Here is an 82983-nt window from a genome sequence, read left to right on the forward strand (position 1 = left end):
TAAAATCATCCACCTCATCAATCACTAAATCAGCCGACATCAGGCGCAAAGTAGGCAAAATATGCTTACCCCCTGCCAGACTTTCCGTTGCAGGCATTAAATGATCAATCGTGCAAACTACCACAGGTGCATACAGCAGTTGCTTAGCTTTTTTAGCTTTGCTGCCCTGAAATAAAGTACTGAAATGCTCCTCTACTGTATCGGCAAGGGTAATATCAATATCAAAACTATCATCCAACTCTTGAGCCGAAGCAGAACCGTTAGACTCCTCTAAATCTGCACCCAATATGTGATCAAGCTCTTGTGTAAGGGTTTTATTTTGGTTGTTTTGATCATGTAGAAAGCGCACCGCAGATGAACCTACCAATACCGCCATTTGCGTATTATCTAAATTTAATTTAGCGCGGTACTCATCGCCTGTTTGTAAGGTCAAAGTACGCAAACCTAGTGCAAGGTTATAACGCAAGTGTTGTTTTGCGGTTAGTGCTCCCATGACCTTGGTATTAGCAAAGGTTTTACCGTATCCGGTACTTGCCATATTTATAGCAAAGAACCCTTGCACCTCTGACTTATGCTTTTGACGCCAATCACTAAGCGTTTCAACAGCTTTATTTTGCCAAGCAAATTTGCCTTTTGCGGGTTTGCGTAAAGCCTTTAACTGCTCGATGGTGGGTAAATCTTTTTCAAACTTAGGTAGTAAATGAACAGCCTTCAAAGCAGCCGCATTGACTCCGACTAGGTGTTCATCCAGCTTTTGCTTGCCGGTTCCGTCTGCTTTAGTGTTTGCGATTAGACTTAAAGAGGTTTGCCATTGAGCATCCGCTGGTTGCGAGGAGTAATGATGATCACCCACCATGAGGCTTAAACGGGCTAGCGTTAAAATTAAACGTTCTGCTTTTTCAGCTTCTGCCATGTTTTCAAGAAGTACTTTAGCCTTTCGCGCCCAACGTGCGACCTCATTACACCAACTGTCAGAGAGTAAAGGTAGTCCCTCACTAAATGTCCAATCTTTAGGTTTAGTGAGTTCTCGCTGCTCCTTGATATAGCCATGGGAGCGGTGAATGGCTGATAATACGGCTTGCCGCGCTAGAGGTTTTTTTGCGCCCTCAAGACTAGACTCACTACGCTCTAGGGGCAATTTATGATGAGTTACTATCAACCAACCGATCCACGAGGCTAAGGTTGAAAATCCTGCCTCAAATGGATAATCCTCACTCTGTTTACAAGGTTTAGCTTTATTTCTTAATTGCTTATCGAATGTTTGGCGCTTTTTAGGGGTAGCTTCTTTTAATTGCTCCAACTCCCCCAACCATTGCTCATCAGTCTTACCCTGCACTAATGCTTTGAATAACAGCAACGAAATCCACTCATGTCGAATCGGGTCTTTTTTCTTAACATCCGTAAGCATGGTTTGAAAGTGATCCCATGACTTACCAAAATCATGAAATAGCGCGGCTAATGCCACTAAGACCTTAATGAGTTGTAAATACTGCCAATCATTCTCCCAATCCTCCCTTATAATGTCGCGTTGGGTGCGATTAACTGGCACATTACCCTGTGCATCAAATTCGCCTTTATTGCCAACCACCCACACCAACTCAGTGCGCTTAGTACCATGAATACGATGACAGGCTACGGCAGTAGTCTTACGTGCGGTTTTAGCTAAACGACTTTTCACCGCCTTTAAGCCCTCTTGGGTAATCATGGTTTGCCAAGTACGCTCACCAATACGATTCGCGTAGGCATCCAAAATTTGACGAGTGATCTTGAGCGAGTTCTTTTGACACTGCGAAATAAAAGTCACCATCATAAATTTGCCCCCTTCAGTGCCGCGTCTTTCACCACATCAAACATAAAATCTAAGGCTTCATGTTGCGTGAAAGCCTGTAAACAGCGCTGGCGAAACTCCTGCTCAGTGTCGCCCTCCTGTGCGGCAATAAACGCATTGGGTAATACAATCGCATCTTTAATCAAATCCGCCACATCAAACACCAAAGCACCACGCCGTGTTTTGCCATGCATCACGGCAAAGCCATGCGGAATCCCTAATACCCACAAACAGGTAGCCGCTAAACCATAGGCGAGATAATTACCATGATTGAGGAATTGATTAGCTATATCGGTTTCTTTGGGGTCATGGTCACGAGTGAAATCATCGTGCTGAGTACGCTGAGCTGCAAAGGCATACAAAGCAGTCGTTAAACGTGCTTCTAGCAATAACAACTGGGTCACATTCGGAGTTTGTGCCAATTCACGCTGATACGTTTTCAATGCCTTATCCAAACTCACCTCATCAAGCGCAAAATCATAGTTTTTTAAATCCTGATCTTTGCCCCAAATCTTGCGCAGATAAGCTAGACGTTGCTCTTGAAAGTACTTGGCGATGGTCAAACGCTTGGACTCCTCAAACCAAAATTGCATCCAATGTTGTAAATACTCAGTCGGTCGATACTCACTTTGCGGCATGAGCCATTCAATATCCGTAGGTTTTTTAGTCTCAGTACCTGCTAATAAAGGCGTGCCTCCACCACCTGAAAAACCAAACATCACCCCAGCAGCACACAATAGCCGTACTGCCCCTTGGGTGATTGAAGTACCATTACCTAATAAAATCACAGTGGTATTGGCTATAGGAATATTCCAATAATAGTTTTCCTCTTTAGCAGGCTTTAAAAAAACGACGCGCCCATCCTTTGCCATCACACGGCAATGTTCCAGATAAAATAAATTGGCACGTTTGGAATGCAATATGGCTTTTAAGTCATCAGTCGGCTGGGGCTTCACGATCAATCCTTATGTTTAGGTCACAAAGTACTTTTATTAGCAGTGAAATACGTTATTCTGGTCAAGTGCTAATAATCGAAAGCTCACACTGATATGATTGAAGTAAAAGCGGTATCCAAACATTTTGGGGGCTTGACTGCGGTCAATAATGCGTCCCTCACCATTGAACGTGGCTCAATTACCGGACTGATAGGCCCTAATGGGGCAGGTAAGTCCACTTTATTTAACCTCATTGCTGGACTATTCCCTCCTAGCTCCGGTCAAATTTTTCTTAATGGCGAAGATGTGACGGGTCTCAAAGCCCATCAGCTCTTTCATAAAGGTTTATTACGCACCTTTCAAATCGCGCACGAATTTTCCACCATGACTGTGCTGGAAAACCTCATGATGGTTCCTGCGGGACAATTAGGGGAAAACATTTGGAAGGCGTGGTTTCAGCGCGGCAAAATCCGTGCTCAAGAAGAGGAAGTACGCGCTAAAGCCGAAGAAGTGATTCAGTTTTTAAAAATCTCCCACGTTAAAAACGAAAAGGCAGGCAACCTTTCCGGTGGGCAGAAAAAGCTGATTGAACTAGGTCGCACTATGATGGTGGATGCCAAAGTCGTGTTACTGGATGAAGTCGGTGCAGGTGTCAATCGTACTCTTTTGGGTGAAATAGGCGATGCTATCGTGCGTCTCAATCAAGAGCGGGGTTATACCTTTTGCATGATCGAGCACGACATGGATTTTATTTCCAAACTGTGTAATCCGGTGGTGGTACTCGCTGAAGGCTCGGTACTCACGCAAGGAACCGCCGAAGAAGTCAAAAACAATGAAAAAGTCATTGAGGCTTATCTCGGTCGTGGTCTGAAAAATAAAAACCTAGTCAATCAAGGAGCCGCCGCATGACCTACTTAATGGGCGAAGGCATGATGGGTGGCTATGGCAGCGGCCCGAATATTTTAAATGGTTGTACGATTGGCGTAGATAAGGGTGAAATTGCGGTCATCGTAGGCCCTAATGGGGCAGGCAAATCGACTGCGATGAAAGCCATGCTCGGTATGCTGAATCTGCGCGGTGGTTCGGTTAAATTAAATGGCAAAGATATTACCCAGCTCACTCCTCAAGCGCGTATTTCTGAAGGAATTGCTTTCGTACCCCAAACCGAAAACGTATTCACCAGCATGACGGTAGAAGAAAATCTGGAAATGGGTGCATTTTTACGCACCGATGATTTCCGCGACACTATTGATCAAATTTACCAGCTATTCCCCATTCTCAAAGAAAAACGCTACCAATATGCAGGCGAACTCTCCGGTGGTCAGCGCCAACAAGTAGCGGTCGGTCGTGCCATGATGACCAAGCCTACTGTACTGATGCTGGATGAGCCAACTGCTGGAGTATCCCCCATTGTGATGGATGAGTTGTTTGATCGCATTTTAGAGGTCAAAGCGACGGGAATGGCGGTACTCATGGTCGAGCAAAATGCACGACAAGCCTTAGAAATTGCAGATCGAGGCTATGTACTCGTTATGGGTGAAAATCGCCATACCGATACTGGACAAGCGCTATTGGCCGATCCCGAAGTGCGCAAATCATTTTTAGGAGGTTAAACATGACCGATGTTTTGAATGCACTGGTACTGTTTGCCAACTTTATTTTTGTACCAGCCCTTACTTATGGCTCCCAACTCGCCCTTGGTGCATTGGGTGTGACCATGATTTATAGCGTACTGCGCTTTTCTAATTTTGCCCAAGGCGAAACGATGGCGTTTGGTACGGTAATTACCATCTTAGGGACTTGGGGCCTACAAGCTTTAGGGATTAATTTAGGTAGTTTACCCACTGCACTTTTAGCTTTGCCTTTAGGTATTGTCGTCACGGCGGCGGTGCTGCTATTCACCGACAAATATATCTATAAATACTACCGTGCTAAACGTAGCGCCTCGATTACCTTTGTTATGGCATCGCTGGGTGTGATGTTCATTATGAATGGCTTGGTGCGTTTAATCTTAGGCCCGGGTGATCAGAATTTTACGGATGGTGAGCGCTTTTTCTTAAGTGCTGCGGCTTTTAGAGAATGGTCGGGCTTAGATGAAGTACTGGTGATTCGTACCACCCAAGCTATCACTATTATTATGGCGGTGATTTTAGTAGGGCTACTGTTTTGGTTTTTACAAAAAACTAAAACCGGTAAAGCGATGCGAGCCTATGCCGATAATGAAAATCTAGCGCTCTTATCCGGCATTAATCCCGACCGTATTGTGATGATTACGTGGATTATTACCGCCGCCTTTGCTACTACGGCGGGGGTACTTTATGGCTTAGATAAAGGCTATAAACCACTGGCTTATTTCAATCTACTCCTACCTATTTTCGCAGCGGTGATAGTAGGTGGCATTGGGCGTCCAATTGGTGCGATTGCAGGCGGCTTTATTATTGCGTTTTCTGAAGTGATCGTGACCTACGCTTATAAAAAGCTGCTGACCTATTTACTACCTGCCGACCTAGCACCTGATAGTTTGGTACAACTACTTTCCACAGAATACAAATTTGCGGTGTCCTTTGTGATTTTGGTTATTGTACTGCTGATTAAACCTACGGGCTTATTTAAGGGGAAAGTGATATGAGCCAACGTCCACCGGTTATTTCTCAAGGCAATTATCGTTTACGAGTACTCGTAGTATTTGCTCTGATGTTAGGTTTACTCGCTATAGTAGGCTTTGCACAATCGTGGTCTTTAGCCCTGACTATTTTGAATCTGTGTATTATTTCTGCGGTGATGGCATTAGGGGTGAATATTCAGTGGGGCTATGCGGGCTTATTTAATGTCGGGATTATGGGCTTTGCGGCTTTAGGCGGTTTAGCGGTCTTATTGATTGCTATGCCCCCTGTGAAAGACGCTTGGGCAGCGGGTGGCATTCGAGTTATTTTTGCGCTGATTGCCTTTGCTATTACTATAGCCCTAGCACTCAATGTCCATAAGCACCTCAAAGGTAAGCGTTTTCAGCGCCTCAGTTTAGCTGCGGTATTGATTATCGGGATTGTCATTAGCCGTTTTATTTTAGATCCCGGGGTGAGTGCCATTGAAGCGGTCAATCCCGCTAGTACCGGTTATTTAGGTGGTTTAGGGCTACCTGTAGTCTTAGCTTGGTTAGTCGGTGGGGCATTCGCAGCAGGTGTGGCATGGCTGATTGGTAAGGTTGCTTTAGGCTTACGTGCTGATTATCTCGCTATTGCGACCTTGGGTATTTCAGAAATTATTGTGGCATTCCTACGCAATGAGGACTGGCTCACGCGTGGGGTTAAAAATGTGACGGGTTTACCCCGCCCTGTTCCCTATGAATTAGAATTACAACAAACACCTTGGTTTATTGAGTTAGTAGAAAAGTGGAACGCAAGTACTTTAACCTTATTGGGTGAAGCAGAACGCGTAGCCGCTTTAAAAGCCTTGTTGATTGAAGGCTCTAGTATCTTTGTTAAATTGAGTTATGCCTGCTTATTTTTAGTGGTGTTACTCATTATTTATCAATTAGCCGAACTCGCTCTGAACTCACCTTGGGGACGTATGGTTCGAGCGATTCGTGATAATGAAGTAGCTGCTGATGCGATGGGTAAAGATGTCACTGGACGCCATTTACAAATTTTCATTTTAGGTTCGGCAGTGGTGGGCATTGCAGGGGCTATGTTGGTAACCCTTGATGGTCAATTTACGCCGGGGTCGTATAACCCCTTACGCTATACCTTTTTAATTTGGGTGATGGTGATAGTAGGCGGCTCTGGTAATAATCTAGGCGCTATTATCGGCGGCTTTTTAGTATGGTTTATTTGGGTCGAGGCTGAACCCATCGGTTTTTGGCTAATCAATAGCTTAACCTCAGGGATGGGAGAGGATAGTGGACTACGCAAGCACCTATTGGATAGTGCGCAATATATGCGGGTCATTATTATGGGCAGTGTATTATTACTGGTAATGCGTTTTAGCCCATGGGGCATTTTGCCTGAGCAAACGAAACAATTTAAATGAGACGAGGAGAACATTGCATGAAAAAACTGTTGTTAACGAGCGTTATTCTAGCCGGCTTATCCAGCGCAGTAGGGGCAGCGGACGAGGTAAAGGTAGGGGTACTGATGGGGTTTACTGGTCCCATTGAATCCTTAACCCCTATGATGGCTGGTTCTGCTGAGCTTGCTTTTAAAGAAGTGTCTGATTCAGGCGCGTTCTTAGAGGGTAAAAAAATTGCTACTGTTCGCGCCGATTCCTCCTGTGTGGATGCTGCTGCTGCCACTGCCGCTGCTGAGCGTTTAGCTTCGGCTGAGAAAGTCGTAGCGATTGTAGGGGCTAGCTGCTCTGGTGAAACGACGGCGGTAGTCAATAATGTGAGCGCACCTAATGGTATTGCTACTATCTCTCCCTCTGCGACCTCCCCTGCTTTAACTACTATTGAAGACAAAGGTTTCTTCTTCCGCACTGCCCCCTCTGATGCACGTCAAGGCGAAGTACTCGCTCAAATCGTGAAAGATCGTGGCATTGACGAGGTAGCTATTACCTATACCAATAATGACTATGGTAAAGGGCTAAGCGAATCGTTCTCTAAAGCCTATGAAAAATTAGGTGGCAAAATCACCATCAATAGTGCTCACGAAGACGGCAAAGCGGATTACTCAGCCGAAGTTGCTGCATTAGCCGCTTCTGGTGCTAAGGAATTAGTGGTATTTGGTTATCTCGACCAAGGCGGTAAAGGTATCGTACAAAACGCTTTAGATACCGGAGCTTACAAGCGCTTTATCCTAGCCGATGGTATGGTAGGCGAGAAATTTGCCGCTGATATGGGCAAAAATATTGAAGGTTCTTTCGGCACTATGGCTGGTGGCGAGTATGAGGGTAGCGAAGCATGGAACAAAATAGCAGCTACTGCCAGCATCGATCCTCAAGGTGGTCCTTATCGCGCTGAATCTTATGATGCGGCAGCTATTTTAGCGCTCGCTATGCAAGCCGCTAAATCCACAGATCGTGCTGCGATTCAAACTAAGATTAAAGACGTGGCTAATGCACCCGGTGAGAAGATTCTGCCCGGCGAATTAGCGAAAGGTTTAAAAATCTTAGCTGAGGGTGGCGATGTGGATTATGTAGGCGCTACTAATGTTGAGTTTGATGATGCGGGTGATGTTCCCGGCTCTTACCGCGAAATGGAAATCAAAGGCGGTAAATTTGAATCGGTAAAGATTCACTAATCTTACCTCAAGTAAAAGAGCGATAATCTCGCTCTTTTACGAATAGCCTATTTTTTTAGCATACCTTTATTAATATATCTTGGCTTCTGTGAGGGATTGCTCTTTACCCTCTTCTTTCTCACTAGCTTTAGCCACTAATTGTTTGAGCTGTTGCTCAACTTCCTTCACCTGTGGAATACGCGTTAGAATAATCTTTTTAGTTTTCATTTTACTGAGTACTTCCTCCGGTCTGAGGTTAACGATTAAATGACCTGAACCGTCTGTGCGTTCTTCCCTGTATATTTCACTAGCTTGGAGTTCGACGAAATAGTAGCTACGAATCGTATTAGCCCGCCAACTAGGTTCAATCAGAATTAAACGCTTATTAGTTAAGGCATACACCGTTTTACGCAGTTTTAGATAGACTCTCAGCGGACTGCTTAACATGGCTAAGCCTATTAAAATAAACGGCACACCAAACAAAGGAAATAAATTAAACAATCCTACCTCATCCGCTTCTGATACCCCCAGATACGCCATACCTACCCAAAATACAGCAAAAGCAGTCCAAGGAATACCAAACAAAAAGCTTCCTAAACTCTCACTTGTGATAAAACTAGGTCTAGGTTGGTCACTCCATTGAATACGTTCTCCTCGTTCTAGTTCACGTTTAATCAGGTCTTGCAAATGAGCAGCTATGGATGAGTTGACCATCGTTTAGTCCTTATAGTTATTGGTTAGACTGAGCATACTTAAATTTTTACCCTAGTACGACTATGAGATTGTGCTAGCCCTGCTCATTTTACTTCCTACAGTATATAAAAGGTACTAAATAAGTTTTTAATCGATATTAAAAATATACTAATTCAATATAGTTTCAGTGTCTGAAAATAAGATTTCAGTAGTATCTTGAAAACAACAAACAACAAACAACAAACAACAAACAACAAACAACAAACAACAAACAACAAACAACAAACAACAAACAACAAACAAACACGACCCAATCAGCGTTAAAAGTGTAGAACTTTCCGCTGAGCTTGCTGTTGTTTGTCTTGTTTGTCTTGTTTATCTTGTTTAGAGGCTTGTAAGGTACTGTTTTTTAAAATGAATTTTTCATTAAAGTGTAGAACTTTCCGCGTAAAGTGTAGAACTTTCCGCTAAAGGTGTAGAACTTTCCGCGTAAAGTGTAGAACTTTCCGCAAAAAAGCAGCATTAAAGTGTAGAACTTTCCGCGTCGCTCAATTAGCAGGGTTTTAGGGCATAAAAGTGTAGCTTCTTTCGCATGAAAAATGAGCAATTAGCTTAGGATAGCCTCAAAAGGTGTAGAACTTTCCGCATAACGCTTGTGCTGCCAAAAAATGTATCGAACCCTGCTCTTCTCTCAAAAGTGTAGATTTTTCCGCAAGCGATATAGATTAAGTTAGGAGGTATGGTTATCCCTAAAAGTGTAGAACTTTCCGCAATACAAAAAGCTATAAGTTGGATATGGGATTAATAAAAAAGTGTAGAACTTTCCGCATTGTGAGTATTTAAGTTTTTTAGGTTGGTTTTTGGGAGCATTTGTGAAATGATCTAGCCTTTGAGTGTAGTATTCATTAATTAACTACACTATCTCAAGTATTAACTCAGCTTTTAATAGTTAGGATCAGTATGAATCAGCTTAAAAATAAAGGTAATTTAGTCAGTTATTCCAATAACTTAGCTGAAGCACGCTACTCGCTCCTTCCTATTGAGCAAAAGCTGATTTTTGCCATGATTTCACTCATTTCTCCTGATGATGAGGAGTTTAAGACTTACAAAATCGATGTACGTCAATTGGCTGACTATATGGCGATTGATCGCAAAAGTGCTTTGCGTGAGTTGGATAAAGCGACTGATCGTTTGATGGCGCGGGTGTTACGTATCCCCATTGATGATGGCAAGCGCTTATTGAAGCTGCATTGGGTATCGCATTGTACTTTGGGTGACAAGGTGGTGGAGTTTTCCTTTCATGAAAAACTCAAACCCTATTTGCTGCGCCTTAAAGGGCATTTTGCTAGTTTCAAATATCAGATCATTGTGAGTTTTCGCGGGAGTTATACTATTCGCATTTATCACTTGCTCAAGACTTGGGAGTACAAGGGTTTTTGTGAGTATGCCTTGAGTGAGTTTCGGGAAATTCTCGATATTGATGCAGAAAAATATCCCGAATTCAAAGAGTTTAATCGCAATGTGCTAGCCCCTGCTAAACGTGAATTTGAAAAGCAGGATAAAGCTACAGGCTTGTATCTGTCGGATATTAGCTTCGATTTACAAACTATTCGTACCGGACGCAGTATTACTCACCTACGCTTCATAATTAAAAAACAAGCTTATCAAGAAGCGTTTAGCTTATTGCCACAGTCCGATCCCAATGAAGTGGAGGTTTTAGCAGCGGTTACTGAGGTCGAATCACCTGCACTAGCTGCTTTGCGCTTACATGGTATTAGCGACGAACTGGCGGAGAGCTTTATTGCTGAGCAAGGTGACGAGGCCGTGTTGCGCTGTGTGAATTTGTTTGAGGAGCAGGTATTGGCTGGCAAAGTAAAAGCTCAAGGGGCGGGCTTGCTGCTTACTTTACTCAAAAGTGGTGCAGGCTTTAAAACGCCTTTTGAACTGCAATTAGAACAAAAAAAGCACACCCAAGAGCAACAAAAGCAGCGCCAGCAACAAGCACTCGATCAAGCTGAAAAGCTAGCCAAGCGTAAAGCGCAGTGGGATAAAGATTATAGGGCTAAGGTTAAGCAGGAAATCATTGCTCAACTCAGTACCGAGCAGCAAGCCGAGTTATTGGCAAGTATTAAACGTGACAACCCCATTGTGGCGAGCTTTATTGAGGATTTAAATAGCCATTATTGCAGTGCTAGCCTTTTAGCACTAGCGCCTCATTTCGAGGCTGGACGTGCTGCTTATTTTGCCGAAAGAATGCAAGCAGAAGGTTTCATTGAGCTTGAAACTGCCTCTGAACCTTTAGTGTTATCTTGATAAAGTGTAGAACTTTCCGCAGCTTGTACAGGATAGGTCTGAGCCTTGCCATTCAACCTTGTAGCTGTATTAAGCTAAAACCCTCTAAAATTCATTTAAAGCGATTTTTATGCTGAACCCTAGCTTACCCATTACCCCACCGCGTTGCGCTTGGTTAAACCTCAATAAAAGCGATTATGTGCAATATCATGATGAGGAGTGGGGCGTTCCCTCTTTTGACGAGCATTATTTGTTTGAATGTTTATGTCTAGAAGCCAGCCAAGCAGGTTTGAGTTGGTACACCGTATTGGTGAAGCGTGAGGCTTATCGACAAGCTTTTGATGGCTTTGATCCCGCCAAAGTTGCGCTTTATGATGTGGCTAAGATTGATGAGCTAATGGCTAATCAGGGCTTAATCCGTCATCGCGGTAAATTTGAGGCATTGATTAATAACGCTAAGCATTTTTTAGCTATCCAGACGGAGTGCGGCAGTTTTGCGCAATACCTTTGGGCATTGGTGGGAGGTAAACCGCAGCAGCGTGAGATTCGCTCGCCTGCTGATTATCGTGCGACTAGCCCAGAGTCCGATGCTTTAGCTAAAGATTTAAAGCGCCGTGGTTTTAAGTTTTTAGGCTCGACGACCTGCTACGCCTATATGCAAGCGGTGGGGTTGGTGAATGATCATCAGTGGGATTGTCATTGTCGTGAGCGAGTCAAGGCATTAGGCGAAAAGGTGTAGAACTTTCCGCATAGCAACTATTAAAACAGTACTTTAACGGTAAATATCAAGTACTGTAGGAGTATTGTTTAAATGGTTTTTCAGTTAGATGTACAGCGTTATCAATTGGAGTATGTAGCTCAGACTGAGGGACAATTTCCGCACTATGCGGGGTCGATGTGGCGCGGTGCATGGGGACATGCCTTAAAGCGCACGGTATGTATTACACGTTTACCACAATGTGAGCATTGCTTGCTGCGGGGGCAATGCGTTTATAGCCAACTCTTTGAAACACCCGCAGGGCGTGAACCTTTGCTAGGTAAGATTAATCATGCTCCGCACCCTTATAGTATTCATCCCTTAGCGACTTCAGGTGCTTCATTTAGTCAGGGTGCATTACTGACTATCGGATTGACCTTAATCGGGCACGCTCATCAACAACTTTCCTATTTGCTCTATGCCTTTGAACAATTGGGTCGGCACGGTTTGGGTAAGGCACAGGCTCGCTTACAGCTTCACGCGGTCTATCAAGAATCAGCTTTAGGTGAACAAGATTGGCAGTTAATCTATCAACCTGATATGTCACTTAAGGCTTTACCACCTAGTGAGCTGTTAATTCCTAGCGCACCTAGTAGGGTGCAACTCACTTGGCTCACGCCCTATCGTGCGCAGTATCAAGAGCGTTTGTTAAAGCCAGCCCATTTTACCCCTGATGTTTTGGTTATGGGTTTAGTACGGCGTATCTCATTATTGGCCGCTTATTGGGGGCAAGCGTGGTCTGGAATGGATGAGCTAATACCTGCGCTACAGCAAGCCGCTAGTACCCTAAGGCTGGAGCAAAGCACATTGTATTGGCAAGCGTGGTCGCGTTTTTCTAATCGTCAGCAGCGCTTAGTGCAGATGGATGGCATGATGGGAAGTGTGGTGCTCTCAGGCGAGGGCTTAACGACGGTTTGGCCTTGGTTATGGTTTGGGCAGTGGGTGCAGGTGGGTAAGGGTACGGTGATGGGATTGGGAGCTTATCGGTTAGAGGCGGTGTGAGTACACAATGGTTTTAGTGACAATGTGTATGTGCCGTGGTCGGTACGGATTCATCTCTTAAACGTTTGGGGCGGGTGCATCGTTTGTTAAAAAAGCAGGCAGTGCCGTTGCAGTATTCGGTGTTTTTGGTGGAGTTGAATGCACGGGGACGTGAGCGCTTGATTAAGCGTTTGGCGGCTTTGATTCACGCTAAGCAGGATGATGTGCGTATTTATCCTTTGCCGAGTGAGCCGCAGTGGTGTGGGTTGGGGCGGGCGTTGTGGGATGAGGGGGTGATGCTGGAAGGGTTGCGTTTGCCGCCACTGCTGCGGTATCGGGCGGATGAGGAGTAATAATATGGCGATGAATGGTGGATTAATGAAGGATAGAGGTTTATACTCTGAGGCGTTTAAGTTCTTTAACAATCTGGTTTTTGGGTTTTGCTTAAGATTTTACCACCCTAGCTTTTTTGGAGGTAAAATTTCCGCTAAGGGTCTTTGCAAGTCATTGACTCTAAAGCCTCTCCAGACACGAAGGGTTTAAACGATTGCCCTGTTTAAAAGGGATTAAGACCGTATTCGGGATTTCCCAAATTACCGTAGCGCTCGTTTAAACGATTGCCCTGTTTAAAAGGGATTAAGACAGGGTAAACCAGCAGGCATGGTTATCTCATGATGGTTTAAACGATTGCCCTGTTTAAAAGGGATTAAGACTTCCTTCACTTCCTAAATTTAAATTTCCTCCTATGTTTAAACGATTGCCCTGTTTAAAAGGGATTAAGACGGCGTACAGTTTCAGATAATTCGGAACTAATCATTGTTTAAACGATTGCCCTGTTTAAAAGGGATTAAGACTGAGTTTTTTCGTACACAGTTTTCAGCCGTGCATTGTTTAAACGATTGCCCTGTTTAAAAGGGATTAAGACGGGATAATTCTGATGGGAAATAGTCCGGTAGGCGTTTAAACGATTGCCCTGTTTAAAAGGGATTAAGACGCTACATATTGGAGGCAAGCAAGCCTTGTTAGGTTTAAACGATTGCCCTGTTTAAAAGGGATTAAGACCACTAAGAAGGCTAAGATTTCCTTTTTTAAGTCGGTTTAAACGATTGCCCTGTTTAAAAGGGATTAAGACAATTAACAATTTGCATGTTACTCGCAGACGGCATGTTTAAACGATTGCCCTGTTTAAAAGGGATTAAGACATAGAGATAGCTAGGTGTGCACACTTCGACAACGTTTAAACGATTGCCCTGTTTAAAAGGGATTAAGACCCAGCCATTCGGCTTTTTCGCATGAATCGATAACGTTTAAACGATTGCCCTGTTTAAAAGGGATTAAGACCCCATGATTTGCCGGATATTGCAGAAAACCCTGTGTTTAAACGATTGCCCTGTTTAAAAGGGATTAAGACGGTGGCTTATTACCACCATCAAGTATTCTGAAAACGTTTAAACGATTGCCCTGTTTAAAAGGGATTAAGACAATTTATTCCGGATTGCTTCGTAGTCCTTGTCGGTTTAAACGATTGCCCTGTTTAAAAGGGATTAAGACACTTCAGTTTCCTCAGCACTGGCAATATCAGTCGTTTAAACGATTGCCCTGTTTAAAAGGGATTAAGACAGTGAGAGGGGATACGTCTTGATACATCATTTAGGTTTAAACGATTGCCCTGTTTAAAAGGGATTAAGACCAGGGCTGGCGTTTAGACCTTCACTAGGAAGTCTAAGTTTAAACGATTGCCCTGTTTAAAAGGGATTAAGACCCCGCCTTGCTCAGGGCTGGCGTTTAGACCTTCGGTTTAAACGATTGCCCTGTTTAAAAGGGATTAAGATGTAGGGGCAAAATATTTTTTGCCCTCTACTAAGTGCAGAAACGTGCATAGCTACTGTTTTTTTCATACTTTGATTACCGAAACCCTCTATGCCCTAGCCTGCCAACAGCCCAAACCTTGGATACCTACTGAAATCCACATCATCACCACCACCAAAGGCGCTAACATCATCAACACCCAACTCAGCGCCCCCCATCACCGGCTCGCCCAACTCTGCCACGACTACCAACTTCCAGCCCTAAGCCTAAAACCCGAACACCTCCACCTGATTAGCACCCCACACGGCAAAGCCCTTGACGATATTCGTAGCAGCCACGATAACGCATGTGCGGCCGACTGCATCATGCACTGTGTGCGCGAATTAACAGCAGATGCCAATAGCAGTTTGCATGTGTCTCTATCGGGTGGGCGGCGCACTATGACCTATTACATGGGCTATGCGCTGTCACTATTTGGTCGCCCGCAAGATCGCTTGACCCATGTACTGGTGGATGATGACTACATGTGGCAAGAGCAGTTTTATTACCCACCCCCACATATCCAAATACTCACTAAAGCCGACGGTTCGCAGGTGGATGCGGCTACCATTGAAGTCACGTTGGCGGATATACCATTTTTACGCCTACGTGAAGAGTTACCGCTGGAAGCCTTGCATAGCCAAAAAAGCTTTACCGAGATTATTAAAGCCACCCAAGTACGCTTTGACCCGCCCAAGGTTGAGTTCCATAGACGCCGCGCTCAAGTTCGATGTAGTGGCGTACTCATCGAATTTACCCCTATACAGGCTACTTTTTATATTTGGATGTTATTACGCCGTCTCCATCAGCAAGCGCCTATTCATTGGTCTAGTGACGAAACCCCTGATCTGGCTACGCAATTTCTTCAGTGCTATGAGCGTTTATTTGAGCGGAATAGTCACTATGAAGTGGTGGCTAAAGGCTTAAGTGAGGGCTTTAGCAAAAGCTGGTTTGAGGAACGCAAATCGACTACGAATAAAGCCTTGATTACCGCATTAGGTAAAACCAAAGCACAACCCTATCTCATTCATGCTCAAGGCAAACGCCCCAAAACCTGTTTTGGCATTACCCTAGCACCTGAGGCTATTGAGGAAATATAACAATAGAATACTGAAAAAGTACTCTAAAAGTATTGCAAAAACACTATAAAGATACTCTTTGGATACATATCGCTATACTCAGGGTTGGTGTTTTTTTAATTTCAACAAGCTTGTCGCTACTTGCTTATTATTTAGTATCAGGAATAATGCGGTATAACCTAAACCTCATCTCAACAAAGGGCATTGTTGATGCAAGAATTATCCTACACCGTGTCATTCACGACACCCGCTTTCCTTAGTAATGCGGAACAACAAGCGCAATGGCGCACACCACCGTTTAAGGCACTGCTCCGCCAGTGGTGGCGGGTTGCTTATGCAGCAGACAAACAATTTCAGGTCAATATCGCTGAAATGCGCAGAGAGGAGGGTAGCCTGTTTGGACAAGCCCACGAAGGAGATAACCGCAAGAGTTTGGTGCGTATCAGGCTGAATCACTGGGAAAAAGGTTCTTTAAACTCAATTCCCAGTTCGGGTACAGTTTTCCATGAGGAAGTTGGCAAGGGTGGCGGCATGAACATCCAAACCAATGTTTACCTTGGCTATGGCCCGATTAATGCGAACAAAAACGCAATCGAACCAGAAAAGCAAACTGCTGATCTCTGGCTGGGTTTTCCCGATGCCCACACTAAAAAGATCGCACAAGCAATTCAACTGATAGCGTGGTTTGGAACATTGGGGTCACGTTCACGTAATGGTTGGGGTTCTTTGAACGTATCTCCCCAAGATGGAATACTCACTTTTAAAACATTAAGTTCGCTTAGTCTTCAGGGCTTAGTTCGCCCACTGCATGAGTGTCTGCAACTGGATTGGCCTCATGCGATTGGCTCAGATAGTAAAGGTATTCTTGTTTGGAAAACGACACCGCAAACTTCATGGCGTGATGCAATGCGCGAACTGGCTCGTGTGAAAATTGCCTTTCGTACTGCACCTTATTTCAAATTTCCTCAAGCCAAGCCTGATGGCAATTTTCACCCTCGGCACTTGCTTGCTTATCCTGTTACCCGCCATGATTTCATTGAATGGAAAAAGAAAAATGGTAGGTTGGGCAATCATATTCGATTCAAAGTAGTGAAAGAAGGAAATAAATATCACGGACTAATCGTTCACCTTCCTTGTCGCTTGCCCGAAGAGCTAGCCCAATCTTTGCGCCCTAGACCGCAAGAATTAAACATTTGGCAGGAAGTACACAAGGTGCTGGACGATAAAAACAAAACCAACCTAACCCGCCTGCAATAAGGAATAACACCATGAGCAATAACAACCTCTGGAAAACCAAGCTGGCGGCATGGCTGCACGATCCGGCTGAAAAGGCGCTGATCCTGTTACGCGATAAAACCGGCCATGAGTGGGGAACGGTCAAACGCCTGCGTGATGAGCTGGGCATTGATTACGGCGATATACTGGAACAGGCAGATTGGTACGCCTCTGCTGCTGACCGCCCGCAATTTCCGACTGAAGGCAAAAGGTATGCGGCTTGGACACAAGTGGATTTTGCCGACAAGCCAGTGCTGAAACATCCGCTGACAGGTAAAGCGTTTGACCTTGGTAAATTGGACAACCTTCACCCCGAACACTTGAAAAAAGTCAGTGAAGACCACTTCCGTTCGTTGATCATTAACGGTGAAGACGGCACGCCCGACTGGCAGAAGACGCTGCTGAATTACTGGCGTTTTGGCCCTGAATCCCCTGCACCAGACTTAAATCACCTTTGGCAAAATCTGCCTGCCGACACCCGTATCCCCGATCATTCCATCTGGGCGCATCTGGACATTGTGTCCGCTTTTGCCGGGGCAATGACTGCGGGCAAAGACGGTACACCCGCCTTGCTGTCAGTCAGTTTCGGTCCGGTACAAGGCTTTATTGCTGAAGCGCGTAGCACCTCTGACCTATGGGCAGGTTCGCATTTGCTGGCGCGGATTGCTTGGGAAGGCATGAAAGTGGTGTGTGAACAATTCGGGCCAGATGCTGTGCTGTTCCCCAATCTGCGCGGTGTGCCGCTGGTGGATGTTTGGTTGCGGGATCAACTCAAGACCGATGAAAAAGCTAAACAACGCTTTGATCAGCTTGAATGTTTCCAACAAAAAACAGATACCAATCCACTCTTCGCCGCAGCATTGCCTAACCGCTTTGTTGCGCTTGTTCCCGCCGATCAAGCCAAGAATATTGCCGAAAAGATTGAGCGCAATGTCCGTTTGTTTGTGCAGGAACTGGGGGATACAAGCCTAAGACGTATCCTGAAAACCATTGGCGTTGATGAAGCCGACGACTCCCTGTATTGCTTTGAGCAAATCAAGCAGCAACTAGCAGGCTTCCCCGAAGTCTACTGGGCGGCTGTGCCGTGGTCATTGGCAACCAAAGACAAACAGGCAGATACGACTCAACTACAACCTATCCTCAGCAATTTCTATCCTGAAGGTGACGAAGTTGGATTTCTGGGTGGTAAGGCTTGGCAAGTGCTGCAAAAAGGTATTGAGCTGGATGGCGCGAAATTCTATACCCCCAATCCGGGTGTACTGTACCCCGCTCTGTATGAGTTGCTTGACCGCGTAGCGGCAGCTTCCAAATCAGCCCGCCCGTTCGCCCAACTCAAGCAGAAGGGATTCCGCTCCAGCATGAACGGGGAACGCGAATGGCTAACCCTAGATAAGTCACAGCTAGACCTACCATCAGGGCAACGGAAAGATACCCTTTGGACACGCCTTGCCGATAAAAAGCCTAGTTGGGCGAAAAAAGGTGAACATCTGGATGCACTAAACACCATCAAACGCTTGTGGCCTACCTTGTTCCGGGATGAAATCAGCGCAATCGTTGGTAACGATGTGCAACGTTATGTGGTTTCCACCCATACGCTGGCTTTGGCGGTAACACTCGATAAGTTGGCAGAAAATATCAGTAACGAACCTGAAACACTGCAAAAGCTGGCTGAACTTAGCCGTAAGGAAGATTTGCTCAAGCAAGAAACAGTGGCGCTGCCGCTCGCATTAAACCGCAAAGTAAGGGTAAATGGTAATTTTGAAGCGATTGCCAAACGCCTACCCGCAGCAATGGATGCAGATGAGGATGGAAGGCTTGCAGGTAAGCTGAAAAACATCTTGGGTACTGCTCCCGAAACCTATTACGGCATGATCCTGCTGGATGGCGACAAAATGGGGGCATGGGTATCAGGGGATGAAGCAACACAAATTGCCTATCAGGATTGCTGGCATCCCAATATTCTCAATAGCGATGCTTTCAAGAAGCTGATTGATAAAAATACGAGCCTGAAAAACTACTTGCAGGAAAAGCGTCAGACCTCCCCCGCACGTCACCGCGCCATTTCTGAAGCCTTGAACCAGTTTTCCATCAAAGTGGCGCGGTTCGTGGTGGAAGATTGCTTCAAGGGCAAGCTGATTTATTCGGGTGGTGATGACGTGCTGGCCTTCGTTTGCGTGGATGATTTGCTGCCTGCGATGACGATGCTGCGTTATCTGTATTCCGGTAAACCTGTGCCCGAATGGGTTGCTAACAGGCTGGACGCCAAGACACGCAAGCGTGTCGATAGCAAAAATGGTTATCTGCTGTTGGATGGCAAACTGCTGATGACAATGGGCGAAAAAGCCGAAGCCTCTTGCGGTGCAGTGGTTGCCCACCACCAAGCACCGCTTGGCTATGTTTTGCGCCAGTTACGCGCTGCCGAATCCAAAGCCAAGAATGCAGGCGGGCGTAATGCTTTTTCCCTACACGTATTCAAACGCGCAGGCGGTGAAATCAGTGTGACCGACAAATGGGAACACATAGACTCTAATGGCAATAATATTGATCCAACTGGCAAAAATGCCCCCGAACTACTCGCCAAACTCATGGCAATGCTGGCTAGTGAAAAAGTTTCCCGCCGTGCAGCTTACCACTCCCTAACATGGCTAAAGCAACTACCACCACGGCCAGATAGTGAAATGCTGAGAACCAATTTGGCTTACCAGTTTGGACGGCAAGGCGGCGAGCCTAATCTGGCACTTGAACTGGCTGCTTATTTTGCAACACATCATCAGGACAAACCCGCTGAGGCATTGGAAAACATGCTGCTGGTGGCTGAATTTCTTGCCCGTGAAACGCGCCATGAAAAATTGAAAGGAGACGTAACGCTATGAGCACGACTTATCGTTTTGTCAATGCGGTGGACACGATTTCCATTCGTGGCAACAAATTGTTTGGCGATGCGGGTTCACACGGTGAAAGCAACTTTCCGCCCAAACCATCGGTGTTATCCGGTGCATTCCGTTCGGTGCTGTGGGTCAACAATGGCGGTGATGCAAATGCTATCCAGCAAAGCCCTTTCAGTATCACGGGTGTATTTCCAGCACGTCAGGATAAACACGGCAAGGTTGAGCTGTTTTTGCCCTTACCCGCTGATTTGTTGGTAACGGATAAGGATAAAAGCAAAGGTGAAGGTAAGGTTGTCCGCAAGCTGAAGCCACAGAAGCTGGATAGTGCAATCCAGCACAGCCAAGTTTCACAATTGCCGATGATGCCTATTTTGCGCCAAGGCAAACCCGCCAAGCCGGAAAACGGTTGGTTATTGAACCAATCTGGCATAGCTGCTTATTTGGGCGGTGAAACGCTGACTGAAACGCACATTACCAAACAGGCCGAATTGTGGGGCAAGGAATTCCGTATTGGTATCGGTTTGAACTGTGATTCCCGAACGGCTGACGAGGGCAAACTGTTTACGGTTGAACATACTGTTCCGCAACAACCAGAGAATAAGGGCATTACAGCGGGGTTAGTGGTTGGCATTGCCAATGGCGATGACTTGCCGGAATCCGGTTTCATCCGTTTGGGTGGTGATGGTCGTGCCGCCGAATTTTCCCTAACAGATGCGCCAGCCATTAACGCTATCCCCAAATCTGCCACTTTCAAACTGGTGTTACTGACCCCCGGTTTGTTTGCCAATGGCTGGCTACCCGACGGTATCGAAGAGGAAAACGGCGCATATTGGCTCAAGCTGGATGGTTTCAAAGCCCGTCTTGCCTGTGCTGCGGTTTCTCGTGCAGAAGTGGTGTCCGGCTGGGATTTGGTGAAATGGTTTCCCAAAGATGCTGAACGTACCGCACCGGCTGGCAGTGTCTATTGGTTTGACCAAGCCACGGGCGACTTCGCGGCACTCGACAAGCTGGTGACACAAGGCTTATGGGCTAAAACACCAGATAATCCACTGAACTCACGTCAAGCAGAGGGCTATAACCGCGTTCTGTTAGCTGCTTGGTAAACATCGAAAGGAATAGAATCATGTTTGAACAATCCCGTTTACTGTTTTTGTACGCTGTCACGCCTGTCCATATGGGGGCTGGGCAAGCCATTGGCGTAATCGACAACCCGATTCAGCGTGAGCGCCACACCAATCACCCGAATATGGCAGGTTCTGGTTTAAAAGGTGCAATCCGTCATCACCTGAACCGTCACGATGGTTGGAAAAATGGCATGTTAAACCGCTTGTTTGGCCCGGCAGAAAATCCTGATTTTGCAGGGGCAATCAGCTTCGGCGATGCACAACTGGTAGCTTTTCCGGTGCGTAGCCTCAAGCAAGCCTTTGTGTATGCCGTTTCCCCGGTGACATTGGCGCGGCTAAAACGCTTGGCAAATCTGGCAGGGGTAAAAGCTGATTGGGAAATCCCACCCGCTGGTTCAGACCAATGCTGTATCACCGACAACCGTGTGCTGAGCAACAGCAAACTGGTGCTAGAAGCCTTTGAATATGCTGCTGAAGAATCGACGGTCTTGAAAACCGTTGCCGCATGGCTGGCGGATAATGCCTTACCTCAAGATGCCGCCCACCAATATTTCCGCGACAAAATCAAAACCGATCTGGTGCTGTTGCCGGATGATGCGTTCAGCCATTTTGTCGAAAATGCGACCGTGGTTGAGCCGCATGTGCGTATCAATGATGAGAGTGGTACAGCAGATGATGGCGGCTTGTTTTACACCGAAAACCTGCCACCGGAAAGCCTGTTGATTGCCCCCGTGTTTGCATCTATCGAGCGTTATGCGAAAGATAAAAAACCTGAAGCACACATGGATGCTGGGCAGGTGATGGGCAAACTTGCCGATTCACTGGGCGATAAACTGGTGCAGGTTGGTGGTGATGCGACCACTGGGCGCGGTCAGGTTGTATTGCACTTTGCAGGGGAGAAGTAAACGATGGCAACTTTAGACCAACAACGAGCAACCTTTGCATGGGCTGCAATCAGTGAAGTTAAGCCCAATCTAGTCAAAAAAGAATACACCAATCTGGCTAAAGCGATACCCACCATGATGATGAGTAATGGGTTGATGCAAACACTTGCTTTTTTGCAAGCCAAAAATGAAGAGCAACACCAGAAATTGTTAGCTCATATATTGAATTGGCTGGATATTCGCTTTTCGATGGGTGGGCTATCATTTGAAAAGGCAATAAATGCTTTACATTATTCTGATTCAGCAACTTATATGCAGTTAACAAACGAAACGATGGCGCTGCTACGCTGGATTCGCCAATTTGCTGATGCTCGCAAGGCAATGGGGTAATTTATGGGGAAAGTAAGTTTTGAAATTCCACGCTTAACCGTTCCCGATTACATTGCTGAACGAGAACAGCAAATTGAAAGGGAAACAGCACCGGGACATAAATTCTCGATTTACTTCAAAGCCTCAACGATTACAGGAGAGGTAGATGATGGTAATGACAATAGACAAAAAAATCGCCTAAAAGAATTGGCTGATAAAGATGACTTAGCTGCTCTTGAGCGAGAAGGTATACAAAGAAGAAATGACTGGGACAAGTTGAGTTCTGGCAAAAGCAAAGCTCTTGGTCAAACATTGAAAGTGCCTCTGGTCTCGATTGAGCAAATCACAGCATTACGCCAACGCCAACAGGCTTTGGTTTCCCTTGCCGCCGTCGATACGAAATTGTCACTTGAAGCCGAAGCCACTTCATCATTGGCAACCGGCATGGGCATGGAGCATCCGCTGGAGAATGGTTTTGCTTTCTTGAACCCTTACGGATTGCCATATCTACCCGGTAGTAGCATCAAAGGCGTGTTGCGCCGTGCAGCAGAAGAACTGGCTTTTGATGAAAATAGTCAATTCGATATACTTGATGTTTGGTTTTTATTTGGGTTTGAAGGTGCAGCCGGTAGTTGGTGGTCTTTAACCGGCAAAGAGAAACAGGCTCTCAGTGATGAGCAAAAGCAGCGACGGGCAGAGTCAAAACAACAGTTTGATGCTCATTTACTGGCTTTGGTAAACAAACCTAAATTGGTCAGTTTTATTAAGAAAGTAGTACCCGAAGGTAAGGAGCAGAATGACTTTGTAGCAGCCCCCCAGAGTTTTCTGCAAAAACTGGATGGGATTAGACAAAAATTATCTTTAGGTGGCGCATTGACATTCTGGGATGCCATTCCCGAATTGGCAGGCAATACGATGGGGATGGATGTGATGACCCCACATTACGGGGATTACTATCAAGGCAACGGCACACCCCACGATGCTGGCAGCCCCAACCCGATTGTGTTTATGGTCATTCCAGCCAAGTCCAAATTTACCTTTCACGTAACAGCGGATACGTACCGCTTGAAAGAGGTGCAGAACTGGCAGGCATTGATGCAAACAGCCTTTGAGCACGCTTTCAAATGGCTTGGCTTTGGTGCGAAAACAGCGGTAGGTTATGGAGCGATGCGGGATATTAATAAATCCGCCAACTCTCAGGCTAAAACACAGCAAGCCGCGATTATTGCCGAATCCGAACCCGAAATCTGGGCGGGTGCAAAAATCAAATTCAACCGCGCTAATGGCACGTTGACTGTTGAGAAAAGCGGCAAAACCGCTAATGCACTCAAGCCAAAAGGCGAAGAACTGCTGAATACGCTTGCCCCTGCTATCAAACAAAAAGTGATGAGCAATCAGTTTGTGAAAGTGAATGCGTATGTGCAAGATAAAGAACTGGTAAAAATTGAGATTCAAGGATAAACGCATGCGCCTAATCACCTTCCTCGGCACGGGCAACTACGCTGAAACCCGTTACGCTTTCAACGGGCAGGAATGCCAAACCCGTTACGTTGCCGCCGCGTTGGCAACCTTTCTGCAAGCCGATGAGATCACCGTGCTGGCAACGGAACAAGCGTATGCTTCACACGCGCAGGGCTTAACCGAAGAATTGGAGCACTTGCAACTGCCGCACCCGACCATTCGCCGTATTCCATCCGGCGGCAACACCGAAGAGTTGTGGCAACAATTCTCGATCATTAGCGAGGCGGTGACAGCGGGGAACGTGGCGCATGTCAGTTTCGACATTACCCACGGTTTTCGCGCTCAACCGTTTTTTGCCGCTGCCGTTATCAACTACCTACGCTCGACGCTCGATACTGTGCCTGCGATGCAAGCCTTTTACGGGGAGTGGCGCAAGGATGAAGCCACCTCACCGATTTGGGACATCAGCACCTTCATTGGGCTGCTCAACTGGTCAAGCAGCCTGCAAAGTTTCATGAAAACTGGGCATGGCGCAGGTTTGGCAACGCTGGCAAAACAGGAAAATGCGACCATCCAAAAGGCAGGGCAAGGCAAACGCCCGACAACGCTGGCGAGTTTGGCAGATTCCATCCGTGCCTTTTCGGACAATATTTCCACCGTGCGTGTGCCGCAAATCATCACCAGCAAAGAACGTGGTAGTGCCAGCGATGTACTCGCCAAAATTGAGCAAAGCAAAACCGAAGTACAGACCCATTTCAGACCATTGTTTCCGGTGCTGGAACAGTTGCAAGCTAAGCTAAGAAAAATTCCAGCCGACACCTTGTTTAGCCCAGAGGGGCATCGGGCAATGTTAGAGCTGGCTAAATTATATGTCAGCTACGAGCGCTTCCCGGAAGCCGCGATTGTATTGCGCGAGGGCTGGGTTTCGTTGTATGCAGCCAAGGACAGAAGCTTAGAAGAGTTGCTAAGCAAACCAGAGCGGACTGCAACTGAAATCCGTTGGCAAGAGGCTGAAAATGAAAAGAAGAATCCCAACGGACGCGCTGATCTATTAGGCAATGTCCGAAACGACATCCAACACGGTGGCTTCCGCACTGCCCCAACCCCTGCTAAAGCCTTGATAGACCATTTAGAAAAGTTACTGAGCGCGTTTGCAGCCAAATTAGGCGTTGACCATCAGGAAAACAGTTATCCCGCCTATTCTGAGAAAACTGATGAGAATGTAAGTCCTCAACAGGCTAGCCTGCCAGCGGGTTATTTGGCCGCCTTGATGATCGGCGAGAAAGTAGCACAGGGATTTCAGGTGGTTATTGAGGAAATTAACAATCAGGGCGGTCAAGGGCATGTACTGCATCAACGGACTGAAGGGCGCAAGTTTATTATTGGAACCAATGATAAAAACCTGATTATGGCTGTGCATTCTCACTTGGCAGTGAGAAAAGCATTTTAGCTCGCTAGTTTAAATATCCGTTTGCAACCGCGCCGTTTCCTGCAAGTGCTAGTAGGCCCGCGCCAAGTTTGTGGATTGAACAGCAATGACGGGTGGTGCGGCTGTTGGCTCAGCAACAATCTACCCTATTAGTCTTGGATGAAGTGCAAAAGGGACAGGCGGTGTGCCGCTAGAGGTGTTTTTGACCACACCGGTGGCTGGATGGTTTTAGCTTACCGAAAGCTAAACGCTTTATATGAGTTTTATTATAAAAAGGGGCTGTTATGACCACTTATTTTATTTCGCGTCATCCGGGGGCTGTTGATTGGGCCGAGTCAGAGGGTTTTCATGTTGATGAGCGTTTGGCGCATTTTGATGTGAATATTGTCCAACTCGGCGACCGTATTTTGGGCACGTTACCCATTAATTTGGTGGCGGAGGTCAACGCCCGTGGTGGCACGTATTATCATTTAACGTTGGAATTACCTGCTGATGCTCGTGGTAAGGAATTATCAGCCGAGGATATGCGCACCTATGGAGCGCGACTAGAAGGCTACTCCGCCCAAAAACTTTAAGGCATAACTATGAATATCCATATTTGTTTGGTCTCTGATCAACTTTTAGCAAATTATATCCCTGTCTTAATGGCAAAGCCCGACCAAGTACATTTGGTTAGCTCCATATACGTAACTAAAAAGGGTCTAACAGACCGTTTTGAAAGGTTGCTGAGGCAGCAGGGTTTTGTAGTGGTTCGCCATGAAGCAATGCCAGATGCGACGATAGCCGCTATTCGTGATTATGCTAACGCCTTATGGCATACCATTAACGAGAAACTTCCGAATGCCCAAATTACGCTGAATATCACGGGTGGAAATAAGTTGATGGTGTTAGGTATGTCGGAGGTGTTTAATGGTGCTGTAGAAAAAGTGATTTATACCGATACCTTACATCACTGTATTGAAAACCTGCATGATCAATCCAAAGAATCCCTGCTTTCAGTACTGGACATTAAGCAATATTTACAAGCATATGGCATTAAATATCTTAGTGCCGAGTCCGATAAGACTGATTGGCTTGAAAAAGTATTAGCACGTAAAACCATCACCAAATATCTTGCTGAACAATCGCCTGTGTTAGATTCATTTATTGGTATACTCAACTATTTAGCTCAACAAGCTTTAGCCAAGGATAAACACGATCTGATGTTATCACAGCCCTTGCAGTGTCTTGATAGAACTCCGAACAAATTATGGCGCGAAGCTTTGCTGAAACTGCAAAATGCTAGTTTATTGCTCTGGGATGGTGATAAAGAAATTACTTTTCTTGATATGGAGCGTACTCGCTACTTAGGAGGCATTTGGCTAGAAGAGTATGTCTATTTTATAGCGCGTGATGCTGCACCGGAGCATGTTGCCGGTGGGGTGAAAATCAACTGGGATACTAGTCGCCAATCGACTAATGAACTAGACGTGATTTTAGTTCATCGCAATCGGATGTTAGTTATTGAGTGTAAAACTTTGAAGTTCGGTAATAATGAGCAAAAAGAGAGCGATATGGTTTATAAAATAAGTGACTTGGGTGATGAGTTAAGAGGTTTATTCGGCAAAACATGGCTAGTTAGTGCTAGAGAACCTAATGACGTGATAAAAGAGCGAGCCAAAAGTAGATCACTAGAGATTATTGCAGCGGGCGACTTGAGAAATCTGCGCCAGAAGGTTTTGCAATGGATGCAGGCTAACTAACAAGCTTGTTATTGCCGCTTTTTCCTCCCGTTTGCGGCATGATTTTGGGTTAAGTTACCAAAAGAGTGCAAGTTGATGCTGCTTAGGTTTATTCAAGAGGTGTTAGATCCTATTGGTATTGTGATCGGTTTGGTGTTGGCGATTCCGGTCTTTTCTACTTGGTATCAGGTGGTGTGGGGGGAGCGCCGTCGGTATCGTCATTATTTGCAAGCGATTCGTAATGCTCCGGGTCAGCGTCCAGCGATTTTAATTGTGGATTTATTGCCCGGTCGCAATATTCGGGCGGCGGTGGAGAATTATTGTCAGCAACAGGAGGGTTTACGGGGTATTCCGCGTGAACGGATTTTTTGTGTACAGCAAGATGGTTTAGGTCTGGAGGCTGTTGATCATTTTAGGGGGGTGATACGGGGGCATGTGGGGGAGCTTTATGCTCAAGGGGTGGATCGTATTCATTATTTTCATGCAGGACCTAGTATGGCGGCGGCGATGGTGGGGGCGGAGTTGGGGAATGGGTGTGCGGTGTGGTTGTATCATTTTGAGGGGGGTGGTTATCAGGCGTTGGGGTTGTTGAGGTTGTCGCCAACTTTGTATCGGTAGGAGTGGGTTAAGTGGTGATGAATGGTGGATTAATAGGGTATAGACGGGTATACTATGAGGCGTTTAAGTTCTTTAACAATCTGGTTTTTGGGTTTTGCTTAAAATTTTACCACCCTAGCTTTTTTGGAGGTAAAATTTCCGCTAAGGGTCTTTGCAAGTCATTGATTCTAAAGCCTCTCCAGACACGAAGGGTTTAAACGATTGCCCTGTTTAAAAGGGATTAAGACTTAGTCACCTCAAGACTCAAGCCGCGCTGTTGCGTTTAAACGATTGCCCTGTTTAAAAGGGATTAAGACGATTTGAATACCGTGCCGTTGTTTTTGTTACTGTGTTTAAACGATTGCCCTGTTTAAAAGGGATTAAGACCGTGCGTCGCTACCCATGCCTCGAAAGATTCGGTTTAAACGATTGCCCTGTTTAAAAGGGATTAAGACATTCCTGCATCTATCGCCTTTTGGCGACGGACTGCGTTTAAACGATTGCCCTGTTTAAAAGGGATTAAGACCCTTCTTTTTTTGCCGCGGCGAAGGCTTTTGCTGCGTTTAAACGATTGCCCTGTTTAAAAGGGATTAAGACCTTGACTATTGAATTGAATTACATTTCCTGTTGAGTTTAAACGATTGCCCTGTTTAAAAGGGATTAAGACAGATCCACTTTTATCATATTTTCAACCAGCACAGTTTAAACGATTGCCCTGTTTAAAAGGGATTAAGACGCGTATTGTTCTGCCATTGCTTCGGTGCGGGGTGTTTAAACGATTGCCCTGTTTAAAAGGGATTAAGACGTAACGATGGTGTAACAGCTCCATTGATTTTCTGTTTAAACGATTGCCCTGTTTAAAAGGGATTAAGACTAATTTAAGTGGGTAATACTGGAATCGAACCGTTTAAACGATTGCCCTGTTTAAAAGGGATTAAGACTTATCAGGAACTATTTCTTTTTTTAATTTTTCTGTTTAAACGACTGCCCTGTTTAAAAGGGATTAAGACAGCGGGTTAAATGCAGGCAGTGTCTATTCTCAAGTTTAAACGACTGTCCTGTTTAAAAGGGATTAAGACAAATCAATCCCTCTGAGTCCTTGTGATCAAGTTGTTTAAACGACTGCCCTGTTTAAAAGGGATTAAGACCTACCGCATCTACCCACAAGTGACGGTCTATAGCTGAGATGCTGAGGGAGCGTGGGAGGTGAGGTTATATGACCAATGGGAAGATACTATTACTGTACCCTGCATAGCAGCGGTGTTGACCCTTGCAGAGATTTATGAAGGGATTGAGGGCATAACCCATCCAAAACAAAAAGTTTAATCAATCACTGAATGAAGCTGCCAATACTAGCAGCTACTCCTGAAAAAATACTTTGACAGTACTAATTTAATACTAAAATTATAGTTTGATAGTACTCATAAACTACCGAATCAACACTCATCATTAGCCTGAACCATAGCTTCTTGCAGCCACGCTTTAACCCTCGCTCGATCTGGCAAAGCCTCCATCACAAAATCGGTCAAACGCTCCAAATCCTGCTCAGAAATAATAGTCGGATCGGACTGTAGGCTACGCTTAGGATCAGTAAAACGCTGCTGTGCCTCCGGTAATTCCATCCAATGCCCTAATAATTCTTCTAATAAATCCGCCCGACTCGGCGCTCTAAAACCCACCGAATAGGTCATACACTCACCCAAGGCTACCCCATAATGCGGCACATTCGGCGGTAAATAGAGCAAATCTCCCGCTTCCACTACCCACTCTTGTTCAGGGACAAATTCACGCATAATGCGCAGATCGAGATTCGGAATAAAATTCTCCTCACTCACCGCTTGCGTACTAATCTGCCAGCGCCTTTGCCCCAAACCCTGCAATAAAAACACATCATAGGCATCAATATGCGGCCCCACCGATCCGCCCTCTACTGCATAACTGATCATCAAATCATCAATACGCCAATCAGGAATAAAGCGGAAGGGGTCAATAATGTCTTGCAAGTCTGGCTCAATTTCATTCATATCATTGACCAATAACGTCCAGTGCGTCGGCGGTAACTTAGTAAAATCCCGTTTACGCAAGGGCGAATGACGCACTTCCCACGGCGTTTTACCACCCTTTTCGATCACTAAACGCGCCGTATCCACATCACACGCAATTCCCGCTAATTCATCGGGACTAATCGGGCTGGTAAAATCAGCAAAAGCTTGGCGAATCAGCAGCGGTTTTTGTTGCCAATACTCCGCTAAGAATTGCTCAACAGACATTGCACCTAAATGGGTTAAAATAGCACTAGACATTATGTTCAACATCAGCCTTAGAAAAACCGTTAGTGTACTAAAAAAGCAGCAAAAATCATTACTTAGTTAATAATTTAAATCCTTCCCACGCCATGAATACGGCAAAAAGCCACAGTACCAAACCTAAGCCACGCACGAGCATTAAATACAGTTGGCTACTGAGAGCATGACGATAGCGACCTGCAATTAAGGCTAATAATACCTTAGCCCCTACTAGACAAATATAAAAGCCTAGTAAGGCTACTAGCGCTAAACCTAAAGACTGCTGATAAGCCTTATAAATTAAAGGTGCTCCAATAGTGATCCAAAAGATATAGGGATGAGGATTGACTAAATTAACTAAAATACCTTTTTTTAATGAGGCAGGCTTAGTTATCAGTGAAGAATTATTTATTGCAATGGGTTGAGTATTTAAACTTTCATAGCCCATCCATATTAATACTAATGCACCGACTAAAGACATAATCCCTAATGCGGTTTGCATTTGAGCCAATTGATTCATTAAGACTAAGGCTAAAATAATAATCGGTACATCGGTAATAAGAGGGCTAAGGGCTACTTGTAAACCCGCTTTAGTACCATGCTTAAGTGTCTCCGATAGTACCAAAGTGAGCATAGGTCCCGGACTAAAACCCGCATATAAGCCCAATACCAAAGCAGTGAGTAATAAAGACATGGGCACTTCCAAGTAATTGATAATAAAAGATTAAATACTTAAGTTTTAAACCAAAAAAACGCTAAAAAACTCGTACTTAAGTATAGCCTGTAGTATAATAGACCCTCAGTTAGATTCAATCACAAGGAGTCTGCCTTATGCGTCATTATCAAAATTTACAAGGCCAATCAGGGGTAGTGAACTATGCTATTGCTGATGATGCTATTTTAGTAGAGTTTAAAAAAGGGGCGACTTATCTTTATACGGCTGCTTTAATTGGCAAAGAAAACTTTGACACTATGAAGCAGTTAGCCGAAACAGGTAAAGGTTTAAGTACTTTTATTAGTCAACATATTCGGCAATTGTTTAATCGCAAGTTTAATTAGGAAGATACAATGGGTTTAGGTATTTTAGTAGCTATTGGAGTAATGGTTATTATTTTTGCTAGTGCAGTATTGGTCATTGGCGCTATTAGACATTTTTTCCCAATGGTGGAGCCTATGATACCGGATTCGTTTAAAAAAGGATTAAGCTTTCAGTATGGGGCTTACTATTTATTAGCAGGTCTAGTATTGATTTTAATAGGGCAAGTTTAGGCTAGTTTGAAAACTAGCCTTAGCCTCTTAATAAGGTTTGACTATTTGGTATTAGACGGTGCGGCAAACCCTACCGATACATCAGAAGACGGGCAGTCGGCTAGTTTAGATAAATTAATAAAAGAACCATCCGCTTTACGCACAAAAGTATAGGCTAGATCCACTTCCTTACCATTTAATTTTAACGCCCAATACGTTTCATTACCTACCTTTTGAGTACTGACTGCTAGTGCTCGTACTGTTTGTGCTTTGCGTCTAAAAAAATCCTTGTCACCACAGGGTTCGCAAAACTCAATATAAGTACTATTGGGCTTAATATGATCTAAGGCTCGTGCCATTTGATCGGGTTCAATCAGTTGGCATTGATCCGCCTGTACATTAAAGGTGGCGATTGCTAAACCTAAGGCTAATAAAAATCTAGCTTGCATCACTTTTCCCTCGCTTTTCATCGCTATTATCAAAAATAAGATCATTTTAGGAGTAAATTCAGTGCTGATCACTACCGTTTATCTATTAATTATGACCTAGTTATCAAGCAAACATTCCAATACCGCTACACAATTTCCGCACTCTTTTTGCATAACAGCCTGCTAGGCTTAACAAACTACTAACTAGCCCTAACCCATAGTTGATGAAGAAACCTTGCTATTTAGGCAGCTAGAGCTTAGATGTGCACAGTGTGGAGAAGCCATGTATTACCGATTAAGTTATTTGGTTGTGACCCTAATGATTTTTAGCCTTGAGGTCTTAATTGCGACGGTGTGGAGTCACCATCACTTTATACGCGCTTATGGAGGAGATTTTCTAGTAGTGATCTTGATCTATACAGCTTGGAAGGTGGTATGGAATAGTGAACCTTACCGATTAGCATGGGGTGTATTGGTCTTTGCCGTGTTGGTTGAGCTGGCTCAGTATTTAAATATTGCTGATCATCTGCAATTAGGGGCTGACAGTGTGGCGCGTGTGGTAGTAGGTACGAGTTTTAGCTGGTTGGATATTCTGATGTATGCCTTGGGTTGTTTAGCTATCTATGTAGTAGATAAGCGGTTTTATCGCGCAGGAGCATACGTTTAAGTGATTGAGCTAAGCGTAGTCATTTAACTATCTTAAAGTGAAGTACTCTATTTTTATAGATAGTTTGTTTAGTGGCTACTAAAGTTAATAAAAATTAACTAAATGATTTTATTAAATTATTGCTATTGGCATACCTGATGCAATGTACTGATTACTCATCATTACCTAAACGTACCAAGGAGAGTAATCATGTCCGTTACTTCAAAAGGTGCTGTGACCTCCGATATACACCGTTACGGCGACTTTTTACACGCTATCCGTAAAACCTTTAAAACCAGTAGTAAAGAGCCATTATTCATCACCAACACCACTGATCTATGGGAGCTATTTCTCAATCATTTACCCGCTGCTACACGCCAAGAATATACCTGCTCGGCCTGCCGTCAGTTTGTGCAACGTTTTGGTAATTTAGTGCGCATTGATGAACAAGGTAATACGCAGTCAGTATTGTGGAATACCAAAGCTGTCCCAGCCTTCTTTCAGCCTTCAGTCCGCGCTATGCAGCAAGCCGTTGAGCAAGCAAGGGTGATGAGTGTGTTTGTCTCTTCAGCACCTGTGTATGGTCAGCCACAAACTGCTCATTGGAAACATATGGCAGTCACACCAGAAGTCGTGTGGAGTTCGCGCTTACTCAATTCGGGTCAATACCAAGCCAAAAAGCTCGAAGAGTTTAACATGTTAAGTCGTGCCTTAGAGACTTTTGCACCCACGACCGCAGATACAGCGGTCAAGTTATTGCGCTTTGATAAACTCTATCGCTCGGAAAAAGTATTGGGTGTAGCGGAATGGTTTAGAGCCATACAGCAACGCCTAAATGCTAGCCCTAGTCCCAAGCAACGTCATAATCAACAATGGCTCGCGGTAGCGACAGCACCTGAAGGGTTCTGCCATGTGCGCAGTTCCATGATTGGAACGCTATTGGAGGATATTGAACTGGGATTTGAGTATGAGGAAATTCGCCGTAGTTTTGCGGCTAAAATGCATCCTTTGCAATACCAACGCCCCCAAACGCCTCCTAGTGCCGGTAATATTAAGCAAGCCGAAAAAATCATGGCTGAGTTAAAAGCGGAACAAGCCTTAGAGCGCCGTTTTGCACGACTAGAGGAATTAAAGCTATTGTGGAAACCCAAAGCGAGTTCTAGTAGCACTAAGGCTCAGGTAGGTAATAAGGTCACAGGTGTAGGTGCTTTTGGACATTTATTGCCTAAAACTCAGAGCAGAGCGGTTCAAGCTATGAAGCTCCCGCTGCAAACCATGACATGGGAAAAGTTCGAGCGTAAAGTCTTGCCCGATGCATTCAAGGTTGAGTATTTAGTACCTGCAACACCGCAAAACTATATCGCTATTACTACTGCTGTGAATTTCAACGCCACGCCTATTTTGCAATGGGATCGTGTTGAGCAACGTAATCCGTTTGCAGTCTATGTCTATCATAATGGTTCCAAACCCTTAGATTGGAATTTAAAGCAGGGTTATGTGGAGGTAACAGGGATTTGTACCAATCCACCCAATTGGTACAAGGAGCTAAGTCACCAGCATAAAGGAGCGATTTTAGTATTGAAAGGGGCTAAAGATCGCCATTATTTAGGCGCGGGCGCAGCTATTTTCCCTGAAAATCTAATAAGTGAATTTCACCCGATTCGGAAAACGATTGAAGCTTATTCTAAAACAGCACGCTTGCAAGGATTTGAAGCAGCTTCTGCTTGTGGTTTATTTATATCTTCAGGCGGTGAATTAAATCATCGTTTACGTGTGACTAGCGAATTAGGCGTACAAGAATATTGTATTGACCGTTGGGATTAAAAGAGAGGGAAGCGCTTGCTATGTTTTAGCTATAAAAGAACCCCTGTTATTGGCAATATAACAGGGGCAAGGCAGTATACTCAGATAAAAATAATTAACTGAGTGAACATATAGAAAAAAACAACTATTTTACAAATTAAAAAATCAAACTATAAGCATTAATTATTCGATGTCATTGTCAACTATTAGTGGTTTTTACGGAGCTACTATACAGGTAAAGTTAAGTACTTGTATTTCATAGGTTAATTTTAATTAAATTTCATTAAGCTACTAAACGGTTAGTAAAAATATTAATTAATAACTCCCCTTCAGCTAATCATGACTAATTAATTGATTAATTGAAAGGAAATAGAATTAGCAGGTTAAATAGTAAAATCTTCACGTTGATTTTTATATTTGTATGCTACTTGAAGGGTATGGATGCTCTAAAGTATTATATTTAACTTAAAGAAAACAATCTTGCTAAAATAATTAATTGAAATTTAAAGTTAAAAGTATTTTGTTAAATTAATCTAATAAAGTATTACCTGCTGATGACTACTTTAGTCTGCTGAATAATGCCTTTTACTTATCTCTCATATCAGACTTTTGTTGGGATGTTTTATGCTAAGTCTAGGGTTAGAGGGTATGTTTATACTTAACCAGTAATGAGTAGATATTAAATAATTGAGGCATCAGAAATGACTGGAATTTTTAAATATCAAGTACCCAATCGTACTATTCATACTAATCAACATCAAGATAAAGTTAATAATAGTCATGGTCATAGTCAAATTATTAAGAATAATGCTGCTATTAACTTAAATGATTTTAGTGCTTTTTTAATTAATCTGATTCAAATGCTTATCCAATTGATCGGTAGACCGAACAATAACGTCACGACATTAGCGGTAGGTGAGGAAGATGGTGGTATGCCTCCTACTCACGGTCATAATGGCTCTACGGTAACTACCCTAGCTATAGGCGAGGAGGATGGAGGCATAAACCCACCACCGGCTGTAGGTACTACCGAAGCGATGGGTGAGGAAGATGGTGGTATGGTAACTACTCAAGCCCTAGGTGAAGAGGATGGCGGAACCATTACGACCTATGCAATAGGTGAAGAAGATGGTGGTATGGCAACCACTTTAGCGGTAGGTGAAGAGGATGGCGGTATAGCGACCACTTTAGCGGTGGGTGAAGAGGACGGTAGCTGGAAAGGCTAAGTGCTTATGCAAACCACCGTTTTAGTGATCGGCTATCCGACCCAAACCCAAACTAAACATCAAATTAAACACCTCCAACAAGCTGGTGCTCAAGTTATCGTCATTGATCCTTATGGGGATGAGGGTACTTACGCCTCATTAGCATGGGAGCAAGAGCGCCTTATTTGGGCAGAACAAGCGTTGCCTTTCAGCACCTTAAATAGCGTATTGCTTTGTGCTAATGCGCCTGAATACCCTACTGAAGCGGCGTTTCAAACTCAACAGCCGCCTCATTTGAGTTGGGAGGATTGGTTTCAACATTATGGGACACAGCGTGATCGTAGCGATAGCTTGTTAAGCTTAGTCCTGACCTTAGAGCAATTAGGTATCCCCTGCTTTAATCCGCCTAGTAAAAGCCAACTCTCGCGGCGTAAGCCTTATCAATTACACCTGATGCGCTCAGTCGGGTGTCAATTGCCCCAAACTTTAATTACTAATGATGCTACAGCGGCAGCCAACTTCATTAAGCAGCAAGGGGCTTGTATTGTAAAACCCGCTGCGGGTGGTTCTTTGACTTTATCAGCTAATGCTTTATTAGAGCAGGATGAATTGAAGCATTTGGCCGCCCCCGCGATTTTTCAACAGCGTATTAGGGGGCGGGACATTCGTGTAGTGGTGATTGAGGGTGAAGTAGTCTCTAGCGCTATTATTGATATAGCAGAAGATACTTTGGATTTTCGCGGTGATAGTACCTATCAACAAGGTAAAGCTCACTATATTGAGGTCACTTTACCGCAGGAAGTCATCGCTCAATGCCAAAGAGCGGCTCAAGTAGTAGGTTTGCGCTTAGCAGGCATTGATATTCGTGTCACCCCCGATCATGAATACTTTTTATTAGAGTGTAACTCCAGCCCTATTTATTTAGATGTGGAGTACAAACTAGGTCATCCCATTACGAAGTCTTTAGTTAATGCTTTAACCGCTAAGTAGTCGTTCATAAAGTTATCGAGTATTCCTTCCGCAGTCGCTGTGAATACATCCTTGTACGCTTCAAGGCGGCATCCCTGCCGCCAAGACTGCTCCAGAAATACCCGATAACTTTCACTCAAGTACTTAAGCGTTAGCAGCTTTATCTCAAGGTTCGAGCATTGAATCTTGAGACAATAAATAGTTAAACCAGCACGGGTGCTGTTTCACCCGCTTTTTCAGTTAAGTACATGACAAAGCGATTATTTTTATCAACTAAGATTGCTGTTGGCTCAATACGTTTATCGGAGAGTTCAAAACCCATGATAATAATTTCTTCGCCCTGTTTAATTAAATGAGCCGCCGCTCCATTAACACACACTACTCCAGAGCCACGTTCCCCCCGAATGGTATAAGTTTCTAGCCGTGCGCCAGAGGTATTACTTACCACTAATACCTTTTCGCCAATATCCAAGCCACATTGATCCAGCAAATCTTCGTCAATAGTGATACTCCCCACATAGTCCACATTGGCTTCGGTCACGGTAGCTTTGTGAATTTTAGAACGTAAATACCAACGCATTCCCTTACTCCTCTAAACCTAAATCACGTCTGGCTTGTTGTAACATGACAAAACGAATATAACCCAATTGGCTACGTCCAGTTTTGGCGGCGGCGCGTTCTAATAAATCACTTTCGTATTCATTTAAAGGTAGCGTCATGGCTTTATGCTTTTGGCGGCTGTGCGGGTCTGGAGTTTTGGCAGGTTGGGGCGCTGGTTTTACGGGTATTTCAGCGCCTGCAACAAAACGCTCAATAGCATCGGCACTAGCGGTTTGGGGAGTACGTTTAGTCACCATTAGAATAACTCCTTCATTAAATCCTGAATCTCTTGTTGAGCTTTTTCATTATCCATCTCAATCACACCGCGTCCGAGTCCCATAGAGTCACGGTATACTTTGCGATCATGAATTTTAACCGGTAATAATTTAATACTAGGAAAGTCGGCTAAATAATCCCGTGCCTCAGCCTCCTCTTTAACTGCTGGATTAGTAGGAACCATGGTCAATAAACCATACACAGTTAGAGTAGGATTCAGATCTTTAGCCTGAGTAATGACTTCCTGCATATAGTGCATAGTGTCTAAATCAGGCTGTGAGGGACGAAAGGGAATCAGCAAAATATTCGCCGCGAGCATACCAGTGCGCAGTTCACGACTGTCCCGCCCTGCTGCATCGACAATCACATACTCGTAACGCTTATTTAAATCTAATAAAGTTTCACGAATACCGTCATACTTTTGTACACAATGGACAGGAGGCAAGCTGTGCTCCCCTACCCTATCACCCGCCCAATTCGCAGCGGTACATTGACGATCAGCATCGACCAAAACCACATCTTTACCTGCATGTGCTAAGGCTGCACTAATATTGGCGGCAAGAGTGGATTTACCACAGCCACCTTTTTGACTGCCAATTAATAAAATAGTCATAGCCAATACTCAATTGCTTAATAGTGTGTGGCGTAGTATAACTAAATCAGTGTTTATTGCATACCATTACAGTACTAAAATAATTATTTAAAAGTACTTAATAGGTATCTAAGTGGTATAATCAAAGTACTTCAGCAATAGGATAGTCTATGACCGAGCTAACCCCTACCCCTAGTTTTGAATCTATCCGCCATATGGATGAGGATGGGCATGAATTTTGGTATGCGCGTGATTTGCAACCGCTACTCGCTTATGCCAGTTGGGATAAATTTAAGCGCGTGATTGAAAAGGCGATGCTTGCATGTAGTCAGTCGGGGCAATCAGTACCCGATCATTTTTCCCAAACGGGAAAAATGATTACTTTAGGCAAAGGCGCACAGCGTGAAGTCTTGGATTATTGTTTATCGCGCTATGCCTGCTATTTAATCGTACAAAATGCTGATCCTAGTAAGCCCATTATTGCCCAAGGTCAAACCTATTTTGCCGTGCAAACGCGCCGCCAAGAGTTGGCCGATCAGGCTGATTTTCAGCAATTAACCGAAGACCAAAAGCGCCTCTATCTGCGCCAAGAATTACGCTCGCATAATAAGCAATTAGTTGAAGCGGCTCAGCAAGCAGGTGTTGAGACCGATCTGGATTTCGCGGTATTCCAAAATCACGGCTATCAAGGTCTATACGGTGGTATGAGCGCTAAGGATATTCACGCTCATAAGGGCTTAAAAAAGGGACAAAAGATCTTAGATCATATGGGATCTACTGAGTTAGCAGCTAACCTATTCCGCGCTACCCAAACCGAAGATAAATTGCGTCGTGAGGGTATTCAAGGCAAGGCTCAAGCCAATCAAACTCACTATCAAGTAGGACGTGAAGTGCGCGATACCATCCAGCGCTTAGGTGGAACTATGCCGGAGCATTTGCCTACCCCAGAGGAAAGTATTACTACCCTAGAGCAAAACCAACGCACTCCTCAGCTCAAATTAGAGGATGAATAGTAAGCCAATCTCCTATTCCTGAGCGTAAGTACTTGATTCAAAGTAATCGTGTATTTCCTCCGCAGCCGTTGTGAATACGTCCCTGTACGCTTCAAGGCGGCATTCTTGCCGCCAAGACTGCTCCAGAAACACACGATTACTTTGAGCTAGATTATGTAACAAGGATTTTTGCTATATGGCTTGGAGCTAGACCTAACTCGATGTGCTTCTCACCTAAGCTCTAATTTGGTTCGTAAAAGGTTCTGCTATGTTGAAAGCTATACTCCCTTACTCTCACTCATCATAAATACCGTACCGGTACGCTAGATAAAAGGCTTGGTACAGTATAGGTACGCATCCAGTAAAAGAGCTTAAATAAGGAGTTTGTTAAAATTACTAGAGCAATAATTCGGTTTAAGTTCACTTTTTACTTTACCCTAAGTCATTACATTAGGCAAGAGTAGAGGCTACTATTTTAGTACTTAAAAAGTATCAATTAAGTATTGATAAAGCATTGAAATGGTTATTTTAAGTGTAAATATACTACTGTAGTTAAACTTATTAGGTATTATTTAGGTATATTAAAAATACCTAAAAAGTACTGCTTTAGTAAGAACCAGCTTTATGATAGCTTTGAGAGTTACTTGCCAGTTCACAGTAGAACTAGGCATGATGTTGGTTTTTATATTGAGAGTAGTGGTGCGAATGAAGCGTGTGTTAATCCTGAATGGTCCGAACTTAAATTTATTAGGTCAACGTGAGCCGACCCAGTATGGTCATCAAACCTTAGCCGATGTAGAACAATTATGTCGTGAGACGGGAGCACGTTTAGGCTTGGCAGTAGAGTGCTTGCAAAGTAATCATGAGGGGGTATTGATCGATGCTATTCATGAGGCGGGTAGGGGAGTGAAAGCAGGGCAGGTACTAGGAGTGGTATTTAATGCCGGCGCTTACACTCATACCTCAATTGCGTTGCAAGATGCGATTAAGGGGGCGGAAGTGCCAGTGATTGAGGTGCATATTTCTAATGTGCATGCACGCGAAGCTTTCCGCCATCATTCTTGGATTTCACCCGTGGCGGCAGGCATTGTGGTGGGCTTTGGGGTTGAGGGGTATGTATTAGGTATTGAGGGGCTAGCGCGTAAGCTAGGTTATCAAGCTAGTTAATACTATTAAAGTACTCTTATTGTAGTTTAAGAGTACAATTACAGTACTAAAAATATACTTAAATAGTATATTTACACATTTCTAGTTATATCCTTGCTAGCTAGTAGCTGTTGATAAAGCTTAAAATCACTTTCCATAAAACAACAAAAAATTATTTGCTCAATTGTGGTATTGGGCACAATACTTAGAGTGACATTGATCGCAATATCTGCTGCTTGCTCCGGTGGATAACGATAAATACCTGTGCTAATACATGGAAAGGCAAGAGTTTTAATTTCATGTTGTTGAGCCAGTTCTATTGCATCTACTTCAAGTTTAGTAATATCACCTTGTATAGCTATTAAGCGCTGTGGCATAAACTTTCTCGTTTTTTGAGCAAAAAATAATATTGAGCCTCTTTCATTACACTATTAAGATAATTGAAAATTAATACAGGGGCTTATTATTCATGAATATTATTAATAAAAAACCAAATTTATTAGAAAAGAGCTTATTATTAGCTTGTATTTTAGGTGGAGTTAGTGCTCCAGTATTTAATGTTAGTGCTGACGACACTATCATATACCCTAGTACCATTATGCCTAATTTTACTGAGCTAAATACTGAGCAACAAACACTAGGGTTTTTGCGTTTTGAGGTAGAGTACATGATAAAGGCAATGCCTCTCACCACTGAACGTTTGAAGCAAGTTGCACAGTATTTTAATGCTAACGATGACGATAAAGCGCGAGCCGCTTTAGATAGTGCGGCGATTACTCAAGAGCAAACTACCTTATTATCTCAGTTACCTCAACAACCACAACTACAAGCTAAACTAGATGATTTAGCGACCGAATTAATTTTATTAGCCAGTCTCACTGAAATAGATACCACATTGGGCAAGCAACGCATTGCTAAAGCCAGTGAGTATTTTGAGCAAGCGCTAAAATCGGGTCGGACACCAGAGCGTCTATATGAATATGCACGTTTCTTACAGAGAAATAATAAATCTGAGCAAGCAGAGCCATTTCTAGTAGAGGCTGTGGCTCTGCTGCGTAAGCAAGCTACTTCAGATCCTAATCTTCTCCCCAACTTGATACCCCTATTAGATGAGTTAGGTAGCATTAAGCAGGCTAAGCCTTCTCAAGCAGCAGAAGCATACTCACTCTATGTAGACGCTTTATCTATTAACCGCCGCTTTTTAGCTAAGCATCCTGAATCGGTATCCTCTTTCCCTGTGCTATTCAGTAGTTTGTCTGAGTTGGTACAGGTTGATGCAAGTTATACCAGTAAAGTAGAGGCTTTGTATAAAGAGGTTATTAATGATCTGCGCCCGCTAGTAAACAGTGCACCAGAGGTTTTACCTACCTTAGCACAATTGCTTAATTCGCAATCTGTCATGATTACCCAAAATAATACGACTCATCGTCAGGCTGAGATCGAGGAACTTTATAAGGAAGCGCTTGAAATCTATCGTAAATTAGCCACTACTAAACCGGATGACTATCTGTCTTATGTATCCATGATGTTAGGCAATCTGGGTTTTTTAATTAGCTCAGATAAGACGCGTAAAGAAGAGGCCGAAAAGCTACTACTAGAGGCATTAAGTATCAGCCGTCAATTGTCAGCTACTCATCCAGATGCTTATATCCGTAATGTTTTCCAAAAAATGGATGTGATCAGGCTTTTAGATGGGCTAGGAAGAGTTCATATGAAGTGGAATGAGCCGCAAAAAGCGCGAGCCTATCTACAAGAAGCGTCTGATTTGATACAGCCTTTAGTAAAAACTCAACCTGAGCAATATAAAGAGCAAGCCAAAAACATCCAAGAGGCACTAGCCCAATTCAATTAATTATCCCCATCTTCCGTGTAACAGCTTAGAGTACGGCTGTTACACTTCATCTAAAAATTGCTCGGTACTCTTGACCCTTAATCACTGCATCGACTACTCTGCCCATTCCTATCACTAACGCTGCTAGACATCAGTCCCCTAGCAGATAACTTAAAATCGACTGTGGTTAATGTTTATATGTGAAAATTGTAACGTTCAAATTCCCGCCTCTATTCCTTCTTATCTTTACACAGTGGCGACTCGCCCTAAATTTTATCCTAGACGTTTAAAAGCTAATCACTTTCGTGCTGACGGTCGTATCCAGCATGCTGATGATGCGGGTGGCAGTGGTGCTGAAATAGCTAAGCAATTGCGCGTGTGTCGTAGCTGTTACGATACTTTAAACACTTATTGATCAACATCCCTTTGGGTAGGTAGACATGCCTACCCAAGCTTTCATAAGCATATCTAATTCACTAATTAGTATATTTTTCCATGTATAAGAAAATTTATACCGTCCAAACAGCACGCTTATTACGGATTGCTGATTACCCCGCATACTCACTCTCAATCCTAAGCCCTAAAGATACTGGATATGCTGTTGAATCGTTCCTCTGATTGTAGGAATGACTGTATACAAACCCCGACATAAGTGCTAAATCACCATGCAACCAGCTACACAAACCTATACTCGTCTGCATTTTGATGATTACCTCACAGGAGGCGCTCATAAACTCGCTTATTTAGATTGGGGACTATTACGCGGGGATTTAGCGCCATTGATTGCTCACCATTACAACAAACCCAAGGCTTTAAAGCCTAAACGCCAACTCACTAAGCCCTATCACGACCCACAGTTATTACAAAGCTATAACACACTCTGTCAGCAGCTCATTAATAAATCGGTCATTGCTTTAGAGTTTCCGGGGGGCTTTTACCGTAGCACTTTGCGGTTGTTATTAGATGATGGTAATAGTGTGATCGCCACGCGGCGCTTGGATGCAAGCCGTTCGCGTTATGAAGCGTTAGTATTGCAACGTCTTGCGCGTCATAGTGCGCCTATTCCACAGCTCTATGCTTACAATGGTGTAGTGATGCTGCAAGAGGATTTAGTCGGGCAACGTTTATCCGATGTGCTCTTTAATGCCTCAGAAGCGGAATATCTACAATGGATAGATGCAGCTTTAAATGCGCTCAACCAAGTGCATCTATACGCTGATTACGAACAATTGCATGCGAGTACGCCGATTATTGGGTGCGAACATGAGTGGCTGATTAGCTTAATTGATCGCACTGCGGTACTAGGTCATTACTTTAATCTACCTTGCCCCACCGTACCGGTACAGGCGCTATATCATCAATTGCAATTATTGCATCCGCGTTTTGTCAAATGGGATGCGCGTCCGGGCAATGCTATCTTACACAATGGTCAGGTGAGTTGGTTTGATTGGGAGCATTGCGGTGCACGTATGCCTTGCGATGATATGGTGTGGTTATTGTGTGATGAAACCGTACCCGATTACCCCGAAGCAGAAAATTGCCTAATCGATACATGGCTAGATAATTTTGCCGGAAATGTGCCTAATCAAATTGCTTATGAATATCTAAGAGCTTTTGGGGTACATCATAGCTGTGTACGTTTAACCCGCATTTTGGATGATAAAGGTGGGCAAAGCTGGGCCGAGTATGAAGAGCGCTTAGGCTTAAAGCAGGGCAGGTTAGCACGGATGGCTAAGCGCTTGTGTGTTCGCGCTGCACGCTGGGCTGAACAAAATCCACTGACTAAACCCTTGCAATCATGGCTATTAGAGCTAGCTGATTTAGTGGATAAGTAGTACCGTGCAGGTATTAATAAAGCACTAATTAAGTGGTTTTAAAATACTTTTACAGTGGTAAAACATTCCTAACGTGGTTTGGTTAATTCAGCAAATTAGCTATTTATGCCAGATTGAACTTAATTCACCTATGCTCCCTACGCTCAAATAAACCTGTTCATCAGATACCACTGTGCAATGGGTTAGAGGTGCAGAGCTAAACCATAAGGCAGTGATAACCGCTAAACCTTGCTCAACAAAAATTTCAATAGAATTAGTATCTAAGATCATTTGTAACTGTAGACCCTGAGAAGCAAAAGGTAGAATCGCTACGATGTCTTGCTGGAGTTGCATGGGTAGAGCCAAAGTAGTTTGAGAGTGTCTTTTAAGTACAAGTTGTTGGATCTGAGGTTGGTAAATTAATCTAAGCTCATCGCCCACTAGATTGTATAAACGAAGCTCTAATGCTTGCGGTGTGCTAGGCCAGTCAAATTGATAGTTTAAGCACACTAATGCGGGTAGGGTATGAGTTAAGAGCTGAGAACTTTGGATAATCTGTGGCCCAATAGTTTCAAAGCTACTGATGAGTTTTTGCAGTGCCGGAATAGGTTGTTGAGTTAAATAAAATTGCTGCTGCTGACGTATTAATTTGAGTTGACGAGGAAAGGTTAAAGAGCCGAGCCAAGGTGAGGTCGGTAACTGAAGTGCGTAATGCCAATTATTAAGCCATGCGATACTGATACATGATTGATCACTAGGTATGTTAGACCAGCTTTGACCCGCGTAGCAATCGGGTCCCCAATCATTCCAATGCACCTCAGCCAAATTAGCGCACCGAAACTGATAACCATCAAAATCACCCACTAAATAAAACGTACCATAACCACCATTAGGTGCTCCCGCTTGTACACCTATTTGCAATACCCAACGCTTTTCAGTTGCTCCCTCAACCGCCAAATAGACTAAATCAGGCATTTCCAATGCACCAAATGCTTGCCAACTAGGATCAGTAAGTTCCTGTTGTAATTGCCATTGGATTAAATTAGTCGAGGTATAAAGCCCGATCTGATGACCTTCTGCTAATACCATGACCCAATGGTGCTTAGGCTCAAACCAAAATACTTTAGGATCACGATAATCTGGGCTATTCGTTTTAGTAAGCACGGGATTATGTGCATACTCTTGCCAAGTAGCCCCTGCATCAAGGCTATAAGCTAGGCTTTGTACCTGCCCTTGAGCGGAGGCATGAGTAAATAGGGCAACTATGGCCGGATGGTCACTTTCAGGTGATTGAAAACCTGCACTATTCGTATGATCCACTACCGCAGAGCCAGAAAAGACTAGCCCTAAAGTGGGGTGAGGATAAAGCGCTAATGCCTGATGTTCCCAATGGAGTAAATCTTGGCTAGTGGCATGTCCCCAATGTAAGGCTCCGCGCCCTTGATCAGGCTTATATTGGTAAAATAAATGGTAAATGCCTTGATACCATACTAAGCCATTAGGATCATTCATCCAGTCACTCGGTACAGAAAAATGCAATTGAGGGCGATAAGGCTCGCCATACCGAGTGATTGGCTCAGTCATCGTCGAAGTTATCCTCAAAGCTTAAGACTTTAAAAGGGATGCACCACAGGAAGCACGCACAATTAGCTCAAATGGCTCGCAATAATGTTTACGTTCTAAGCGTTTTTTACCAGTGAGCTGTTCATTTAAGAGCATCATCGCTAGCTGACCATGTTTAGCAGGATCTGAGCGAATAGTCGTTAAGGGGGGATTAGCAAAAGCGGCTAGGGGAATATCATCATAACCCACTAAGGCAATATCATCGGGAATACGCAACTTAGCTTCACGCAGTGCTTTCATAGCACCAAAGGCTAGGGTGTCATTACCAGCAAAAAGTGCGGTAAAGGGAATTTGACGCTGGAGAATTTGCTGCATGGCTTTATAACCACTGTCAGCGCTTAGATCACCATAGGCGACTAATTCAGCTAATGGCTCAATGCCCTGAGCCGTTAAAGTATCACGCCATCCACGATAACGATTATTCGCGGCTAAAAACTCACTGGAAGCAAAACCAATATGAGCAATACGCTTATGCCCTAAGGAGATCAAGTGCTGCATCGCTACACACGCTGCTGCATAAGTATCATTGCCTAAGGTAACATAAGCCTCTAATTCCGGTTCCCCTGTGCCTAATACTACTAAGGGAATATTAGCATCGGCTAATAGCATTAAATGCTGATGTTCTTCATGACGCGGATTACATACGATCAAGCCATCAATATGCCGCCCCTTGATTAAGTTGACAAAGCTCCCCGGCTCACGTCCCTCATCTTCGGTGGATTCAATTAAGAGTTTTAACCCTAAGCGGTGACAAGCCTCATTAACACTCGCCACCAACTGCGCCAAAAATACATCAACATATAAATGACTGAGCTTAGGTATGACTAATCCAATCGTAGCGGTACTGCCTCGCGCTAACATTTGCGCCGCTACATTTGGCGTATAGCCCAAAGCGGCGGCAGCATTCAGTACTTTTTGGCGTGTTGCCTCACTAATCGCCATACCTTCACGATTATTTAAGACAAATGACACTGTAGTACGAGAGACTCCCGCTAATTTAGCTACATCGCTACTGGTAGCGGCTTGAGTAACGGTTGGATTAGGTATTACATTCATTGTAGGAAAGGGGGTAAATAATCACGATGCGCTAATAATAACTCATCCACCATAGCACGTATCTGTTGCAGATCCAAAACAGCCGCAGTATGAGGATCGAGCATCGCTGCATGATATACATGCTCACGATTTTCAGTGGCTAGCGCCTCTACTACTAATTCCTGCACACTGATATTAGTACGCATCAATGCAGCTAATTGCACAGGCAAATTGCCCACACGAGTGGGTTGTACCCCATTACGATCAACTAAACAGGCGACTTCAACTGCACACCCTTGGGGTAAATTATCAATCAGATGCTGGTTCAAGACATTGCCATGAATGACGCGTGGCTGCCCTGTGACCATTGAATGAATGATTGAGCTACCAAACTCCACTGAACGTCTGACCTCATGTAAGCCATCTAACATATGGGTTGCATTAGTAATTTCACGTTTCATCACATGAATATTGGCTGCTTGTAGTTCGGCTAATAAGGTGGCGGATTGCTGTGAATTAGGCTGCTTAAGCTCTTTTTCAATATAAGGCCACGCATGTTCAAATACTTGACAGCGCCCTAAATATTCATCGAGTGGAATATTATATTTTTTGAGTAAATCCTCGCGCCCTTGCTTAATAAACCAAGGCACATATTCACTAAAATGCTCGCTCGATTCGGTAGCAAAGTAACCCAATTGATGCATCATTTCATAACGTACTCTATTCCAGTCAGGCATAGTGCCATTGTGGTAGATGTCTTTTAAGCGTGGATAGAGATCTTGACCTTCGTGCTCAAACTTGAGGAAAAATGCCATATGATTAATGCCAGCACATTCAAAGACAATTTCGTCCTCTGGAATACCTAGATCAGTGGCTAATTCATGACGAGTATGTTGCACGCTATGACAAAGACCAACGGTAGGAACCCGCTTGGCAGCTTTATTTAAGGCCCATGTAATCATCGCCATAGGATTGACGTAATTGAGATGAAGGGCATTAGGAGCACATAGCTCATCCATATCCTGCTGCATCGCTTGCATGACCGGAATAGTGCGCAAAGCCCGCATAATACCGCCAATACCTAAGGTATCGCCAATCGTTTGCTCTAAGCCATAGCGTTTAGGAATTTCAAAATCACGTATAGTCCCCGGACGATACCCGCCCACTTGAATGGTATTAATGACAAACTGTGCACCCTCTATAGCAGCGCGTCGATGGGTGGTTGCCGTGATGGTAGGTTGTGCCTGTACTGCTTCTGCCACACGCTTTGCCACCATAGTTGAGAGCTGCAAACGGTGCTCATCTATATCATGTAGGGCGATTTCAGCCTGAGCGAGTTCTGGAAATGATAAAATATCGCCCAATAAATTGCGGGTAAACACCGTACTACCCGCACCTATTAAAGTAATTTTCACAGTGGTCTAATCCTTTTGCTAATGATTAGCATAACTCGCCATCGTTTTTTAGAGAGTATTAGCGGCGCACAATAATGAGCTTGTGCGCCACTAATCATAATGATTAATCGCTCATTACTGACCTAGAGCATTGATTTTGGCATTAGCTTCTTTTAGCGCTGTTGCGGCATCCACTTTGCCAATAAAAATAGATTCTAATGAGGTTTTCATCAGGTCATCTACTTGTGAGCCATTATCAGCAATCGGGGCTAAGAAAGTTTTTTCCTTAGACATAGTAATGAAAGCGGAGGAGTCAATACCTCCGGCTTTGTGAGCTTCCATCGCTTTTTCAGCCATGCCTTTAATGGCTGGGAATACTACTCCTTTAGCCGCGACTGTAGCTTGACACTCAGCAGAGCCTAGGTATTTTACCCACTTCCATGCTTCTTCTTGCACTTTAGAGCCAACCCAAATGGAGTCCGCTAGACCATTAAACATGGTAGCCCTTTGACCATTCGGGCCTTTAGGTAAGGGAACCCATGCAGTAGGAAATTTAGCATTATCTTTAAAATAACTAATCATCCATGAGCCTTGAGGTACCATCGCTGCTTTGCCCCCTACAAACATAGCATCAGGACCTAATGATTTAGTTTGTTCATAAGGAGCAGATACCCCTTTATCCGGTAAACCCGCTAAATAACTAATAGTTTCAACCAGTTTAGGATCATCGTAATAATATTTATTGTCCCAAACCTTATCGTGAAACTTAAAGCCATTAGAAACCGCTAGATAGCTCCACTCGGTTTGACCCATCATGCCACCACCGCCCGGAGTCTGGAAACCATAGACTTTAACTTTGGATTTATCAAACTTGTCACTGCTAGCATTATTGCCAGCCTCATCTAAAGTGAGCTTACGAATGGTTTGCTCAAAAGAGCCACCATCTTTAGGATTCCACTCCATAGTTTGTAATTCTTCTAGGCTAACGCCTGCTTGTTTTGCAATGTCCATATTGACAATAAATGCAATTGTATCCCAGTCTTTGGGTAGACCATATTGCTTACCGTCTCGTCCCCATACTTCATACAGTCCAGCCTCATATTGATCACTGGCGACCTGATCACGAGCAATGAGCGGTGCTAGATCAACCAGTTGTTCACTTTTGGCAAATTCAGGGTATTTAGCTAAGTGATTAGTAAACACATCGGGTGCAGTGCCTGATACAAACCCTGTTGAAATCGCAGTCCAATAATCGTTCCATCCTGCCTGAGTGATTTTAATGCTAATGTCGGGATTTTTAGCTTGAAAATCAGTAGCGCACTGTTGATAAGCAGGTAATTGATTAGAGTCCCATAACATATATTTGACCTCAGCGGCCTGTACCCATTGGCAACTAGCTAATGCTAAGGTAGTAGTGATTAAGTATTTGAGTTTCATCAGTATCTCCTCCAGAGTAGAAATGCGGTGCAAACAAGTGTGTCAAAACATCAATAGCAATGAATTTACTTACTCCCACTAAATTGAATCGATTCCACGACATTGCGGCCAAAGACAACGAGCAGACCAATAGTGGGTAAAACAGAAATAGCGGTAGCAGCCATTAAACCCGTCCAATCAGGTTGCCCCTGAGGGGTTTGGGATTTAAAGCCTTGTAAGGCAACAGTGAGTACTTGGTGGGATTCATCTTTGGCGACTAAATAAGGCCATAAAAACTCATTCCACATATTAATCCCAATCAAAGTAGCAATGGTGATGAGCGGAGTAATGCTCAGAGGTATAGCGATACGATAGAAAATATAGAAATGGGATGCGCCCTCAATATAAGCGGCTTCCTCTAGTTCTTTGGGCAGAGCTAGAAAAAATTGGCGCAAAAAGAACACTGAAAACCCCTGCATAAGACAAAAGGGTGCGACCATGCCCATCGTAGTATTGAGCCATCCTAGGTCACGAATCAGAATAAAATTGGGAATAAAAGTAACAACCCCCGGAATCATCATTGAGGCTACAAATAAACCAAAAATAAGCGTATTCCCCGGAAATCTTAAACGTGCAAACGCATAAGCGGCTGCGGCTGCGCTCATAGTTTGCATCACGACAATAATGCCAGTGAAAATAACGGAGTTAAGCATCGCTAGAGAAAAGTTAACTTTAGCGCCAGAGCCACCCGCTTTTAAGCTTTCTTCGGTGCTTAATAGCCCTAATACGCGTTCAAAATTAATGAGGGTGGGATTAGTTGGCCACCATGCAGTAGAGTGATGAAATACCTCACTGCTAGGCATTAATGCGGTTTTGAGCATGACCCAGAGCGGTGTGACGGTAACTATTAAAATTACTGCCAAAATTAACCAGCAAATGATACGAAACCAATTTAAGCGTTCAAATACACTCATAGGGTTGTTCCTTAGGCTAAATCACTTTCTGAGGCTCGCATTAAGCGCATTTGGATCAGGGTATACAGCACCATCACTAAGCACAGTGCCATAGACATCGCCGAGGCATAGCCCATTTTGTAAAAGCTAAAGGCATTTTGAATAATGTAATGGACGATCACATTGGTACTGTCATAAGGTCCGCCTGCACTGGTAACAGCAACGGTATCGAAAATCTGAAATGATCCCGTCACACTGGTCACTAATACAAATACCATCACTGGGCGTAATAGAGGCAAAGTAATATGCTTAAACATTTGCCATTCACTAGCGCCTTCAATAGCCGCCGCTTCGTATAAATAACGTGGAATATTCTGTAAGCCCGCTAAAAATAAAATCGCTACTAGCCCCATATGTCGCCAAATATTAATCCCGGCAATAGTGGCTAATGCTTGCGAAGGGCTACCTAAAAAAGCTTGTCGATCAAAACCTAAAGAAGTGATAACTGAATTCACTATGCCTAGTATGGGGTCTAGCATCCATAACCAAATCAGCGCGACTAACACATTAGAGAGTAAATAAGGCAATAAAATAACTGAGCGCACTATAATAGAACGTGTTAGCCGATCCATAGCTACCGCTAGAAATAAACCGAGTGCTGTTTGTAGAGGAATATTTAACAGTACGTAGTAAAAAGAGAACTTCATACCATTCCAAAAGCGCCCGTCATTCCACATCTGAATATAATTATCTAAGCCAATAAAACGTGGAGCGCGTAGCATATTCCAATCCGTAAAACTTAACTCAAAAGCACGAATTAATGGTATGGCATAAAATAAAGAGAAACCAATTAAGGCAGGCAAAATCAGCGCATAACCCGTAAAGGTTTCAGTACGTCGCTCACGACTAAACGGTTGCCATAAAAATGACACAGCAGACAGTGTTTTCAAAGGCGTAGTCCTCTTAGCGTTTTAACACGAGTTAGTAACTCGTGTTAGTTGTAGTGTAAGAGATCACTAAGTCTTTGTGCAAGTGTTTTATTTAATATTATTAGGCAACTATAAAATCAGTTCGCTTCAGGAAATCTTTAGGGTGAGTAGGAAAGTAGGTGACTGCATACTATAGCCACTATAGTAATAGGTTCAGTTATATAGTGGTACTTTTACAATACTACCATATAACTGAAATTATAGTTTATCAGTACTGTTAAAGTACTGAATTGATAAAGCTCAGCTATTCATAGTACCAAAGGCTATATCTGCTGATTTGATTTCTGTCCTATCAAAACTAAAGCCTTTGAGCGCAGATAAATCATAATCCTCAGTAGAGTAGTTAAAAGCGACTACCCCCTGACCTAATTGCCTTAAACGCAATCCTTCTGGTAATCGTACTGTGGTTAAACCTAATTCATTACATAAAGGTTCTAATAACTGCATATAGCCCACTAAATCTAACCATGCACCACAATAAATAACTCGGTTTTGTCGAGCGGCTATGGGTTCATTTTTTAGAGTGCTTAATAAAATATTGGCTTCATCGGGTAGAATTAAATATTCACACCAATTTTTAATAAACCCTCCTTGTAATAACTCTTCCGTATAAGCAGGTGACAAGCTTTCTACTTGAGCAACCTTTACATTAATGAATTCGGGGCAATCAGGAGGTAATTGGTTGGGAATGTGGAAATGTGGCGTTTTTGATCCAGTACGTGCCCCTAATATGACTAAACCTTTAGTGGTTTTTAAGGCTTCCTTTAAAATTTCTGTCCAATACATTAAACCCGGAACCAGTACTAATGAATAAGCACTAAAATCAGTGGTACTAGGTGGGCAAATATCCACTGATAAACCTAAACGCCTTAAAGCCCGATATTGCTCAAACACTAAACGGAAATAGCTAAAGGTTTTACCCTGAGGTTGTGTGGTCCAAGCCCAATCCGACTCATAATCAAATACTAAAGCGACGGGTGCGGGCTGAGTACTAAAATCAGGATACTGCTTTAATTCTTGGGCTAATTGATGAACTTCGGCTAAAGCTACACTCGGTTCACTATCAGGGCGTAGTAACCCGGCATGCATTTGCTCTTGAGCAAAAGGAGCTTGACGCCAGCGAAAATAAGAAACCACCTCAGCGCCGTGTGCAATAGCCTCCCAACCCCATAATCGCACCATGCCAGCCAAAGGCACTGGATTAAAGGGCGCCCAATTCACAGGGCCGGGTTGCTGTTCCATTACCCACCAGCGCCCTTTGCCAACAGCACGGTATAAATCATGGTGAAAAGCTTGAAAATCGGGATCACCTTGGCGCATAAACGCCAGCTTCCACTCAACTGGGTCTTCCGAGCGGTCTTCCAAAAAACCTAAGGGATAACTATCCCAACTAGCGGCTTCTAAATCATTACCCACTTTAAAATGATCAAAATCAGTGGTACGCCCCATATAGTTATGTAGCAAAGGAGTGTTTTGATCAAACTCACGAAGTGCTTTGACCATAGCTTGATTGAATGCGACCACTTGATCAGACGCATAACGTCTGAAATCGAGCCAATGACTAGGATTAGCCTCGGTTACAGTGAGGTTAGGGAGATCAATTTCAGCAAAATCAGCGTACTCCATAGACCAAAAAACATTCCCCCAAGCTTGGTTGAGTGCCTCAATAGTGGAATAGCGTGTTGCTAACCATGCTCTAAATCCAACTAAAGCCGCAGCCGAGTAAGAGAGGGTGGTATCATGACAACTATATTCATTATCAATTTGCCAAAAGCCTAAATAGGGATTTCCCGCATAGCGCTCAGCCAATATACCCGTAATGCGAGCGGCTTCTTCACGATAGCCTTTATGCGAAAAATCATAATGCCGTCTTGAACCAAAGTTACGTACTCGCCCTGTTTGATCTACTGGCAACATATCGGGGTATTTGTCCAGTATCCAGCGGGGTGGTGTAGCAGTAGGAGTGCCTAGGATAATCTTTAAACCCGCTTGACCTAATATAGCAATAGCTCGATCTAGCCATGCAAAATTAAATTGATTAGGTTTAGGCTCAAGACGACTCCATGCAAATTCGCCAATGCGTACCCATTGCAAACCAGCCTCCACCATGCGTCGTGCATCATCAGCCCACTGTGCTTCAGGCCAATGCTCAGGGTAATAGCACACACCTAGACTGGGTTTCATGGGCTTCATACTTTTACCTCCGGCTCAGGTAAACCCGCAATAGATAGTGGATAGGCTAATATGGCTCCGGCTTGCGGTTGTTGACTCAATTCATCAGCACTCAAATCACCAATCGCACTGCTAATGAATAAAGTCTGGTAGTGAGATCCGCCAAATGTAGGACAGGTAGGGCGTGAAACTGGGAATTTAATGATCTGATCGATCTTGCCCTCAGGGGTATAGCGTACCACTCTAGAGCCATTCCACTGTGCGTTCCACATAAATCCTTGGCTATCAATCACCGCACCATCAGGCTCTATAGAAGTGCCCGATAGGTCTACCCACAAACTAGGCTCACCTATAGGCCAACCTGCTGCATCTAAAGTCCAACGATAAATATGCGCCAATTTAGAGTCAGCAAAATAAGCACAATCACCACAGGGCGAAAAACAAATCGCATTAGGGATGGAAATATTAGCTCTAAGCTGTACGACTTCACCCTGATAGTAGCGATAAATAGCCCCTGCTTTGTCTTGAGCTTGTTTGCCCATAGTACTAATCCAAAAGCCACCTTGACGATCAGCACGTCCATCATTAGAGCGTGTCATGGGGTTAGTTGCTTCTAAGTCTGCTAGCTTTTCAAGCTCACTATTAAAAGTGCTTAAGCGCCATAAGCCAGTTTCAGAGGCGAGTAATAAGCCACCGTTTTGTAATTTTGCAGCCGCTGAAAAATACTCACTCAATGAACGCTCTTGCACTGAACGAGTCGCCAGATCACAGCAATAGAAACGTTGGGCTAAAATATCAAACCAATACAGAGTATCTTCTGTACCTAATGTGCCTTCACCTAATTGGCAATGGCAGTCCTGAAAAACAGTCACACTCATAGGCTGCCTCGCGCTTGGTCATAGGCTTGAACTAATAAAGCCGCTTTTTGTTTAACAGTATCCAAGCTATCGCTGGGACGGTATAAAGCGGTTCCTATACCAAAGCCCGTAATACCTGCTCTCAGCCAGTCTGAAAAATCAGATGCATCCACCCCGCCGACAGCGAAACATTGAGCCTCTGGAGGCAGTACCGCTTTTAAAGCTTTCAAGCCGCTCAAACCTAGTAAAGACGCTGGAAAAAACTTTAAGCCATTAGCCCCCGCTTGTAAGGCAGCAAAACATTCGGTAGCCGTAAAGACTCCGGGCAAACTGACCATATTAAGCTCACGGGTACGAGTAATAATAGCGGGATCACAATTGGGCGATACTATTAAGCGCCCACCTAGTTGTTGGATATGTTCCACTTGCTCTAGGGTCAATACCGTACCTGCGCCAATTAAGGCTTGTGAGCCAAAAGCTTTTGCAAGCAACTCAATACTTTTAAACGGTTCAGGAGAGTTTAGGGGGACTTCAATTTGGGTAATACCCGCTGCTATTAAACACTCGCCCACTGCTAGTACTTCATTGGGCTGTATACCGCGTAGAATGGCTATTAGTTGCCGCATAAACCTAACTCCTGATAAGCCCGATATAAGCCCGTCTGCACTAATGTCTCGCCCTCAAAAATAGTCGCCTTAACCCCTAAAAGGCTTAGGCTATGGGCATAAAGTTGCACTAGGGTACTGTTGCCAATAAGCGCATAAGGTAAATCAACCTGTATAAAACCTTGTTCCTGCATGGCTGCCATTTCTAACGCTAATAAATAAGCAGAAAGCTTAGTACGTAAAGTCTCCGCTTTGGTGTCCAGTAATAAATGCTCAGCGCGTAAACTAAAAAGTTGATAACTCAGTTGCGCTGGTTGTGCTAAAGCACTTAAAAAAGCAGCATCAAAAGCCTCAGCCGCCCATGTTTGCGTAGTGACAGAGTGGCGCAGCATCGATTGCTCAGAAAGCAGTTGAAATAATTCTCCCGTCATACAGGTATGAAACGCTTGAATCACACCTTCTTGTAACCTTACCCACTTAGAATGAGTGCCGGGCAAAATGACCACGCCGTCAAAATCAGGTTGTTGCGTCAATAGGCCTATGACCTGCGTTTCTTCACCGCGCATGACATCGGGTGGATTAAGTTGTTTTAAGCCGGAAAGAATATAGACCTGAATACGAGGGTCTTGTGTGACAATAAAGGTTGATTGTGCCTGCTTTGCCCAAGACCAAGGTACGTTTAAATATTTGGCTTCTTGCCAACCTTGGCGCGAACCTGCCATACCCGCAATTAATACCGGAATAGCTTGGTGATTCACTAACCAAGGCTCGATCAGGTTTAAAAGCGTTGTTTCGTACTCATGACTCTGTAGGGTATTGGCTCCCTGTGGGCTTTGTTTGGTCTCTAGTACTTTGCCTTGAGCATCCATAGCCCATACGCGCAAACAAGAAGAGCCCCAATCCACTGCAATCCAAGTCATAGTAGGTATTGAGGTACTCATCCTGTCACCACTACACCGCCATCGACCACTAGCGCTTGCCCCGTCATGGCTCGTGAAGCCTCGGAAGCTAAAAATAGGGTAGGGGCAATCATGTCCTCAGGCTGTAATACTGTTTTCAAGCATTGCTTATTAATATGCTCATCTAAAGCCTCTGGCGTGACCCATAATTCTTTTTGCCGCTCAGTCATTACCCAGCCGGGGAGTAGTGCATTAACACGAATATTATCTATGCCTAATTCACGCGCTAAACCGCGAGTTAAACCGACAATGCCTGCCTTAGCTGCTACATAAGCAGGGTATCCCGCGTTACCCATCAGGTAAGAAATAGAGGATAGATTAATGATAGAGCCACCCCCCGCTGCTTTCATACCTTGAGCTACCCATTTCGCAGTAAAAAAGTGGGGGCGCAGATTAATATTGAGTGACTGATCCCAATCGGCTACAGAATAGTCTTGCAAACTATGACGATTATCAACCGCTGCATTATTAATCAGTACGTTAATCGTACCGTGAGCCTCAACCGCTTGTTGCATTGCTGCCTTTAGAGCCTCAATATCTATAATGTCGCATAGCATAAATAAGGGTCTTATCCCGTATTTAGCTTCCATGAGATTACAAAACTCGCTCGCATCCGTGCGCTGTACAAAAGCGACTTTAGCGCCTTGTTGTAAAAAACCTTCGGTCAAAGCAGCTCCAATGCCTGAGCCACCCCCCGTAATAAATACGCTCGCTCCACGCAAATCGGCAAAGGTACTAGCAGGAGTACCCGAAGAAAGGTGAGTAGTCATAAAACCTCCTAGTCCAACACATTAGTGCGATTCACGGGTGACTTCACTGCCACTACGTCCTACCAAAAAGTCTAAATCCGCGCCAGTATCGGCCTGCATGACATGATCGATATAGAGTTTGTAATAGCCGCGCGTAAAGGGAAGGGCGGGTGGTTGCCAATGAGCTAAGCGTTGCTGTAACTCGTCGTCACTAATTAATAAATTCAGCTCGCCGTTCAATACATCTATGCGAATCCGATCTCCGGTCTGAACTATCCCCAAGGGGCCACCCGCTTGAGTTTCCGGCGTAACATGTAAAATCACCGTGCCAAATGCAGTGCCCGACATACGTGCATCCGAGATACGCACCATATCGCGCACGCCTTGTTCAACTAATTTACGCGGAATGGGCATATTGCCCACCTCTGCCATGCCCGGATAGCCTTTAGGGCCACAGCCCTTGAGTAGTAAAATTGTATTGGCATCTACAGGCAAATCAGGGCGGTCAATATTAGCTTTCAGGTCTTCAATACTGTCAAAAACATAGGCTTCAGCTTCATGCTGTAATAGATGTTCACTCGCAGCGGACGGTTTAATAATGGCTCCGCGTGGCGCAATATTACCTCTGAGCACTCGAATCCCCGCCGCAGTACGCAAAGGCTTATCTAGGGGGCGAATCACTTCGGGATTAAAGTTTTCTGCCTCTTGCCAATAAGTGCTAATCGCTTTGCCCATGACGCTTTGAGCATCACCTTGCAATAAATGTTGAATACTATGAAGTAGGGCTGGAATCCCTCCGGCATAGCAAAAGTCTTCCATTAGATATTGACCTGAGGGCATACAATTCACTAGACACGGCACATCAGCGCCATAGGTACTAAAGTCATCTAGAGTTAAGGGCACTCCTACTCGTCCTGCAATTGCCAGTAAATGTACGACTGCATTAGTGGAGCCACCAATAGCGGCATTAGTAACAATGGCATTTTCAAAGGCTGCACGAGTCAGTACCTTACTTAAGCGCAGATCTTCTTGGACCATTGCCACAATGCGTTTTCCGGTCATGTGGGCTAAGGCCATACGCCGCGCATCGACGGCGGGTAGTGCTGCATTATGCGGTAGACTTAAACCCATAGCCTCGACCAATGACGCCATCGTTGAAGCAGTACCCATCGTCATACAGACCCCCGGACTGCGTGACATACCGCTTTCAGCCGCCATAAAGTCAGACATCGACATGTCACCCGCCCGTACCGCCTCGGAAAATTTCCATACATCTGTACCAGAGCCAATATCTTTGCCGCGCCATTTACCATTCAACATCGGTCCTGATGACACAACAATAGTGGGTAAATCCACCGAAGCTGCGCCCATCAGTTGCCCCGGCGTAGTTTTATCGCAGCCACCCAGCAATACCACGCCATCCATGCCATAAGCACGAATCGACTCCTCAACATCCATTGAAAGCAAATTACGATACAACATGGCGGTGGGGCGAATTTGAGTTTCCCCTAAAGACATCACCGGAAATTCAACCGGAAATCCTCCAGCCTCCCAAACCCCGCGTTTAACACCCTCGGCTAGAGTACGTAAATGGCTATTACAGGGCGTTAATTCTGACCAAGTATTGCAAATACCAATCACCGGACGACCATCAAAGGCATGATCAGGGAAACCCTGATTTTTCATCCAAGAGCGATGAATAAAACTATCTTTATCCGTTTTGCCATACCAGTGGCGACTACGTAATACGGGTTTATTCGTGTTATCAGTACTCATATTGTTATACTCGCCAAGCTGTTAGTGCTTTTAAAGAGGCAGCATGACTTAAATAGATTATGTTTTAGATTGAATAGCTGTTGCATTTATTTAACTGCTCCTAGGGTCAAGCCAGCAATAAAATGTTTTTGCATTAAAAAGAACATAGCTACTGGAGGAAGCGCAGCTATGATAGAACCAGCCGATACTAAATGCCATTGTGCAATCCATTGTCCATTTAAGGATTTTAATCCTCCAGTCACTGGCATAGCATTATCACCTTGTACCAAAACAGTAGCCCAAAAATAGTCATTCCATACAAAAGTAAAAATTAATACCGATAAGGCTGCAATTGCAGGTCGTACTAAGGGTAAAACTACATACCAGAAAATTTTAAATTCGCTGACTCCCTCTACCCGTGCGGACTCAATTAAATCAAAGGGGAGTGCTTTAATAAAGTTGCGCATAAATAAAGTACAAAATCCAGCTTGAAAAGCTGCATGAAATAAAACTAAGCCTGTAATAGTATCGTATAATCCTGTTTTAACTGAAAAATCACGTACCGGAACCATTAGGATTTGAAAGGGGACAAAATTACCCGCCACAAATAAAAAGAACAGTAATACACTGTATTTAAATTTATAAATGGCTAAGGCATAGCCCGTCATGCAGCTTATACCTACAGCAATAATCACAGTAGGAATAGTGATTTTAAATGAGTTTAAAATATAATGAGCAATAGGGGAGTTATTAAAAACGGCTGAATAGTTTTCCAATAAATTAAAGCTAGTCGGCCATCCCCAGTAATTACCCGCAGTAATATCGCCCGGATCACGAATAGAAGTCAGTAGCACGGCTACTAAGGGCAATAACCAAATAATTAATACTATAGGCAGTGATAATTTATAAATCCACTGCGCTTGAGGTGATAAGCTTTCAATAGGGCGTGGAAACATAGCTTGCTACTCCTATAGGATTATTTTTCTTGCTGGTACATACGCCAGAGAAAAAAGGAGATATAAACCATCATTATTAAAAACAGTACTACAGCAATAGCGGCTCCATAACCCATACGATAGCCATATTCTGAAAGGGCTGTTTCATACATGTAATAGGCTAATACTCTAGATGACCCATAAGGTCCACCTTGAGTCATAATTGAAATCAGATCAAAAGAACGTAATGCTCCAATAACTGTTACCACTATTGCAATAAAAGTAGCGGGACGTAGCTGAGGTAAAATGACATGCCAAAGCATTCTAAATCCTTTAGCACCATCTAAGCGTGCTGCTTCGATTTGCTCAGGAGCAACATTATTTAAACCGGTTAAATATAAAATCATACAATAAGCGATTTGGGGCCAAAGCCCAGCGGCAATAATGCCGTAAGTGACATAACGCTCGTCCGCTAAGATGGCAGGTGGTTTGCCACCGAAAGTGTGATAAATCACAGCTAAAATACCGTTACTAGGGTCATAGAACCACGCAAACACTAGCCCTACTACCACTTGACTAATCACAAAAGGAAAAAAGAATAAGGACTTATACAGCCTAATACCAAAAACCGTTTGATTTAAAAATAAAGCAATTGCTAACCCTACTGGAATAGCTAGCATGTATAAGATTAACCAAATTAAATTATTCTTTAATGAGGTATAGAACGCATCGTCTTGCCAAAGCTCACTATAATTCGCCAAGCCAATATACTTAGCTGCTGTTAAACCATCCCATTCGTAAAAACTAATAAGAATCGATTGAAAAATGGGTAAAATAACATATAGCAAAAACATAGCTAATCCGGGCAGTAAAAAAAGCCACGGAGTGAGTAGCAAGCGATTACGTTGCCAAAAGGTTTTTTGAGTATTAGCAGATGAAGTCATATCAATTTCTACTCCAAAAGTAGAAAGCATTTAATGCTTTCTACTATTAATACAACTATAAGGCTAATTTCCTTGTTTACTATTGACCCTCTCTTGTACTTTATCAAGCTGCTTAAGAATCGCTTCGCGGCGCTCTGGTTTAATCATATATTCTTGAAACCCATCCATGCCTGCTTTGGCCATTTCAGCATCGGCATCACGATCATAGAATTGCCCTAAATATTTAGTTTTAGATAGCATCTCAAAACCTGCTTTTATAAAGGGATCATCATCGACACTGGCATTTTTATTAATAGGCAATTGACCTAGTGTTTTATTAACCGAGGTTTGTATATCAGGAGTGGCTAAAAAGGCTAAGAATTTACGTGCATCTTCTTTATTTTTAGCTTTGGAAGAAATATGGAAGGTATCGGTGGGCGCATCTTCGGCCTTTTCAATATTAGGGGTAATTTCAGGGAATTGGAAAAAACCTAATTGATCATTAGTTAAACCCGCTTCTTTCAAAGGAGCAACCGCAAAATTACCCATAATATACATAGCCGCCTTACCTTGCACCATAGGGGCTAAAGCTTCTTGCCATGTAAAAGTAGCATGATTTTCTAAGAAATAGCCGGGCTTTACTAATTGATCCCAATGATCAAAGGTTTTTTGAATTTGTGGATCGGTGTATTTGATTTTTCCGGCGGTTAAATCCTTATGTACTTGATAACCATTAACCCGCATATTGATATAATCGAATACTCCACCCGTCGTCCAAGTTTGTTTAGTTCCAATAGCAATAGGTGTAATACCATTCTCTTTGAGTTTGGCGCAGGCTGCTAAAAACTCATCCCATTTAGTAGGAACGGCAATACCATGCTTTTCAAATAGGTCTTTACGATAATAGATACCCCATTGATAATAAGTATAAGGTACACCCCATTTCTTACCGTCAATAGTCATAGCATCGGCAGCCGAAGCCATAGAATCATTTAAGCCTTCTTTTTCCCAAAGATCAGTCACATCTTCAACTAATCCGGCTTTAACAAACGGAGCCATGCGATTAGCCGCATACCAAGAAAATACATCGGGTGGATTGGCTGTTAAGAAGTTACGTATCGAGGTTTTATAGCCTTCATGGTCAAAGATATTCCATTTCACTTTAATATCAGGATTAGCCGCTTCAAATTTTTGTATGACTTCTTCAAAAGCTTTTTTAGGTGCGGGATCTGAGCCATCGTAGTTGATCACTAATTCACCTGCCCACGCGGGGATGCTCATTAGAGCAGTAATAGCAACCGTCAATGAAAGTTTTTTCAGTGTACTTAACATGTGATGTCCTCCTAGTGTTTTAGTTCCAAATAATGGAATTGATTTTTATTATTTGGAATGGTTAAATTAATATGCAAAAATGATTTCCATGTCAAGCAGAGAATTTCTTTATGGTGGCGCACAAAAAAGAAATACAAACCGGAACACTAGGCAAAGCATTAGCACTGCTAGACCTGATTGCTACTAGCCCTGAACCCTTGCGTTTTATTGATTTATTACATCTATCCGGTCAGCCGCGCGGCACTTTGCATCGCCAACTTAGCCATCTTTTAGAAGAGGGCTTAATTGCTCTCAATGATGAAACAGGCACTTATGAGTTAGGAATAAGGCTGTTAAATTGGGCAGCGCTCACTTGGTCGCGCAGTAGTTTGCGCCAAGTAGCCGAGCCTTTTTTGAAGAGTTTACATGACCGAACTAATGAGACCGTGCACTTGGCGGTACTGCGAGGAGAGCGTGTGGTGTATCTAGATAAGGTCGAGAGTCGCCAAGCAGTGCGTATGCATTCGCAGATTGGCAATACTTCGCCCGTCTATTGCACGGGCGTGGGCAAGGCGATGTTATCGGTTTTGGATGATAAAAACTTAGATGATCTGACTAAACGCATTGAGTTTAAGCGCTATACCGAACATACCCTCGCTCATGCTTCTGCATTGGTGTCGGAAGTTAATCAGATCCGTGCTCAAGGTTATGCAGAAGATCGTGAGGAGCATGAAGTAGGAATTCGTTGTGTAGCCGCTCCCATTATTTCAGCGAAAGGGCAACTACAGGGCGGTATTTCAGTCACTGCTCCAGTATTTAGGCTACAAGTAGGGCAGCTCGAACAATGGCAGATTTGGGTAAAAGAAACCGCTCAAGCGATTAGCGCTCAGCTAGCTACACGTATGGGACCTTATGCCTAGAAGATAAATCAGGCTTTTTGACTAGGAGGAAAGCTACATGGCCAATGTGCAATTAAAAGCCGTTGAAAAAACCTTTGGTACGATTCAGGTGATTAAAGGGGTGGATTTAACTATTGAAAGTGGTGAGTTTGTCGTGTTCGTAGGGCCATCAGGCTGCGGCAAATCCACTTTATTGCGCATGATTGCAGGCTTAGAGTCCACAAGCTCAGGGCAAATTTTTATTGATCACCAAGAAGTCACCCATGTTGAAGCGGCTGAGCGTGGCATAGCGATGGTATTTCAAACCTATGCGCTTTATCCCCATATGACTGTGCGCGAAAATATGGGTTTTGGGCTAAAAATGACAGGTACACCTAAAGCTGAAATTGCCGCACGCACCCTGAAAGCCGCCAAAATTCTCGCCCTTGAGCCTTTATTAGAGCGTAAACCTAAACAATTATCGGGCGGGCAAAGGCAACGCGTAGCTATTGGGCGAGCCATTGTACGTGAGCCAAAAGTATTTTTATTTGATGAGCCTTTATCTAATCTAGATGCTGAATTACGGGTCGCTATGCGGGTAGAAATCGCTAAGCTGCATAATGAGTTAGGCGCAACCATGATTTATGTGACTCATGATCAAGTTGAGGCCATGACCTTAGCCGATAAAATTGTAGTATTACGCTCAGGCAAGGTGGAACAAGTCGGCTCGCCCCTACATTTATATGATGATCCTGATAATTTATTTGTAGCGGGCTTTATTGGCTCCCCTAGCATGAATTTTTTAACTGCCGAAGTACTTGCCTCAGAACCTAATGCCACCACAGTACAATTGAGCGGTCATCATACTATAACTTTTAGCTTGCCCCTTACTCAGACTGTTCCTTTAGGTAAAGGCTATAAAGTGGGTATTCGCCCAGAGCATTTTGAGAGTGAAGGTGCAGTACAAATGCAATTACAAGTCGACGTGGCAGAGCACTTAGGGGGAACATCATATTTATATGCTAAATCGCAAGCCGGAGAGTCAATAGTGATTGAAGCACGCAAAGATCGTCAAACTAGCAGCACCGATACTATTCAAATAGGCTTTAATCCTAAGCAAGCCTATTTATTTGATCCTCAGGGTCTAAGAGTGCGCTGAATTGGCTAACTGGAGCACTTCAAGTAAAGCGACTCCAGCCCGCTAGATTTCTATCTTAATTTAAGCCGCCATTGTTAATAATGAAGCATTACCCCCTGATGCCGTAGTATCAATGGTCACTACCCGTTCAGCACAAAAACGTTGCCAGCCTTCATTCAGTTGCACTAATTGTACCCGTACTCCAGAGCGCTGGGCTAATGCTTGACGAATAGGCAATAGAGTAATGCTATCTCCCTCTAATGCGACAAGGGCTAACTGAGGGAAAGATTGAATACTAGAAGCCTCTTCACTACCTAGCTCCACTACTGCGACTAAATCTTTATTAATACCTGCTTGGTGTAATACGCCGACTAAGCGTTGCGCGAATGGAGTATTAGGTACGGCGACTGCATTACCTGTGGCTAGGGCAAGGAGTACTTGCAGCACTAAGGTACTTTCAGATACCTCACCTCCACCTAAACATAGCGCAATTCCGCGTCCATGTAAGGTCAAACGATTAGTTTCTCCCGTAGGGCTAGGTAATTGATTTTCAGTGTTTATTGCTTCTAAGGCTTGATCTAAAGTCGAGCGTACTCGTGCATTACAGTCTTTAGGCAATTGATCCAGAATCGTATGAAACAGTGCTATGCGCTCTTGAGGTGCTTTATCCCAAAGGGGTTGAGCTACTTTAGCTCGACTAGCAAATACTTGCGGTGTTATGGGGGCTACTGTGGTAGCACTAGCGGGGAAGTTGCCACTGAGTGCTTTAAGATCAAGCGTTTGATGTGCTTGTACGAAGCGTTGTAGATAGTATTCGCCCCCTGCCTTAAAGCCAGTACCGGACAAACCCTCACCGCCAAAAGGTTGTACGCCCACTACTGCACCAATTTGATTACGATTCACATACATATTGCCCACATGAGCAGAACGAGTAATGTCCTCGATACGATCATCAAGGCGAGTATGCAAGCCCATAGTTAAGCCATAACCGCTCGCATTAATTTGTGCTACTACTTGATCAATTTCAGATGCTTCAAACTCAATCACATGCAATACAGGGCCAAAAATCTCACGCTCTAGTTCAGCAAAATGCTTTAACTCAATGGCAGTAGGGGCGACAAATAGCCCTTGTGCGGTTTCAGCAATGGGATGTTGGAATAAAACTCTGCCTTGTGCTTTAAACTTAGCGCAGTGCTCAATAATGGTTTGTTTAGCTTCTTGGTCAATGACAGGGCCAACATCTGTCGCGGGTATCCAAGGATTATCCACTCGTAGTTCTTGGGTTGCACCTGCTAACATGGCTAATACTTTGGGCTTAATATCACGTTGAATAAATAAAGCGCGTAAGGCTGAGCAGCGTTGCCCCGCACTTTGGAAAGCGGAATTAATAATGTCGCGCACTGCTGCTTCAGGTAGAGCGGTTGAGTCCACAATCATGGCATTTAATCCGCCCGTTTCAGCAATCAGAGGCGCTGCAACATTGCCTGCTTTTGCCATCGCTCGGTCAATCAGAATGGCGGTATCAGTCGATCCCGTAAAACAAACCCCACCAATACGCGGATCACGGGTAAGTGCTGCACCTACGACAGTGCCGTCTCCGGGGAGGAGGGCAATAACTTCAGCGGGTAAGCCAGCTTTGAGCATTAATTGTACTGCCAGCATAGCAATTAGAGGTGTCTGCTCCGCAGGTTTGGCAATTACACTATTGCCTGAGACTAAAGCCGCCGCAATTTGCCCCGTGAAAATAGCCAGTGGAAAATTCCAAGGAGAAATACAAACAAATACTCCACGCCCTTGTGTAGCGGCTAATTGCTCACGGGCTTGATGAGCGTAGTAACGTAGAAAATCCACCGCTTCACGCACTTCTAATACACCATCAAGGCGGGTTTTACCGGCTTCACGCGATAATAGCGCCATCAGTTCACCCAGATGCGCTTCATACTGATCAGCAATAGCTTCCAAAATAGCAGCACGTTGCGTGACCGAAGTATCACGCCAGCTTGGATAGGCTTGCAGCGTGGTTTGTAGGGCGAGTTCGACGTTTTCTACGCTAGCATCGGTAACGCTTCCCACTTGATCAGTGGGTACAGCAGGATTGAAAGTAGGGTGGGACTGACCCTCAATAGCTTGACCATTAATCAGTGGAGCCGCCGCCCAGCGTTGAGTAGCAAAGGTTTGCATCCCTTGCTCCAGCTCTGCTGCCATCAGTGGTTGATTAATATTATAACCTTTGGAGTTTAAACGCGGTTGCCCTTGAGCTTTGAATAACTCCAAAGGGAACGGAATTTGCGGATGGGGAATAGAGTCCAAGCCCTCAGTGACTGCAATAGGGTCGCGTACCAGAGTACTAACAGGCACTTCCTCATTAAGGAGCTGATTAACAAAGGACGAGTTAGCACCATTTTCCAATAAACGCCGTACTAGATAAGCCAATAAATCTTCATGTACTCCGACCGGAGCATAGATACGAGTGCGGCGACCGGTTTGAGTACGGACTAATTCATGTAAGGCTTCACCCATACCGTGCAAGCGTTGAAACTCAAAGCCCTGGCTAGCACCCGCCATTTCTAAGATAGCCGCAATGGTTTGGGCATTATGCGTGGCAAATTGCGGGTAAATCACATCCCGATTATCAAGTAAAAAGCGTGCGCCTGCTAAATACGAAACATCAGTTGAGGTTTTGCGCGTAAATACCGGATAGGCAGGTAAACCTAAGACTTGAGCCTGTTTAATTTCCGCGTCCCAATACGCGCCTTTGACTAAGCGCACCGCAATTTTACGTTTTAATTCGCTAGCTAAGGCTTTGATCCAGCGCAGAGTAGGGAGTGCATGTTTAGCATAGGCTTGTACTACAATGCCAAACCCTTCCCAACCTTTAAAATCAGGTGTGCGTAATACCGCTTCCATCACATCCAGCGATAAGTCTAAGCGGTCGGCTTCTTCTGCATCGATATTAAAACCAATATTGGCATTACGGGCTTGCTCAGCTAAAGACGCTACACGCGGCACTAATTCATTCATCACCCGCTCCCGATTCACACTTTCATAGCGTGGGTGAAGTGCGGAGAGTTTTACCGAAATCCCCGGATTGTCATGCACATAGGGAGCATGAGCCTGTTCAGCAATCGCAGTAATCGCTTTGGAATAAGCACGGAAATAGCGCCGTGCATCCGCTTCGGTACGAGCTGCTTCGCCTAACATATCAAAAGAATGCAAGTAGCCTTTTTCAATCATGTCCTGTCCGCGTTTAAAGGCTTCTTCAATGGTTTGCCCTAAGACAAATTGTTGCCCCATGACCTTCATGGCTTGACCAACCGCAGTACGCACTACGGGTTCACCCACGCGCTGAATCATTTTGCGCAAGGTGCTTGCAATACCTGTCGTCGCTTCCTCATCGCGGAAAATTTTACCCGTTAGCATCAAAGCCCAAGTGGAGGCATTGACTAACATAGACCCCGAATCCACCCCATGCCGTGCCCAATCCGCCCCACCGATTTTATCCCGAATGAGTGCATCTAAAGTTGGCGCATCAGGCACACGTAAATAGGCCTCCGCCAAGCACATTAATGCCACACCCTCATCAGTAGTCAGACCGTATTCGGCTAGAAAGCTTTCCATTAAATTAGGATTAGGATCATCGCGTAGAGTTTGTACGAATTGGCTAGCACGCTCAGTGATACGAATCCGTGCGGCTGGATCTAAACCATGTTGGGTGAGGCGCGTTTGTACCACTTCGGTTTCATCACGAAACCAAGCGGCATTAATAGCGCTACGTGCTTGGGCAAGGGCTGATAAGGGGGCGACTGAGGACATACTGAAACTTCTCCGCTAAGGTGGTGTATGGGAGCGAGATTAACAGGCTTATGACAGCATTTTTCACTATAATAGCGCTAGTTAACTTTATAAAATGCTACATGATGGCTACTAAAACAGATAATTCTCAGATAGGTCTTGATACTATTGATCGTAAATTACTACGTGAACTACAACGCAATAGCAAAATTACCAATGCAGAGCTGGCTAAATTAGTCAATTTATCACCTACTCCCTGTTTAGAGCGCGTTAAACGCTTACAAGAGCAGGGTTATATTGAGCGTTACACCGCGATTTTAAATCCCGATAAGCTTGGTTATAACTTATTAGCCTTTATTGAAATAACGCTAGATCGCACGAATCGTAATGTTTTTGATGAATTTGCGGTGTTTGTAAAGCAAATTGATGCGATTCAAGAATGTCATATGATTGCGGGCGGATTTGATTATTTGGTGAAAGCGCGTTTTAAAACAATGAAAGAATATCGGCAGTTTTTAGGTACAACTTTTGGTAATCACCCTGCCATACTCTCCACTAAAACCTATGTGGTGATGGAAAGTGTGAAAGAAAATAGCCCCCTAGCGATTGTGAAATAGTGGCTCCGCCACCCTCATAGGATGGCAATCCATAGCTAGACCTTGCTAGCAGTAGGAGTGATTTAGGAGTCATTAGCGCTTGCGTAATAAATCGACCCGAATCGGATTAGCAAATTTCACGCCCTCTGCGCTCATATGCGTTGCAAATTTCTGTTTAACAGTTTGATAAAGCTCATCACTTAAACGATGTTGAGTATGGGTTACTTTAATGATGCGTTGCTCAAATTCAGCAAAATCAGCAAAGCGTGTTTCAGTATTGCAAAAAATTTGTGTAACAGATTCTAATAAACCCTCTTTTACTGCTTCTTGAATCGCTTGAAAGGCAGCTTCACGTACCTGTTTTTCATCATGAAAGAGTCGAATCACTTCATTAAACTCACCGGCATAGACTGGCTCCAAAATCCACGCTTTACCGCCTGATTTCAGCACCCGCGCTACTTCAGCCAGAGCCGATTTTAAATACCTATTTGGAACATGGTGCAATGATTTAAACATCAGCACTATATCAACACTATTATCCGGTAAATCAATCGCCTGAGCACCCCAGTCCTTAAAGGTAATGGTGCTAGGAAATTCGCTGGCTAGGTTTTTTTGTAATTGAATGTGATCTACTTCAGCCGCTATCAGTTGCTTAATGGGGAAGGTTTCAGCAATCAAGCGTGTGGTTCGTGCCGTGCCACAGCCTAGTTCTAAGACAGTGGCATCATTAAAGTCTAAGTACTCGCGCATTAAGGCTAGTTCGCTGCAATCAGTTTGTGCTTCAGGGTTTTGTAGCTTCATAGTTACCTCAATAGGGTTGGAAGGGCGTATATAGTAGAGTAGGGTGGTAGGTTATTAAATGTAACTCATGGGGTAGTGTGAGTACGTTTGGTCTTAGAAATGGTTCATATTATCCATACTGATGGGTACTTAGCTACTCATTAGCTTTAGGATAAAATAAATTTATCATTATAGCGGAAGCAATCATGTTGAATATTTTCAATACCTTACGTGGCGGCTTGTCTGGAGCCAATAATAATAGCGTTAGCCCGATTACACTGCCGTTAAATATCTTTGCCAATGCCTTTGGTTCGCTATTCAATAATCCACTCACACAAAATTTGGTGTTTGGATCGATTTCTAACATTACCAGTGGCTTGATTGGCTCAATAGTAGGCGCGATTAATCCAGCACCTACACAGCGCCCTTAAATTTTAATGCAAATAACGATATTTATGTTAAATAATTAAGAAATAACAAACCTAACTAGAAACTAAAATTATTAGCCAATACTAGGCTAGGACTAGCTAGCCTAAACTCCATTGTGGTAGCCGCCTCAAAACCGAGCAACCAGCGTCGATAATAAGCCAGCGAATGAGTTTGGGTAGCGACAAATCCATAGCGTTCATATAAGCGCCGTGCTTTAGTATTGCTACTAATCACATTTAAATGCATCGCTTGTAAGCCTTGTTGCGTAGCATAGTCACGTAATTCGTTAAGTAGCAAAGTACCAATACCTTGACCGCGCCAGTGAGGATGTACGGCCATACCATCAATTAATAAAATGCCCTGAGTATTTTCACGTTCATACCAACTTAAAATCCGATTAGCCCAACGTCCGCCCCAATAGCCTAAATGAGCTTGCAAAGCCTTTTGATGTAAACCACTAGTCAGGGAGCCTTGATCCGTTTGAAATCCTACTAGCCCCACTAAATGACCGTTTGCAATAGCACAAAAAGCAAATGAAGTATTAAAACCATTAGCTAATAAACTAATCCGTTTTAGACGATTAGGAATGGCACGCGCAATCTTCGCACCGAAGGCTTGATCGTAGAGGAGGGCAGCCTCATAGCGCAGCGTAATAGGTAAGCCCCGATGATATTCAATAATAGAGTTCAGCATAATAATCTACCAAAGCAGCTAGTGCTTCAGCTTGTTAACATCCTTGTTCAAACTAGGCTGAGTATATCATCGAGAGATACATTAAGATAAAAAAATAGTCATTCTAAGGGTTTTAAAAATCCATCAAATACGTAACCGCTCCCGCTTAACCATTCTATTTTCACCCAATGCCCATTCAGACCACTGATAGAGTCAGCTTTTACTTTGGCAGTTAGGACGTGAACTTTGCCTCTATCGGGCACTGTACCGATTTTTTTACCAGCAACATCGGGCTTATCACGTACCACCAAGACAGGTTTGGCAGTGCTTTGATACCAGCCGGTAGCGATGCTAGGGTTTTTAAGGGTAGCAAGCGTTTGAGACAATTGCTGAGTACGTTGCTCAAGCGCTTCTAAAATACATTGCGTTGTGGCGGGTGCAGTATTAGCGGGTGTTGTGACCTCTAGTTTGCCACATTTGAGATTACGTTGGTCAAGCCATGTGCGTTGCTCGGTGTCTAACTGCATGTTTTTAGTGGCATCATTATAAGCAGCGGCTAGCGCTTGATAGGTTTGATTCAGTTGTTTTTTAGCGGGGCGCAAGGCGTTATTGAGGCAGTCCCAATTATTTTCTATACCACAGGCGGCAATATCAGCATTGAGTTGAATAGGTAAGGGAGTAGGTGTAGAGGAGGCAGTATTAGTCGTTGTGTTGGTAACTTCATTAGGTGCGTAAGAACAAACCGCTACAGCAAAAGTATTATATTCAGGTTTTTGATTGTTCTTGCAACTATCCACGCAAGCATTGGCAAACGCAGCAGCGACATAACTAGGGTGATTGGAAAAAGCAAATAAGGCCTGGGCAATAGCGCTAGGTAGTTGGTTGTGCGGGTTAGCACAAGATGGATCGGCTGATTTGACGGTTTTACAGGTATCTAAAGCTTGATTGTAGAGCCATGTGCAATAGTCATTAGGTAGAGGTGTGGCGGCGTTAGTAATTACAGGTAGAGCTAAGCTCAGCATTAATAGTAGCTTTTTAGAATGATGAGGTTGTTTCATATAGCTATCCCACTGTGAAAATAGATTAGAAAGTTACCTTATTAGTGTAGCGGGTCTAGTGGTGAGTGAGTATGGTTCTTGGTAATCATTGAGGGGCTGGGTGAAATTTTCCTTATAGGCAGCGCGTAGAAATTTGGCTATATTTGATAGATTATTAATCTTAACTTGACATTATGCCAAACGACCGACCGATAGCCCATGTGCGTTTTGATGCCGAGGGAAAGCCAATTGAACATTGGTTAGATGAACACTTACAAGCAGTTGCGCAGTTAGCGGCTGACTATGCTACTGATTTTCAAAGTAATGAATGGGCTTATGTAGCGGGGCTTTGGCATGACCTAGGTAAGTATAATCCTGCTTTTCAAGATTATATTGGGGTAAAAAGTGGCTATAAGCCTGATGCACATATTGAGAAAGTGGGTAAGGTTAATCACTCCGCAGCAGGCGCTCTGTATGCGGTTAAACAACATAAGCACTTAGGTTTACCACTCGCCTATTTAATTGCTGGACATCATTCGGGTTTACCTGATTGGTATAAAACGGATGAAGTTGATGGACGTTCGTTAGCTGAAATTCTCAATGAAACTGAATACTTAGCCAAAGCCTTACAAGTAGGAATCCCTCAACCTATCCTTGATGCAAGTCTGCCTAAAGTTGCACCTAAAGGAAAACCAGAAGAATGGTCGCTCTGGCTTAGAATGTTATTTTCTAGCCTTGTGGATGCGGATTTTCTGGATACAGAACGTTTTATGCAGCCAGATCAGTTTGCTAAGCGTGGGCAGTATCCTGATTTAACTTCATTGCTCCTACGTTTTAATGAGCATATGCAGTCTTTTGCTAAACAATCTCGACCTAGCAAGGTGAATCAGCTACGTACTCAAGTGCTGCTACAGTGTCGAATTGCTGCCCAACAGCCTAGTGGCATTTTTTCTCTCACCGTACCAACAGGCGGTGGAAAAACTTTATCAGGCATGGCGTTCGCCCTAGAACATGCGGTCAAATATCAAAAAAAGCGTGTTATTTATGCTATTCCTTTTACTAGCATTATTGAGCAGACTGCTAGCATTTATCGCTCAATTTTTGGGGAATGTGTTATTGAGCATCATAGTAATTTAGATGTGATTAACCCCGAACGTGAAACTGCACAGAGTCGTTTAGCATCTGAAAATTGGGATGCACCCATTATAGTCACGACTAATGTGCAATTATTTGAATCCCTATTTGCTAGTCGCACTAGCCGCTGTCGTAAACTGCATAATCTAGCCAATAGCGTGATTGTGCTAGATGAAGCGCAACTATTACCGCCTGCATTTCTGAATCCGATTTTAAGTGTGATGAAAAGCTTGGTAGCGCATTATGGTGTGACGTTTGTATTATCTACTGCTACACAGCCTGCACTGCAAAGCCTGTATGATCCTTTTAACAAACCTATTTTAAAAGGGTTTGAATCTAATCAAGTAACTGAAATTATTCCTAATTGTGAGCAGTTATTTAAGGATTTAGAGCGCGTTACAGTAGCGATACCAGATGATCTAAGCCTTGAGCGCAGTTGGGAGGCTATTGTAGAGGAGGTGATTGAACATGAGACTGTATTGGTGATTGTGAATACTAAAAACCAAGCGGCTGAATTGTGTCGCTTACTTCCTGTTGATACCTATTACCTCAGTACAAATTTATGCGGGGCGCACCGTTCAGAAAAATTGCAAGCGATTCGAGCCAAACTTAAAGCTAATCAACCGCTGCGCGTGGTGAGTACACAATTAATCGAAGCGGGCGTTGATGTTGATTTTCCGGTGGTTTATCGCGCTTTGGCAGGCCTAGATTCAATTGCACAAGCCGCAGGACGTTGTAATCGTGAAGGGTTATCTGCCAAGGGTAAAGTCGTTGTCTTTGTACCTCCTAATAATCATAAGCTCAAAGGGCATTTGGGCTTATCTGCTAATGTGAGTAAGAGTTTATTGCCGCTTTTTACGGAGCCACCCTTATATTACCGCCATTTTAAAACGTATTTTGAACACTATTACGCTAAAACCCCATCACGCGATGAGCAAGGTATTGAGGAGCTTCTGACTAAAGATGCTCAACAGCTCAAAATCCAATTTCGTACTGCGGCGAGTCGTTTTCGTTTGATTAAAGATGAAGGTTATCCCGTATTAGTGACTTATGGTGAAGGTGCAAAGTTAATTGAACAGCTCAAAATCTTGGGCGCTTCACGCTGGTTGATGCGTAAATTGCAACGCTATACCGTCACCCTCCGTGAGCAGGAAAAAAACCGCTTATTAAAAGCAGGTGATATTCGAGAACTCACGGGCTTGGCTGGGGTGTATGAGTTAGTGACGGCAGGGATTTATGACTCAAAGCTGGGTTTAATGAGTGATCCTTTGCAATTAGATCCTGAGGATTTAGTTTGGTAATAGTTAATAGGGAGGAGGTGGTCATGAGTTATAGCTTTTGTTTAGAGGTGTCGGGCGACTTTGCTTGTTTCACTCGTCCTGAAATGAAAGTAGAGCGCGTATCCTATGATGTTATAACCCCTTCAGCCGCTCGTGCGGTGTTTGAAGCCATTCTTTGGAAGCCTGCGATTCGTTGGCATATACGTAGGATCGAAGTACTCAAACCGATTCGCTGGATGAGTTTGCGGCGTAATGAAGTTGCCAGTGTAATTCCAGCGGGAGCCGTGAAATCCGCCATGAAGCAGGGTAAGGGGCATTTAGGTTTATACATTGAAGAAGATCGCCAACAACGGGCGGGACTATTTTTGCGTGATGTACGTTATCGTTTATATGCTGATTTTGAGTTGCTAAGCCCTGATTCTGATAATACTACCGTCAAATTTGCCGAAATGTTTAAACGTCGCGCCAGTAAAGGGCAGTGCTTCAATCAGCCCTATTTAGGTACACGCGAATTTTCCTGTGCTTTTCGCTTGGTTGATTCCGATGAGCCTATTGAAAAGCCTCAAGAGTTAATAGGAAAACGTGAATTAGGTTGGATGTTATACGACATAGATTTTTCCGATATTGAAAATCCTACGCCGCGTTTTTTCCAAGCCACTTTGCAGGATGGTGTTCTAATAGTGCCTGCTGGAGATAGTGAGGAGATACGCGGATGATCTTGCAAGCCTTATATGACTATTACCAACGCAAAGCCCAAGATCCAGAGTCCGCACTAGCTCCGGCTGGCTTTGAATACAAAGAAATTCCTTTCATTTTAGAGCTACGCGAGGATGGTAGCCTAAACCAAATCGAAGATACTCGCTTCATTGAAAATAAAAAGAAACGGGCGAAAGCCGAGCGAGTAACTCAAGGGGTAAAAAAGACCTCTGGCGTTGCTGCTAATTTACTGTGGGATAATGCCGAGTATGTATTAGGCGTTGATACCAAAGGCAAACCAGAGCGAGTTAAAGAACAGCAAGCTGCCTTTTTAGAGAAAATCAGAGCTTTGGATTTAGCAGATAAAGATAAGGGTATTAATGCTGTTATTCAGTTTTTGGAGCAATTAGATCATAGTGTCCTAGCGCAACAGCCACTATGGGAAGAAATAACTAAAACTAACCCTAATCTTACGTTTCGTTTACAAGGGCAACCCTATTTAGTGTGCCAAAGCCGCTTAGTACAAAATGCGCTATCGAATAGCGCCAATGATGAATCTGCTAAAGCCACCTGTTTAATCACAGGCGAAACTGCCGAAATTGAACGTTTGCACCCCGCTATTAAAGGCGTATGGGGGGCACAAACAGCAGGGGCGAATATTATTTCTTTTAATTTAGATGCGTTTACCTCTTACGGTAAAAGTCAAAGTTTTAATGCTCCTGTTAGTAAAGAAGCTGCCTTTGCTTATACCACTGCGCTTAACCATTTATTAGGTAAAGATTCTAATCAGCGTATGCAGGTAGGGGATGCCTCAACCGTATTTTGGGCAAGTAAAGAAGATGCTTTAGAAGATAGTTTTGCCGCAATTTGGGGGGCTAGCCCTGCGAAAGATGACCCAGATCGAAATACGTCGGCTGTAAAGGCTGTTTACGAAGCAGTAGAAAAATATGGCCGTAAACCTGCTGTGGGCGAAGAGACTATTTTTTATATTTTGGGTTTAGCGCCTAATGCTGCCCGTATCAGTATTCGTTTTTGGCATGTGGCGACAGTACGTGAGGTGAGTCAGCGTATTGTAGAGCACTTTAAACTATTGGAAATAGACCGCAGTGAGCGTGATCCTGAGTTTTTACCCTTATGGTTGCTGCTACGTGCAATTGCTTTATTAGGTAAAACGGAAAATGTACCGCCTAATTTAGCTGGCGAGGTGATGCGTAGTATTTTAGACGGCAGACCTTATCCTGAGACCTTATTGTCATCAGCTATTCGACGTATTCGCGCTGAACAACAAGTCACTTATGCGCGTGCCGCACTTATTAAAGCTTATCTCAATCGTCTTACTTCTACGGAGAATCTTACCGTGTCATTAGATATTGAAAACCCTAATCAGGGTTATCGCCTAGGGCGTTTGTTTGCAGTTTTAGAAAAAATTCAGGAAGAAGCCAATCACGGACTCAATGCGACGATTCGAGATCGTTATTATGGTGCGGCTTCTGCTACTCCGGTCACTGTGTTCTCTACTTTAATGAAACTTAAAAATCATCATTTAAGCAAAATGGATAATAAGGGGCGTGTTAATAACCTAGAAAAACTCTTAGGCGAGATTATAAGCGAAATACAGGATTTTCCTAGTCATTTAAGCCTGAAAGATCAAGGACGTTTTGCGATTGGCTATTATCACCAACGCCAAGATTTTTTCAAAAAGCGCAATAAAACCGAGCCAATGACTACTGCTAATTCAGTTACTACAACAGATAATCAAGGAGATACAGAATGAGCCTCAATCACCGTTATGACTTTGTTTTATTATTTGATGTAAAAGATGGTAATCCTAATGGTGATCCTGATGCAGGTAATTTGCCACGTGTGGATGCAGAAACAGGACAAGGCTTAGTAACTGATGTCAGTTTAAAGCGCAAAGTGCGTAACTTCGTCGGTTTATTGCATAATGAGCAAGCACCTTATGAAATTTATGTCAAAGAAAAAGCCATTTTAAATAAACAGCATGAAAGAGCCTATCAAGCCATTCCGGGGGGAGCTGAGTTATTAGCAGGTGATGATAAAAAGCGTAAGGGTGGTGATAAGGTTGAGGAAGCCCGTCAGTGGATGTGTCAAAATTTTTATGATGTGCGTACCTTTGGAGCGGTGATGTCTACGGGCGTGAATTGTGGTCAAGTACGTGGACCTGTTCAAATCACCTTTGCTCGCTCGATTGATCCAGTAATTGCCTCTGAACATTCTATTACTCGTATGGCAGTGGCTACTGAAAAAGAGGCAGAAAATCAAGGTGGTGACAATCGCACGATGGGACGTAAATTTACTGTACCCTACGGTTTATATGTGGCGCATGGTTTTGTATCGGCTCATTTGGCAGATCAAACTGGGTTCTCAGAGGATGACTTAGAACTGTTATGGCAATCACTGTCTCAAATGTTTGAGCATGATCGCTCAGCAGCACGCGGTGAAATGGCTACACGCGGGCTTTATGTGTTCAAACATGAAGGCAAATTGGGTAATGCACCTGCATATAGTCTATTTGAACGTATTAAGGCAGAAAAACAGGTCGAAGTACCGCGTAGCTTTGCGGATTATGTAGTGACAGTGGATGAAGCCCATTTACCTAATGGTGTCGAATTACAACGTAGAATAGGGTAGTTCTATGTCCGACCTCTACCTCATTATGCTCTCCGCTTTGCAACACTATAGCTATTGTCCGCGCCAGTGTGCGCTGATCCATCAAGAGCAAATTTTTGAGGATAATGTGTTTACCATTCGCGGACATTTAGCCCATGAGCGCGTAGATAGCGGTGAAAGTGGGGTGGAATATGGGCTTAGAGTTGAGCGAGCTTTGCCTTTGTTTAGTGAACGTTATGGTTTGGTAGGTAAGGCGGATGTGGTGGAGTTTCTCGCCGATGGCACACCCTATCCCATTGAATATAAACAAGGCAAGCGCCAGCAAAAGCTGCATGATGAAGTACAGCTCATAGCGCAAGCCTTATGCCTAGAGGAAATGACCGGCAAAACTATTGCCGAGGGTGCTATTTTTCACCATAAAAGTCGGCGACGACGGGTAGTAGCACTCACGCCTGCCTTACGCGCTCACACTGAGCAATTGATTATTGCGGTGCGTCAATTGCTGCTCTCAGCTCAGATTCCACCACCCACTACGGAGCGAGCCTTATGTGAAAACTGCTCATTAGTGGAGGCTTGCCAGCCCGATTTAATTGCTTCAGCCAGCGTGATTAAGCGTTTACGCAGTCAGTTGTTTAGTGTGGAGGATGAGGCGTGAGACAGCTTCTAAATACCTTATATATTTCCACCGATGAGGCTTATTTGCGCCTAGAAGGTGAGACTTTGGTCATGAGCGTGGATAAGGTCAAGCGCCATCAAGTCCCATTGCATCACTTGGGTGCAATTGTCTGTTTGGGGCGAGTGGGTATGAGTCCGCAACTCATGGCGCGGTGTATGAGTGATGGGCGCAGCATTGTGTGGTTGGATGAAAACGGGCGTTTTCAGGCGCGAGTTGAAGGGCCGGTGAATGGTAATATTCTGTTACGTCAAGCTCAATTTCGTGCAGCGGATCAAGTCGATAAAGCCTTGATGCTGAGTAAGTGTTTTATCGCCGGAAAGCTGCGCAATAGCCGTAATGTATTAATGCGCAGTGCACGGGATAATCCGAATGAGGTTGAGCGTGAGCAGTTAGCCAAAGCTGCTAAAGCGCTAGCGATTAATTTACGCAATTTAGAACATGCTGAATCGGCGGCCTCGGTGCTAGGTTTAGAAGGTGATGCGGGGCGGGTTTATTTTGAGCAAATGAATACGATGATTAAGCCCGCGATGCGTAATACTTTTGAGTATAAAGGTCGTAGTCGTCGCCCTCCCAAAGATAATGTGAATGCGCTAATTTCGTTTTTGTACGCTTTGATTTTAAACGATTGTCGCAGTGCCTTAGAGACGGTGGGTTTAGATCCACAACTAGGGTTTTTCCATGAAGTCCGTCCGGGACGACCTTCGCTAGCTTTAGATTTGATGGAGGAGTTTCGGGCGGTGTTGGGAGATCGTTTAGCCCTGACTTTGATCAATCGTGGGCAATTGCAGCACGGAGATTTTGATTATCGTGAGGGTGGCGCGGTGTATTTGAATGATAAGGGACGACAGACCGTAGTACGTACTTATCAAGAACGCAAAAAGGAAACCTTGCAACATCCGGTATTAGAAACGGAGGTTGAGATAGGGTTATTGCCTTTATTACAAGCGCGAATGCTGGCGAGGTATTTGCGTGGGGATGTCGAGACGTATATTCCGTTCTTTAACAAATGAGAAGATTGAGGTGAGTTTTTGCCTCGTCCTTATCCTGACAAGGTAGGGGGATGAGTCCTAAGTCTTACTGAGGAGAGGGGGTATGTTGATTTTGGTGAGTTATGACGTATCAACTGAAACAGCGGCAGGGCGTAAGCGGCTGCGGCGAGTGGCTAAAGCCTGTAAAAATTATGGGCAACGGGTGCAGAAGTCGGTGTTTGAATGTAAGGTCGATGCGGCGACTTATGAGCTTTTGAAGGATGCGGTATTAAAGGAAATTAGTTTAACGGAGGATAATTTGCGTATTTATCGTTTAACTGAGCCTTTGAGTAAAAATGTGCAAGAGTTTGGTAAATTTAAAGCGGTAGACTTTGATGCACCTTTGATTTTATAGGTATTTTTGAGGTTTTTTGGTATAATTAGGTAGGTTGTTTGGGGCGCGAACCTAAAGCGATGGTTAAAATCCTTGGGGTTTCGCGCAATATTTAACTATTTGATTAGTAATGGTTTTTAAAATGTTCACCTGCCGCGAATCTATTTCTATGCTTTCCGCCTTTGTGGTTCGCGTAACCCTGTCAAATTTTTCTTGTATTTTAAGCCCTTACCTACGGGCGATTCTCCCAGCTAATTAAGTTGGGAGTGGATTGAAACAGGCACAAGCACAAAATTATGAAATGTGGTTGTGGATTCTCCCAGCTAATTAAGTTGGGAGTGGATTGAAACAGTGCAAAGCGGGTCAAATGCTCAACGCTACAGGGATTCTCCCAGCTAATTAAGTTGGGAGTGGATTGAAACACCAATACATCACCTGATGCGCTGGGTACGTCAAGAATTCTCCCAGCTAATTAAGTTGGGAGTGGATTGAAACATTGCTGCTCCAACCTTTCATCACTCGCACCCGCTATTCTCCCAGCTAATTAAGTTGGGAGTGGATTGAAACACAGCGCAATCATAAAGATCAATTGGTTAATACAATTCTCCCAGCTAATTAAGTTGGGAGTGGATTGAAACAATAAATGGACGTAAATCCCCTAATGCTGATAAATATTCTCCCAGCTAATTAAGTTGGGAGTGGATTGAAACAATAGTACCCGTGCCAGCATCGAAGCACATAAAACCATTCTCCCAGCTAATTAAGTTGGGAGTGGATTGAAACCCGCGTGCTGAAGTGCTCAAAAATGATGATGGAAATTCTCCCAGCTAATTAAGTTGGGAGTGGATTGAAACCAGCTCAAACGGATCAATTTTATTATTAGTGTGATTCTCCCAGCTAATTAAGTTGGGAGTGGATTGAAACGTCGCTAGCACCGGACTGTTTGAAAGCATGAAAATATTCTCCCAGCTAATTAAGTTGGGAGTGGATTGAAACAAGACCACTCTTGAAGTGGGCTAGTCGCTAGCCTATTCTCCCAGCTAATTAAGTTGGGAGTGGATTGAAACTTGATTAGCCGCTGCATAGGTAGCAGGGTTAAACAATTCTCCCAGCTAATTAAGTTGGGAGTGGATTGAAACATTTAAGAACCAATGAAATCGGTTTCACAACGCTATTCTCCCAGCTAATTAAGTTGGGAGTGGATTGAAACATGCAGCAACATGGACTGGATAGCGCCAGACCAAATTCTCCCAGCTAATTAAGTTGGGAGTGGATTGAAACCGAGCGGTTGCACTGGTTGGGTTTTTAGCGACATATTCTCCCAGCTAATTAAGTTGGGAGTGGATTGAAACAACATAATCCACGGTAAATTAGCACAGACTAATTGATTCTCCCAGCTAATTAAGTTGGGAGTGGATTGAAACCCACTCCTGACCCTGATCCTGAGCCTGACCCTGATTCTCCCAGCTAATTAAGTTGGGAGTGGATTGAAACCCACGTAGCAGGGTCATGATGACGAACTCTTTGAATTCTCCCAGCTAATTAAGTTGGGAGTGGATTGAAACATCAGGGTTAATCATTATATCCAAAGGAATATGCCATTCTCCCAGCTAATTAAGTTGGGAGTGGATTGAAACTTGTTAAGAAGTGCTTCATCCAATTAAGCCCCTTATTCTCCCAGCTAATTAAGTTGGGAGTGGATTGAAACTTTTCAACCAGTAAACCTTCTTTGCCAATGATAAGCATTCTCCCAGCTAATTAAGTTGGGAGTGGATTGAAACCCCTTAGCTTATGGCAAAGTGTATTTTAGAGTTAGATTCTCCCAGCTAATTAAGTTGGGAGTGGATTGAAACTCGCACGTCATCCGCACTCATATCCGCGATTTTGGATTCTCCCAGCTAATTAAGTTGGGAGTGGATTGAAACAGGTGTCATGGGGGACAACGACTAATCATCCAGATTCTCCCAGCTAATTAAGTTGGGAGCGGATTGAAACCAGATTTCAACGGTGCTGGGTTGGTACAAAGCGTGAATTCTCCCAGCTAATTAAGTTGGGAGCGGATTGAAACAGCAATGCAAATAGTACAGGAGCAGGCTCCACACCTATTCTCCCAGCTAATTAAGTTGGGAGCGGATTGAAACTACTGCCTGATCTATGATCAAGCTGATACTTATCCCATTCTCCCAGCTAATTAAGTTGGGAGCGGATTGAAACTGTATTATCACAGACGATCTTTTGATCAACCTGAGTATTCTCCCAGCTAATTAAGTTGGGAGCGGATTGAAACATAGTTTACCCCTGTTTTTATTTATGATTATTTAATTCTCCCAGCTAATTAAGTTGGGAGCGGATTGAAACATCTGTCCCATTGTCTGCATCAGTATTGAGGCTATTCTCCCAGCTAATTAAGTTGGGAGCGGATTGAAACGATATTGATTTTAGCTAATCATAAACAAAGAGCATTCTCCCAGCTAATTAAGTTGGGAGCGGATTGAAACAATGTCCGCGTACATATCGAGCTGTACTTCGTGAGATTCTCCCAGCTAATTAAGTTGGGAGTATGTTACAATCTAAATATGTTAATTACTTTTATCATCTATAACTATTGCCTATGAAACACCTACTTGTTGATATTACTGCTCACGGCTTTGGTCATTTAGCCCAAACCGCAGCCGTATTAAATGCCTTAGATTATCCTGATTTAACCATCACCCTACGCTCACTAGCGCCTGAGTCTATTTTACGAGATCGTATTCAACACGATTTTCATCTCATTCCTTATCAACAAGATAATGGCATGGTTATGCAAGATGCTTTAAATGTTGATCCTTTAAAAAGTTTTCAATGGCATCAACAATTTCACCAAAACTATGAGCAAAAACTTACTCAAGCGATTCAAGAGTTAAATCAATTAAAACCAGATGTTTTATTTACCGATATTCCCTATCTGAGTTTAGATGCGGCACATGCCTTAGCTATTCCGAGTATTGCCCTGTGCTCATTAAATTGGGCGGATGTGTTTCAAACCTACTGCGGACAATTTGCAGGTGCAGAGAAAATACATAACCAAATAATACAGGCCTATCAAAAAGCTACCGTTTTTCTACAGCCTACCCCTTCTATGCCCATGCCGTTATTGCACAACACGCAAACTATTGAACCCTTAACAGCACAAGGCAAAGCACAACCCGACGTATTACGTCAACGCTTAGAGTTAAACACTCGGCACAAACTCATTTTAGTTTCGTTAGGAGGCATTGGTATTGATTACCCTTTAAACACTTGGCCACAGCTTGATAATGTCGTGTGGATTTTTCCTGATGAGGTACTCACCCAACAGCGTGAAGACTGGAAACCTCAATCACAAGCTCAAATGAATTATCTCGATTTATTAGCCTCGTGTGATCTCATACTGACTAAAACAGGCTATGGTACTCAGACCGAGGCAGTGATTAATCAAGTACCTGCACTCTGTATTGATCGAGGCGATTGGCCAGAACAGCCTTATTTGCGCCCTTGGCACGAGCAACAAGGTGAGGTGATTTACATCGAATGGTCGCAGATTTTGCAGGGAAAATGGGCTGATACTATTCACCATTTACTAGCACAGCCTTGGACTAAGCCGCGCCCTTCCCATCAAGGCGCACAGCAAGCCGCTGCGTATATTAAAAAATACCTCGCTCAGGCTAATTAACCTATAAAACATGCTTTAAATAGTAATCTTAAGCTAGATTATCTATATAAATAGTGTCTATTAAAAAGGAGTTTGAAGTATGGGAACGATATTAGGCATTCTACATTTCATTGTTGCGGCATGGGCGATTTATAGTATTTATAAAAGTAGTGCTGGCACTGGCTCTAAAATTATTTGGTCATTAGCCGTGTTTTTCTTTCCCGTAGTCGGCTTAATTGCTTGGTTCTTTGTAGGCCCGAAATAAAGTTTTCTACCTTATCTGTTAATGACTTGGGAGTAATAGCGATGACTATGTTAGAGACCGTTTATTGCATGGAAGGCTTATTTGATCAATTAGGTCTGCCTTCTGATCAAACCTCCATTGATGACTTTATTGCTAATAACCAGCTACCCGAAGACGTTAAAATGACCGAAGCGGATTTTTGGTCGCCATCTCAAGCTAGATTTTTATGTGAGGGCTTAGCACAAAATGCTGAGTGGGCGATTGTGATGGATGAATTAAATGCACGCTTACACGGTCAATAATAGTTCTCATAAATTAGGCAACGTACTTTCACTATGAAAGTACGTTGCCTTCTCCGTGTTAGCGATGACGGCAGCCACTTGAATAAGCGTTTTTAATAGTCGTGCCACTCATTTGGAAGGCATGAAATTGGCAGATACCCGTTAATTTTTGATTATCTCCGGGGGCTAGCTCAATAAATACGGTTTGACCTTTGCGGAGATTATTGTTTTGAGTCGTAGTCACCACGGCTTTATAACGTTGAATACTATGGGGCTGTACGGTCATTGAGCGCCCCACATGTGCCTCAAATAAATACTTAGGCATCATCATGCGGGCTTCCACTAAGGCAGGTACTAATAAACTTAAGCTAGTTAAAACCACGCCTACACGGGCAAGTTTAGTCAATTTCATCATGATGCTCTCCTTGGCTGTTTAATAATAAGGCTCATAATGAATTATTTTTAAGCACCTTAATGTGAGATATTTCACGGTCAGTACGTTAATTAAGCACTAGAGTTTTTCAAAGGTAATAACGACCTCGCCGACTTTAAAACCCCATTTGCTCATAATGGCTTTATTGAGTAACACCTTATCATTCATCAGATACATCCAATCATCAAAATTGACATTAATAGTGCTACCTTTATACGGTACTTGTAGAACATATTGCCAGTTCAATACATTGCCTTTGACCGTACCTTGAGCCGTTCCCACCACATCTGCTGCCCGCCCGCTATAGCGATCAGGAGCTTGTTTGGTAATCGTCCAAATACGTTGACTCTTTTCACCATCATTAAA

Annotated in this window: 76 protein-coding genes and 3 CRISPR repeat arrays (1 of these 79 cut by a window edge); of the genes, 45 read left to right on the plus strand and 31 right to left on the minus strand. The window is 43.8% G+C overall.

What is annotated here, in order from left to right; all coding sequences use genetic code 11:
• Together cas3f and cas1f are read right to left on the minus strand one after the other, a co-directional pair.
• On the minus strand, positions 1 to 1810 hold the 5' portion of the coding sequence (gene cas3f / locus IPL34_RS19700) for a type I-F CRISPR-associated helicase Cas3f (protein WP_296843236.1). It extends 1505 nt beyond the left edge of the window; the window shows 1810 of its 3315 coding nt (coding positions 1-1810); the start codon lies at positions 1808 to 1810; its stop codon lies off the left edge, out of view.
• A complete protein-coding gene (gene cas1f / locus IPL34_RS19705) occupies positions 1807 to 2784 on the minus strand; it encodes a type I-F CRISPR-associated endonuclease Cas1f (RefSeq protein WP_296843237.1) in 978 nt (325 codons plus the stop codon). Before cas1f ends, cas3f begins: the two co-directional genes overlap by 4 nt.
• A 93-nt stretch (positions 2785 to 2877) precedes the next feature.
• Here cas1f and IPL34_RS19710 point away from each other — a divergent pair, with 93 nt between their 5' ends.
• From IPL34_RS19710 to IPL34_RS19730, 5 genes are read left to right on the plus strand one after another with little or no spacing between them, the layout of a single operon-like run.
• A complete protein-coding gene (locus IPL34_RS19710) occupies positions 2878 to 3672 on the plus strand; it encodes an ABC transporter ATP-binding protein (RefSeq protein WP_296843238.1) in 795 nt (264 codons plus the stop codon).
• A complete protein-coding gene (locus tag IPL34_RS19715; RefSeq protein WP_296843239.1) occupies positions 3669 to 4376 on the plus strand; it encodes an ABC transporter ATP-binding protein in 708 nt (235 codons plus the stop codon). Before IPL34_RS19710 ends, IPL34_RS19715 begins: the two co-directional genes overlap by 4 nt.
• 2 nt (positions 4377 to 4378) lie before the next feature.
• Positions 4379 to 5392, plus strand: a complete 1014-nt coding sequence (locus tag IPL34_RS19720; RefSeq protein ID WP_296843240.1) for a branched-chain amino acid ABC transporter permease — start codon at positions 4379 to 4381, stop codon at positions 5390 to 5392.
• Positions 5389 to 6789 carry a branched-chain amino acid ABC transporter permease gene (locus IPL34_RS19725; RefSeq protein WP_296843241.1) on the plus strand — a complete coding sequence of 467 codons (1401 nt, stop codon included), beginning with the start codon at positions 5389 to 5391 and terminating at the stop codon, positions 6787 to 6789. Before IPL34_RS19720 ends, IPL34_RS19725 begins: the two co-directional genes overlap by 4 nt.
• A gap of 17 nt (positions 6790 to 6806) precedes the next feature.
• Positions 6807 to 7997, plus strand: a complete 1191-nt coding sequence (locus tag IPL34_RS19730; protein ID WP_296843242.1) for an ABC transporter substrate-binding protein — start codon at positions 6807 to 6809, stop codon at positions 7995 to 7997.
• Positions 7998 to 8066: 69 nt separating this feature from the next.
• Here the strand turns inward: IPL34_RS19730 and IPL34_RS19735 are convergent, their stop codons facing one another.
• On the minus strand, positions 8067 to 8690 hold the full coding sequence (locus IPL34_RS19735; RefSeq protein WP_296843243.1) for a hypothetical protein: 624 nt from the start codon (positions 8688 to 8690) through the stop codon (positions 8067 to 8069).
• Positions 8691 to 9629: 939 nt separating this feature from the next.
• Here IPL34_RS19735 and IPL34_RS19740 point away from each other — a divergent pair.
• The 15 genes from IPL34_RS19740 (at position 9630) to IPL34_RS19810 (ending at position 27395) form a co-directional block, all read left to right on the plus strand.
• Entirely contained in the window at positions 9630 to 10982 is a 1353-nt protein-coding gene (locus IPL34_RS19740) for a replication initiation protein (protein WP_296843244.1), read from the plus strand.
• Positions 10983 to 11091: 109 nt separating this feature from the next.
• Entirely contained in the window at positions 11092 to 11700 is a 609-nt protein-coding gene (locus tag IPL34_RS19745; protein ID WP_296843245.1) for a DNA-3-methyladenine glycosylase I, read from the plus strand.
• 72 nt (positions 11701 to 11772) lie between these two features.
• Entirely contained in the window at positions 11773 to 12720 is a 948-nt protein-coding gene (gene cas6 / locus IPL34_RS19750) for a CRISPR system precrRNA processing endoribonuclease RAMP protein Cas6 (RefSeq protein WP_296843246.1), read from the plus strand.
• 35 nt (positions 12721 to 12755) lie between these two features.
• Positions 12756 to 13052: a CRISPR-associated endonuclease Cas2 gene (gene cas2 / locus IPL34_RS19755; protein WP_296843247.1), complete on the plus strand. Its 297-nt coding sequence runs from the start codon at positions 12756 to 12758 to the stop codon at positions 13050 to 13052.
• A gap of 184 nt (positions 13053 to 13236) precedes the next feature.
• Positions 13237 to 14531: a CRISPR direct-repeat array (repeat unit 36 nt; unit sequence GTTTAAACGATTGCCCTGTTTAAAAGGGATTAAGAC).
• Positions 14532 to 14573: 42 nt separating this feature from the next.
• Positions 14574 to 15647 (plus strand): CRISPR-associated ring nuclease Csm6, encoded by a 1074-nt coding sequence (csm6, locus tag IPL34_RS19760; protein WP_296843248.1) that lies wholly within the window; start codon positions 14574 to 14576, stop codon positions 15645 to 15647.
• A 189-nt stretch (positions 15648 to 15836) separates the two neighbouring features.
• Positions 15837 to 16883 carry an RAMP superfamily CRISPR-associated protein gene (locus IPL34_RS19765; protein ID WP_296843249.1) on the plus strand — a complete coding sequence of 349 codons (1047 nt, stop codon included), beginning with the start codon at positions 15837 to 15839 and terminating at the stop codon, positions 16881 to 16883.
• An 11-nt stretch (positions 16884 to 16894) separates the two neighbouring features.
• Positions 16895 to 19774 (plus strand): type III-B CRISPR-associated protein Cas10/Cmr2, encoded by a 2880-nt coding sequence (gene cas10, locus IPL34_RS19770; RefSeq protein ID WP_296843250.1) that lies wholly within the window; start codon positions 16895 to 16897, stop codon positions 19772 to 19774.
• A complete protein-coding gene (locus IPL34_RS19775) occupies positions 19771 to 20892 on the plus strand; it encodes a type III-B CRISPR module-associated Cmr3 family protein (protein WP_296843251.1) in 1122 nt (373 codons plus the stop codon). Before cas10 ends, IPL34_RS19775 begins: the two co-directional genes overlap by 4 nt.
• Positions 20893 to 20912: 20 nt before the next feature.
• Entirely contained in the window at positions 20913 to 21818 is a 906-nt protein-coding gene (gene cmr4 / locus IPL34_RS19780) for a type III-B CRISPR module RAMP protein Cmr4 (protein WP_296843252.1), read from the plus strand.
• Positions 21819 to 21821: 3 nt separating this feature from the next.
• Complete coding sequence (cmr5, locus tag IPL34_RS19785; protein WP_296843253.1) at positions 21822 to 22187, plus strand: type III-B CRISPR module-associated protein Cmr5; 366 nt, start codon at positions 21822 to 21824, stop codon at positions 22185 to 22187.
• A gap of 3 nt (positions 22188 to 22190) precedes the next feature.
• On the plus strand, positions 22191 to 23627 hold the full coding sequence (cmr6, locus tag IPL34_RS19790) for a type III-B CRISPR module RAMP protein Cmr6 (RefSeq protein WP_296843254.1): 1437 nt from the start codon (positions 22191 to 22193) through the stop codon (positions 23625 to 23627).
• A gap of 4 nt (positions 23628 to 23631) precedes the next feature.
• Entirely contained in the window at positions 23632 to 25077 is a 1446-nt protein-coding gene (locus IPL34_RS19795; RefSeq protein ID WP_296843255.1) for a TM1812 family CRISPR-associated protein, read from the plus strand.
• A 263-nt stretch (positions 25078 to 25340) separates the two neighbouring features.
• On the plus strand, positions 25341 to 25631 hold the full coding sequence (csx16, locus tag IPL34_RS19800; protein ID WP_296843256.1) for a CRISPR-associated protein Csx16: 291 nt from the start codon (positions 25341 to 25343) through the stop codon (positions 25629 to 25631).
• 9 nt (positions 25632 to 25640) lie between these two features.
• Positions 25641 to 26798 carry a DUF1887 family CARF protein gene (locus IPL34_RS19805; RefSeq protein WP_296843257.1) on the plus strand — a complete coding sequence of 386 codons (1158 nt, stop codon included), beginning with the start codon at positions 25641 to 25643 and terminating at the stop codon, positions 26796 to 26798.
• A 75-nt stretch (positions 26799 to 26873) separates the two neighbouring features.
• Positions 26874 to 27395: a hypothetical protein gene (locus tag IPL34_RS19810; RefSeq protein ID WP_296843258.1), complete on the plus strand. Its 522-nt coding sequence runs from the start codon at positions 26874 to 26876 to the stop codon at positions 27393 to 27395.
• Between the two features lie 191 nt (positions 27396 to 27586).
• Positions 27587 to 28522: a CRISPR direct-repeat array (repeat unit 36 nt; unit sequence GTTTAAACGATTGCCCTGTTTAAAAGGGATTAAGAC).
• A 288-nt stretch (positions 28523 to 28810) separates the two neighbouring features.
• On the opposite strand, the gene IPL34_RS19815 is transcribed toward IPL34_RS19810, so the two are convergent.
• Positions 28811 to 29677, minus strand: coding sequence for a cupin domain-containing protein (locus IPL34_RS19815; protein WP_296843259.1), 867 nt, complete (start codon positions 29675 to 29677; stop codon positions 28811 to 28813).
• 58 nt (positions 29678 to 29735) lie between these two features.
• Entirely contained in the window at positions 29736 to 30353 is a 618-nt protein-coding gene (locus IPL34_RS19820; protein WP_296843260.1) for a LysE family translocator, read from the minus strand.
• Between the two features lie 137 nt (positions 30354 to 30490).
• Here IPL34_RS19820 and IPL34_RS19825 point away from each other — a divergent pair, with 137 nt between their 5' ends.
• Both IPL34_RS19825 and IPL34_RS19830 read left to right on the plus strand, forming a co-directional pair.
• Positions 30491 to 30718, plus strand: a complete 228-nt coding sequence (locus tag IPL34_RS19825) for a hypothetical protein (protein WP_296843261.1) — start codon at positions 30491 to 30493, stop codon at positions 30716 to 30718.
• Between the two features lie 9 nt (positions 30719 to 30727).
• Positions 30728 to 30928 (plus strand): hypothetical protein, encoded by a 201-nt coding sequence (locus tag IPL34_RS19830; RefSeq protein ID WP_296843262.1) that lies wholly within the window; start codon positions 30728 to 30730, stop codon positions 30926 to 30928.
• Between the two features lie 41 nt (positions 30929 to 30969).
• On the opposite strand, the gene IPL34_RS19835 is transcribed toward IPL34_RS19830, so the two are convergent.
• Positions 30970 to 31356 carry a hypothetical protein gene (locus IPL34_RS19835; RefSeq protein WP_296843263.1) on the minus strand — a complete coding sequence of 129 codons (387 nt, stop codon included), beginning with the start codon at positions 31354 to 31356 and terminating at the stop codon, positions 30970 to 30972.
• Positions 31357 to 31618: 262 nt separating this feature from the next.
• Between IPL34_RS19835 and IPL34_RS19840 the strand changes: the two genes are divergently transcribed.
• The 4 genes from IPL34_RS19840 to IPL34_RS19855 all read left to right on the plus strand — a co-directional run bounded on the left by IPL34_RS19840 (position 31619) and on the right by IPL34_RS19855 (position 35979).
• Positions 31619 to 32002: a DUF2809 domain-containing protein gene (locus tag IPL34_RS19840; protein WP_296843264.1), complete on the plus strand. Its 384-nt coding sequence runs from the start codon at positions 31619 to 31621 to the stop codon at positions 32000 to 32002.
• Between the two features lie 189 nt (positions 32003 to 32191).
• Positions 32192 to 33805 (plus strand): hypothetical protein, encoded by a 1614-nt coding sequence (locus IPL34_RS19845; protein ID WP_296843265.1) that lies wholly within the window; start codon positions 32192 to 32194, stop codon positions 33803 to 33805.
• 680 nt (positions 33806 to 34485) lie between these two features.
• Positions 34486 to 35010 (plus strand): hypothetical protein, encoded by a 525-nt coding sequence (locus tag IPL34_RS19850; protein WP_296843266.1) that lies wholly within the window; start codon positions 34486 to 34488, stop codon positions 35008 to 35010.
• 6 nt (positions 35011 to 35016) lie between these two features.
• Entirely contained in the window at positions 35017 to 35979 is a 963-nt protein-coding gene (locus tag IPL34_RS19855) for a RimK family alpha-L-glutamate ligase (protein WP_296843267.1), read from the plus strand.
• 181 nt (positions 35980 to 36160) lie between these two features.
• Here IPL34_RS19855 and panD read toward each other — a convergent pair whose 3' ends face one another.
• The 3 genes from panD to IPL34_RS19870 are packed head-to-tail and all read right to left on the minus strand — an operon-like array spanning position 36161 to position 37447.
• Positions 36161 to 36538 (minus strand): aspartate 1-decarboxylase, encoded by a 378-nt coding sequence (gene panD, locus IPL34_RS19860; protein WP_296843268.1) that lies wholly within the window; start codon positions 36536 to 36538, stop codon positions 36161 to 36163.
• 4 nt (positions 36539 to 36542) lie between these two features.
• Positions 36543 to 36815 carry a hypothetical protein gene (locus IPL34_RS19865; protein ID WP_296843269.1) on the minus strand — a complete coding sequence of 91 codons (273 nt, stop codon included), beginning with the start codon at positions 36813 to 36815 and terminating at the stop codon, positions 36543 to 36545.
• Complete coding sequence (locus IPL34_RS19870) at positions 36815 to 37447, minus strand: AAA family ATPase (protein WP_296843270.1); 633 nt, start codon at positions 37445 to 37447, stop codon at positions 36815 to 36817. The genes IPL34_RS19865 and IPL34_RS19870 overlap by 1 nt, the downstream gene beginning before the upstream one ends.
• A 149-nt stretch (positions 37448 to 37596) precedes the next feature.
• Between IPL34_RS19870 and dinD the strand changes: the two genes are divergently transcribed.
• Together dinD and aroQ are read left to right on the plus strand one after the other, a co-directional pair.
• Positions 37597 to 38439 (plus strand): DNA damage-inducible protein D, encoded by an 843-nt coding sequence (gene dinD / locus IPL34_RS19875; protein WP_296843271.1) that lies wholly within the window; start codon positions 37597 to 37599, stop codon positions 38437 to 38439.
• A 684-nt stretch (positions 38440 to 39123) separates the two neighbouring features.
• Positions 39124 to 39585, plus strand: a complete 462-nt coding sequence (gene aroQ / locus IPL34_RS19880; protein WP_296843272.1) for a type II 3-dehydroquinate dehydratase — start codon at positions 39124 to 39126, stop codon at positions 39583 to 39585.
• Positions 39586 to 39656: 71 nt separating this feature from the next.
• Here the strand turns inward: aroQ and IPL34_RS19885 are convergent, their stop codons facing one another.
• The gene (locus IPL34_RS19885) at positions 39657 to 39941 is read right to left on the minus strand and encodes a macro domain-containing protein (RefSeq protein WP_296843273.1); all 285 of its coding nucleotides are present in this window, start codon (positions 39939 to 39941) and stop codon (positions 39657 to 39659) included.
• Between the two features lie 92 nt (positions 39942 to 40033).
• Here IPL34_RS19885 and IPL34_RS19890 point away from each other — a divergent pair, with 92 nt between their 5' ends.
• The 3 genes from IPL34_RS19890 (at position 40034) to IPL34_RS19900 (ending at position 43230) form a co-directional block, all read left to right on the plus strand.
• Positions 40034 to 41416 (plus strand): hypothetical protein, encoded by a 1383-nt coding sequence (locus IPL34_RS19890; RefSeq protein ID WP_296843274.1) that lies wholly within the window; start codon positions 40034 to 40036, stop codon positions 41414 to 41416.
• 169 nt (positions 41417 to 41585) lie between these two features.
• Positions 41586 to 41810: a hypothetical protein gene (locus IPL34_RS19895; RefSeq protein ID WP_296843275.1), complete on the plus strand. Its 225-nt coding sequence runs from the start codon at positions 41586 to 41588 to the stop codon at positions 41808 to 41810.
• 250 nt (positions 41811 to 42060) lie between these two features.
• Complete coding sequence (locus tag IPL34_RS19900; protein WP_296843276.1) at positions 42061 to 43230, plus strand: hypothetical protein; 1170 nt, start codon at positions 42061 to 42063, stop codon at positions 43228 to 43230.
• 99 nt (positions 43231 to 43329) lie between these two features.
• On the opposite strand, the gene IPL34_RS19905 is transcribed toward IPL34_RS19900, so the two are convergent.
• The 15 genes from IPL34_RS19905 to IPL34_RS19975 all read right to left on the minus strand — a co-directional run bounded on the left by IPL34_RS19905 (position 43330) and on the right by IPL34_RS19975 (position 60906).
• The gene (locus IPL34_RS19905) at positions 43330 to 44793 is read right to left on the minus strand and encodes a glycoside hydrolase family 32 protein (protein ID WP_296843277.1); all 1464 of its coding nucleotides are present in this window, start codon (positions 44791 to 44793) and stop codon (positions 43330 to 43332) included.
• Between the two features lie 21 nt (positions 44794 to 44814).
• Positions 44815 to 45888, minus strand: a complete 1074-nt coding sequence (locus IPL34_RS19910) for a LacI family DNA-binding transcriptional regulator (protein ID WP_296843278.1) — start codon at positions 45886 to 45888, stop codon at positions 44815 to 44817.
• Positions 45885 to 47282 (minus strand): alpha-glucosidase/alpha-galactosidase, encoded by a 1398-nt coding sequence (locus IPL34_RS19915; RefSeq protein ID WP_296843279.1) that lies wholly within the window; start codon positions 47280 to 47282, stop codon positions 45885 to 45887. The genes IPL34_RS19910 and IPL34_RS19915 overlap by 4 nt, the downstream gene beginning before the upstream one ends.
• 114 nt (positions 47283 to 47396) lie before the next feature.
• Complete coding sequence (locus IPL34_RS19920) at positions 47397 to 48698, minus strand: sugar ABC transporter substrate-binding protein (RefSeq protein ID WP_296843280.1); 1302 nt, start codon at positions 48696 to 48698, stop codon at positions 47397 to 47399.
• Positions 48699 to 48763: 65 nt separating this feature from the next.
• Positions 48764 to 49651 carry a carbohydrate ABC transporter permease gene (locus IPL34_RS19925; RefSeq protein ID WP_296843281.1) on the minus strand — a complete coding sequence of 296 codons (888 nt, stop codon included), beginning with the start codon at positions 49649 to 49651 and terminating at the stop codon, positions 48764 to 48766.
• 11 nt (positions 49652 to 49662) lie between these two features.
• On the minus strand, positions 49663 to 50580 hold the full coding sequence (locus IPL34_RS19930; protein ID WP_296843282.1) for a carbohydrate ABC transporter permease: 918 nt from the start codon (positions 50578 to 50580) through the stop codon (positions 49663 to 49665).
• Between the two features lie 279 nt (positions 50581 to 50859).
• Positions 50860 to 52803 carry a beta-galactosidase gene (locus tag IPL34_RS19935; protein WP_296843283.1) on the minus strand — a complete coding sequence of 648 codons (1944 nt, stop codon included), beginning with the start codon at positions 52801 to 52803 and terminating at the stop codon, positions 50860 to 50862.
• A gap of 5 nt (positions 52804 to 52808) precedes the next feature.
• Positions 52809 to 53669, minus strand: a complete 861-nt coding sequence (locus IPL34_RS19940) for an SMP-30/gluconolactonase/LRE family protein (protein WP_296843284.1) — start codon at positions 53667 to 53669, stop codon at positions 52809 to 52811.
• Positions 53666 to 54274, minus strand: coding sequence for a 2-dehydro-3-deoxy-6-phosphogalactonate aldolase (locus IPL34_RS19945; RefSeq protein ID WP_296843285.1), 609 nt, complete (start codon positions 54272 to 54274; stop codon positions 53666 to 53668). Before IPL34_RS19945 ends, IPL34_RS19940 begins: the two co-directional genes overlap by 4 nt.
• The gene (locus IPL34_RS19950; RefSeq protein WP_296843286.1) at positions 54262 to 55194 is read right to left on the minus strand and encodes a 2-dehydro-3-deoxygalactonokinase; all 933 of its coding nucleotides are present in this window, start codon (positions 55192 to 55194) and stop codon (positions 54262 to 54264) included. Before IPL34_RS19950 ends, IPL34_RS19945 begins: the two co-directional genes overlap by 13 nt.
• Positions 55191 to 55982 (minus strand): SDR family oxidoreductase, encoded by a 792-nt coding sequence (locus IPL34_RS19955; RefSeq protein ID WP_296843287.1) that lies wholly within the window; start codon positions 55980 to 55982, stop codon positions 55191 to 55193. The genes IPL34_RS19950 and IPL34_RS19955 overlap by 4 nt, the downstream gene beginning before the upstream one ends.
• Before the next feature lie 21 nt (positions 55983 to 56003).
• Entirely contained in the window at positions 56004 to 57737 is a 1734-nt protein-coding gene (locus IPL34_RS19960) for an IlvD/Edd family dehydratase (protein ID WP_296843288.1), read from the minus strand.
• 86 nt (positions 57738 to 57823) lie between these two features.
• Positions 57824 to 58672, minus strand: a complete 849-nt coding sequence (locus IPL34_RS19965) for a carbohydrate ABC transporter permease (RefSeq protein ID WP_296843289.1) — start codon at positions 58670 to 58672, stop codon at positions 57824 to 57826.
• Between the two features lie 20 nt (positions 58673 to 58692).
• Positions 58693 to 59625 (minus strand): carbohydrate ABC transporter permease, encoded by a 933-nt coding sequence (locus tag IPL34_RS19970; protein ID WP_296843290.1) that lies wholly within the window; start codon positions 59623 to 59625, stop codon positions 58693 to 58695.
• A 33-nt stretch (positions 59626 to 59658) separates the two neighbouring features.
• Positions 59659 to 60906 carry an extracellular solute-binding protein gene (locus tag IPL34_RS19975; RefSeq protein ID WP_296843291.1) on the minus strand — a complete coding sequence of 416 codons (1248 nt, stop codon included), beginning with the start codon at positions 60904 to 60906 and terminating at the stop codon, positions 59659 to 59661.
• A gap of 110 nt (positions 60907 to 61016) precedes the next feature.
• Between IPL34_RS19975 and IPL34_RS19980 the strand changes: the two genes are divergently transcribed.
• Together IPL34_RS19980 and ugpC are read left to right on the plus strand one after the other, a co-directional pair.
• Positions 61017 to 61805, plus strand: a complete 789-nt coding sequence (locus IPL34_RS19980) for an IclR family transcriptional regulator (RefSeq protein WP_296843292.1) — start codon at positions 61017 to 61019, stop codon at positions 61803 to 61805.
• Between the two features lie 37 nt (positions 61806 to 61842).
• Positions 61843 to 62922 carry a sn-glycerol-3-phosphate ABC transporter ATP-binding protein UgpC gene (gene ugpC, locus IPL34_RS19985; protein WP_296843293.1) on the plus strand — a complete coding sequence of 360 codons (1080 nt, stop codon included), beginning with the start codon at positions 61843 to 61845 and terminating at the stop codon, positions 62920 to 62922.
• Between the two features lie 60 nt (positions 62923 to 62982).
• Here the strand turns inward: ugpC and putA are convergent, their stop codons facing one another.
• On the minus strand, positions 62983 to 66714 hold the full coding sequence (gene putA / locus IPL34_RS19990) for a bifunctional proline dehydrogenase/L-glutamate gamma-semialdehyde dehydrogenase PutA (RefSeq protein ID WP_296843294.1): 3732 nt from the start codon (positions 66712 to 66714) through the stop codon (positions 62983 to 62985).
• 104 nt (positions 66715 to 66818) lie between these two features.
• Here putA and IPL34_RS19995 point away from each other — a divergent pair, with 104 nt between their 5' ends.
• Positions 66819 to 67310 carry a winged helix-turn-helix transcriptional regulator gene (locus IPL34_RS19995; protein WP_296843312.1) on the plus strand — a complete coding sequence of 164 codons (492 nt, stop codon included), beginning with the start codon at positions 66819 to 66821 and terminating at the stop codon, positions 67308 to 67310.
• Positions 67311 to 67382: 72 nt separating this feature from the next.
• Here IPL34_RS19995 and IPL34_RS20000 read toward each other — a convergent pair whose 3' ends face one another.
• Positions 67383 to 68090 carry a class I SAM-dependent methyltransferase gene (locus IPL34_RS20000; RefSeq protein ID WP_296843295.1) on the minus strand — a complete coding sequence of 236 codons (708 nt, stop codon included), beginning with the start codon at positions 68088 to 68090 and terminating at the stop codon, positions 67383 to 67385.
• Positions 68091 to 68275: 185 nt separating this feature from the next.
• Between IPL34_RS20000 and IPL34_RS20005 the strand changes: the two genes are divergently transcribed.
• A complete protein-coding gene (locus IPL34_RS20005) occupies positions 68276 to 68500 on the plus strand; it encodes a hypothetical protein (protein ID WP_296843296.1) in 225 nt (74 codons plus the stop codon).
• A gap of 55 nt (positions 68501 to 68555) precedes the next feature.
• Here IPL34_RS20005 and IPL34_RS20010 read toward each other — a convergent pair whose 3' ends face one another.
• Positions 68556 to 69191 (minus strand): GNAT family N-acetyltransferase, encoded by a 636-nt coding sequence (locus tag IPL34_RS20010; RefSeq protein WP_296843297.1) that lies wholly within the window; start codon positions 69189 to 69191, stop codon positions 68556 to 68558.
• A 98-nt stretch (positions 69192 to 69289) separates the two neighbouring features.
• Positions 69290 to 70228 (minus strand): lysozyme inhibitor LprI family protein, encoded by a 939-nt coding sequence (locus IPL34_RS20015; protein ID WP_296843298.1) that lies wholly within the window; start codon positions 70226 to 70228, stop codon positions 69290 to 69292.
• 173 nt (positions 70229 to 70401) lie between these two features.
• On the opposite strand from IPL34_RS20015, the gene cas3 reads away from it, so the two are divergent.
• The 10 genes from cas3 (at position 70402) to IPL34_RS20065 (ending at position 82205) form a co-directional block, all read left to right on the plus strand.
• Entirely contained in the window at positions 70402 to 72642 is a 2241-nt protein-coding gene (gene cas3 / locus IPL34_RS20020) for a CRISPR-associated helicase Cas3' (RefSeq protein WP_296843299.1), read from the plus strand.
• Positions 72643 to 72665: 23 nt separating this feature from the next.
• Positions 72666 to 73337, plus strand: a complete 672-nt coding sequence (gene cas5c, locus IPL34_RS20025) for a type I-C CRISPR-associated protein Cas5c (protein ID WP_296843300.1) — start codon at positions 72666 to 72668, stop codon at positions 73335 to 73337.
• Positions 73334 to 75091, plus strand: a complete 1758-nt coding sequence (cas8c, locus tag IPL34_RS20030; protein WP_296843301.1) for a type I-C CRISPR-associated protein Cas8c/Csd1 — start codon at positions 73334 to 73336, stop codon at positions 75089 to 75091. The genes cas5c and cas8c overlap by 4 nt, the downstream gene beginning before the upstream one ends.
• Positions 75088 to 75969, plus strand: coding sequence for a type I-C CRISPR-associated protein Cas7/Csd2 (gene cas7c, locus IPL34_RS20035; RefSeq protein WP_296843302.1), 882 nt, complete (start codon positions 75088 to 75090; stop codon positions 75967 to 75969). The genes cas8c and cas7c overlap by 4 nt, the downstream gene beginning before the upstream one ends.
• Before the next feature lie 4 nt (positions 75970 to 75973).
• Positions 75974 to 76603 carry a CRISPR-associated protein Cas4 gene (gene cas4, locus IPL34_RS20040; RefSeq protein ID WP_296843303.1) on the plus strand — a complete coding sequence of 210 codons (630 nt, stop codon included), beginning with the start codon at positions 75974 to 75976 and terminating at the stop codon, positions 76601 to 76603.
• On the plus strand, positions 76600 to 77634 hold the full coding sequence (cas1c, locus tag IPL34_RS20045; protein WP_296843304.1) for a type I-C CRISPR-associated endonuclease Cas1c: 1035 nt from the start codon (positions 76600 to 76602) through the stop codon (positions 77632 to 77634). Before cas4 ends, cas1c begins: the two co-directional genes overlap by 4 nt.
• Before the next feature lie 82 nt (positions 77635 to 77716).
• Positions 77717 to 78007, plus strand: coding sequence for a CRISPR-associated endonuclease Cas2 (gene cas2, locus IPL34_RS20050; RefSeq protein WP_296843305.1), 291 nt, complete (start codon positions 77717 to 77719; stop codon positions 78005 to 78007).
• A 220-nt stretch (positions 78008 to 78227) separates the two neighbouring features.
• A CRISPR array of direct repeats spans positions 78228 to 80556; the repeat unit is 37 nt; unit sequence ATTCTCCCAGCTAATTAAGTTGGGAGTGGATTGAAAC.
• 41 nt (positions 80557 to 80597) lie between these two features.
• Positions 80598 to 81680: a hypothetical protein gene (locus tag IPL34_RS20055; RefSeq protein WP_296843306.1), complete on the plus strand. Its 1083-nt coding sequence runs from the start codon at positions 80598 to 80600 to the stop codon at positions 81678 to 81680.
• 79 nt (positions 81681 to 81759) lie between these two features.
• Positions 81760 to 81924, plus strand: coding sequence for a PLDc N-terminal domain-containing protein (locus IPL34_RS20060; protein ID WP_296843307.1), 165 nt, complete (start codon positions 81760 to 81762; stop codon positions 81922 to 81924).
• 41 nt (positions 81925 to 81965) lie between these two features.
• Complete coding sequence (locus IPL34_RS20065; protein ID WP_296843308.1) at positions 81966 to 82205, plus strand: DUF2789 domain-containing protein; 240 nt, start codon at positions 81966 to 81968, stop codon at positions 82203 to 82205.
• A gap of 58 nt (positions 82206 to 82263) precedes the next feature.
• Here the strand turns inward: IPL34_RS20065 and IPL34_RS20070 are convergent, their stop codons facing one another.
• Both IPL34_RS20070 and IPL34_RS20075 read right to left on the minus strand, forming a co-directional pair.
• The gene (locus IPL34_RS20070) at positions 82264 to 82599 is read right to left on the minus strand and encodes a hypothetical protein (RefSeq protein ID WP_296843309.1); all 336 of its coding nucleotides are present in this window, start codon (positions 82597 to 82599) and stop codon (positions 82264 to 82266) included.
• 96 nt (positions 82600 to 82695) lie between these two features.
• A partial coding sequence (locus tag IPL34_RS20075) for a DUF3833 family protein (RefSeq protein WP_296843310.1) occupies positions 82696 to 82983 on the minus strand: 288 nt, incomplete at its 5' end.

It is taken from the genome of Thiofilum sp. (genome assembly GCF_016711335.1).
Lineage (GTDB): Bacteria > Pseudomonadota > Gammaproteobacteria > Thiotrichales > Thiotrichaceae > Thiofilum.

What these genes read in the sequence shown, in the direction of transcription:
- IPL34_RS19710 (WP_296843238.1), top strand. Translation starts at nt 2,878, where the DNA reads ATGATTGAAGTAAAAGCGGTATCCAAACATTTTGGGGGCTTGACTGCG.
- IPL34_RS19715 (WP_296843239.1), top strand. Translation starts at nt 3,669, where the DNA reads ATGACCTACTTAATGGGCGAAGGCATGATGGGTGGCTATGGCAGCGGC.
- IPL34_RS19720 (WP_296843240.1), top strand. Translation starts at nt 4,379, where the DNA reads ATGACCGATGTTTTGAATGCACTGGTACTGTTTGCCAACTTTATTTTT.
- IPL34_RS19725 (WP_296843241.1), top strand. Translation starts at nt 5,389, where the DNA reads ATGAGCCAACGTCCACCGGTTATTTCTCAAGGCAATTATCGTTTACGA.
- IPL34_RS19730 (WP_296843242.1), top strand. Translation starts at nt 6,807, where the DNA reads ATGAAAAAACTGTTGTTAACGAGCGTTATTCTAGCCGGCTTATCCAGC.
- IPL34_RS19735 (WP_296843243.1), bottom strand. Translation starts at nt 8,690, where the DNA reads ATGGTCAACTCATCCATAGCTGCTCATTTGCAAGACCTGATTAAACGT.
- IPL34_RS19740 (WP_296843244.1), top strand. Translation starts at nt 9,630, where the DNA reads ATGAATCAGCTTAAAAATAAAGGTAATTTAGTCAGTTATTCCAATAAC.
- IPL34_RS19745 (WP_296843245.1), top strand. Translation starts at nt 11,092, where the DNA reads ATGCTGAACCCTAGCTTACCCATTACCCCACCGCGTTGCGCTTGGTTA.
- cas6 (WP_296843246.1), top strand. Translation starts at nt 11,773, where the DNA reads ATGGTTTTTCAGTTAGATGTACAGCGTTATCAATTGGAGTATGTAGCT.
- IPL34_RS19765 (WP_296843249.1), top strand. Translation starts at nt 15,837, where the DNA reads ATGCAAGAATTATCCTACACCGTGTCATTCACGACACCCGCTTTCCTT.
- cas10 (WP_296843250.1), top strand. Translation starts at nt 16,895, where the DNA reads ATGAGCAATAACAACCTCTGGAAAACCAAGCTGGCGGCATGGCTGCAC.
- IPL34_RS19775 (WP_296843251.1), top strand. Translation starts at nt 19,771, where the DNA reads ATGAGCACGACTTATCGTTTTGTCAATGCGGTGGACACGATTTCCATT.
- cmr4 (WP_296843252.1), top strand. Translation starts at nt 20,913, where the DNA reads ATGTTTGAACAATCCCGTTTACTGTTTTTGTACGCTGTCACGCCTGTC.
- cmr5 (WP_296843253.1), top strand. Translation starts at nt 21,822, where the DNA reads ATGGCAACTTTAGACCAACAACGAGCAACCTTTGCATGGGCTGCAATC.
- cmr6 (WP_296843254.1), top strand. Translation starts at nt 22,191, where the DNA reads ATGGGGAAAGTAAGTTTTGAAATTCCACGCTTAACCGTTCCCGATTAC.
- IPL34_RS19795 (WP_296843255.1), top strand. Translation starts at nt 23,632, where the DNA reads ATGCGCCTAATCACCTTCCTCGGCACGGGCAACTACGCTGAAACCCGT.
- csx16 (WP_296843256.1), top strand. Translation starts at nt 25,341, where the DNA reads ATGACCACTTATTTTATTTCGCGTCATCCGGGGGCTGTTGATTGGGCC.
- IPL34_RS19805 (WP_296843257.1), top strand. Translation starts at nt 25,641, where the DNA reads ATGAATATCCATATTTGTTTGGTCTCTGATCAACTTTTAGCAAATTAT.
- IPL34_RS19810 (WP_296843258.1), top strand. Translation starts at nt 26,874, where the DNA reads ATGCTGCTTAGGTTTATTCAAGAGGTGTTAGATCCTATTGGTATTGTG.
- IPL34_RS19815 (WP_296843259.1), bottom strand. Translation starts at nt 29,677, where the DNA reads ATGTCTAGTGCTATTTTAACCCATTTAGGTGCAATGTCTGTTGAGCAA.
- IPL34_RS19820 (WP_296843260.1), bottom strand. Translation starts at nt 30,353, where the DNA reads ATGTCTTTATTACTCACTGCTTTGGTATTGGGCTTATATGCGGGTTTT.
- IPL34_RS19825 (WP_296843261.1), top strand. Translation starts at nt 30,491, where the DNA reads ATGCGTCATTATCAAAATTTACAAGGCCAATCAGGGGTAGTGAACTAT.
- IPL34_RS19830 (WP_296843262.1), top strand. Translation starts at nt 30,728, where the DNA reads ATGGGTTTAGGTATTTTAGTAGCTATTGGAGTAATGGTTATTATTTTT.
- IPL34_RS19835 (WP_296843263.1), bottom strand. Translation starts at nt 31,356, where the DNA reads ATGCAAGCTAGATTTTTATTAGCCTTAGGTTTAGCAATCGCCACCTTT.
- IPL34_RS19840 (WP_296843264.1), top strand. Translation starts at nt 31,619, where the DNA reads ATGTATTACCGATTAAGTTATTTGGTTGTGACCCTAATGATTTTTAGC.
- IPL34_RS19845 (WP_296843265.1), top strand. Translation starts at nt 32,192, where the DNA reads ATGTCCGTTACTTCAAAAGGTGCTGTGACCTCCGATATACACCGTTAC.
- IPL34_RS19850 (WP_296843266.1), top strand. Translation starts at nt 34,486, where the DNA reads ATGACTGGAATTTTTAAATATCAAGTACCCAATCGTACTATTCATACT.
- IPL34_RS19855 (WP_296843267.1), top strand. Translation starts at nt 35,017, where the DNA reads ATGCAAACCACCGTTTTAGTGATCGGCTATCCGACCCAAACCCAAACT.
- panD (WP_296843268.1), bottom strand. Translation starts at nt 36,538, where the DNA reads ATGCGTTGGTATTTACGTTCTAAAATTCACAAAGCTACCGTGACCGAA.
- IPL34_RS19865 (WP_296843269.1), bottom strand. Translation starts at nt 36,815, where the DNA reads ATGGTGACTAAACGTACTCCCCAAACCGCTAGTGCCGATGCTATTGAG.
- IPL34_RS19870 (WP_296843270.1), bottom strand. Translation starts at nt 37,447, where the DNA reads ATGACTATTTTATTAATTGGCAGTCAAAAAGGTGGCTGTGGTAAATCC.
- dinD (WP_296843271.1), top strand. Translation starts at nt 37,597, where the DNA reads ATGACCGAGCTAACCCCTACCCCTAGTTTTGAATCTATCCGCCATATG.
- aroQ (WP_296843272.1), top strand. Translation starts at nt 39,124, where the DNA reads ATGAAGCGTGTGTTAATCCTGAATGGTCCGAACTTAAATTTATTAGGT.
- IPL34_RS19885 (WP_296843273.1), bottom strand. Translation starts at nt 39,941, where the DNA reads ATGCCACAGCGCTTAATAGCTATACAAGGTGATATTACTAAACTTGAA.
- IPL34_RS19890 (WP_296843274.1), top strand. Translation starts at nt 40,034, where the DNA reads ATGAATATTATTAATAAAAAACCAAATTTATTAGAAAAGAGCTTATTA.
- IPL34_RS19895 (WP_296843275.1), top strand. Translation starts at nt 41,586, where the DNA reads ATGTTTATATGTGAAAATTGTAACGTTCAAATTCCCGCCTCTATTCCT.
- IPL34_RS19900 (WP_296843276.1), top strand. Translation starts at nt 42,061, where the DNA reads ATGCAACCAGCTACACAAACCTATACTCGTCTGCATTTTGATGATTAC.
- IPL34_RS19905 (WP_296843277.1), bottom strand. Translation starts at nt 44,793, where the DNA reads ATGACTGAGCCAATCACTCGGTATGGCGAGCCTTATCGCCCTCAATTG.
- IPL34_RS19910 (WP_296843278.1), bottom strand. Translation starts at nt 45,888, where the DNA reads ATGAATGTAATACCTAATCCAACCGTTACTCAAGCCGCTACCAGTAGC.
- IPL34_RS19920 (WP_296843280.1), bottom strand. Translation starts at nt 48,698, where the DNA reads ATGAAACTCAAATACTTAATCACTACTACCTTAGCATTAGCTAGTTGC.
- IPL34_RS19925 (WP_296843281.1), bottom strand. Translation starts at nt 49,651, where the DNA reads ATGAGTGTATTTGAACGCTTAAATTGGTTTCGTATCATTTGCTGGTTA.
- IPL34_RS19935 (WP_296843283.1), bottom strand. Translation starts at nt 52,803, where the DNA reads ATGAAACCCAGTCTAGGTGTGTGCTATTACCCTGAGCATTGGCCTGAA.
- IPL34_RS19940 (WP_296843284.1), bottom strand. Translation starts at nt 53,669, where the DNA reads ATGAGTGTGACTGTTTTTCAGGACTGCCATTGCCAATTAGGTGAAGGC.
- IPL34_RS19945 (WP_296843285.1), bottom strand. Translation starts at nt 54,274, where the DNA reads ATGCGGCAACTAATAGCCATTCTACGCGGTATACAGCCCAATGAAGTA.
- IPL34_RS19950 (WP_296843286.1), bottom strand. Translation starts at nt 55,194, where the DNA reads ATGAGTACCTCAATACCTACTATGACTTGGATTGCAGTGGATTGGGGC.
- IPL34_RS19955 (WP_296843287.1), bottom strand. Translation starts at nt 55,982, where the DNA reads ATGACTACTCACCTTTCTTCGGGTACTCCTGCTAGTACCTTTGCCGAT.
- IPL34_RS19960 (WP_296843288.1), bottom strand. Translation starts at nt 57,737, where the DNA reads ATGAGTACTGATAACACGAATAAACCCGTATTACGTAGTCGCCACTGG.
- IPL34_RS19965 (WP_296843289.1), bottom strand. Translation starts at nt 58,672, where the DNA reads ATGTTTCCACGCCCTATTGAAAGCTTATCACCTCAAGCGCAGTGGATT.
- IPL34_RS19970 (WP_296843290.1), bottom strand. Translation starts at nt 59,625, where the DNA reads ATGCTTTCTACTTTTGGAGTAGAAATTGATATGACTTCATCTGCTAAT.
- IPL34_RS19975 (WP_296843291.1), bottom strand. Translation starts at nt 60,906, where the DNA reads ATGTTAAGTACACTGAAAAAACTTTCATTGACGGTTGCTATTACTGCT.
- IPL34_RS19980 (WP_296843292.1), top strand. Translation starts at nt 61,017, where the DNA reads ATGGTGGCGCACAAAAAAGAAATACAAACCGGAACACTAGGCAAAGCA.
- ugpC (WP_296843293.1), top strand. Translation starts at nt 61,843, where the DNA reads ATGGCCAATGTGCAATTAAAAGCCGTTGAAAAAACCTTTGGTACGATT.
- putA (WP_296843294.1), bottom strand. Translation starts at nt 66,714, where the DNA reads ATGTCCTCAGTCGCCCCCTTATCAGCCCTTGCCCAAGCACGTAGCGCT.
- IPL34_RS19995 (WP_296843312.1), top strand. Translation starts at nt 66,819, where the DNA reads ATGGCTACTAAAACAGATAATTCTCAGATAGGTCTTGATACTATTGAT.
- IPL34_RS20000 (WP_296843295.1), bottom strand. Translation starts at nt 68,090, where the DNA reads ATGAAGCTACAAAACCCTGAAGCACAAACTGATTGCAGCGAACTAGCC.
- IPL34_RS20005 (WP_296843296.1), top strand. Translation starts at nt 68,276, where the DNA reads ATGTTGAATATTTTCAATACCTTACGTGGCGGCTTGTCTGGAGCCAAT.
- IPL34_RS20010 (WP_296843297.1), bottom strand. Translation starts at nt 69,191, where the DNA reads ATGCTGAACTCTATTATTGAATATCATCGGGGCTTACCTATTACGCTG.
- IPL34_RS20015 (WP_296843298.1), bottom strand. Translation starts at nt 70,228, where the DNA reads ATGAAACAACCTCATCATTCTAAAAAGCTACTATTAATGCTGAGCTTA.
- cas3 (WP_296843299.1), top strand. Translation starts at nt 70,402, where the DNA reads ATGCCAAACGACCGACCGATAGCCCATGTGCGTTTTGATGCCGAGGGA.
- cas5c (WP_296843300.1), top strand. Translation starts at nt 72,666, where the DNA reads ATGAGTTATAGCTTTTGTTTAGAGGTGTCGGGCGACTTTGCTTGTTTC.
- cas8c (WP_296843301.1), top strand. Translation starts at nt 73,334, where the DNA reads ATGATCTTGCAAGCCTTATATGACTATTACCAACGCAAAGCCCAAGAT.
- cas7c (WP_296843302.1), top strand. Translation starts at nt 75,088, where the DNA reads ATGAGCCTCAATCACCGTTATGACTTTGTTTTATTATTTGATGTAAAA.
- cas4 (WP_296843303.1), top strand. Translation starts at nt 75,974, where the DNA reads ATGTCCGACCTCTACCTCATTATGCTCTCCGCTTTGCAACACTATAGC.
- cas2 (WP_296843305.1), top strand. Translation starts at nt 77,717, where the DNA reads ATGTTGATTTTGGTGAGTTATGACGTATCAACTGAAACAGCGGCAGGG.
- IPL34_RS20055 (WP_296843306.1), top strand. Translation starts at nt 80,598, where the DNA reads ATGAAACACCTACTTGTTGATATTACTGCTCACGGCTTTGGTCATTTA.
- IPL34_RS20060 (WP_296843307.1), top strand. Translation starts at nt 81,760, where the DNA reads ATGGGAACGATATTAGGCATTCTACATTTCATTGTTGCGGCATGGGCG.
- IPL34_RS20065 (WP_296843308.1), top strand. Translation starts at nt 81,966, where the DNA reads ATGACTATGTTAGAGACCGTTTATTGCATGGAAGGCTTATTTGATCAA.
- IPL34_RS20070 (WP_296843309.1), bottom strand. Translation starts at nt 82,599, where the DNA reads ATGATGAAATTGACTAAACTTGCCCGTGTAGGCGTGGTTTTAACTAGC.